Annotated in this window: 78 protein-coding genes and 1 tRNA gene; 41 read left to right on the top strand and 38 right to left on the bottom strand. The window is 68.8% G+C overall.

Annotated elements, in window-relative coordinates:
- Together KEG38_RS40920 and KEG38_RS40925 are read left to right on the top strand one after the other, a co-directional pair.
- Positions 1–308: MYXO-CTERM sorting domain-containing protein (locus KEG38_RS40920; protein WP_272425929.1), on the top strand; the 308-nt coding region annotated here is incomplete at its 5' end.
- Positions 309–394: 86 nt separating this feature from the next.
- Positions 395–2,569: an RCC1 domain-containing protein gene (locus KEG38_RS40925; protein ID WP_272425930.1), complete on the top strand. Its 2,175-nt coding sequence runs from the start codon at positions 395–397 to the stop codon at positions 2,567–2,569.
- A gap of 28 nt (positions 2,570–2,597) precedes the next feature.
- On the opposite strand, the gene KEG38_RS40930 is transcribed toward KEG38_RS40925, so the two are convergent.
- Positions 2,598–4,484 (bottom strand): serine hydrolase domain-containing protein, encoded by a 1,887-nt coding sequence (locus KEG38_RS40930; RefSeq protein WP_272425932.1) that lies wholly within the window; start codon positions 4,482–4,484, stop codon positions 2,598–2,600.
- Positions 4,485–4,702: 218 nt separating this feature from the next.
- Here KEG38_RS40930 and KEG38_RS40935 point away from each other — a divergent pair, with 218 nt between their 5' ends.
- Entirely contained in the window at positions 4,703–5,158 is a 456-nt protein-coding gene (locus KEG38_RS40935; protein WP_272425933.1) for a hypothetical protein, read from the top strand.
- 144 nt (positions 5,159–5,302) lie between these two features.
- A complete protein-coding gene (locus KEG38_RS40940) occupies positions 5,303–5,788 on the top strand; it encodes a hypothetical protein (RefSeq protein ID WP_272425935.1) in 486 nt (161 codons plus the stop codon).
- Positions 5,789–5,844: 56 nt separating this feature from the next.
- Here the strand turns inward: KEG38_RS40940 and KEG38_RS40945 are convergent, their stop codons facing one another.
- On the bottom strand, positions 5,845–9,348 hold the full coding sequence (locus KEG38_RS40945) for a hypothetical protein (protein ID WP_272425936.1): 3,504 nt from the start codon (positions 9,346–9,348) through the stop codon (positions 5,845–5,847).
- 295 nt (positions 9,349–9,643) lie between these two features.
- Between KEG38_RS40945 and KEG38_RS40950 the strand changes: the two genes are divergently transcribed.
- The 4 genes from KEG38_RS40950 to KEG38_RS40965 are packed head-to-tail and all read left to right on the top strand — an operon-like array spanning position 9,644 to position 13,660.
- Positions 9,644–10,357, top strand: coding sequence for a response regulator transcription factor (locus KEG38_RS40950; RefSeq protein WP_272425938.1), 714 nt, complete (start codon positions 9,644–9,646; stop codon positions 10,355–10,357).
- A gap of 3 nt (positions 10,358–10,360) precedes the next feature.
- On the top strand, positions 10,361–11,725 hold the full coding sequence (locus tag KEG38_RS40955) for a sensor histidine kinase (RefSeq protein WP_272425940.1): 1,365 nt from the start codon (positions 10,361–10,363) through the stop codon (positions 11,723–11,725).
- Between the two features lie 35 nt (positions 11,726–11,760).
- The gene (locus tag KEG38_RS40960) at positions 11,761–12,891 is read left to right on the top strand and encodes a CotH kinase family protein (protein ID WP_272425942.1); all 1,131 of its coding nucleotides are present in this window, start codon (positions 11,761–11,763) and stop codon (positions 12,889–12,891) included.
- 13 nt (positions 12,892–12,904) lie between these two features.
- On the top strand, positions 12,905–13,660 hold the full coding sequence (locus tag KEG38_RS40965) for a polyphosphate polymerase domain-containing protein (RefSeq protein WP_272425944.1): 756 nt from the start codon (positions 12,905–12,907) through the stop codon (positions 13,658–13,660).
- 375 nt (positions 13,661–14,035) lie between these two features.
- Here KEG38_RS40965 and KEG38_RS40970 read toward each other — a convergent pair whose 3' ends face one another.
- The 8 genes from KEG38_RS40970 to KEG38_RS41005 all read right to left on the bottom strand — a co-directional run bounded on the left by KEG38_RS40970 (position 14,036) and on the right by KEG38_RS41005 (position 25,397).
- Positions 14,036–15,469: a TolC family protein gene (locus KEG38_RS40970; protein WP_272425946.1), complete on the bottom strand. Its 1,434-nt coding sequence runs from the start codon at positions 15,467–15,469 to the stop codon at positions 14,036–14,038.
- Positions 15,457–17,478 carry a biotin/lipoyl-binding protein gene (locus KEG38_RS40975; RefSeq protein ID WP_272425948.1) on the bottom strand — a complete coding sequence of 674 codons (2,022 nt, stop codon included), beginning with the start codon at positions 17,476–17,478 and terminating at the stop codon, positions 15,457–15,459. The genes KEG38_RS40970 and KEG38_RS40975 overlap by 13 nt, the downstream gene beginning before the upstream one ends.
- Positions 17,479–17,480: 2 nt before the next feature.
- On the bottom strand, positions 17,481–18,161 hold the full coding sequence (locus KEG38_RS40980) for a DUF4956 domain-containing protein (RefSeq protein WP_272425950.1): 681 nt from the start codon (positions 18,159–18,161) through the stop codon (positions 17,481–17,483).
- A 48-nt stretch (positions 18,162–18,209) separates the two neighbouring features.
- Positions 18,210–19,862: a CotH kinase family protein gene (locus KEG38_RS40985; RefSeq protein WP_272425952.1), complete on the bottom strand. Its 1,653-nt coding sequence runs from the start codon at positions 19,860–19,862 to the stop codon at positions 18,210–18,212.
- Positions 19,863–19,980: 118 nt separating this feature from the next.
- Positions 19,981–22,029 carry a PEP/pyruvate-binding domain-containing protein gene (locus KEG38_RS40990; protein WP_272425954.1) on the bottom strand — a complete coding sequence of 683 codons (2,049 nt, stop codon included), beginning with the start codon at positions 22,027–22,029 and terminating at the stop codon, positions 19,981–19,983.
- A gap of 40 nt (positions 22,030–22,069) precedes the next feature.
- Positions 22,070–23,059: a hypothetical protein gene (locus KEG38_RS40995; RefSeq protein WP_272425956.1), complete on the bottom strand. Its 990-nt coding sequence runs from the start codon at positions 23,057–23,059 to the stop codon at positions 22,070–22,072.
- A 72-nt stretch (positions 23,060–23,131) separates the two neighbouring features.
- Positions 23,132–24,106 (bottom strand): hypothetical protein, encoded by a 975-nt coding sequence (locus tag KEG38_RS41000; RefSeq protein WP_272425958.1) that lies wholly within the window; start codon positions 24,104–24,106, stop codon positions 23,132–23,134.
- A 166-nt stretch (positions 24,107–24,272) separates the two neighbouring features.
- Entirely contained in the window at positions 24,273–25,397 is a 1,125-nt protein-coding gene (locus tag KEG38_RS41005; protein ID WP_272425960.1) for a tetratricopeptide repeat protein, read from the bottom strand.
- Between the two features lie 403 nt (positions 25,398–25,800).
- Here KEG38_RS41005 and KEG38_RS41010 point away from each other — a divergent pair, with 403 nt between their 5' ends.
- Together KEG38_RS41010 and KEG38_RS41015 are read left to right on the top strand one after the other, a co-directional pair.
- Entirely contained in the window at positions 25,801–26,538 is a 738-nt protein-coding gene (locus KEG38_RS41010; RefSeq protein WP_272425962.1) for a hypothetical protein, read from the top strand.
- Between the two features lie 513 nt (positions 26,539–27,051).
- Entirely contained in the window at positions 27,052–27,885 is an 834-nt protein-coding gene (locus KEG38_RS41015) for a hypothetical protein (RefSeq protein ID WP_272425964.1), read from the top strand.
- Here the strand turns inward: KEG38_RS41015 and KEG38_RS41020 are convergent, their stop codons facing one another.
- The 3 genes from KEG38_RS41020 to KEG38_RS41030 form a co-directional block, all read right to left on the bottom strand.
- On the bottom strand, positions 27,886–29,832 hold the full coding sequence (locus tag KEG38_RS41020; protein WP_272425965.1) for a hypothetical protein: 1,947 nt from the start codon (positions 29,830–29,832) through the stop codon (positions 27,886–27,888).
- A gap of 395 nt (positions 29,833–30,227) precedes the next feature.
- Positions 30,228–30,881, bottom strand: coding sequence for a succinate dehydrogenase/fumarate reductase transmembrane subunit (locus tag KEG38_RS41025; RefSeq protein WP_272425966.1), 654 nt, complete (start codon positions 30,879–30,881; stop codon positions 30,228–30,230).
- A 370-nt stretch (positions 30,882–31,251) separates the two neighbouring features.
- Positions 31,252–32,496 carry a DNA polymerase IV gene (locus KEG38_RS41030; RefSeq protein ID WP_272425968.1) on the bottom strand — a complete coding sequence of 415 codons (1,245 nt, stop codon included), beginning with the start codon at positions 32,494–32,496 and terminating at the stop codon, positions 31,252–31,254.
- A gap of 125 nt (positions 32,497–32,621) precedes the next feature.
- On the opposite strand from KEG38_RS41030, the gene KEG38_RS41035 reads away from it, so the two are divergent.
- Entirely contained in the window at positions 32,622–34,961 is a 2,340-nt protein-coding gene (locus KEG38_RS41035; RefSeq protein WP_272425970.1) for an ATP-binding protein, read from the top strand.
- A gap of 7 nt (positions 34,962–34,968) precedes the next feature.
- Positions 34,969–35,349: a response regulator gene (locus KEG38_RS41040; protein WP_272425971.1), complete on the top strand. Its 381-nt coding sequence runs from the start codon at positions 34,969–34,971 to the stop codon at positions 35,347–35,349.
- On the opposite strand, the gene KEG38_RS41045 is transcribed toward KEG38_RS41040, so the two are convergent.
- Both KEG38_RS41045 and KEG38_RS41050 read right to left on the bottom strand, forming a co-directional pair.
- Positions 35,317–36,696 carry a cytochrome P450 gene (locus KEG38_RS41045; protein WP_272425973.1) on the bottom strand — a complete coding sequence of 460 codons (1,380 nt, stop codon included), beginning with the start codon at positions 36,694–36,696 and terminating at the stop codon, positions 35,317–35,319. The two genes, KEG38_RS41040 and KEG38_RS41045, sit on opposite strands and share 33 nt — an antisense overlap.
- Before the next feature lie 894 nt (positions 36,697–37,590).
- Positions 37,591–37,956, bottom strand: coding sequence for a hypothetical protein (locus tag KEG38_RS41050; protein WP_272425976.1), 366 nt, complete (start codon positions 37,954–37,956; stop codon positions 37,591–37,593).
- A gap of 301 nt (positions 37,957–38,257) precedes the next feature.
- On the opposite strand from KEG38_RS41050, the gene KEG38_RS41055 reads away from it, so the two are divergent.
- A complete protein-coding gene (locus tag KEG38_RS41055; protein WP_272425978.1) occupies positions 38,258–38,899 on the top strand; it encodes a hypothetical protein in 642 nt (213 codons plus the stop codon).
- A 10-nt stretch (positions 38,900–38,909) separates the two neighbouring features.
- Here the strand turns inward: KEG38_RS41055 and KEG38_RS41060 are convergent, their stop codons facing one another.
- A complete protein-coding gene (locus KEG38_RS41060) occupies positions 38,910–39,290 on the bottom strand; it encodes a hypothetical protein (protein ID WP_272425981.1) in 381 nt (126 codons plus the stop codon).
- Between the two features lie 752 nt (positions 39,291–40,042).
- Here KEG38_RS41060 and KEG38_RS41065 point away from each other — a divergent pair.
- Together KEG38_RS41065 and KEG38_RS41070 are read left to right on the top strand one after the other, a co-directional pair.
- Entirely contained in the window at positions 40,043–40,549 is a 507-nt protein-coding gene (locus KEG38_RS41065; RefSeq protein ID WP_272425982.1) for a hypothetical protein, read from the top strand.
- A 65-nt stretch (positions 40,550–40,614) separates the two neighbouring features.
- Complete coding sequence (locus tag KEG38_RS41070) at positions 40,615–41,853, top strand: LA_2272 family surface repeat-containing protein (RefSeq protein ID WP_272425983.1); 1,239 nt, start codon at positions 40,615–40,617, stop codon at positions 41,851–41,853.
- Here KEG38_RS41070 and KEG38_RS41075 read toward each other — a convergent pair.
- A complete protein-coding gene (locus tag KEG38_RS41075; protein WP_272425985.1) occupies positions 41,850–42,497 on the bottom strand; it encodes a hypothetical protein in 648 nt (215 codons plus the stop codon). The two genes, KEG38_RS41070 and KEG38_RS41075, sit on opposite strands and share 4 nt — an antisense overlap.
- 261 nt (positions 42,498–42,758) lie before the next feature.
- Here KEG38_RS41075 and KEG38_RS41080 point away from each other — a divergent pair, with 261 nt between their 5' ends.
- Positions 42,759–43,622, top strand: a complete 864-nt coding sequence (locus KEG38_RS41080) for a M57 family metalloprotease (protein ID WP_272425986.1) — start codon at positions 42,759–42,761, stop codon at positions 43,620–43,622.
- A gap of 63 nt (positions 43,623–43,685) precedes the next feature.
- Here the strand turns inward: KEG38_RS41080 and KEG38_RS41085 are convergent, their stop codons facing one another.
- Positions 43,686–44,228 (bottom strand): inorganic diphosphatase, encoded by a 543-nt coding sequence (locus tag KEG38_RS41085; protein ID WP_272425988.1) that lies wholly within the window; start codon positions 44,226–44,228, stop codon positions 43,686–43,688.
- A 98-nt stretch (positions 44,229–44,326) separates the two neighbouring features.
- Entirely contained in the window at positions 44,327–46,498 is a 2,172-nt protein-coding gene (locus KEG38_RS41090) for an SBBP repeat-containing protein (protein WP_272425989.1), read from the bottom strand.
- Between the two features lie 224 nt (positions 46,499–46,722).
- On the opposite strand from KEG38_RS41090, the gene KEG38_RS41095 reads away from it, so the two are divergent.
- Positions 46,723–47,652 (top strand): hypothetical protein, encoded by a 930-nt coding sequence (locus KEG38_RS41095; RefSeq protein WP_272425991.1) that lies wholly within the window; start codon positions 46,723–46,725, stop codon positions 47,650–47,652.
- 151 nt (positions 47,653–47,803) lie between these two features.
- On the opposite strand, the gene KEG38_RS41100 is transcribed toward KEG38_RS41095, so the two are convergent.
- Genes KEG38_RS41100 through KEG38_RS41115 form a run of 4 tightly spaced genes read right to left on the bottom strand, consistent with a single transcriptional unit; the run spans position 47,804 to position 54,577 of the window.
- Positions 47,804–48,223, bottom strand: coding sequence for a TFIIB-type zinc ribbon-containing protein (locus tag KEG38_RS41100; RefSeq protein WP_272425992.1), 420 nt, complete (start codon positions 48,221–48,223; stop codon positions 47,804–47,806).
- The gene (gene malQ, locus KEG38_RS41105) at positions 48,220–49,740 is read right to left on the bottom strand and encodes a 4-alpha-glucanotransferase (RefSeq protein WP_272425994.1); all 1,521 of its coding nucleotides are present in this window, start codon (positions 49,738–49,740) and stop codon (positions 48,220–48,222) included. Before malQ ends, KEG38_RS41100 begins: the two co-directional genes overlap by 4 nt.
- Before the next feature lie 44 nt (positions 49,741–49,784).
- Complete coding sequence (locus tag KEG38_RS41110) at positions 49,785–54,077, bottom strand: hypothetical protein (RefSeq protein WP_272425996.1); 4,293 nt, start codon at positions 54,075–54,077, stop codon at positions 49,785–49,787.
- Positions 54,077–54,577: a hypothetical protein gene (locus KEG38_RS41115; RefSeq protein ID WP_272425998.1), complete on the bottom strand. Its 501-nt coding sequence runs from the start codon at positions 54,575–54,577 to the stop codon at positions 54,077–54,079. Before KEG38_RS41115 ends, KEG38_RS41110 begins: the two co-directional genes overlap by 1 nt.
- A gap of 56 nt (positions 54,578–54,633) precedes the next feature.
- Here KEG38_RS41115 and KEG38_RS41120 point away from each other — a divergent pair, with 56 nt between their 5' ends.
- Both KEG38_RS41120 and KEG38_RS41125 read left to right on the top strand, forming a co-directional pair.
- Positions 54,634–54,957 (top strand): BolA family protein, encoded by a 324-nt coding sequence (locus KEG38_RS41120; protein WP_272426000.1) that lies wholly within the window; start codon positions 54,634–54,636, stop codon positions 54,955–54,957.
- Between the two features lie 7 nt (positions 54,958–54,964).
- Positions 54,965–55,774 (top strand): metallophosphoesterase family protein, encoded by an 810-nt coding sequence (locus KEG38_RS41125; protein WP_272426001.1) that lies wholly within the window; start codon positions 54,965–54,967, stop codon positions 55,772–55,774.
- Positions 55,775–56,123: 349 nt separating this feature from the next.
- Here KEG38_RS41125 and KEG38_RS41130 read toward each other — a convergent pair whose 3' ends face one another.
- Complete coding sequence (locus tag KEG38_RS41130) at positions 56,124–57,506, bottom strand: aldehyde dehydrogenase family protein (RefSeq protein WP_272426002.1); 1,383 nt, start codon at positions 57,504–57,506, stop codon at positions 56,124–56,126.
- Between the two features lie 61 nt (positions 57,507–57,567).
- Here KEG38_RS41130 and KEG38_RS41135 point away from each other — a divergent pair, with 61 nt between their 5' ends.
- Positions 57,568–58,344: a Stp1/IreP family PP2C-type Ser/Thr phosphatase gene (locus KEG38_RS41135; protein WP_272426004.1), complete on the top strand. Its 777-nt coding sequence runs from the start codon at positions 57,568–57,570 to the stop codon at positions 58,342–58,344.
- 3 nt (positions 58,345–58,347) lie between these two features.
- On the opposite strand, the gene KEG38_RS41140 is transcribed toward KEG38_RS41135, so the two are convergent.
- Complete coding sequence (locus tag KEG38_RS41140; RefSeq protein ID WP_272426006.1) at positions 58,348–58,521, bottom strand: hypothetical protein; 174 nt, start codon at positions 58,519–58,521, stop codon at positions 58,348–58,350.
- Between the two features lie 77 nt (positions 58,522–58,598).
- Positions 58,599–61,013 carry a DUF2169 family type VI secretion system accessory protein gene (locus KEG38_RS41145; RefSeq protein WP_272426007.1) on the bottom strand — a complete coding sequence of 805 codons (2,415 nt, stop codon included), beginning with the start codon at positions 61,011–61,013 and terminating at the stop codon, positions 58,599–58,601.
- A 558-nt stretch (positions 61,014–61,571) separates the two neighbouring features.
- On the opposite strand from KEG38_RS41145, the gene KEG38_RS41150 reads away from it, so the two are divergent.
- Together KEG38_RS41150 and KEG38_RS41155 are read left to right on the top strand one after the other, a co-directional pair.
- Complete coding sequence (locus KEG38_RS41150) at positions 61,572–61,835, top strand: hypothetical protein (RefSeq protein ID WP_272426008.1); 264 nt, start codon at positions 61,572–61,574, stop codon at positions 61,833–61,835.
- A complete protein-coding gene (locus KEG38_RS41155) occupies positions 61,832–62,929 on the top strand; it encodes a hypothetical protein (RefSeq protein WP_272426010.1) in 1,098 nt (365 codons plus the stop codon). Before KEG38_RS41150 ends, KEG38_RS41155 begins: the two co-directional genes overlap by 4 nt.
- Here KEG38_RS41155 and KEG38_RS41160 read toward each other — a convergent pair whose 3' ends face one another.
- Positions 62,930–64,009: a glycosyltransferase family protein gene (locus KEG38_RS41160; RefSeq protein WP_272426012.1), complete on the bottom strand. Its 1,080-nt coding sequence runs from the start codon at positions 64,007–64,009 to the stop codon at positions 62,930–62,932.
- A gap of 50 nt (positions 64,010–64,059) precedes the next feature.
- Here KEG38_RS41160 and KEG38_RS41165 point away from each other — a divergent pair, with 50 nt between their 5' ends.
- On the top strand, positions 64,060–65,052 hold the full coding sequence (locus tag KEG38_RS41165) for a hypothetical protein (protein ID WP_272426014.1): 993 nt from the start codon (positions 64,060–64,062) through the stop codon (positions 65,050–65,052).
- Between the two features lie 20 nt (positions 65,053–65,072).
- A complete protein-coding gene (gene def, locus KEG38_RS41170; RefSeq protein WP_272426016.1) occupies positions 65,073–65,666 on the top strand; it encodes a peptide deformylase in 594 nt (197 codons plus the stop codon).
- Between the two features lie 52 nt (positions 65,667–65,718).
- On the opposite strand, the gene KEG38_RS41175 is transcribed toward def, so the two are convergent.
- On the bottom strand, positions 65,719–67,509 hold the full coding sequence (locus KEG38_RS41175) for a M4 family metallopeptidase (protein WP_272426017.1): 1,791 nt from the start codon (positions 67,507–67,509) through the stop codon (positions 65,719–65,721).
- A 237-nt stretch (positions 67,510–67,746) separates the two neighbouring features.
- Positions 67,747–68,343 carry a polysaccharide biosynthesis/export family protein gene (locus KEG38_RS41180; protein ID WP_272426019.1) on the bottom strand — a complete coding sequence of 199 codons (597 nt, stop codon included), beginning with the start codon at positions 68,341–68,343 and terminating at the stop codon, positions 67,747–67,749.
- Positions 68,344–68,427: 84 nt separating this feature from the next.
- On the opposite strand from KEG38_RS41180, the gene KEG38_RS41185 reads away from it, so the two are divergent.
- The 3 genes from KEG38_RS41185 (at position 68,428) to KEG38_RS41195 (ending at position 73,976) form a co-directional block, all read left to right on the top strand.
- Positions 68,428–69,963 carry an O-antigen ligase family protein gene (locus tag KEG38_RS41185; RefSeq protein ID WP_272426020.1) on the top strand — a complete coding sequence of 512 codons (1,536 nt, stop codon included), beginning with the start codon at positions 68,428–68,430 and terminating at the stop codon, positions 69,961–69,963.
- A 90-nt stretch (positions 69,964–70,053) separates the two neighbouring features.
- On the top strand, positions 70,054–72,804 hold the full coding sequence (locus KEG38_RS41190) for a hypothetical protein (RefSeq protein WP_272426022.1): 2,751 nt from the start codon (positions 70,054–70,056) through the stop codon (positions 72,802–72,804).
- Positions 72,801–73,976, top strand: a complete 1,176-nt coding sequence (locus KEG38_RS41195; RefSeq protein WP_272426023.1) for a hypothetical protein — start codon at positions 72,801–72,803, stop codon at positions 73,974–73,976. The genes KEG38_RS41190 and KEG38_RS41195 overlap by 4 nt, the downstream gene beginning before the upstream one ends.
- 379 nt (positions 73,977–74,355) lie before the next feature.
- On the opposite strand, the gene KEG38_RS41200 is transcribed toward KEG38_RS41195, so the two are convergent.
- Positions 74,356–74,991: a response regulator gene (locus KEG38_RS41200; protein ID WP_136934646.1), complete on the bottom strand. Its 636-nt coding sequence runs from the start codon at positions 74,989–74,991 to the stop codon at positions 74,356–74,358.
- Positions 74,992–75,452: 461 nt separating this feature from the next.
- On the opposite strand from KEG38_RS41200, the gene KEG38_RS41205 reads away from it, so the two are divergent.
- Positions 75,453–76,346: a lysophospholipid acyltransferase family protein gene (locus KEG38_RS41205; RefSeq protein ID WP_272426026.1), complete on the top strand. Its 894-nt coding sequence runs from the start codon at positions 75,453–75,455 to the stop codon at positions 76,344–76,346.
- A 309-nt stretch (positions 76,347–76,655) separates the two neighbouring features.
- Here KEG38_RS41205 and KEG38_RS41210 read toward each other — a convergent pair whose 3' ends face one another.
- From KEG38_RS41210 to KEG38_RS41220, 3 genes are all read right to left on the bottom strand, one after another.
- Positions 76,656–77,405, bottom strand: a complete 750-nt coding sequence (locus KEG38_RS41210; RefSeq protein WP_272426027.1) for an ABC transporter ATP-binding protein — start codon at positions 77,403–77,405, stop codon at positions 76,656–76,658.
- Between the two features lie 17 nt (positions 77,406–77,422).
- A complete protein-coding gene (locus tag KEG38_RS41215; RefSeq protein WP_272426028.1) occupies positions 77,423–78,985 on the bottom strand; it encodes a serine/threonine-protein kinase in 1,563 nt (520 codons plus the stop codon).
- 126 nt (positions 78,986–79,111) lie between these two features.
- On the bottom strand, positions 79,112–79,336 hold the full coding sequence (locus KEG38_RS41220) for a hypothetical protein (protein WP_272426029.1): 225 nt from the start codon (positions 79,334–79,336) through the stop codon (positions 79,112–79,114).
- A gap of 141 nt (positions 79,337–79,477) precedes the next feature.
- On the opposite strand from KEG38_RS41220, the gene KEG38_RS41225 reads away from it, so the two are divergent.
- The 8 genes from KEG38_RS41225 (at position 79,478) to KEG38_RS41260 (ending at position 87,644) form a co-directional block, all read left to right on the top strand.
- Positions 79,478–80,764 carry an AAA family ATPase gene (locus KEG38_RS41225; RefSeq protein ID WP_272426030.1) on the top strand — a complete coding sequence of 429 codons (1,287 nt, stop codon included), beginning with the start codon at positions 79,478–79,480 and terminating at the stop codon, positions 80,762–80,764.
- A 3-nt stretch (positions 80,765–80,767) separates the two neighbouring features.
- Positions 80,768–81,286 (top strand): hypothetical protein, encoded by a 519-nt coding sequence (locus tag KEG38_RS41230; protein ID WP_272426031.1) that lies wholly within the window; start codon positions 80,768–80,770, stop codon positions 81,284–81,286.
- A 386-nt stretch (positions 81,287–81,672) separates the two neighbouring features.
- Complete coding sequence (locus tag KEG38_RS41235; protein WP_272426032.1) at positions 81,673–82,776, top strand: CE1 family esterase; 1,104 nt, start codon at positions 81,673–81,675, stop codon at positions 82,774–82,776.
- A gap of 54 nt (positions 82,777–82,830) precedes the next feature.
- Positions 82,831–83,793 carry a GGDEF domain-containing protein gene (locus KEG38_RS41240; RefSeq protein ID WP_272426033.1) on the top strand — a complete coding sequence of 321 codons (963 nt, stop codon included), beginning with the start codon at positions 82,831–82,833 and terminating at the stop codon, positions 83,791–83,793.
- Between the two features lie 50 nt (positions 83,794–83,843).
- Positions 83,844–85,205: a glutamine synthetase family protein gene (locus KEG38_RS41245; protein ID WP_272426034.1), complete on the top strand. Its 1,362-nt coding sequence runs from the start codon at positions 83,844–83,846 to the stop codon at positions 85,203–85,205.
- Positions 85,206–85,225: 20 nt separating this feature from the next.
- On the top strand, positions 85,226–86,368 hold the full coding sequence (locus tag KEG38_RS41250) for an iron-containing alcohol dehydrogenase (RefSeq protein ID WP_272426035.1): 1,143 nt from the start codon (positions 85,226–85,228) through the stop codon (positions 86,366–86,368).
- A gap of 254 nt (positions 86,369–86,622) precedes the next feature.
- Complete coding sequence (locus KEG38_RS41255) at positions 86,623–87,243, top strand: sterol desaturase family protein (RefSeq protein ID WP_272426037.1); 621 nt, start codon at positions 86,623–86,625, stop codon at positions 87,241–87,243.
- Positions 87,244–87,311: 68 nt separating this feature from the next.
- Positions 87,312–87,644 carry a hypothetical protein gene (locus KEG38_RS41260; RefSeq protein ID WP_272426039.1) on the top strand — a complete coding sequence of 111 codons (333 nt, stop codon included), beginning with the start codon at positions 87,312–87,314 and terminating at the stop codon, positions 87,642–87,644.
- On the opposite strand, the gene KEG38_RS41265 is transcribed toward KEG38_RS41260, so the two are convergent.
- Complete coding sequence (locus KEG38_RS41265; protein ID WP_272426041.1) at positions 87,641–87,886, bottom strand: hypothetical protein; 246 nt, start codon at positions 87,884–87,886, stop codon at positions 87,641–87,643. The genes KEG38_RS41260 and KEG38_RS41265 overlap by 4 nt on opposite strands.
- 180 nt (positions 87,887–88,066) lie before the next feature.
- On the opposite strand from KEG38_RS41265, the gene KEG38_RS41270 reads away from it, so the two are divergent.
- A complete protein-coding gene (locus tag KEG38_RS41270; RefSeq protein ID WP_272426043.1) occupies positions 88,067–88,543 on the top strand; it encodes a hypothetical protein in 477 nt (158 codons plus the stop codon).
- Positions 88,544–88,896: 353 nt separating this feature from the next.
- On the opposite strand, the gene KEG38_RS41275 is transcribed toward KEG38_RS41270, so the two are convergent.
- Positions 88,897–90,237: a hypothetical protein gene (locus tag KEG38_RS41275; RefSeq protein ID WP_272426045.1), complete on the bottom strand. Its 1,341-nt coding sequence runs from the start codon at positions 90,235–90,237 to the stop codon at positions 88,897–88,899.
- 159 nt (positions 90,238–90,396) lie between these two features.
- On the opposite strand from KEG38_RS41275, the gene KEG38_RS41280 reads away from it, so the two are divergent.
- The 3 genes from KEG38_RS41280 to KEG38_RS41290 all read left to right on the top strand — a co-directional run bounded on the left by KEG38_RS41280 (position 90,397) and on the right by KEG38_RS41290 (position 93,822).
- Positions 90,397–90,472 (top strand) — tRNA-Gly (locus KEG38_RS41280).
- A 208-nt stretch (positions 90,473–90,680) separates the two neighbouring features.
- Positions 90,681–92,090, top strand: coding sequence for an oligosaccharide flippase family protein (locus tag KEG38_RS41285; protein WP_272426047.1), 1,410 nt, complete (start codon positions 90,681–90,683; stop codon positions 92,088–92,090).
- 283 nt (positions 92,091–92,373) lie between these two features.
- Positions 92,374–93,822: a serine/threonine protein kinase gene (locus tag KEG38_RS41290; protein ID WP_272426049.1), complete on the top strand. Its 1,449-nt coding sequence runs from the start codon at positions 92,374–92,376 to the stop codon at positions 93,820–93,822.
- A 75-nt stretch (positions 93,823–93,897) separates the two neighbouring features.
- Here KEG38_RS41290 and KEG38_RS41295 read toward each other — a convergent pair whose 3' ends face one another.
- From KEG38_RS41295 to KEG38_RS41305, 3 genes are all read right to left on the bottom strand, one after another.
- Positions 93,898–94,155 carry a GlsB/YeaQ/YmgE family stress response membrane protein gene (locus KEG38_RS41295; protein ID WP_272426051.1) on the bottom strand — a complete coding sequence of 86 codons (258 nt, stop codon included), beginning with the start codon at positions 94,153–94,155 and terminating at the stop codon, positions 93,898–93,900.
- 147 nt (positions 94,156–94,302) lie between these two features.
- Positions 94,303–94,653 carry a hypothetical protein gene (locus KEG38_RS41300; protein ID WP_272426053.1) on the bottom strand — a complete coding sequence of 117 codons (351 nt, stop codon included), beginning with the start codon at positions 94,651–94,653 and terminating at the stop codon, positions 94,303–94,305.
- A gap of 193 nt (positions 94,654–94,846) precedes the next feature.
- Positions 94,847–96,298 carry an alpha,alpha-trehalose-phosphate synthase (UDP-forming) gene (locus tag KEG38_RS41305; protein ID WP_272426054.1) on the bottom strand — a complete coding sequence of 484 codons (1,452 nt, stop codon included), beginning with the start codon at positions 96,296–96,298 and terminating at the stop codon, positions 94,847–94,849.
- A gap of 103 nt (positions 96,299–96,401) precedes the next feature.
- Between KEG38_RS41305 and KEG38_RS41310 the strand changes: the two genes are divergently transcribed.
- Positions 96,402–97,439 (top strand): peptidase associated/transthyretin-like domain-containing protein, encoded by a 1,038-nt coding sequence (locus KEG38_RS41310; protein WP_272426055.1) that lies wholly within the window; start codon positions 96,402–96,404, stop codon positions 97,437–97,439.
- Positions 97,440–97,568 lie beyond the last annotated feature (129 nt).

Genomic DNA, 97,568 nt, shown 5'->3' on the forward strand with positions numbered 1-97,568 from the left:
GCGGCAGCGGCGGCGCAGGCGGAAGCGGCGGCGCAGGCGGCAGCGGCGGCGCAGGCGGCAGCGGCGGCGCAGGCGGAAGCGGCGGCGCGGGCGGTAGCGGCGGCGCGGGCGGCAGCGGCGGCGCGGGTGGCAGCGGCGGCGCGGGCGGCGGCGGTGGTTCGCCTTCGACGCCGGGCCCCACCGAAGAGGGCGGCTGCACGTGCTCGGCGGCAGGTGATTCCACCTCCACGGGCATGGAATCCGTGGCCCTTCCCATGGCCGGAATCCTCCTCGCCCTCGCGCGAGGCCGTCGCCGTATGCGACGCTGACCGCGAGCCATGTAGGACCGCTCCCGCGTCCACGGCGGCCGGATGTACGGCGCTCGGCAAGCGTGCTAGGCATCCGCCCCTTCAAGATGATCCCCACGCATTCAGGGCGCTTTTGGGTCCTCGCGTTCCTCCTCCCGACCGTCTGGGCGTGCTCTCCAGCGCCGACCCCCGCGACATCGAACCTGCCGCCAGGCACGGAGCATTCATCCGCTCCCACGCCGCCCTCGATCATCGCCGACGTCACGCTCGGCAAGGAGCACGGGTGCGTGCGGATGACCGACGGCCGTGTCCGCTGCTGGGGCAAAAACACGCGTGGCCAGCTCGGCACCGGCGATGACGCCCCCTCCAGCACCCTCCGCGACGTCGAGGGCGTGCGGGACGTGCGCGAGCTCCACGCCTTCGGCGACAGCACCTGCGCGGTCAAGCGTGACGGCACCGTATGGTGCTGGGGCGACTGGTCCGTGTCCCTCTCGACGGTGCAAGGGGTCCGGGAGACCTGCGGCAAATCCCCGGAGCCGGCGCGCCTCTGTCAGCGCACGCCGGTCGCGCTGTACGGGCTCACCGGCGTCACCTCGCTCGAGATCGAAACATCACGCGCGTGCGTGCGCACCGAGCAGGGGCCCGTCGAGTGCTGGGGGCAGGAAAGTCATAGCACGATACGACTTCACCGGGACCGCGAGAAGCTTGGCGCCGTGCCCAAGATCCGCGTCGGAGACCTGACGCGCTGCCTTCTCACCGAAGCCGGTACGGCCGACTGCGCCACCTGGGGACGCGACCGCTCCGAGCCTTGGCCCTTGCCGGCAGCTTGGGGCGCCGTGGATGACATTCGCATGAATCAAGAAGGCACGCGGGCCTGCGCGAAGCTCCGGCAGGGCGGCGACTGGCGTTGTGCTCCGGTCGGGGCGACCTCGTGGATGATGGAGGCCGAGAAGCAGGAGGGCTCTTTTCGAGGGTCCAAGCAGATCGAGCTGGCGCGGCAGAACGGATGCTCTCTCGGGGAGGACGGGCGTGTACGCTGCTGGGGCCTGAACTACTGCAACCAGCTTGGTCAACCCTCCTCGACGAAACAAACCGAGCGAGCCTCCGATCAACCGATCGAGGTTCCGGGGCTGCGTGACGTGGTCTCGCTCTCGGTGGAGCTCGACCGAGCGTGCGCCGTGACCCGCGACGGAAAGCTCGTTTGCTGGGGCGGTCAGCCGGAGCGGCGCACGTACGATCTGACCTCGGCCTACTCGCCGTGGCGTGGCAAGAGCGCCCAGCCGGTGAAAGGGCTCACGAACGTCCGGCAACTCACGGCCGACAACCATTCTTTATGTGCCCTCCGCGACGATGGGGCCGTGCTCTGCTGGGGTGATAACGCGAGCGGCCAGCTCGGCGACGGGACGCAGGCGGATCGCGCGCTGCCGGTACCGGTGCGTGGCCTCTCGAACGCGCAGGATGTCGCGTGCGCGGGGCGTCGGTGCTGCGCTTTGCTACCCGACAAGACGGTCTCCTGCTGGGGATTGCTCGACGGCACGAGCAACTTGAACGCCGTGCGGGAGCCCCGCCCGATTCCCTCGCTCACCAACGTCGTGGATATCGTGGGCGGCTCCATCTCCTACTGCTTCCAGCACGAAGATGGTGCGATTTCTTGTTGGCGCTCGTCGCATCTTTATCCCATTTCACCGGAATACGGAGGCGAGCCACGGCGGACAGCCGCGCGTGACGCAACGCAACTCGTCGTGGGAGGGAATCACGCGTGCATGCGTGACCGCGCCGGACGCGTGCGTTGCTGGGGCTGGAACTACGGCGGGGTGATAAGCTCGCCGGCCATGGGAACGGTCTCGTACACGCCGCTCACGGTTCCGAACCTCGGAACGCGCGGCACCCTCGCGGCTGGACCGTTCGCCATGTACGACGTGACCCCGGAGGGGACCGTCTTTGCCTGGGGCGCGACGAGAAACGCCGACGACAAACGCCCCTTCGTTCCCACCAAGGTCACGAGCTTCGGGTCGGATGTCGTGGCGGTCGTGGACAAGATCAGCCATGTGTGTGTGCTCCGCCGAAATGGCAGCGTGGCCTGCGAAGAACCCCAGTTGGGCGGCCGCAATCAGCTGGAGGATGTTGCCGGGATGAGCAACATCACGGAGCTCGTGCGGGGGGACAAGATGCTTTGCGGGCGCACACGGGCAGGTGGCGTCGTTTGCGCCGGCAGCAACGAGTATGGGCAGTTGGGCGACGGCACCATGGTGTGCACCGCGGAGCCGTTCGAGATCCGCTGATCCTGGTGTCACGCCGCCGGGCAGGGGCTCACTGCGGCGCGCTGATCTGGTTCTCGCAGCACAGGGTGCCCGCCGTGGTGTTGCCGTTGCAGCCGCCGAAATAGCGGTTCGTGGTGCTCCCGCCATAGCCGCAGTTGATCCAGTTGCAGTAGTTCCCCTGCGTGTCCCTGTAGGCGGACTCGGTCAGGTCATACGTGGCGGTCGGCGAGCAGACGCGCATCGGCTCGTTCGTCGGACAGGCATACGTCGCCGTGGTCGACGCGGAGCAGTTGCCGCTCGCGCTGCCCGAGTATTTCAGGTTGGTCGAGGTCCAGTAGTGGTCCATGGGAGCCTCGGCATTCTCCACGCTGGCCGTGCCATACTGGTTGTAGGACGCGTACTCGGCGGCCGTGCACACGTGATAGCCGGCCTTGCACAGGGTGCTCGCCTCGGAATAGGTGACCGAGCCCGCGCAGCCGAACATCTTCTGGTTGTAGAACCGCTGCACGTGCTTGACGTCGTTGGTATCCGCGCACCCGCCCGTGTCCACGGGGACGACCGCATTCTTCATGACGTCCTGGATGTCCTCGACGGCCGTGCCGGGGTGTGCGCCTCCGTTCGCGAACGAGATGTAGGCGAGATCGAGCTCCGGAGAGAACCAGATCCGCGCGAAGGAGAAGATGACGGAACCCTGGCCAATCGCGCCGTTGTGGGTGTAGCGCTTGGCGACGATCTGTGGGCTGGTCGAGATGTACACCGACCCCCACCCGTAGTTGTAATCTTCGTAGTCCCGCCGGAGCACCCTCTGGACGGCCGGAGATCGGTCGCGAAGGAGGAGCGTCGCATACCGCGCGAAATCGTAGACCGTGAAGGCGAGCCCACCCGCTCCCGTCGAGATGCTGTCGTTCGCGTTGTCGTACAGAGAATCACCGTCCCCGTACGTGGCCGCGGTGACTGGAATCACATCCCAATTCGATTTGTAATACCTGGGGTAGTGGTGCCCGGAGGCCCAGACGGGGTCGGGGAAGAAGTGGGCGTTCCAGTAATTGTCGATGGAGGCGTTGCCGGACGAATAATCGAGCCCCGAAGCCGCCAGCATATCGCTCCTCCCCCACGCCCAGCCGACGTCCATCCCGTGCGGCTCGACGACATATTCCTTCACGTACTCCGTGTAATCGTGGACGCCGGCGGGCAGCCACCTGTTGATGACGGCCTGCAGGATCAAGAAGTTCAGGTTCTCGTAGTCCTCTTGGCCGGGTTCGCCGGGGTCCCCGTCGCAATCGGCCAGCATGCCGTTCGGGTACTGGCTCGCACCGATATTGGGGGTGACGGTGCCCATGAGGAACTCTCGCACGATCTGCGGGCGCGTCTTGGTCTGCCAGTTGTTCGGGAAGTCGTGCGCGTAGAGCTGCGTGCTCTGACAATTGTACCCGGAGAGGTGGGCGGCCACCTCTCCGAGCGTGACGTACGCGCGGTCGGTGTTGTCCGCGAAGAAGCGGTAAAAATATTCCGGCGCGAGGTCCAGCGCGTCCGACAGCGGGGTGTCCCAGGACAGGTACACGGTGGGGTTGGTCGAGATGACGACCCCGGACTCGATGAGCTTCGACAGCGCGAGCGCCGTGATGCTCTTGCTGATGGATCCGATGTTGAAGACCGCGTCGTGAGGCATCGCGACCGGATTGACCGCGCCGAGCCTCGCCCAGCCAGCGTTGCCCTTCGCGATGATGTGCTTGCCCGCGATCACCGCGGCGATCATCCCCGGGGTGTTCGCCGTCCCGGGGGTGCCCGGCGAGACGACCGTGTGGTCTTCGAGGAGAGGCGTGAGATCGATGGCGTTGGGATGCACCTGAGGCGGCGCGGCATGGCTGCTCGAGGCGACGAGCAGCGCGAGGCTACCCAACCCCGAAGCGACGAGGGCGGACCGGTTCTTTCTCATGATATTTGTCCTCGGAAGCGAATTCGTGCGCGTGATGAAGCGTTGCGCAGGGAAGATTGCAGGCGCCGTGCCAATCCGAATCCGAGGCGTGACGCGGACGCAAGGGCTCGAATTCCTTCACACGGAGGGGTCGGTGTCACGCGGCCGTGACGGTGTCACGCGGCCGTAACAGCCCGCTGTCATGCGCACGTGACGCCTCTTCGTGATACCCTCGCCGCATGCACGCGCGGACGGCCAACCGTTTTCTGATCGTCATGTCGGCTCTGGCCGGGGCCATGCAGTTGCATTGCGTGAAGCGTGACTTGCCCCTGCACGAGATCGTGGGCTCCTATTCCTTGCACGGCGAGTACGTCGGAACGCGCGTGGTGCTGAAGCCGGACCACACGTTCGTGCTGGAGTGGTGGACCTGCGGGGGTACCCAGAGGGTGCGAGCCCGATGGCATCCATTGGGCAATGGGGAGCTCGGCGTGTCGGGTGTTCCTGCTCCGAAAGAGCCGGATGCCGGCGCGAGCGAACCTGAAAGCGAGGGGATTGCTGACATCTGCACGATCGATCCGACTGCCTGCGGTACGATTCACCTCGACCAGATTCGCATGCGCGTCCTCGGGGATACCCTGGAGCTCAGGTCCTCTCCGGACCCCAATGACGTCCAGAAACTGCCACGCGAGCCGTAGCGTGGATCACCCGGATGTGGCAGCGCTGACCACGCACGATCCGGTCCCGAGGCGAGGGCCCCCGCGCGCTTTCCGTAGTGTTTTCCGCGTCATGCGGTCGTTTTGGGTCTTGTCATCGCCGGCACTTCATGCGAGGGGGACGGAATGCGTACATTCTTCTTGCTCTTTCTGGTTAGTGCGGTCTCGTTGGCCGCGTGTAGCGACGACAACACCGGTGGCGACGGCGGCGCCGGCCCCGGCGGTTCTGGTGGGAGTGGCGGTTCCGGCGGCGGCAGCGATGGCGGCGGCGGCACCGGTGGTCAGGGCGGCGGGTCGTCGACCGGCGGCGGGTCGGCCGCCGGCGGGAGCGGCGGCGGCAGCGCCTGCGCCATCCCGGCGGGCGTCGAATACAACGACATGGGGTGCCTCACGTACACGGGCGCGGCCGCGCTCTGCGGGTTCCCGTCCGACGGGAGCACCTGCAAGCTCGCCGTGAGCTGCATGGCCTCGACCGATGAAGGGCAGTGCAACATCAACTGCGAGATGGGCACCACCATCAAGTGCTACAAGGAAGCCGACGTGCAATGCCTCGTGAGCGCGGTTTGCGCCGGCGACTGCGACGCATTGAAGGCCTGCGGCTTCGTTCTCTGACGGAGCCCGCGGCTCCGGCCCCGGGGCGCGCTCCCCGGGGCCTCGTCCGTGTAGGCTCAGTTCGTGGGGTGGGACCGCCGCGCGCCGCCCGCGCGCCGCTTGACCGACAAGAGGATCCCGAGCGCGCCCAGGAGAAGCAGCGGCGAAGAGGGCGAGCGTTCCGCGTCCTCTACGCTGTAGCTGCAGCCGCCGTCAGGGATGGGCCCGCCGCCGCCGCCAGGGATCGGGCCGCCGCCGCCCTCACCCGCATCGGAGCCGGTTCCCGCGTCGAGCACCTCGCCGGCATCCGTTCCCGCGTCGGGCTCCTCGCCGGCATCCGTCCCAGCGTCGAGCACCTCGCCGGCATCCATTCCCGCGTCGGGCACCTCGCCGCCGTCCGTCCCAGCGTCCTCTGGCTCGACCGGCTCCATGCACGTTCCCGCCGAGCACACGTTCGTCCCATCGCCGCACGTCGTGCCGTCGAGCGGGGCGCAGACCCCATCGACCGGCGCGCCGGCCGCCACGCTGCACGCCATGCAATCGGTCGTGTCGCCGCCGCCGCATGCCGTGTCGCAGCAAACGCCGTCCGAGCAAAAGCCGCTCGGGCAAACGCCGCAGGTCGTGATACGCGAAAGCCGCACGCGAATCGAATCGTAGGGGGCGCCCTCCACGAACCGCGAGAATGCAGCCAGCGTCTCCCCGTCGCCGCGCGAGGCGAGCTCGACGGGCTGGACGATGCCAGGCTCGGTCGAGATGTCGAACGGCGCGCTGACCGTCCCGTCCGGAGCGACGGTCACGCCCCGGAGGATGTCATTCCGCGGGGAAGCCCCGGGCGCGAACCGCGCGACGACGAACAGGCTGCCGTCGAACGCCACGGCCGGACGCTGGTCCCAGTGACTGAAGGCACATCCATTGTAGCCGTACGGGTCCGGGTGCTCGTCGAGCAAAAGCCCCTGGTAATCGAGGATCATTCCATCCGGCGTGACGCGCGCCGCGCGCTCGCGGGTGACCTTCGTCGCGAGATCGAAGGCCCTCCACGTGACCAGGTAGACGCCTCCGCCGAACGCGACGCTCAAACCACAAAGCATCTCGTTCTGGTTCGCGACCGTGAGGCCGCTCGGATCGATCATCGTCGCGTTCGCGTCGAGGCGCGATGCGCGCAGGATCGTCGCATTGCCGAATCCGGTGCCATTCGGGTCCGAACCCCAGACGTACAAGGCATTCGTGCCGTCGGAGGCGAGGGCGCCGCTGAAGCCCCAGGGCAGGTCCGAGAGCTCGGTGACGTTCCCTTGCGCATCGATGCGGAAGGGGATCCGGGCGCTGTAGAGACCGCCGAATGCATATTGAAGCACGAGCAGCGTGTCGCCCGCGACCTTCGTCGCCGCGACGACCTGGTATTCTCCGAGTTGAATGGGCGGGTTGTCGAGCAACATCCCCTGGCCGTCCACGCGCGCCGCTCGAAGCGAGTTCTGCTCCTCCAGAGCCCCCGCCTGGCGGTCGAACGCAGACCACACGAGAAGGGTCGACTGCCCGTCCGAGATCACGCGTGGATCACGCTGATGGAGCGGGCCTATGGCCAGCGGCAGCCCCGACATGTCGAGCGCCTGCCCAGCGGGAGAAATACGCGTCGCAAGGATGTCCATGGAGCCAGGCGCCGCGTAGTCGCGATCGTCTTCCCAGGCGACGAGGTAATTCTGCCCATTCCAGGCAAGCGATACGTCCGTCTGGCTGTTTGCGCTCGCCGAGATCAGGATCGGCGTCGCATCGATCTGCGTTCCATCCATCCCGTAGCGCGCCCCCACGACGTCGGCGGAGTCGGGCGCGCCATAGTCGTTCCCCGCAAACGCGGACCAGGCGAGAAACGCGTTCGTTCCATCGGACGTAATGGCCACGTCCCTGCCCGCCGTCGTGAGGATGCTCGGCGCCGGATCCAAAAAGCCTCCCTGCGCGTCCAGCCGAAGGAGCCTCAGCGTTCCGCCCGATTCGACGAGCTCCACCTCCCACCTGTTGCTCGACGCCATGAGGAACCCGGCGCTCGTCTTCAGGAGGGCGACACGAATGAGCTCTTCGTAGCCGACATCGGCGCTCGCGAGCGTGGCCGGTGCCCCGAGCGGCACGGCCGCGGCCGACACGCGGACCGTATGAAATGTCCTCTGGGTCCAGGCCGTCTCCCACGCGACGAGATAGTTCGTCCCATCGAAGACCACGGCCGGCGCGCTGATGAACTCGTCGCCCGTGTAATCGGCCAGCGTGGGCGCGAGGTCGACGCCGCCCGGGTCGAGCACGGCCCCCTGGGCGTCGATACGCGCGCCGCGGAGATTGCCGTTCGAATGCCAGACCATCAGCGTGTCGGCGCCCGCAGAAGCGAGCCCGAGCCCGCTGAAACTCCAGGACGGGCCCGCGATGGAGGCGATGCCGCCCGGATCGAGGACGGCGCCGGCGGGTGTGATTCGCGCGTGGCGGAGGCCGGCCGGGGCATCGGTGCTCGACCAGGCCACGACGAACTGCCCCGCCGCATAGGCAACGGAAAATCCCCGGCCTGCGGAGCCGACGCCGCCAATCGTGATCGGGGTCGGGTCGAGCACAGCGCCGCTCGGATCCACCCGCACGGCCTGGAGCTCGCTGCCGTTCAGGAAAGCGACGAGAAACACGCCTCCGCCCACCGCGACGCGTGGCTCGCTCCCCGTCGCGAGACCGAGCCCGTACGGATCGAGAACCGTGCCGTCGGGCATGATACGCGCGCCGTAAATCCTCGCCGGCGCGCCGCGGCCGTCGTACCAGACGGCGAGGTGCTGCGTGCCGTCGAAGGCCACCGAGGTCGAATCCTCGGCGAAGCCGGCCGGGCCAAAGAGGGGGGTATCCGTGCCCGTCTCGGGTGAAATGAGCGGGTCGAGCACGGCCGGGTAGGCGGACGTCTCCACGAGGTTCGCCGCGACGCGCATTTCGAGGCCCCCGGGCACGGCGCGCACGGGCACGTCGGCGCGGGCGCCGCGGGCGTCGATCCAGGTCGCATGCCCGACCCGGGCGCCGAGCCCGGTTTCGCGATCCGCGAAGCGATGCCCTGCCGCGCCTTCGCCCGCATACGCCTGGCCGGAGACCCGGAGGCGAACGGTGACGTCTCCTTCGCCCTCGGGGCGCGCGGGGAACGTGTAACTCAGCTCCACGCCCTCCGGCATGGGCCGTAGGTGTTGCGCGACCTCTCCCCGGTCGATGACCAGCTCGCCGCCCGCGTCGACGGCCGATTTTGAGGCGGACGCGGCCTGGCCGAGCGAGCGGCTGCCGCGCGTGACGTCCGTCGTTTCGATACGGAGCGGCGACGGGCGCGCGGCGGGGGTGTTTGCCCTTCCGTCGGCGAGGGGCGCGAGCTCGAATGCTTCCGTGGAGGCGCGCACGGCATAACGGTCACCCCCTGCGGTCCATACGCCCTCGCCGCCGCGGAAGGCGGGGAGGAGCGGCGACGGCGAACCCAGCGCGGCGGGCGAGGGCGCGCGCGCCGACGTCGCCCCGACGGCGAGGGCGGCGGCGGCGCCGAGGAGAAGCAACGCGCCGTAAGCGAGCCGTGCGGCGCGTGGAGGCCTCATCGGCCGATGCATCCCAGAGCAATCGTTCATCAAGACTTCTTCCTTTCTCGTCGAGCGTGCGGTCATCGGGCGTGTCCGAAGGCCCTACGGTGGGCTTGCAAGGAAATGGGCGTGACGCGGCCGAGCCGCATCACGCCAGACTTTCACGATGCTACACGTCGGTACGGACGAGCACCATGGTGCTTCCGCGATCAGCAGGGATTGCGCGGGACGGGCTCCCGCCCGTTCGTCCGCCTCATGTTAAGCAACTGTTAGCGACGCACTCCGCCCGCGGCGCGGGTGGTAGTCTGCGCCGATGATGCCCGTGGAGAGGACCTCGACCTCGATCGTGTTCATCGAGGACGACGAGAAGCTCGCGCGACTCACGGCGCGATACCTGGAGTCCCACAACGTCCGCGTCACGCTGGCGACCGATCCCCGCGAAGGGATCGCCGCTGTCCTGCGCGAGCACCCCGACGTCGTCCTCCTCGACCTCATGCTCCCCGAGATCGACGGCTTCGAGGTCTGCCAGCGCCTCCGGGCCCGCGTCCACACCCCGATCATCATGGTCACCGCGCGCGGCGAAGAGGCCGATCGCGTGATGGGCCTCGAAGGCGGCGCAGACGACTACCTGCCCAAACCCTTTTCCGCGCGCGAGCTCCTTGCGCGCATCCGAGCGCACGCGCGCCGCGCCCGCGGCCTCGCGGGTCCTCCGGCCGAGCGCCAGATCGTCGCCGGCTCCCTCACCATCGACCCTTGCGCTCGCCGGGCCATCTTCGGCGGGATGGAGCTCGCGCTCACGACCTACGAGTTCGACCTCCTGCACGCCCTCGCCGAGCGGGCTGGGCGCGTGCTCACGCGCGAGCAGCTCGTGGATCTCGTGCGCGGCAGCGCGGACGAGGCCTTTGATCGTTCGATCGACGTGCACGTCTCGCACCTCCGGAAGAAGCTCGGCGACGACCCGAAAAACCCCCGGATCATCAAGACCGTGCGCGGCATCGGATACGTGTTCGCGATCGACCGGATGTGAGCCATGGCCCTCCGTGACGTCCTGCGCACGCGCCTGGCCCTCCGCATCTACCTCGTGGGCCTCGCGCAATTCGCGGTGGTCGCGGCGGGCTTCATCGCCATCCTCGAGCTCAACCGGCCCAAGGGGTTCCCCCACGAGCACCAGGTTCGCTTCTTTCACGCGATGATCACGCGGGAGATGGATAACCCGCGCGAGCTCCAGGGCGTGCTCGATCTCATGCAGACCGAGCTGCACGCCACGGTCACCGTGATGGATCCGGACGGCGCCGTCTTCGCGACGAACGCGCCCGGCGCGCCGCCCCGCTGTATGCCGCCGAGGCCGGGAAAATTCCTCGAGGATCGGCCTCCGCCTTGTCACGTGAAGCTCGTGCGTTTTCCCGATGGCCGCGAAGGGCGCATCGAGCAACTCGCCCCATTTCGACCGCCGCCGGGACCACCCATCACCGGGCCCCGCCTGGTCGCGATGGTCCTCGTGGTCGTGGGGATCTCGTCGTGGCTGCTCGCGCGCACGCTCACGCGGCCGCTGCGCCGCCTGTCTTCCGCGGCGCGCGCGTTCGGCGGCGGTGATCTGAAGGCCCGCGCCGCACTGCCGAACCGCGACGAGCTCGGCGACGTCTCGCGCGCGTTCGACGAGATGGCCGAGCGCGTGACCGAGCTTTTGCGGGCCGAACGGGAGCTGCTCGCGAACGTCTCGCACGAGCTGCGCACGCCGCTCTCGCGCATTCGAATGGCCCTCGCGCTCGTCTCCGAGGCGGAGGGCGACGTCGCCGTCGCGCGGGAGATGCTCGGCGAGATTGCCGGGGATCTCGACGAGCTCGAGCGGCTCATCTCGGACGTCCTCACGGCCGCGCGGCTCGATCTCGAGGATGTGGAATCACACGCCGGCATTCCTCCGCTGCGTCGCGAGCGCGTCGACGTCCATGAATTGCTCACGCATGCCGCGTCGCGTTTCCGCACGGCGCACCCCCAGCGGTCGCTCAGGGTCGACGTGCCCGCGGATTTGCCCTCGGTGGACGCGGATCCCGTGCTCTTGCGGCGGGTCTTCGACAACCTGCTCGAGAATGCCCACAAGTACACGGACAAGGCCTCGGAGCCGGTCGAGCTCGTCGCGCGCGCCGGCGAGGACATCACGGTCGAGGTGATCGACAAGGGCATCGGGATTGCGGCGGCGGACCTCTCGCGCGTGTTTCGACCGTTCTTCCGGGTCGACAAGAGCCGCACCCGCGCGACCGGGGGCCTCGGCCTCGGGCTCCCGCTCGCGAAGCGGATCATCGACGCCCACGGCGGCAAGATCGAGCTCGTGAGCGCGCCGAACGAGGGCACCCGCGCATGCGTGCGGCTCCCGATTGCACATCTTCCGTCGGCTTAACACTCCGTTAACACGAATCTCGTACGCTCGCAGGCATGCGATTCCGTCTCGCTTCGATCCTCCTCTTCACATCGGCTTTCACGGGGTGCACCGCCGAGGATCCCGTGGCGTCGATCTTCGACCCGGCCAAGCTCCACAAGGTCGAGATCACGGTCGCTTCGACGCACCTCGACACGCTCGGGAACAATCTCGACGAGCGCGTGCCTTGCGACATCGTCTACGACGGCGAGCTCGTCGCGGGGTCCGGCATCCGACAGAAGGGCAATACGCTCGTGGATCTCGACGACAAGCCGAGCTTTTCCGTAAAGTTCGACGAGTTCGACGAGCAGGCGAAGCTCTACGGGCTGAACAAGCTCCTGCTGAACAGCTCGAAGCAGGATCCCAGCTTTCTGCGCAGCCGGCTCGGCTCGGACGTGCACCTGCGCGCCGGCATCCCCGCCGCGCGCGTCGCGCACGCGCAGGTGACGCTGAACGGCGTGGACAAGGGGATCTACGTGGTGGTCGAGGCCATCGACAAGGATTTCCTCCGGAGCCACTTCGGCGAAGAGTATGCCGAGGGCAACCTGTACGAGGGCCCCTGCTGCGGCGATTTCGTCGACGACATCGATCACATGGAGCTCGAGGACGAAAAAAAGGACGGCAGGACCCGGGACGATCTCGTCGCACTCGCCCAGATCATCCAGGACACGCCCGACGCGGAGTTCGCCGACGCGCTCGAAAAGCGGCTCGATCTCGGCCGGTTCATGAAGAGCTACGCGCTCGAAGCGCTGCTCGGCCACTGGGACGGCTTCGCGTTCCGGGCGAACAACCATTACATCTACAACACCCCCGCCACCGGGCTCCTCGTGTTCATGCCCCATGGAATGGATCGCATCCTCGACGATCCGGCATTCGACCCCGAGACCACGCCCGTGACCAAGCTGCCGCTCCGGATCCGCGCGATCGAGGCACTCGACATGGAGTTTCACGCAGAGCTCACCGAGCTCGCTCGCACCGCGTGGGACGAGAACTCCATGCAGGCGGCCATCAATCAGGCAGCCGCGGTGCTGCACACGGCCAGTTCGGGGGAACAGACGAAGAAGGATCTCGCCGATTTCGACGCGAGCATCCCCGAACTCCGCAACATCGTGACCGTGCGCAGCGACAAGATCGCCCCCACGCCCTGAAACGAGGCGCGCCGTGGACAACATCATCGAGCGTTACGAGTACAAATACCTGGTCCCGGAAGGTCTCGTCCCGGCCGTCCGCGCGACGGCGCGCGCGACGTCGAAGATCGACAAGTACGCCGGGCCCGACGGGACGTACCGCATTCGATCGCTGTACTTCGATACGGACCGCTACGACCTCTTCTGGGCCAACGAGCGGGAGCAGCCCGATCGATTCAAGCTGCGGGCCCGCTGTTACCCCGCGAGCAAGGAGAGCCCAGTTTTTCTGGAGGTGAAGCGGCGCGTGCTCGACGTCATCGTCAAGACGCGCGCCGCCATGCCCGCAGCCGCGTGGCGGGACGTGCTCGCCGGCAAGGAATCCGCGCTCGCCGCGCTCTCGCCCGGCGCGCGGTCGGGGGCGATGCGGTTCCTCGCGCCATATCACCGGCACCACATTCACCCGGTGCTGCTCGTCGAATACGAGCGCGAGGCCTACATCAGCGAGATCGACACGTACGCGCGGCTCACGTTCGATCGAAAGATCGCGGTGCAGCCGCAAGAATCACTCGATCTCGAAGCCATCCCGGGGCGGTGGCGGTCGATCGATCACCGGGCACAGACGCGGACCGAGGAGCCCGTGTGCGTCCTCGAGCTCAAATTCGAGCGGCGCCCGCCCCGGTGGATGGTCTCGCTCGTCCAGCGGCTCGACCTGATCCGCTATTCCTTCTCGAAGTATTGTTATGGAGTGACCGCGGAGCTGACGCTCCCAGATGCGCGCATTCCCGGCTGACGTTACCTGGCGCCGCGCAGGGGGCTCGTCGGGCAACCGTTGCGCCGGGGCGCTGCCCCGGGCCCCGCGGGGGCTGTTCGCCCCTCGACCCGAACCAGGGCAAGCCCTGGACCTTTGGTGGAAGAACTGCGCGGTGCGCAGTTCTTCCAAGGGCCAGTGGCAAGACCGTGAAGGTTCGTTTCGCGCTGTCGGCGTCATGGGTCGAGACGTCAGCGCTGCTGTTTTGGCTGGCAGGCTCGCCGCCAGTCTTGACTCGGCCTGTTCGATGAACTGCGCATCGCGCAGTTCATCGACCACGAGTCCAGCGCTTGCGCTGGTCCGGGTCCCGGGGTGGACAACCCCGGGTGGGGCCTGGGGCAACGCCCCAGCTCAGCGTCACCTGGCGCCGCGGGAGGCGGCGGCCGGGAAGTGGCCGCCGACGGCGCGCCGGAGCTCGGAGACGGCGGTGCGATAACGGCGCACGAGTGCGAGGAGGCGGAGCTCGACTTTGACGCGTTGCGCGTCGACGGAGAGTGCCTCGACGACGTCGACGTTGCGGCCTTCGAGTGCTCGTTTCGACGCGGTCCCGGCTTGCGCGGCCGCGGGGAGGGCGCGGGTGCGGAATTCGGTGACGAGTGCGCGTGAGGCCTCGGCTTCGCGCAGGCGCGCGCGCACCTCGCGGGCGACCTGCTCGACCTCGCCGGCGAGGGCGCGCTCGGACGAGGTCTTCGCCGCGCCGGCGGCGGCGGCGCCTGCGCGATTCGTGTCGAAAATGGGCAGCTCCACGCCGGCCTGGAACGTCCAGGCGAGGCCCGTCAGCGTGCCTGGCGTGGCCGGCGTGCCCGGCGTGAATTGATATCCGAGCTCGACGAACGAAAACCATGGAAAACGCCGCGCGCGCTCGGCGTATGCGCGGGCGTCGGCCGCGTCGATCCGCGCGGCTGCAATGGCGACCTCGGGCCTGCGCCGGAGCGCTTCTTCGATGAGGGCCTGCTCCGAAGGGAGATCCGGGGGAGGCCACGCGAGTGGCGGCTCGCCGACGACCTCCACGGATGCCCCGGGTTCGAGGCCGATCCGATCGAGCAATTCGCCGAGCACCTCGCGCCGGTGCGCCTGTTGCTCGGCCAGATCCGATTCGGCCTCGACCGCTGCGAGCTCGGCCATGGCCTCGTCGATCGACGTCGCTTCCGCTGCGGCGAGACGGTTTTTCATTTGCGCCGCGAGGGCCCTTCTTGCCTCGGCGACCGCACGCGCTGCGGCGATCTCCGCGTCAATCAGCGCGACGTCGTCGAAGAGCCAGCGGACATCGGCCTCGATTGTGATCTCCTCGGCGCGCGCCTCGGCCTGCGCCTCGGCCTGCTCGGCGCGCGCCTCCGCGACCTCCGCGTCCACGTCTCCTGGCCGATCGGGCGAAAAACGAACCGCCGTGCGGATCTGCGGCTCGCCCTCGACGAATTGATTGAGACGGATCTGCGAGATCCGGAGCTCCGGATTCGTGTGCTTGTTCGCCGCGGCGATGCCCGCCTCGGCCGTGGCAGCGCCCGCTTCGAGTGCCGAGAGTTGCGCGCTGTTTTTCTTGGCCAGCACGACCGCGTCCTCGACGGTGAGCACGCGGGGTGCCGCGTCGGGCGTGCTCGTTTGGTGCCGCGCCGCATCTCGGCGCGTGGATTCGTCGTGGCGGACGGAGAGCGACCCCCGGGGCCCGAGGCTCTCGCGATACATGGCGATCGCGCGCTCGGAGCCCGACATTTGCAGCGGAACGGAGCAACCTGCGAGCGCCGGGAGCAGCGCTGCGGGGAGCAGGGCTGCGAACGTTTTCACCGTGCCCACGGCACCTCCTCGAATGACGGGACGGAACTGCCCGTATCGAAGACGACCATGAGTTTGCCCGCGGAGAGCGACGGCGTGATGCCCTCCGGTTTGAGCCCCGGAAACCGCTTCACGAGGACCGGCGTGAGCGCGCCGGACGCCGGCGCCTCGATACGCCAGAGCGCCCCGGCGTCGCCGTCCGCCGTCGAGGGCGTCGACGAAATGGCGAGGCTGCCGTCGGGCAGGAACAAAAGATCGGAAATGCCGCCCGGCGTGGGTTTGCCCGCGAACTCCACGTCGACGCGGACGCGCGCCCAGAGCGAGGCGCCGGCGTTCGCCAGGGGCTTCGACGCGAAAAGCGCGCTCGGCGCGGTGACCTGCCAGATCATGGCATTGCCTTGCGCATCGAGAGGAGCCTTGAGGCCGAAGTAAAGAGAGCCTCCTCGGTAGGCGAGCCCCTCGATGTCGAGCGCTCGTGTTCCATTCGGAAGCCCGAGCGCCGCGGCCTGCGCGGGGTCCGCGTCGAGCAATTCTGCGATATGGGCCTCCCCGTCGACACGGAAGCCTCGTCCCTCCTTCCGGAGGCGCAAGAGTGCCGTCCGCGCGGGCTTCCGTTTTCCCCGCTTGCTGTAGCTCTGCGACGACAAGAGGTAAATCTCGCCCGCATCGCCGACGGCAATCGCCTCGACGTCCGAGAGCTCGTCGATGCCGTCCACCTGCAAAGGCTCCGGCTCGATTGCGCCGTCCTTGGACATTCCAAAGACCCAGGGCACGCCCTCCGTGTCCTTCTGGCCCGTATCGTCACTGACGACGAGATAACGACCTTCGGCCTCACGCGAGAGGACCCCGGACGGCTCGAATCGCGTCCGTTTCGCCAGCACGTCCGGAAGCTTGATCGGGAGCACGCTCGCCGGGAGGGAATTCGTGATCGCCGGAGGTGCACCGGATGCGGGCGGCGCCGAGGATGGCTCGAATACGACATCGAAGGCTTGACCCGCGACGACGTCGAGAGGGGCGTCGAGCTCGACCGTGATTTCGCGTCCCCACATCGGGACCTTGGGCGAGTTCCAGCAGCGCATGGGGAGCTCCGCCACGAGCGGGCCGAGCGCGATGGTTTTTCCCTGCAGCGGGCCGCTCGCTTGCCCTCGAATCCATAGTTTCGCGCCGTCGCCTTCGCGCAAGCCGAGGGAGACGCGCTCCGGGACGCACGTGACCACGCGCGCGCCGCCGCTCACGATATTGAGGACCGGATCCCCGGCCACGGCGACCTCGCCGGGCTGCTTCAGGACCGTCGCCACGCGCCCGCGCCGCGTCGCGCGGAGCGCGTACCCCGCGCGCCTTTGCTTCAAGAGCTCGATGGTTCGCTCGGCGAAACGCACGTCCGCGGCGAGCTTCTCCGCGGTCGCGGAGTCCTCCTGCTTTGCCGCCTTGCGCCGCGCTTCGGCCGTCTGGATCTGCTTCGCCAAAAGCTTCAAGGTCCGCGGCTTCTCCGCGGCGAGCGCCGCGGCTGCGGCGCGTTGCAGGTCGACCTTGGCGAGCTCCTCGAAGACCACCTGTCGGTCCTCCACGAGCTGCTTCACCCGCGCCATTTCGCCGTCCAGCACCTTCGCCTCGGCGGTCACCTGGAGGTGTTCCTCGCGTTGCTTTGCCGCCTCGCGCTCGAGGGACGCGAGGTCCGCGTCGAGCTTCTGCAACATCTCGGCTTCCGCGGCGCGCACGTCCGCCTCGAGCCGCGTCTTCTCCGCCTCCGCGACGGCGATCTCCGCGTCGATCGCGGACGTGTCGAGCTCCGCGACGATCTGCCCCGGCGTGACCTCGTCGCCGACACGCACGTGAACCGCCGCGACCTTGGCGATCTCCGTCGGCGCGATGGCCTCTGGTGTCGCTTCGGCGAACCCCACGACGTGCCCGTGCGCGCCGCCGCCAAAGTGCAGCCCCGCCGCGGCGCCGAGCGTGCCCACGAGGCAAATCCCGGGCGCGAAACGCTGGAGGGCCGCTTGCATTCGATGGAGGGTCTTCGTCGATTTCATGGCTACAGATCCAGCGTCGGCTCCTGCAGCAGCAAGGCGACGTCCTGCACCCCCGGAATGGACTTCAGGTTCGAGACGAGCGGCGAGCGCAGATCCGGCGTACGGACGCTGATCTGGTACGCATGCTCCATGATCGTCCCTTGCGCTGCCTCGCGCAGCGTGACGAGCGCGAAGGACCTGCAATGTGTCCTCAGGATCTTCATGATGGCCTCCTCCGCCTCCGGCCCCGAAGGCGCCGCGAAGCGGAGGAGCCCATCCGGCTGATGGCGTGCGCCATACCCGGTGAAATGAAGCAGCACGAATCCGATCGCGAAGATGATCGTGCCCAGGATCGCCGCGCCGTGCGCCTGGGCGCCGGTCGCCATCCCGACGCCCAGGGCCGCGAAGATGAAGATGATATCGCGCGGATCACGCAGCGAGGTGCGGAACCGGACCGCCGAGAGCCCCCCCGCCATGCCGATCCCCGCGGCGATGCTGCTGCCCACGGCGAGCATCAGCATGCACGTGATCACGCTGCCCATGGCCATTCCGTGCACCGTGGACCGCGAATACGAGAGGCCGCGGAAGGTCGCCATGTACACGACCGCGATGGCCTGGCCCAGCCCGAAGGCGAGCAGGAGGGAGACGAGTGCCTTGCGCCATTCGAATGCATCCCCCTGAGTGAGCGGTTCGAGCCATTCCATGATGCGGCGTGTTCCTCGTGGCAATCGTGGGCGAGAGGTTTCAGGTGGTCACGGTCCGAGGTACGCGGCCACGTCGACCGGCCGCTCCTTCGCGTGGGCGATCACGCCGGCGAGGCCCTCGTCGAACGCGGCGGGCGACGCGAGGAACGTATACCCCGGCTGCTCGCCCTCCGCGCCGACGACGTACGGCGCGATGAGATCGTGGGCGGCCTTGAATCGCGTCTCCATGCTCGCGGCCTCGTAATCCTTCTCGACCGCGAGCGCGACGTAGCCGCGATACTTCTCGAGGTACACCGGATCGTCGAGGAGGTACCGGATGAGCGGCCATTGATCGGTGATCTCGGCCATCCCGAGCGACATGGCCTGCCCGCCGAACCCTCCGCCCGACGCGGCGGGGAACGCGAAGCTGTGGTCCCAGGGGATCCACGTGAACTGCGCGTCCTTCTCGGGATCCGCGTACATGTAATAATTGTGCGGCATGCGGCCGTACTGATCCCAGTCCTCGATCACCGCGTTCAGCGCGAGCCAATGCAAGAAACCATCGACGTCGAGCCGGGCTTCGAGGCCGGCGCGAAAGGCCGCGGCGTCGGTCTTGTCGGCGTGCAGCGCGTCGAAGAGCGCCTGCGCGTCCGAAAAATCGGCCTCGTCCTCGTTGTTTTCCTTGCCGAGCGTGTCGGGGTCCCAGGTCTGCCACCGCGCGCCTGCGCCGTCGGGCTTGTACATGTTGCCCTTGTGGCCGCCGAAATGCGTGTCCATGAACGATTCGTCCGAGGGCAGCTCGATTCCCGTATACAGCCCGAAGTATTTCAGGCCCTCGCCGTGATCGATGAACACGCGGTAAAACGCGGTCGCGGGCGCCGGGATCCCCGCGTTCACGAAGACCTCGGTGCCGATCTTGTCGCGCAGGAGCGAGGAATCGCTCGCGGAGTTCGAGAAGCTCAGCGCATCGAACCCGTAGAACCGCTGGTTCTTCGTCTCCGGGTACGTGTCCTCGTACTTGTCCCAGTTGAAGCGCAGCGGCAGCTTCCAGATGCCCTGGCTCCAGGTCATGGCCAGGCTCGAATTGCCCTTGAAGCGAATGCCGACGTGCTGCCAGCTCCGATCCTCGGTCTTGACGTCACACTCGACATAGATGGGCGTGCGGGGGAGCAGATCGACACCGCCTTCGCCACCCGGCCCGCCCGGGCCGCCGGGGCCGCCGGGGCCGCCCTCCGGGAAGCAGAGCAGGGTGCCCATGGCATCCGTGCACGTCCCCTGGGACTCGACGCCATTGAGCGTGACCGTGCAAGCATCGCCGGCCGCGAGGCCATTACAAGCCTCGGCGAGCTCCGGCGGCGGTCCGCCGCCGCCGGGCCCGCCCGGCCCACCCGGGCCGCCCATGCCTTCGCCGAACGTGCCGAGCATGTCGGTCATGTCGGCGACCATCGCCTGCCAGTTCTCAGGCGAAATGGTGATGTCGATGCGAGGAACCCGATCCTGCGGGAAGGCGGCCGCGTAATCGGGATCCTCCGAACCGCTGCCGCCCTCGCCGCCGCTTCCGCCGTTTCCGCCGCCGCCCTCGCCGGCGCTGCCGCCCGATCCGCCGCTTCCCCCCGCGCCCGCGCCCGTCTCGGCGCTGGGATCGGAGGAACCGCAGCCCTGGATCGCCAAGGTCAAAAGCGAAGCGAACGGCAGCACAACATGCAGGAACCGCATTTTCATCAGTCACTCCCCAAGTTCAAGGTTCGAGTCGACTGTATGTCGGGACTGCGGCGCTGATGTTACAGGATCGTGTGCGATTGTTAAGCAGGCGAATCTCGCGGCGTCGGGAACGTCGCGCTCACTCGTTCCCGCGGCCGGGGTAGGGGCGTGCTTGCTTGATGTAGAGCGTGGGCGTCTCGCCCGGGGCGGCCTCGTCGTCGAACTTGAATTCGATGTCCATCGCGTACCAGCCGTTGTTCCCCGCGGCCGGCCCATACGCGGGGGAGAAGCGCGCGTGGATGGCGTCGAGGGCCACGCCGAGCTGATGGATCTGCGCCGTCGTGAGGACACGCTCGCCCCCGGGCAGCAAGCTCGAATGCGTGAGGTACGTGATCGGCTGGTTCGGCTGCGTGAAGTAGTAGAGGAACTGATCGCTGGTCACGCCGGGCGGCGGGGCCACGACCTCCACGTCGCCGCCATACTGGACGTTCACGTAAAATGCGGGATCGACCCCCGCCTCGTCGAACGGATTCGCCGTGACGGCCACGCCGTTCGCCTCCTCGTCCGGGAAGTTGTGGTGCACGAGCAGGGCCATGCCGATCGATTTGTGATCGATGCCGTAATAGCTGCGCTCCTCGAACGTGCGGAAGAGCCAGGCGCTCGCGTAGGTCTCGCGGATGGCGTCGAGCACGTCCGGCCAGTCGGTCGGGTCGCCCGTATGCGACTCGTAGCAACCGGCGCAGGGGAAGCCCTCGAGATCTTCGCTGTTCGTGCTGGTGCGGAAGCGCATCTTGTGCGTCCCGTATTCGGCCGCGATCTTCTCCTGGAGGAGCGTCTGGAATGCGGCGTCGATGGGAGCCTCCTCCATGGCCTTGCGCAGGTCCGAAAGCTTCAGATCGCGGACGGCCGCGTCCGCCTGGAACGTGGGATCCGCGAGCAGCGCGTCGATCTGATCGTAGAACCCGTTCTGCTTCATGAACTGGTCGTAGTAATAGACCGGGATCGCGAAGGCCTTCTGGATCGGGACGTTCTCGGTCCGGACGAGGATCGAGTAATGCGCGGCCTTTCCGCCGAACGCGAGCACCGATTTCTTGATCGCGTCCCGCAAGGACGCGCCCGCCGCCGGCTCGGGCGTCACGTCCTCGAGGTCCCACAGGCCCGTGACCGAGAGATCCAGCGTCGGGAGCACGACGGGCTCGGGCTTGTGCGCGTCCCAGAAGGCCTGGGCCTCTTCGAGCGTGACCTCGCGGACGGTCCACGTGGAGGCGCCCACCGTGAGCTCGACCAATTTGCCTTCGAGCCCCCGCAGCGTGAGGTTCGTCATGGCATGACGCAGCCCCATGTTCGGCGTGCCTCGGTTCTGGGAGAGCACATTGACGTGAGAGAGCGGCGTCTGGAACTCCTCCGTGACGAGACCCTGGATGACGGAGATGTCGTTCGGCGCCTCGTCGAGCACCACGATGTCCTCGTGGGAGACGTACTCGGTATCGAGGTCCGCGGCCTTCAGGAAGCGGAGCCGGCCCATGGCCGAGCCGAGCGAGAGCGGCTGGTAATCGATCGCCGCATAAAGCTCGTCCGTGGTCTTCACGGGGACGTCGGCGCCAAGCTTGTCCGCCTCCACCGCCACGGCGTCCGACGTGGGGTGGAAGAAGAGGTTTCCGCCGAAGTAGGCCGATTTCGCGACCGTCTTGTACAGCGTCGTGATCATGGCCGCCGAGGCGGTGTCGTAGGGGGCGATTTCGAGCGCCCAGACCTTCGGGCCCTCGTAGTACGTCACCGCGCCGAGCAGGAAGCGGCGATCGGGCGTGTAATACTCGGTCGCGTTGAAGCTCGACAGCTCGGGCACGAGCGGAAGGTCATTGCCCGAGAGGTGCTTCGAGGCGAACTCGTAGTGGATCTTGTAGAGGACGCTGTTCTGGAAGTAGAGCGCATTCTCGTCGGCCTGATCCAGGACGACCTTGACCGAGCGCGCGCCCGGCAGGTCGGCGCGGAGGGGCTCCGAGGCGAGCGCCTGGAAATCCCCGTTGCAGCCGATCACCTGCAAGAACTCCGGGGATTCGCTGCCGCTCGCGAGCTTACATTCGAACACGGGGCCCGCAGGCGCGGCGGTGTCGCTGCACGCAAGCGGCAGCGCGGCGACGAACAAGACGAGACCCAGCGCCGTGGCGGCGCGTTTGTGCAAAGACATGGTTTTCCTCCCGAAGAAAGCTGAAGTCGAGCCGCGAGCCTCAGGGGACCAGCGAGAAGCAATAGAAGCCGCCGTATCCGCCGCCCGAGCCCACGGTGACCGCGCCCGGCAGGGGCCCGCCCATTTCGATGAGGTTCACGCCCGGCGCGCAGCCGGACTCGTTGAGCGAGGACATCCAGTTCGCCATGCTGCCATCCCCGCCGCCCGGCCCCGGGCCGCCGCCGCCGCCGAACCGCGGCCACGAATGCCCCACGCGCGGCCGGCCTTCGCTCGCCAGGTCGCCGAGGTTGCTCGTCCAGTCCTTGCACGTCGCGGTCGCGCTGAAGAGCGTGCCTTCTGCGTTCGTCCCGGTGAGCATGTCGTGGTTGTCGACCTGCCCCTGATTCGGATCGGGCTGGTGGTTCGGGACGCCGTCCTCGTTCGGGAAATCATTGATGATCGCCGCGTCGGCCCCCGCCGGGCGCTCCTGCAGAAGATCGGTCTTGTTCGCCGCGAGCAATCGCCCGAGCCGGTCGTACCAGGGCCCCTCGCCAATTCGATCCTTGGCGTCGACCTGCTGCCCGTCCTCGCCCGCGGTGGCGCTCAGGAACGCGCGCCACGGCTTCTGTCCCGCGCCCGGCATGCTCTTTTCGGCGATCGTCGCGCAGATCTTGTCGGCGCCGCGGAGCCCGGCGCCGGCGCCCGTCTCGCCGAAGCGGAGATCGCCGCCGAACCCCTCGGAACTGCCCGAGAGCTCCTGCAAGGCGCGCAAGCTCGTCACGAAAAAGCTGAATTTTTCGGTCGGGACGCCGCCGCCGGCCCCCGCGTCGCCGCCGCTGCCGCCATTGCCTCCACCACTTCCGCCGGTGCCTTCGCCGCCCGTGCCGCCCGCGCCGCCCGTGCCGCCATTGCCGCCGGACGCGGAGGACGCGCTGCTCCCGGAGCCGCCGTTTCCGAGGTTGAGATCATCACCACTGCTGCTGCCGCAACCCACGACAAACGAGAGCGCCGCGCTGCCCAAGAGGGGCAACGCCCATCGGTGTGCGTTCATGACAAGCTCCTTTCTAGAGCTCGCTGGATTCGTTCCAGCGTATTTTTCGGATGCACCGCATCCGGAGGAAATTCATTTGCAGGTGAGATCGGCCTGGCAAATCTGACCGCTCGGGCAATCCTCGTCGACCGTGCACGACGTGAGCCCGGGGATCTGCACGGCCTCTTCAATCGACGAGGTGACGACGAGGTCGACGCGGCCCTCTTTGATGGTCGCGGAACCCGTCGATTTCCGAGCGACGACGATGGAAGGGTACCCCGCGACCCCAAGGTCGAGGAGTTTTGTGAGGAGCGCGGCCGGAATCTCGAGCGATCCGGTGTCGTCGGCATCGCACTCGATCATACCCTTCGTGCCGCCGTGATGGCTGATGTCGAGTTTTACGTAGATGCGAGAGCTCCCGGTCTTCGTCGGCGGAGCCCAGGCGAGCGAAACCGGTTTGCCGGATTCGAGCGTGAGCGTCTCGCTGGTGAGATCAAGGGGAGCGATGCCGGCGGCTTCGAGCGTGAAGGCGCTGAAGTAGTCGCCAGCCGCCTGGAAGGAGATCACGTCTCCCTCGGCGAACGCGGGGTAGGGGAGTTTTACGCTTGCAGGCGGCTGATAGGCGTTCACCACGGGATCCATGCTGAAGCCATCCTCACCTGATTCGGTGTGCAGGCCCTTGACCGTGACCTTGCCGGCGCCGTGCGCGAGCGGATAATTCTGGCATTGATCGTCCTCCACGCAGGCAGCGCTGCCGCCACAAGGCTGGCTGCAAAAAGGGACGCGCGGGGTAGAAAGCTTGCAAGCGCCTTCCTTCGCGGCTTCCTCCCAGATGATCTGCGAGGGCGTGGGGCCGTCGTAAACCTTGCCGAGCACCGCCGTGCTCCCCGGCGTCGCCGGCGTATTCCCAGACGCAGGAACGGGCGCGACGAGGCGCACCTGGAACGAGCCGACGAGAATGGAAGAGTCGCCAGGCTCGGCATCCGGCGGGCCGCCGCCCGCGCCACCATTGCCGCCAGACCCGGACGCGTTCCCGCCCTCAGAGGTGGAGCAGGCGAGGAGCGGCAAGCAAAACAGTCCGGCGAAAGCAGCGGCAGCGTGCCGCGCGCGGGGATTCTTCCGGACATTTCGAGGCAAGCCAGGCGTAAGCGTCGTCATGTGACGACAGTGCGCCAATCCGGTGAACTTATTGTTGTGTTCTCGTTAGCGATTGTTAACGCTTCTTGGGCCCGCCTTACAACGGCCGCAGGCGCGTGCGCACGAGAAAATTCTGCACCGCCTCGATCGGATCCCCCGTCGCTTTCGCCCATTGCTGCTTATACGCCTCGAGCTCGGGCCGGAACGACTCTTCATAACAAAGCACGAGGACGACATGCCGGAGATCACCCCGTTTGGCGAGCTCGGGCAAGAGCATGAGCTCGAAGTCGAGCTCGCGAAACGAGGCTTCATCGTTCTGGCGAAGCCAGGTGACGAACTCGGTCATCCGCGTAATCGCATCGAGCGCGCACGCATACCGTGACGCGTTCGACGCAGCCCCCCCGAGCCAAGCGGCCGCATGGTGCTTCCACGCCTCGGCCGTGGCAGGGTGCGCCGACGGGTAGACCATGATGGTCTTCGTCTTGAAGTCCGGCAACGCCGCCGGGCGCGGGAAAAAGCGGCGCATCTTGACGCCACTTTGAGCGAGCAGCCGATCGAGCATAAGCCACGCCGACCAGTACCGCGGGTTCGCCGCGATCGCGCCATACAGCGCATGCCACCCGAGCTTATGCTCCTCGCGCATGAAATGCGCGTCGGCAAGGAACTTGAACGCCTGGGGATCGAGCGGATCGAGCTCCGTCGCGCGGCGGAAGCAAAACACAGCCTCGGGAAGGCGCTTCTGGTTGTAGTAGGTGTTGCCGAGGTACTTGTGCGCAGTCGCATCCGTGGGATCAAGCTTCGTCGCCCGCACAAAATAAGGCTCAGCCTCAGCAAACCGGCTCGCCATGAAACACTCGTTGCCGAGGTTCAAGAGCTCGAGCACCTCAGGGCGGTGCGGCCGGTCCACCCTGCAGAGGACCGCGGAGATCTTCCCGATCGTCTCGCGCGCCACAGGCAAGCTCCAGTCGAGCCCAAGCGCCTCGAGCACAACCAACTCGGCCCGCCCAACCATACGCGCGACCCACGTCTCGTCAAAAAACAAAGCCGCCTCGAGCATCCACCGCCCAGCCTCGCCAAGGGTCGCCGCGCAATCCCCATCCGCCTCGATCGCCTGGTCCGCAAGCGCATAAGCCTCACGCGGCCGATTCGCCGCAATCTCACGCGCAGCCTTGTCGAGGCACGCACGCGCCGTCGCATTGGGGGCTCTGCCTTGGCTCGTCATGGCGCAGCATTCTACACGTACGCGCCCTGAGCATGCGTCTCTTCTTGGGGCCGTCGCGCCGGGGCTCTGCCCCGGGCCCCGCGGGGGCTATCCGCCCCTCGACCCGGACCAGGGCAAGCCCTGGACCTTTGGTGGAAGAACTGCGCTCCGCGCAGTTCTTCCAACGGGCCGGTAAGACAGCCTTGCCCGTCGAAACGGCAGCGCGGCTGTCTTGGCTGGCGGGGTCTGACCTGTTCGATGAACTGCGCATCGCGCAGTTCATCGACCCCGGGTCCAGCCCCTGGCTGGTCCGGGTCCAGGGGCGGACAGCCCCTGGTGGGGCCTGGGGCAACGCCCCAGCGCGGCGCCCCAGTTTGCACTCCTTCTTGCGTTTTCCGGCTCACTGCCTGTAACGTCCGTTGGCATGAGATATCTGTCCTTGGCGGCTCTCAAGGTTGCGCTGGCGGACCTGTTCAGTGAGCGTCATGCGGCGCTGGTCCTGTCTGGTGCGGGCAAGACGTACGAGTCGATTCTCCTTGCGAAGAAGCAGCAGATCGACGCGCTCCCGGGGGCGCTCACGGGGGGCAAGCCGCTCGCCGAGTCGATGGCGGAGGCCGACGACGTGCACGATGGGTTCGGCTCGGCGATCTGGCACATGACGGAGGCGTATGAACGGTGCCCCAAGGTGCCGGCGCATGTGCGGGCGGCGGTCGGGCGGGTGCGGGCGGCGTTCATTCCGCAGCTCGACGACTTGCAGGCGACCTACGTGCAAGAGGTCCACGCGGCGATCGAGCATCGGAAGAAGATCGATGACTTGAAGGCCGATTTGCAGCTCATTCCCATCGCGGAGGGGCTCACGCTCCTCGATTGGGCCGAGGGGTACGTGGGCGCGGCCGAGCAGATCGGCGCGCTTCTGAGCCAGCGGGCGGATGCTGACACGGGAACGCGCCGCGATGCGGGTCGGATTCGCACGTCGACGCTGGCGGTCCTGGGCCGCTTCCGCGGGGCGCTCGGCGACGAGATCGCCGTGAACGCGGCCCTGCCGAGGGACCTCGACGCGCGGGTGTTCGGTTTGTTCGACCAGCTCGCCCAGATGCGCGCGGACGCGATCGCGAGCAAGGCAGCCCCCGCGCCCAAGGGTTCCGAGGCGGGCACGGACTGACGATCACCCCCCGGGTCCGCTCGATCGCGCTTCGGAGGGAAGACGATCACCTCGAAGGACGAGCGAGCGGGCATCGGGGGGCATCGGGACTACCCCGGCGTGCGATCGATCGCGCGTCGGGGTAGTCGCCTTCATGGTGCATGTGCGACGGATCGCACGTCGGGGGGAACGAGGTCACGCCGGTGTGCGAGCGGTCGGGGGGCCGCGGGATCGGGTTCATGGTGGATGCCCGATCGAGCGTGCTTCAGAGGGATGAGCTTCCTGTCGAGGTGCGATCGAGCGGGGGGCGGGGTGGTCAAGTTGCCTTGCTTGGGGCCGCCGCGCCGGGGCGCTGCCCCGGGCCCCGCGGGGGCTGTTCGCCCCTCGACCCGAACCAGGGCAAGCCCTGGACGCGGGGTGGAAGAACTGCGCGTTGCGCAGTTCTTCCATAAAGCCGGGGGGCGTGATAGACGCCCACGGTGTCAACGAGCTGACGGGTATCTCGTACAATCGAACGGAAATTTGGGTGATATAATGAAACGTACCATCTCGACGCGGTGGAGCGGGATTCTGGGGCCGCTGTTCCTCTTGCTCGCGTGTGCGGGGCCGCTCGGCTGCGAGGCGCTGATCGCTGCTGCGACGTCCGATGGAGGCGCGGCGACAGAGGAAGGCAAGGCTTGGCTCGCGGACTTTGCGAAGAAATACAATGCCACCGTCGAGGCATCGAAGACGGACTTTGCCTCGATGGAGGCTTACTTCAATGCCATCGTCCAGGCGCAGGCTTGCTCTGATGCCACCCACGGGACCTTCGAGGACGCGTGGACCGTCGAGACTGTCGAGGGTCCCATGAAGGTCGAGGATGCCGAGCGGAAATGCGGGCAGATGCGGGACGCCATCCGTAAGAAGGGCTCGACCGAGGAGGCGTGTGGGTATGCCTCGCTCTACGTGAGGGCCGGCGAGCAGCGCCCGGGGACGGAGTGGACCACGACTGTCATGCCCCTCCGGAACCTCGGCAGCATGTCCGCGCAGCGATTGGACGGCGCCCGCCAGATCGTCCCCTGTGACCGCATGCCTGCCAAGGGTAACAAGCCCGCTCCCATCTGGAAAAAGGAGCACGTGAAGGGGGCCGAGGAGATCTGCGAGAGCGGCTCGATCATCGTGTACGATTCGACCGACTGGGAGATCGAGAACGCCTCGGAGGGCGACGAAAAGTATCTCGTTCGTCACCTCGACGGCGTCTGTTGGTATCCGAAAGCGCCGGTCGGCGGTGCGTTCGACGTACCCCCGCCCTGCGACGACGACGGTACCCCGCCGAACAATGAGACGTTCAGTTGTCTCACGAAGGCGGGGAAACTCGTCTTGAAGTGATCACTTCTTCGTGAAGTCGCAGCTTCCGCCGGTGCAGCCCTCCGGCACCGTGATCTTGGGCTGACCCGCCCAGACCGATTTTAGATACGTCGTGATCTGCTGGCGCGCCGCGTCCCCGGCGGGGCCGCCCTCCGCGGCGAATCCGTGGATGCCGTACGCATCCATGTCCGTCGTGCGGAATTGCGTCAGCCCGCTCTTGCCGACGATCTCGGCGGCCGTCTCGACGCCCAGGATCGGGCTCAAGACCTCGCCCACCTGGCCCGCGCCGACCGCGACCGAAAGCAATGCCGTGCCCTCGTTCGGGAGGATGGGGTCGCCCATGCTCTCCTGGATCAGATAGGCCGTGGGCTCGTCCGGCGATCGATCCGCCCAGATCGAGCCGTCGACGTCGTCCCAGTTCGATTGGCTCAGCGCGAGCGCATGTCCGACGTCGAGGTTGCCGCCATAACTCGGGCGGAGGAGGCCGCGGACCGTGGAGTAGACGTTCGAGCCGGGAATGAAATGGGTCCAGCCGGCGCCGGGGACGTTGAGGACGCCGTAATGCATGTCGGGGTCCACGGAGGCATACACGAGGCCGAGCGTGCCGCCGAGGGAGCCGCCTGCCCAGACCGGGATGCTGCCGTCGGGCTCGCGGCCGATGAGCGGATTCGCGCCGCCGTCGAAGGTGGGGCCCGAGAGCAGCTCGCGGAGCGTCGTGTTCATCGCCGCCTGCACGCCCGCGCCGTCGGCGATCGCTTGCATGAGCCGCGCCGTGGAGCGGTGCGTGGCCTCGGCCATGCGCTTCATGTTGACGAACGTCTCGATGACGTCGTCGCCCGTCCAGCCGTCGAAACGAATGCCGACCTTGCCGATGCCATTCTGGCCGAGCTCCTGGTCGAAGGAGCTGTCGTCGACATCGCCGCCCATGCCGTGGCCGTACATGACGAATCGGTAATTGCCGCTGCCGGCCGGGACCATGACGCGGAAAGGCGCCTCGTGCGTGCCTTTGGCGACGACATCGCCGGCCGCGTCGACCGAAAGGTCGAGGTCGTCTTCGAGGAACGACGGGAGCCCGACGAGGCGGCCCATCACGACGGCCGCGACGGACGGGTTCGGGTCCCAGGCGACGGAGTCGACTTCGACGGTGACGGTGCCCTGGGCGACGGCGTCGATCGCGGCCTTGCGCATGGCCGTGAGCCGCTTCGTGGGGTCGTCGCCGGAGCGGGTCGTGAAATCGAAGACGCGCACGACGCGGGCCGGATCGATGCCCGCCTCCGCGAGGAGTTTTCGGGTCGGGGCGTGGTAGCCGCGCAGATCGGCTTCGGCTTGCGAGGCCGGGGTCGCGAGGCCGAGCGCGACGCGGGTTTGGTGGGTCGGCTCGATGGCGGCGCCGTCTTCCATTTTGAGGTCGTCGAGCACGACGGCCACGTAATCGGCGCCGGGTTCGAGCGGGCGCATGGGATAGCCGAGGACGAGCGTTTCGGTGGCCGGATCCTCGCCCGGAATCGTGGAGAGGCGCACGGGGACGGATTCGCCGCGGCGCGCATGGTCGTGCTGCGCGAGGAGCAGGCGCACCGGGCCCTCGGTGAAGGAGGCCGCCGCGGGGACGGCGACGGGGCCGGCGAAGCCAATGGCGAGCGGCGATACGCGGGAAAAACCGTCGGCGAGGGCGAGGGAGCGGGGATCGTCCTCGACCGGGAGGCTCGTGGCCTCGACGTGGAGGCGGACGCCAGTGGCGGTGGCCGGGTCCGCGGCGAGGAAGGCGCTGGAGGGCCAAGGCAAGAGGCACCGGAGGTCGTCCGGGTCGCCACAGGGGGCCGTGAGGGGCGCGCGTGCGCCCTCGGCGCGATCGGGCGCGGTGAAGACGGGCGCGTCTTCGCCGCCGCAACCGGCGAGGAGGAGGGCGTGGGCGAAGGTGTAGGCAAGGAGGGGGCGCGGCACACGGGCGCCCAGGTATTTCAAGGACATGGCCCGGCCACCTTAACGGAGCGGCCAGGCTCGTGACAACGATCTCAGAGGGTGTTCCGCAGCGTAGCGCCGGGGTTTCACCCCGGACCCCGACCAGGGGTTGTCCACCCCTGGACCCGGACCAGCGCAAGCGCTGGACCCGGGGTCGATGAACTGCGCGATGCGCAGTTCATCGAACAGGTCGAGGCAAGACCGGCGGCGACCCTGCCAAGCGAGACGGCTTCGACCGGCAACGCGGTGCCTGGTCTTGCCACCGGCCTGTGGGAAGAACTGCGCATCGCGCAGTTCTTCCCAAATGGTCCAGGGCTTGCCCTGGTCCGGGTCGAGGGGCGGATAGCCCCCGCGGGGCCCGGGGCGGCGCCCCGGCGCGGCGGCCCCAAGAAGAGACCAATGCGTCAGGTACCGGCGCGCCAGAGCGCGTAGATGGCGCCCCAGGACATGGCGAGCAGAACGACGAAGACGAGGTAGGAGAGGCGCTCGATCGTGCGGACCGACTTGCGGCTCGCAGCGAGGCCCCAGCCCATCGCGAAGGTGCCGATGCCATTCGCAAGGTGATACGCGACGCCGAGGGTGCCGAGGATGTAGACCACGAGCGTCGGCATGTGGTGGTGCATCTCGTGCGCGATGTCCGAGAAGGCCTCGGCATGGCCGAGCAGGAGCCGCGGGCGGAGCATCGCGAGCCAGATGTGCGCGCCGAGGAAGAAGAGCACGCCGATGGCGCTCGCGCGCTGGAGGATGTAGCGGAGGTTGGCGAAGTAGCCATACCGCTCGTTGTTCGGGCGCATGCTCTTGAGCCGGCCAAGGCCCCAGATCGTGTGGATCACGAGGGGCAGGAGGACGACGAGGAGCGTGATCCCATGCGCGACGGGGTGCGCGTGCTGGGTGACGGACGTTTGCCACGCCTCGGCGCCCTGGAAGGCCGCGAGGTTGTCCCATACGTGGTTCACGGTCCAAACGCCGAGCGGCGCCAAGGCGAGGAGCGATCCGAGGCGCGAGGCGACGAACGTCCTACGCGCGCCGCGAGAAGCATCGAGGGTCTCGGCCGACATGCGGTCGCCTTAGTAGCTTTGGGCAGGAATGACAAGAGGAGGTCTCATCCAGGAGGCGCTTCGCTGGGGCGTTGCCCCAGACCCCACCAGGGGCTATCCGCCCCTGGACCCGGACCAGCGCAAGCGCTGGACTCGGGGTCGATGAACTGCGCGATGCGCAGTTCATCGAACGAGCCGGGGTTCAAGACCGGCGGCGCCCTGCCTGCCGAGACAGCGGCGCTGACGTTTCAGCCGGCAAGGCGGTCCAACGGGCCCGTTGGAAGAACTGCGCACCGCGCAGTTCTTCCACCCTCGGTCCAGGCCGTGCCTGGTCCGGGTCGAGGGGCGGATAGCCCCCGCGGGGTCCGGGGCGGCGCCCCGGCGCGGCGGCTCAGCCCCGCTCCCTCCGGGGGAGGCGTGAGGGTGCGTCGAACTGCGCTGCGCCGACCTTCCGGCGGGCCTCGTCGTCCGCGCCGCCCTGCCCGAGGCCTGCGACGTCGGCCGGGACGACGGCGGCCGAGCCGAAGCGGTCGGCGATGCGGTCGAGGACCTGGTTGAGGCGTTTCGAGCGCTGCGCGCCCTGGTCGAAGAGCGCGAGCTGGCCCCCGCCGCGGCTGAGCTCGTGGGCTGCGACGCCTGTGAGGCGGACGCGGCGCGACATGGGCAGGCCGTCGAGGAGCGCGAGGGCTGCGCGGTGGAGGATCTGGCCGTCGTCGGTGGGCTCGTCGAGCGTGGTCCGGCGCGTGACGAGGGTGTGGTCCGAGAGCTTGATCTTGAGGACCACTACCCGCGCGACGAGCCCCGCGCGGCGCAAGCGACGGCCGACACGCAAGGCCTGCGCGTGGATGTGCGGGGTGAGGGCTGCGATGCCCTGGAGATCCTCCTCGAAGGTGTCCTCGGCTCCGAGGGATTTTTGTTCGCGGTCTGGGACGACGGGGCGATCGTCGCCGTGGCCGGTCGCGAGGGCATGAATGTGCGGGCCGAGCTTGCCGAGCAGGACTCCGAGCGAGACGGGGTCCCGCGCTGCGACGTCCCCGATGGTGTGCAAGCCCTGCGCGCGCAGGATCTCCTCGGTCTTCGGCCCGACGCCCCAAAGGCGCGAGACGGGCAGAGGCGCAAGGAATCGCGTGGTGTCCTCGTGCGCGACGATCCGCTGACCGTTCGGCTTGGCGAGGTCGGAGGCGATCTTGGCGACGAGCTTCGAGGAGGCGACGCCGGCCGAGGCCGGGAGGGAAAGCTCGTCCGCGATGCGCGCGCGAATGTGCGTGGCGATGGCCTCGCCGGTGCCGAAGAGCGCGCGGGAGGCGGTGACGTCGAGGAAGGCCTCGTCGAGCGAGAGGGGCTCGACGAGGGGGGTGACGGATTCGAAGATGGCGTGGATCTGCTCGCTCGCCTCGACGTACGCGGAGAAGCGCGGGGGGACCACGATCGCGGAGGGGGCGAGGACGAGCGCGCGGGCCATGGGCATGGCGCTGCGGACGCCGAAGCGACGGACCTCGTAGGAGGCGGCGCAGACGACGCCGCGGCGCGGATGTCCGCCGACGATGACGGGGCGGCCACGCAGGCGTGGGTCGTCCCGCTGCTCGACGGAGGCGTAGAACGCATCCATGTCGACGTGCAGGACGACCCGGCTCATGGGCCCACGGTATGACATGGCCGGAGCCGCCGCGAGAATGTTCGTGTCCGAAAAACATGGCCGGGCACGCCCGCGCGTAGGGGCGGGCCCCGGTGTTGCTTCTTCGCCAACGGGAGGCTTGAATCGTGACGACGGGCGAGGTCGACATCGGGGCCGAGGCGCTCGACATGGGGGCCTCCGCGCTCGAGGAGTGCGCGCGGGAAGCCATCCACGTTCCGGGCGCCGTGCAGCCGCACGGCGCGCTTCTCGCGGTGCGCGAGGACGATTTGCGGGTGGTGCAGGCGAGCGAGAACACCCGCGCCCTCGTCGGCGTGGACGCGCGCGCGCTCCTCGGTCAGCCCCTCCGGGCGTTCCTCGATCCGGGGTCGTGGGATCTCTTCGAGCGCGCCCTTCGGCAATCCTCGCTCCGCAAGGAGAGCCCGCTCTTTTTGCGCTTCGCGGGGCTCGCGTTCACCGTGATGCTCCACCGCTCCGAGGGGCTCGTCGTGCTCGAGCTCGAGACGGCGGGTCCGCCCGAGGAGAGCCGGACCTCGGGCACACTGCAGTTCGTCCTCGCGCGTCTGTCCGGGGCGCGGACGGTCCTCGACTTGCTGCGGAGCATGGCCACCGAGATCAAGACGCTCACGGGCTACGACCGGGTGATGATCTACCGGTTCCACGACGACCTGCACGGCGAGGTGATCGCGGAGGCGCGCGAGCCGGAGCTCGAGCCGTACCTCGGCTTGCATTATCCGGCCTCGGACATTCCCGCCCAGGCGCGGCGTCTGTACGCGAAAAACCTGGTGCGGTGCATCCGGGACGTGGAGGCGGCTTCTTCGCCCCTCGTGCCGCCGGAGAACCCGCGGACGGGCCGCCCGCTCGACTTGAGCGACGCGTGGCTGCGCAGCGTGTCGCCCGTGCATGTGCAGTACCTCCGCAACATGGGGGTCACCGCGTCCATGTCGATCTCGCTCCTCCGCGGGGGAGAGCTGTTCGGGCTCGTCGCGTGTCATCACCGCGCGCCCCGGCTGCTCGTGCCGGCCCAGCGCGGCATGTGCGAGGTGCTCGGGCGCGTGGTGTCGTTCCAGATCGAGGTGCTCGATCAAAAAGAAGCGGCAGAACAGAAGCTCCGCGCGAGCACGCTCGCGCACCACTACGTCGAGCAGGTCACGGCGCGGCTCGGGACGTCGAGCCGGGTGGCGCCGGGGAAGGGCGAGGCCGAGAAGGGCATGCTCGGGCAGGTGGGGGCGCTGCTTGGGTTCGTCGAGGCGACGGGCGTGGCCGTGGTGGACGAGTCGCAGGTGGCGACGGCCGGCGTGACGCCCGCGGCGGAGGACGTGCGGAGGATCGCGACATGGCTGCGGGAGGTGATGAAGGAGCCGATCTTCGCGACGGACTCGCTCGGGGCGCAGCTGCCGCTCGCGCGGGGGCTCGCGGCGGTGGCGAGCGGGCTGCTCGTGACGTCGTTCAGCTCGGAGGGGCGGACGATGTCCTTGTGGTTCCGGCCGGAGATCGAACGAACGGTCTCGTGGGGCGGGGATCCGCGCAAGGTGGCGTCGCGGGATCCGCGCACGATGCGGATCGAGCCGCGCCGCTCGTTCGAGGTCTGGCGGCAGACGGTGCGGGGGTGCGCGGACCCCTGGAAGCCGTGGGAGATCGAGGCCGCGAGCGCGCTGCGCGCGGCCGTCGTGGGCATCGTGCTCGGGCAGGCGGCGGACCTCGCGCGGCTCGCCGCGGACCTGCGGGCGGCCCTGCGCGCGCGGGACGATTTCCTCTCGGTCGCGTCACACGAGCTGCGCACGCCGATCGCGACGCTGCGGTTGACGCTGGAGGCGCTGCAGCGGGCCACGACGCGGAGCGGGGAGGGCGGGCTCAGCCGGACGGATGCGATGCCGCGGATCGAGATGGCCATGCGGCAGGTGGAGCGGTGTGTCGCGCTCGTGGATCAGCTCCTCGACGTCTCGCAGCTCTCGTCGGGCAAGCTCTCGCTTTCGTTCGCGGAGACGGATCTCGGGGAGCTCGTGCGTCGGGTGGCGGAGCGGCTTGCGATTCAGGCGGCGGCGGCCGGGAGCATGATCGAGGTGCGGGCGGAAGTGGGGGTCGTGGGGCAATGGGACGAGGGACGGCTCGATCAGGTCGTGACGAACCTGCTGACGAACGCGATCAAGTACGGCGCGGGGCGGCCGGTGACGGTGGAGGTGGCGGCGCGCCAGGGCCAGGCCGAGCTCGTGGTGAAGGATCGGGGCATCGGCATTCCGGCGGATGCGCAGGCGCGGATCTTCGAGCGGTTCGAGCGAGCGGTGCCGGCGAGCCATTACGGCGGCTTCGGGCTCGGGCTGTGGATCGTGCGGCAGTTCGTGGAACAGATGGGGGGCCACGTGAGGGTGGCCTCGATCGAGGGGCAAGGCGCGACGTTCACGGTGTGCCTGCCACTCGTCCGCAGCGCGGCGCCCGCGGTGGAGGGCCAGGACGTTGGCGGGAGCTAGCCGCTGCGTGCTGGTGGTGGACGACGACGAGGATCTTCGCCGAACGGTCACGATGGTCCTCGCGGAAGAGGGGTATCGTGTTCTCGAGGCGGCCAACGGCGCGGAGGCGCTGTCGCGGCTGCACGATGGACCGCTGCCGGACTTGATTCTGCTCGACCTGATGATGCCGGTGATGAACGGGGAGCAATTTCGACGGGCGCAGCGGGCCGATCCGGAGATCGCGGAGGTGCCGGTCGTGGTGATGACGGCGGCGGGATCACGGGCGGTCGAGCCGATGGCATCGCTCGGACTGACGCGTGTCTTGCACAAGCCGGTGGGGCTCGAACCGCTGCTTTCGGCGGTGGACGAGGTCGCGTCAGGGAACGAACGAAACGGGCGCGCGAAGTAGCGCGGGCTTCCGCGCGGGCTCGTAGGCGACGACGATCGGGCCCTTGGGGCGGAGGGTGATCATCGGCGCGAACGCGGGCGGGCGCCGTTCGAGAAGGCGAACGCGGACGCGGCGGAGGATCGTGGCGAGGACGATGGTGGCTTCGAGGAGGGAAAACTGGTTGCCGATGCAGATGCGCGGCCCGCCGCCGAAGGGATAGTAGGCGAAGCGGGGCAAGGCGCGTTCGAGGCCGCCGAGCCAGCGATCGGGGAGGAAGCGCTCGGGCTCGGGGAAATAACGGGCGTCGCGGTGGTTCACCCACTGGCTGATCCAGAGCTGGGTCCCCTTGGGGATGCGGTAGCCGCCGAGCGAGGTCTCTTCGATGGCCTCGCGGCCGATGGCCCACGCGGGCGGATACAGGCGCAAGGTTTCGAGGATCGTGGCGCGCGTGAATGGCAAGCGCGCGAGGTTTTCCGTGCTGGGAAGCGCGTCGCCGAGGTTCGCGTCGATCTCGGCGCGGAGGCGGGCTTCCACGTCGGGATGTTGCGAGAGCAGGACGAACGCGTAGGAGAGGGCGAGGGCCGTGGTCTCGTGGCCCGCGAGGAAGAGGGTCATGAGCTCGTCGCGCATCTCGCGATCGGAGAGGCCGCGGCCCGCGTCGTCCTCGGCAGCGAGGAGCATGGAGAGCAGATCGGAGCCGCCGCCGCCGCGCGCCCGCCGGGCACGGACGACGCCGAGCAGGACGTCGTCGAGGGTGGCAATGGCCTCGCGGGTGCGGCGATTGTCGGGCAGCGGGAGGTGCTCGAGCCAGGGGAAGAGGGTGATCAAGCCGTCGCCGAATCGATCGACGACGACGTCGAGGGCGCGGGCGACGTCGGCGGCGCGCGGGCCGACGTCGCTGGCGAAGAGGGCCTTGCCGACGATTTCGAGGGTGAGTCGCATCATGTCGGCGTGGAGGTCGCGGACCTCGCCGGGCTCCCGCGCGAGGGCGAAGCGCTCGGCAGCGAGGGCCATGTCGTTGCCATAGGCGGCAATGCGCTCGCGGTGGAATGCGGGGGCGAGGAGGCGGCGGTGGCGGAGCCATATGTCGCCTTCGCTCGTGAGGAGGCCATCGCCAAGGACCCGGCCGAGGCCGCGGGTCATGCGGTCTTTCCAGAAGCGGCGATGCTCGGTGACGAGGACGCGCTCGATGTCGTCGGGTTCGCGGACGAGGAAGGCCTCGATGGGGCCGAGGCGCATGCCGACGATGGGCCCGCGCGCGGCGAGGGACATCAGGAAGGAGAGGGGATCGGCGCGGTAAGCGATGGTGTGGCCGGCGAGGGGGAGGGCGCCGGGGGCGATGGGCGGGAGAGGAGCGGCGGACGACATGGCGTCATCGTAGCCGGAAGCGGAGGCGGAGGCGCAAACGTAAACGCAAACGCGAGTGATTGGAACTGAGCATTGGTCTCTTCTTGGGCTGGGGCCGCCGCGCCGGGGCGCCGCCCCGGACCCCGCGGGGGCTATCCGCCCCTCGACCCGGACCAGGCACGGCCTGGACCGAGGGTGGAAGAACTGCGCTTCGCGCAGTTCTTCCAACGGGCCCGTTGGGGGACAGCGTTGCCAGTCGCGGCGGTCTTGGTTGGCAGGGTCGCCTTGGTCTTGACTCGGCCTGTTCGATGAACTGCGCATCGCGCAGTTCATCGACCAAAGGTCCAGCGCTTGCGCTGGTCCGGGTCCAGGGGCGGATAGCCCCGGTGGGGCCTGGGGCAACGCCCCAGCGCAGCGGCTCTCAGATGAGACCAATGCTCAGCTGATTGGAAGGAGGGGGACGCGCCGAAGCGCCAACGACGGCCTCCTCTTCCGCGGCGACCGAGGGGCCTCGAAAGCTTACTGACGGCCCCTTCCTGTTCTATGGACAGCGGTGAGGAGGAGGAGAGCCATGAAGAAACTCGCGTGTATGGTCGGGCTCACGGTGGTGTTCGCGGCGTCGAGCCTCCACGCGGACGTCAGCGTCACCGGTAGAAGGGCGAGGAACCTGTGGAACGCGCTGCCTGGGCCGGTGACTGGGCCGTATTGCACGGGCCTTTGCATGCCAGGTGAAGTCTGCGATGCGTCATGCCACTCCTACAAATCGGGAAACGGCTGGGAATGCACATACGTCGAATACCTGGGCTCCGGTCGGAAAGAGTACACGTGCACGAAGCCCAGATAGATACGATTGCACCAAGTCCACGTGCGCGAGGTTCTCCCTCGGGTAGGCAACCGGAACGCCGCGACGTTCTGCTACCGGCTCCACACCATCGGGAACAAGTCGATGTCGTTCCCGACCATCCCGAAATTGTAGGTCATTTTGTCGTACAATTGGTAGTGCTTTCTTCGGACACCCGGGCGGGACGAGGGAGCGAACGAGATGTACATGCCCGTGTCACTGCCGCACGAATGGCTCGACGTGCAAGTGTACTTGTGGGTCTCGTTGGGTTCGAGCGAGAAGTTGGAAGAGGAGCTCGTCCCGCACGCGAGGGAGAAGTTCCGGCGGTCCTCCGTTGCATTGTGGATTTCCACCGTCTGGACGCACTGGGCCGAGGCATCTTTTGAAACCGCGAGGAAAGCCACGAACCCCAGCGCAACGAACCGTGTTCTTTTCAGCATCGCGTCCTCCTTGCTTTCAACGGTGCACGATCGGCCCTACGAGCTTCGAGGCCAGGCTCGTGCGAGCCGGCCCCCGCTCTGCCGATCGCACCCACGGATGACATGGGACACTCGCCGGCGTGTGTCCACGACCGACGCGCGAATGCCGGCGGCGATGGCCGATCCTTCGCCCCGCGATGGCGGCTCCTCGGCCACCCTTGGAAGAACGATCTCCGGAAGGCGGCGGCCTACGTGTTCGGCCTCTCCGGGCTCGCCTTCCATGCTTGTGCCGGCGTCTCGCGGCTGCTACGCAGGCGGAAGAATGCCCGAAATCGAGGCACGATTCGCCGCGAGCCAACCGATCGGCGGGATCGCGCGAATCAGCGCCGTGATCGATCGGATCCGGCCGGCGGTGATCGTCCTCGGGCTCCTGGCCCTCGGCGTGGCGTTCGGCGTCGCGGCGTGGGCGATCCAGAAGGATTACTTGCTGCGCGTGGCCGGGCTCTGGAATGGCGTGACGGGCCCAGCGCGCGGGATTTCCGCGCATGCCTCAAACAAGGCGATGGCCGAGCTCGCGGTCCAAGTCATGCAGTGGACGACCGGGGTCGTCGGTCTGGCCCTGCTCGTCCCGCGCCGGAAGGAAGGCGCGTTCTTCCGCTTTACGGCGTGGCTTTCGCTCCTCTTCGCCGTGGTCTTTTTTGCGGCCTCTCTGCTCGGTCTCGTCGGGATCGGCCTCCACCATGCTGCGGTCTTGTTCGATCCGACGTGCACCCTCGACGGCCCTTGCGACCACGCGCGCAAGGCCATCCCGCCCGACGATTGGCGCCTGAGCTACCTCGGCGGATTGGCGGTGGCGGCGACGCTCATCGCCGCGATCTTCGCGGCGTGCCTCGGCGTTCGCTGGGTGTTCTGGGGGATCACGAGGCTCCTGCGCGGGGCGCGGTCGACCCCGACGGGGGTGTAGCGGGCTGCGTCTACAAGCACGAGCAGAGCGGATCACCCGGCTCGCAGTCGCAGGGCCCTCTCGACGGTATCTGAGCCCCACCGCATCCAGTTGGCTTGCCGGACGCCTTCAGTTCTCGGAGCTGCTCCTCCAGGGCTGCCCGCAGCTCATCGTCCTTCGCCTTCTCCGCTTCTTCGGCGGCGCGCGTCGCCGCTTCGAGCGTGTGTTCCTTTCGGGCGACGAGCGACGCGCCGTCGAGATGTCGCAGGACCTCGGAGGGCGGCTTGAAGAAGAGGACGTAGACGACGATCGCGGCAATCGGGACGCAGACCGCGCAGAGGTCGAGGACGAGCCCTTGCCCGTGCTTCGCCGGTCTGCCGTTCTCCGATTCCGTCGCCGCCTCCCAGCTCATCGCGCCTCCACGTCCCGGCAAGGAAGTCCGGAGGGCCCATTCTGCACGAGGAACGACTCCCGTTGCAAGTCGCCGATCCACCGGCGCGCCGAGGCATCCCTCGGCGGGCGAGGCTCCCTCAGAGGGTGTTCCACAGGCGTCGTCGGCCCCGTCCACAGGCGTCGTCGGCCCCAGAACCTCACCCCCCGACCCCCTCTCCGCGCGGCGGCTGAGCATTGGTCTCATCAGGGAGGCGCTGTGCTGGGGCGACGCCCCAGCGCAGCGGCGTCGACACGATACAGCTTGGGAAGGTCCCGGGACCTGCGGGAACGGTTTCAAGCTCCGACCCGGGAGGTCGAGGGACCTGCGGGAACGGAGCGCAACATCGATCCGGGAGGTCCCGGGACCTGCGCGAACGGAGCGCAACATCGATCCGGGAGGTCCCGGGACCTGCGCGAACGGGTTCCCACACCGATCCGGAGGTCCCGCGACTTGCGGGAACGGGGTCGAAGACCGATGACGGAGGCCGAGGGACCTGCTCGCGCGGCGGAGAGGGGGTGAAAGGCGCTGCGATGAACTGCGCGTCGCGCAGTTCATCGACCCCGGGTCCAGCGCTTGCACGGGTCCTGGTCCAGGGGCGGATAGCCCCGGTGGGGCCTGGGGCAACGCCCCAGCGCAGCGCCTCCCAAGATGAGACCAATGCTCAGCCACGCTCGAACCGCTCGCCATGCGCGCTTGACAGGAGCGCGGTGAATTCCGTTACAATATCCGTCGTGGATTCCACCCTCTTCGTCGCGATCGCCGCGCTGTTGTTGCTGCTTCCGTTCCTGGTCGCGTATCGATTCAAGCGTCCGAACCGCCTGCCTGCGAACTTCGACCCAGCCTCACTGCGCCTCGGCCCCGTCCGACACGAGAAGCTGTCCGACGACCAGATGGAGCGCATCAAGAAGCTGCAAGAGACCTTCCGCGAGGTGGACCCGATGCCGCTCGAGAAGTGGATCGACGACTTCAAGCGCGACGCGGACCCGGACCGCGAAATTCGCGTCTACGAGGGCATGGCGGAGGCGTACACCGCCTATTGCTCGAATCGGAACCTCACGCCCGAGGCCAAGAAGGATGCATTTTGCGTGGTGCTCATGCGTTCGGGCGTGCCGGACGACGAAGTCCTCTCGCAGGTGAAGCTCCAGGTGCTCTCCCTCGAAGACGTAAAGGAGATCCTGAAGCTCTACAAGCGTCCGTCCGCGCCCATCACCGTGACGACCACGCCGAGCGGTCGGTGACGCCCGACCGTCATGTCACCCCCCTTCGCGATGCGCTCGAAACCAGCTAGGCTCGATGACGCGCCATGATGCCGCGTCCCGCCCCCAACGCCCCCGCCAGGAGAACGCTCGCCGCGGCCGCCGCGCTCGTCCTCGGCCTGCTCGGCGCCCCCGCGGCCGCGGACGAACCCGCTCCCGCATCCGCATCCGATCCCGTCGCCATTCCCGCGCCCGCGCCCGCGCCCATTCCCGACCCGGAGTATCCGCCTCCCGTCGTCGTCGAGGAGCCTCCGCCTCCGTCGCCCCAGTCCGTTCCGTACCGCCCTGTCAACGTCGGGTTCTTGTATCCGATGAGCACCAACCTCGGGGCGCCGGACGTCTTCACGCACCTCGACATCGCGCTCATGCTCGGCCGGATCGGTTATCTCGGCGGCTTGCAGATCGGGCCCGTCGGCTGGGTCGGATACGATATGCGGGGCGCGCAGATCGGGCTCGCGCACGTCGTCGAGGGCCGCGCCGAGGGGCTCCAGATCGATGGCATCTTCTCCATTGCGCGTGGCGATTTCGCGGGCGCGCAGGTCGCGGGGCTCATGGGGTGGACGAGCGGGCGGATGACCGGCGTCGCGCTCGCAGGAATGGCGAGTTACGTGTACGCCGACGTCGACGGCGTCCTCGCCGGCGGGCTCGTCTCGGTCGCGCGCGGAAAGGTCCGCGGGCTGCAAATCGCGGGCGGGACGAACATCGGGCGGGTCGACGGCCTGCAGCTCGGAATCGTGAACGTCTCGGCCGAGGTGCGCGGCGTGCAGATCGGGCTCATCAACGTGGCGCGGCGGATCAAGGGCGTGCAGGTGGGGGTCCTCAACGTCACCGACAAACTCGAAGGCGAGTCGCTCGGCCTCGTGCCGATCCCGCGGCGCGGCGGGGTGCACCCCGTGATCTGGGGGTCGAATTCGATCTTCGCGAACATCGGGGTCAAATTCGCGAGCGCTTACGCATACTCGATCCTCGGGATCGGCCTCCACAATCGACCGCTGCCGGAGGGAAAACGGCAAGCGGCGTTCACAGCGGGGCTCACGCTGGGCGCGCGCGTGCCGATTGCGGAAGGATTCGCGCTGGCCGGGGATCTCGGCGGCAACCGGCTTTTCGCGGAGGGCGTGCCGCTCACGACGCACGACGAGCTGTACAAAGCGCGCGTGCTCTTTTCGTTCGAGATTGCCAAACGGCTCGTGCCGTTCGTCGGGGGCGGGGTGGCGATGGCGGTGCAGGGATCGGAGACGCTCCGGTTCTCGATCCTGCCGGAGGGAACGGCCGGAATCGAGCTTTAACCGGCGGCCGCGGTGGCCGTCTCGCCCGGTGAGGGCAGGTTTTCTCCGGCCTGCGCGAGGTCGTGGGCGTCGAGCGCCCTCGCCGCGACGAAGAGCAGCGCCGCGTGCGCGAGCGAGACGCACGCATACACGAGGATCGGCACGATATCGCGCTTCGGGCCACACACGACGAGGAGCGTCGCGACCAGAAGGACGTTGTGAATCACCGACCAGCGACCGACCCAGCGGGCCCGCGCGGCCGCGTTCGGGCCGCGGCGGAGCAAGAGGAGGCCGAGCCCGAGCAGCGAGCCCGCCACGAAGAGGCCACTCGGCGCCGAGAGCGTGAGGATGAGGACCACGGGCTCCATGGCCTCGACGGGCCTGCCGAGCATCTCCAGGCTGATGACGAGCCCGACGAGCGCCGCGAGCGCCCCCGGAATGACCATCTGTCCGAGCAGAAAACTCGTGATCGCGGCCGCCTTCACCGAGCGCGGCGCCTTGCCGGCGACCCAGACCGGCACCTCGGCGGCGCGGTACGCGCTTCCGCCGCGCTTCTCGTAACGCGAAAGGACAAGCCCCCACACGTCGCGCCCCCAGACACGCCCCACCATGTACAGCAGCGACGGGAGCAGCAGGAATCCCACAACCAGAATGACGATCTCCATCGTGACCTCGGCCTCGAACGATGGACGCCCGAGGAACGCCGAACGTTCCGTGGCCTCCGAGGAGTTAGGGTGCAGGGTTCGAGGAGACAAGGTGGCAAGCCGGTCACTCCCCTTGCCACTTCCTCCGCACCATTACGACGCTCCGACCGGACATTTTCAAGCACCGGTCACAAAAATTACCATATCGACGTGTCTTTCCGATCCTGGTAGACCTTCGCGCTGTCCGGGATGGTCACGAATCGGAACAAGGAGTCGTCGCCCATGAAGAAGCTTGGCCTCGTGTACGGATTGCTCGCTCTCTCTGCTGCGCTCGCGACCGGCTGCGTCGCCGAAAACGGCGAGCCGGTGGACCTCGAGAACGTCGGAATGGGGATCACCTGGGAGGAGTTCCAAGCGAACGCCTATCAGGAGCCGGACACGGGCGTTTACATCGTCGACGGTGATACGCCGATGTTCAGCGAAGCCGAGCTCGAAGCGTTTTACCTCGAGCACGTGCAACAGGGCGCGCTCGCGGTCATGACCTCGGGTGGCAGCGACGTGAAGTGGGATTCGGCGACGGCGCTGAACATCACGTATTGCATCAGCACGGGCTTCGGCAGCCGCTACAGCGCCGTCGTGAATGCGATGAACACGGCCACGAGCGCCTGGGAAGGCGCCGCGAACGTGAATTTCGTTCACAAGAGCGATCAGGACGCGAACTGCTCGGCGCAAAACAAGAACGTGATCTTCGATGTTCGTCCGGTGAACGTGGGCGGGCAATACCTCGCGCGCGCGTTCTTCCCGAACACGAGCCGCAACGGCCGCAACGTGCTCATCGACAACACGGCCTTCACGTCGCAAGGCATCTCGCTCGACGGCGTGCTGCGCCACGAGCTCGGCCACGCGCTCGGCTTCCGGCACGAGCACACGCGCCCCGAGGCCGGCGTCTGCTTCGAGGACAACAACTGGCGCGGCCTCACGCCCTACGACTCGGGCTCCGTCATGCACTACCCGCAGTGCAATGGGACGAACTCGTGGGCGCTCACCCTGACGAGCCAGGACAAGGCAGGCGCGGCCGCGCTCTACGGCGCCCCGGGCAGCGGCGGCACCGGTGGCAGCGGCGGCGGCGGCAAGGGCAACAAGTGATCGGCTGAGAGATCGAGGGAAACGGGAAGGGGTCCTGGCACGCGCCGGGACCCCTTTTTCATTTCAGGGTTTGCCCCAGGCCGCGTCCTTCCGGTAGGTCGCGATGGACTCGGCAATCACCTCGAGCCCGCGCTTGCGATCGTAGAGGTCGTCGACCTCGCTGATCTTGCCCTCGAGGATCTTGTAGTCCTGAAAGAACCGCCGGATCTCGGCGAGGACGTGCGGCGGGAGCTCCGTCGCCTCCTCGTAATGGGCATACGCAGGATCGTCGACGGCCACGGCGACGATCTTGTCGTCGACGCCCTTGTCGTCCCGCATGCGAAACCCGCCGACCGGCCGGGCACGCACGATCGTCAGGGGATGCACGGGCTCCTGCATCAAGACGAGGATGTCGAGCGGATCGCCGTCGCCGGCGTGTGTCTGCGGGATGAACCCGTAATTCGCAGGGTAGTGGACCGACGAGTAGAGGACGCGGTCGAGCATGAGCAGGCCCGTGCGCTTGTCGAGCTCGTACTTGAGCTTGGATCCACGCGGGATCTCGATGACCGCAGGGACGAACTCGGCGATGGCGGAAGGGACGACGTGAATATCGTGAAGAGGGTGCATGATCCTGGGGGGTTGGGGGCGTAGCTCGGCTCGTCCGAGCGTGGCCCCGAGCGGAAAACGGAGGGGTTCGCCGGAGCGAACCCCCCGGGAGGAGGAACTCAGGGCAAGAGCTTCGCGAGGAACATGTCGATTCCACCGGCGGAGGTGAAGGGGCCGCCGCCGAAATCGATGACGCTTTCGAAGCTGCCCGTCACCCAGATGTTCGTCAGCGGGTCGACCGCGACGGCCTCGCCCGCCTGGCTCGTCAGCATGCCGCTGCCGTACCGCTTGAGCCAAAGCGACCCGCCGTTCGGATTGAGCTTGCCCACGAAGGCGTCGCGCCCGCCCGCGCTCGGGACCACGCCGCCGCCGAGGTCGATCTGGCCGAAGAACTCGCCCGTGATCACGATGTTGCCGAAGATGTCGATCGCGAGGCCCTTGCCGCGCTGTGCGCCCGTGCTGCCGAACCTCTTGCTCCAGGCGTGGTTGCCCGCAGAATCGAACTTGGCCAAGAACCCGTCGACGTTGCCCGTGCCGTCCGCGCTCGTGAGCGTGGTGTTGCCGCCGTCGAACGAAACCGAACCGGCAAGCTCGCCCGTGACGACCACGTCGCCATCGGTGGGATCGACGGCCACGGCGAGCCCGCGCTGTTCCGAGGCGTCGCCGAAGCCCTTGCTCCACAGGTGTCCGCCGGCCTGGTCGTACTGAGCCACCACGATGTCGTAGTCGCCCGCGCTCGTGAGCGGCGCTGCGCCGCCGAAGTTGGCGCTCTCCTGGAAGGCGCCGACGAGCGTCACCTGACCCACGGGGGTCACCGCGATCTCATAGCCGTACTGCGTGCCCGTGCCGCCGAAGCCCTTGCCCCAGACCGGGTTGCCGGTGCTCGAGTACTTGAGGAGCAACACGTCGAAGCCCCCCTGGTTGGCGATGACCCCGACGAAGGGGAGGTCGCCCGAGAAGTGGCCGGTCACGTAGACCGAGCCCTGGGCGTCGACCCCAACGTCCGTGCCCTGCTGGGTCACGGTGTTACCGAGAGTCTTCGTCCAGACGTGGCCGCCGGTCGTGTCGAGCTTGGCGACGTAGAGATCGTCGCCGCCCGCGCTCGTGACGTTAGCTCCGCCGAAGCTGATCGCGCCCTGGAAGGCGCCCGTGACGTACACGTTGCCCGCACCGTCGACGGCGATGCCGTTGCCGATCTGGGTCGAGGCGTTGCCGTACTTCTTCGCCCAGAGGACGGTGCCCGTGGGATCGTACTTCGCGACGAGGACGTCCGTGCTGCCTGCGCTCGTGAGCGCGCCGATGGCGCCGCCGAAGTCGATCGTGCCCTCGAGGTTGCCGATCACGTAGACGTTGCCCTGGGCGTCGACCGCGACGTCCGTGCCGATCTGGTTCGAGGCGTCGCCGAGCCCCTTGCTCGCGATGTGGTTGCCCGTGCAAGCGAGCGCCGCGCCGCTGCAGTCCTCATCCGCCGGCGAGGCGCAGTTGTCGACCGAGGGGAGGACCTCGCCCATGCAGGCGCCGTAGGCCGTGCCGTCGGGGAGGCAGGTGTGGGTGCCGGCCTTGCACACGCCGACGCCGGCCGTGTTGTTCGGCCCGGTGTAACAGGTCTCGGTCGTGTTCGGCGTGCAAGCGCAGCCGATGCCGTCGTCGACCGTGCCGTCGCAGTCGTCGTCGAGCATGTTGCAGACCTCGGCCGAGGGCATGACCTGGCCCTGGCACGCGCCGTAGGACTGGCCGTCGGGCGCGCAGGTGGCCTTGCCCATCACGCAGACGCCCACGCCGGCCGTGCCCTGCGGGCCGTCGTAGCAGTCCATCATCTCGCCCGGCTGGCAGACGCAGCTCGGGTTGTCGTCGACCGCGCCGTTGCAGTCGTCGTCGGCGCCGTTGCAGGTCTCGACGGCCGCGGGCAGGACCTCGTCGACGCACGCGCCCCACGCGCCGTTCGGCTCGCACGTCTGCACGCCGGCCTTGCAGGCGCCGACGCCCTCGGTGCCGTCGGGCCCAAAGTAACAGGTCTGCGTCGTGCCGATGGTGCAGCCAGCCATGCCGCCTTGGCCACCCTGGCCGCCGCCCTGGCCGCCCTGGCCGCCCTGGCCGCCCTGGCCGCCTTGGCCACCCTGGCCGCCGCCGCCCTGGCCGCCCTCGCCACCGGTACCTCCGGTGCCGCCGGCGCCGCCCTGGGCGCCGCCCGTGGTGTTCGGGGTGGGTTCGCCGCAGCCGGCGACGGCGCTGAGCAGGGCGAGCGTGATCGTGGAGAAAGAAAGAGAAAGGAGTCGCGATCGGCGAAGCATGGTGGTGGAGCCTCCGGCGTGGACCGAGGGGAATGATCCCGAGTTTCCGTCACATTACCGAATGCAAGGCCATCCACAATACCCCGGCCGCTTCCCGCCGGTTCTGGCTGGATTCACGACGGAAATCGTGCCCGGAGCGCTCCTTGACGCCCGGAAGGGGGTCTGGTCTCCTACGTTCCAGCATCGGCGCTCGCGAAGACGCCGAATTTCGTGGAGTTTTGCCCATGCGAAGAGCTTCCTTGCGTCCTTCCTGGTTCGCCCTGATCGCCGTCTCGGCGCTGGTGTACGGTTGCGCGGCCGAGACAAGCGGCACGTTCGGCGCCGGCGGCGAAGGAGGCGTCGCGGGGCAGGGCGGATCGGCCGGGTCGGGGGGGCAGGGAGGATCGGCCGGGCAGGGCGGTGGGGACGGCGTGGGCGGGTTCGAATTCCCGACCGACGGCGGCACACCCGACCCCGAGCTGCCGGGCGAGGTGTTCGGGCACAGCCCCGATCGGCTCTACAAACTCGAGCCCTACACGAAGCAGGTCTCGATCGTGGACTACTTCGAGGGCTGCGGGGAGGTCATCGACATCGCGATCGACAAGGACTCGAAGATCATCGGGACGAGCTTCTCCGGGCTCTACTGGATCGACAAGACGACCGCGAAGTGCACGGAGATCGCAAGCGGCAGCTACCCGAACTCGCTCTCGTTCGTGCCCGCCGGGACCCTCGATCCGAACCACGAGGTGCTCGTCGGCTACCAGGGCTCGACCTACGTCCGGATCGACACGACGAACGGGCAGATGACGACGGTCGGCTCGATCGGGGGCGGGTACACGTCGAGCGGCGACATCGTATCGGTGAAGGGCGGCGGGACGTACCTCACGGTGAAGGGCAACAGCTGCAACGACTGCCTGGTCGAGGTGAACCCGAAGACGGGAGCGCTGATCAAGAACTGGGGCTCCGTGCCGTACGAGGACGTCTTCGGAATCGCGTTCTGGGCCGGCAGCGTCTACGGCTTCAGCGACTCGGGGCAGCTCTTCGAAGTGACATTCGACCCAAGCGGAAACGGGATCACGACGAAGGAGATCCCGATCCCGGGCGGCTCCGCGAGCCTCGTGTTCTGGGGCGCCGGCTCGACGACGTTCGCGCCAGTCGAGCCGCCGCCGAAGTAGGATCTGATCGACAGCGTAGCGCCGGGGTTTCACCCCGGGCCCGAGCAGGGGCTGTCCGCCCCTGCACCCGGACCAGGGCAAGCCCTGGACCGCTGGTGCATCGACCGCGATGCGGTCGATGCAAAGGCACATCGGCAGCGCTCGGGATCTCTCAAGCTCCGAGGGAGCGTATTGCGTTGAGCATGCGTCGGAAGAGGCCCTCTTCTGGCGTCGGGGGAGTCGTGTCGTCGACGGGGCCGAGGGCTACGACCTCGGCGAGTTTGGTCGAAGGGACGAGGACGCCGGCGCAGCCGGGGCAACGGAGGATCTCGGGGCCGTGGCCACGCAGATGCTCAGGCGCGAGCGTGTCCCGGCACCGCGGGCAGATCCGCGCGCCGGGGTGCGACTGCGGGATCGCCGGGCGGACCTCGACGGCGGCGGCGACGCTGGAGACGTCGCCGTCGAACCAGTCGATCCACACGGCATGGCAGTCGGCGCAGACGTCGACGACCACGCCGCCGGTCAATCGCTCCTGGAGCAGGCCGCCGCAGAGCGGGCACTGCGGGGAGGCGAGGCGGTACTGCTCGCTCATCGCGCGGCTCCAGGTGGCTCGGCGAGGCGTCCGTAAAGATCGGCGAGCTCGCGCAGGCGCAGGGCCGTCTCGCGACGGAAGACGTCGCCGTGCAGCAGGAAGCGCCAGTTGTCGCGGGTCGTGGCGGGGTTGTTCATGCGCGCTTCGCTGCCGCGCGAGAGCACGTCCTGCATGGGGATGATCGCGGTGTTCGCGGTGGAGGCGAACGCGGCGAGGATGAAGTCCCAGGCGATGTCCTGGCCGCTCACGCGGAGGTAACGCTGCACGTGGTGGCGCACGTGCGGCGGGGCCGCGTTCCAGAAGCCCACCGTGGTGTCGTTGTCGTGCGTGCCCGGGTAGACGACGTTGTCCGGCTCGTGGTTATGGGGCAGGTGCGTGTTGTCCGCGTCGCCGCCGAACGCGAACTGCAGGACGCGCATGCCGGGCAGGCCCGCGGCGCGGCGCAGCTCGTGGACGGCCTCGTCGATCATGCCGAGGTCCTCCGCGACGAGCGGCATCTTGCCGTGACGCTCGAGCGCCTGGAAAAACGCGAGCCCGGGGCCCTTCACCCACCGGCCGGTGCGCGCGTCGGGCGAGCCGAACGGGATCTCCCAGTACGCGGCGAACGCGCGGAAGTGATCGATGCGGGCGATGTCCGTGTGCGCGAGGACGCGGCCGAGGCGCGCGCGCCACCAGGCGAAGTCGTCCTCGGCCATGCGATCCCAGCGGTAGATCGGGTTGCCCCAGAGCTGGCCGGTCTCGCTGAAGTAGTCCGGCGGCACGCCCGACACCGTCTGCGGCGTGCCGAGCTCATCGAGGTGGAAGAGGTTTCGGTGCGCCCAGACGTCGACGCTGTTGCGATCGACGTAGATCGGCAGGTCGCCGACGATCCGCACGCCACGCGAATGTGCGTAGGCGCGGAGCTCGCTCCATTGGTGCTCAAAGAAAAACAGGATGGCGATCTCGCGCTCGATCTCCTTCGCGTACTCAGCGCGGGCCTTCTCGAGGGCCGCGGGCTCGCGGTCGCGCAGGGCGGGCTCCCAGTCCCACCAGGCCTTGCCGCCGTTCCTGCGCGAGAGCAGCCAGAAGAGCGCGGAGTCCTCGAGCCACGAGGCCTCGGCCTCGCGGAAGGCGGCGAGAGGCTTGCGCAGCGGGTGATCGGGGCTTCCGAGGAGGCGCTCGGCGGCGCGATCGAGGCGCGGCTCCTTGAAGGCGCGGACGGCGTCGAAGTCGACGAGGCTCGCGGGCGTGAAGTTGTGCGCGAGCTCCGAGGCGTCGAGCAGGCCGACCTCGTGCAGCCGGACGAGGTCGACGAGCAGCGGGTTGCCGGCGAAGGCGGACCAGCAGACGTAGGGACAGTTGTTGCTGGTCGGGTTGAGGGGAAGGACCTGCCAGAGGCCGAGCCCGGCCTGGGCCAGCCAGTCGAGGAAGCGCCGCGCAGAGGCGCCGAGATCCCCCATGCCGTAGGGGCCGGGCAGGGAGGTCGGGTGCAGGAGGATGCCCGCCTCGCGGCGGGGTTTGTCAGGGGCCTGGGTCATGCGAGCGTCTCCTCATCGGCGGGCCAAAAAGCGGGCGGACGATATCATCGCCGGGCCTTCTGCGTGATCCTTTGCAGCGCGGCCGAGACCGCCTCCCGCGCGCGTTTTTCCCGGACCTCGGGATCCGTCTCGGGCTTTTGCATGGCCCGGACCGCCTCGCAGGCGGCCTTGTCCGCGGGCGGGAGCGTGACGCAGAAGAGATCGTACGAACGCGAAGCGGGCTCGGCGAGGGCGGGCTCCTTCGCGAGGATGGCCGCGGCGTGCGCGAGAACGAGAGCGAAGAGCGACGCCTGCGGGGTGGTGTCGAGCCATCGCGAGACGAACGTGGGGCTCCGCGCGAGCTTGGCCAGCACGTCCCAACGGCTCCGCGCGAGGCCGAGCTCGGTCGCGAAGACGAGCACCGAGAGGTTGCGGCTGCGATCGGAGAGGGCCGCCGTGTCCGCATCGAGCGCGGCGAGATCGTCGAGCGCTGTGTCGTCGAGCGTGGCGCAGTTGACGGCGACGCTGAGCGTATCGGCGCGGAGGCTCGGTCCGAGCAGCTTCGACCGGCCGATCGAGCGGGCGGCCGTGATAAGGCTCGGGTTGCAGTGGGTCGGCTGGCGCTGGCGGGCGAGCAGGACGGCGGCGTCGTAGACACGGCCGGCCGAGGAGAGCTCGAGCGTGGCGCGGGTGAACGCGTCGGGGTCGTAGTTCTTCTGCTCCATGCCGCCGAGGAACGCATCGAGGGCGGGCAGGGGGCCGGCGCAGGCCTTGCCGGTGTCACCGCGGCGGATCCGCGGGAGCTTGCGAAGCGCGCCTCCGGCGCGAAGCGAGAGGGCGAGCGAGTAGGCGTCACACGCGGGCGCCTCGTAGCCACCGAGCTCGACCTTGTCCTCGGTGCATGCGAGGGGTTCACCGAGCACGGCGAGGGCACGCGCGGCGCGTTCGAGGACGGGTTTGACCGCGGGCATGCGGGCGAAGGCGACCGGCGTGGTCGCGAGGACGTCGCGCAACGTGGCGTCGTCGGCGTCGCCTTCGAGCGTGGCGCGTACGAGGGACCAGAGGTCGCCGGCGAGCAGGGGCATGCCGGCGTCGGCAGCGAGCACGGCGGCGACGGCGAGGACCGCGCGGGCGTCGGCGGCGAGGGTCTTCGGGTCGGGCGGGCCGAGGGATCGGCCGCCGAGGCGGGCGCCGAAGATCGCGGCGTCGATCGCGCGGGAGGCGGCCGAGGCGCCGCGCTCGGTGTCCCCGTCGAGGAAGTGGTAGGCCGCGGCGATGGCGGCGGCGTGCACGTAGTAACGCGCGGCTTCGGTGTCGCGCTCGGGGCCCGCGACGGGCGCGAGGCGCGCGACGAACGAGCCCCCGGGCGCGCCGGGCGAGCGCACGCCGAGGCCCACCTGGAAGGTCGACGAGTCTTCGAGGAGGCCGGCGCCGAAGGAGACGTCGATGTTCACGTTGAAGACCTTGGAGAAGGTCTTCTCCTCGTAGCGGTACGACATGCGGGGCATGACGAGACCACTCGACTCGGCCTTCGCGAGGAACGCGTCGAGCCTCTCGCGGGCCTGGTTGCGTTCGCCCGCGTTCGCGAGGCGGATCGTGTCCATCACGCTGACCACGGCGTCGGCGGCCCCGGGATCCTCGCAGGCCCGCGTCACGGCGCCGCGCATCCCCGCGGCGTACTCGTTCGGGTTCGGGAGCTCGCCGTTCCCCGCGCGGAAGACCTCGCGCTCGAAGCGCAGGGCCCACGAGAGCTCGGAGGCGCTGGAGGAGGCGATGGCGGCGTCCGGGGGCGGTCTGTTCGTGGCGACGGAGACGAGCACACCGCCGAGCAGGCAGAGGTCGGCCTGGTCGGGCTTGCCGTTCGTCCGCAAGGTGCTGGAGAGCGAGACGAGGAGCGTGTCGAGCCCGCTGTGGTTCTTCTCCGCCGCGGCGGCGCGGGCGAGCTCGTCGAGCAGGCCCACGGAGGTGCCGGCGCGATCGTCGCGGAAGATCGCGGCGAGCGCGGCGAGGAGGCTCTTCACGCGGGTGGGGTCGATCGACGCGGTCGTGGGCGCGGCGAGGTAGGTCCGGGTCAGGCCGTAGATCGCCGCGGTCGCGTCGGCGAACGTGCGCTCGTCCCACTCGGCGAGCCCGGCCGAGACGGCGCGCTCGGCGTCGGCCGCGGGGATCACGAAGGTGAACGGATCGGCCTTGTTCTTGCGCGACACGAGGTCGATCGCGTCCGAGAGGATGGTCACGACGAAGCGCGCGCGGCGCACGGTCGCGCCCTCGCCCTTGGTGTACGAGGGGCTCGCGAGGATGCGCCTTCGCACGTCGCCGATCCGCGCGAGGACCCGCCGCGCCTCCGGGCTCGGGCCTCCCTTCGCGCTGCTGCACACGGGTCCGGGCCCGGAGGGTTTGTCGAGGAGGATCGTGGCGAGCGCGGTGATCGTTTGATCCCCAAGGGTCGTGACGTCCTCGAGCAGGGCCGCGGGCATGGGCTCGGCAGCCTCCGCGAGGCCGGCGATGGCGTCGCGGAGGGCGTCGCGCGCGGCCTTGCGATCGGCGGGGAAGCGGGCGGGATCGGCGGCCTCGGGGTCGAGCTTCTTGCCGCTCCCGAGCGCGAGGTACTGGGCCACGCTGGAGGCGAGGCGCGCGAGCGGGCGCCGCGAGACGGAAGGATCGGAGAGGGCGCGGCCGACCTCTGCGGCGGCCGCGTCGAGGTCGGGCTGCGCGCCGAGGAGCAAACGGATGAGCACGTCGGCCGTGAAGAGGCCGGCCACGCCCCAGCCGCTCTGGCGTGCGAGATCGCCGTCGAGCTTCTGGCGGAAGGCGCCGAAGAGGCCGTTGTAGAACGCGCTCTGGATCGCCTGCGGATACGCGGTCGCGGCCATGGCGCCGGTGAAGGCGGCCTCGAAGATCTCGGAGGCGTCCTTCGCGCGCGCGAGTCGATCCTCGATCGAGCGCCGCAAGAGGTCGACGAGCGCGTCGCGGAGCGGCGCATCGGCGATGAGGCCGGGGGCGTAGGCGAGGGTGACCACGCTCATCGAGTGCATCCGGTCCGGGTAGGCCTGGTGGAGCTGTGCGAGCGCCGCGAGGTGCGCGGAGACGAGGGTGGAGACGCGCCGGTAGGTGGGCGTCTGCGCGAGCGAGACCCCCGAGACCTCGCCGCGCTGCTGCGTGAGCGCGAAGGCGTGGGTCCAGGTCGTGCGGGCCTCGTCCACGGCGCGGACGAAGGCGTCGTACCGAGGCAGCCACTCGGCGAGCGGAAGGACGTTCTTCCGGGTCGCGTCGAGCGAGAGCGCGGGCGTGAGCGAGCGGCCGACGGTGTACGCGAAGACCAGATCGTCGGGCCCCTGGAAGTTCGGCGGCGGGGCGGAGAGGCACGCCTCTTCGGGGCCGAAGAGCGCACGCAGGCCCTCGCGTTTCGCCTCCGGCGCGGCCGCGAGGATCCGCTCGCCGAGCGCCTTCCAGGCCGCCCTCGCGTCCTTCGCGGCCCGCACGCGCAAGAGGTCGCCGTAGGGCGTGCCGTGCGGCGTCGCCGTCGCCGCGGGAGCCTCGTCCACGCCGGCGCTGGCGTCCTCGCTCGCGGGCGCCATGAGCACGATGCCGGCGCTCTCGAGGAGCGTGAGCAAGTACCGCGCGCGCATCCGGGGCTCGGCGTCGACCGGCTGGGCGCGCACGAGAGCGGCGAGAATCGAAGCCTCGCGCGCCGCGTCGACGTAACGGAAAGCGGACGCGTGATCGGCGGCGCGCCGGACCGAGGCCGCGAGCTCGAGGGTCGCGCCGAGGCGCGCGAGCGACGCGTCGTCGCGCACCACCGGCGAGAGCCCCGCCATCAAGGGCCGCAGCGGATCGTGCGGGAAGACGTACGTCACCTCGGCCGGGCTGCCCCGCACGCGGACGATCGTCTCCCACCCGGCCGCCTCGCCGAGCAGGGCGAGCAAGCGCGGCGCATCGAGCGCGGCAGGCGCGGGCAGCGCGGCGGTACGCGCGACGAACGCCGCAGCCGGCGCAGCGCCGCTCGGCACCTCGGCGAAAGCTTCGAGCACGAGCGCGACCTTCGTGCCTTCCTGCTGCCGTGCGCTTCGGATGAGCGCGGCCCACGGGTCGTTCGGATCCCGCTTCGCGCGCGCCTCGCCATACGCCTCGAGCGCGTCCTGCAGCACGCGCGCCTCGCGCCCCTCGTTCGAGGCCGCGGCGATCGTCCGCTCGCACGCGTCGAGCGCGCTCGCATCGCAACGGAACGCAGAGTCCGTCCTTGCCTTCGGGGGCGTGGTCGTCCCGGATCCGCAGCTCCCCGCGGCCAGGATCAACGCCATCGCCGCGACGCCCCCCCGCGCCGCGCCGCGCCTTCGTTCCGTGCGTCGCGCCTGCATCACGCACCTCCGCCCGTGTCGCACGACGGCGCGGTCGTGATCGTCCGCGTCACGCGGAGCACGCTCCCTTCGCCGCCCTGCAGCGGCTCGCCCTCGTCGTCCACGACGACGATCTCCACGTTGAACGTGTCATAGCGATCCGCCACGCCGATCATCGGGAAGTCCACGACGGTCCCCGATCCGCGGTTCACCACCTTGCCGTTTGCCGACAGCTCGAGGTGCCCGCACGCCTCCGTGTCCCCGCAGGACCCGGGCGGCCTGAGGAAGAGCGCTTTTACTTCGAGCACGAAGGGAATCCGCACGTCCGGCGTCTCGCCGATCGAGACGCAGGCACCTTCCGCGGGGCTCTTGAGGGAGATCGTGGGCGGGTCGGTCTTGGTCGTCTCCGTGGTGGTGTCGTCGCTCTCCTCGGAGCAGCCGGCGAACAGGGCCGCGCAGAGGACGAGCGAGGGCCCCGAGGCGCGCAAGGAGCGCAAGAAAGCATGCGGAAAGCGTGTCATCGCGCCTTTGTAACCCAGGCCCGAGCAGGATGGGAGGGATGCGCTAAGCTCGCCGCGTGTCACGCCAGGAGAGAATCGAGCAGAAGCTCACCGAGGCCCTCACGCCCGTGTTCCTCGCGGTCGAGAACGAGAGCAAGAACCACAACGTGCCCGCGGGCTCCGAGACGCACTTCAAGGTGCTCGTCGTGAGCCCCGCCTTCGAGGGCCTCGGCACGATCGACAGGCATCGCAAGGTGCACACGGCCCTCGCGGTCGAGCTGCGCTCGGGCCTGCACGCGCTCACGCTCCGCGCGCTCACACCCGCGCAGTACGAGGCCGAAGGCGGTCAGGGCTTCCAGTCGCCGCCCTGTCTCGGCGGCTCGAAGCACGACAAGAAGTGAGTTCGGCATGCTCACGCTCGGCCTGATCACCGATCTCCACTTCGGCCCCGAAGCTGGATTCGCGGGCAAGCTGCGCAAGCTGACGCGCAGCGCGCCCGGTCTCGCGAAGGCCTTCGTCACCCGCATGAACGACGTCGTAAAGCCCGACCTCGTCGTGAACCTCGGCGACGACATCGAGGACGAAGACCACGACGCCGACCTCGCCCGCTACGCCGCATGCGTGAACCTCCTGCGAGGCGCGCGCGCCGAGCTCGTGAACGTCGCCGGCAACCACGACACCGCACACCTCGCCCCGACCGAGCTCCTCGCGGTCTGGCAGCGCCCCGACCTCGATCGTCTCTACCACTCGTTCGATCGCGGCAACTTCCATTTCGTCGTGCTCCACACGCGCGAGCGCAAGGATCGCGACGTCACCGTGGGCGAAGAGCAGCTCCGCTGGCTGCGCGAGGATCTCGCCCGAGCCCACGCGCCGACCGTCGTTCTCATGCACCACAGCGCTGCCGATCAGGACCTCCGCGGCAACCGCTGGTTCGAGGGCTCGCCCCACATCTGCCTCGTCGAGGAGCGCCGCGCGCTCCGCACGATCCTGCGCGAGAGCGGCATCGTGCGCGCCGTCTTCAACGGTCACCTGCACTGGAACCACCTCGACGTGATCGACAGCATCCCGTTCGTCACGCTGCAGAGCCTCATCGAGAACCTCGACGACGACGCACCCGGCCGCGCCGCCGCCGCGCACGCCGTCGTGCACCTCGAGCCAAACCGCATCGTCGTGAAGGTCGAGGGCGCAGAGCGCGCGACGTACCAGTTCGAGGCGTGAAGCGCAGCGCCGGGGTTTCACCCCGGACCCCGACCAGGGGTTGTCCACCCCTGGACCCGGACCAGCGCAAGCGCTGGACCCGGGGTCGATGAACTGCGCGATGCGCAGTTCATCGAACAGGCCGAGGCAAGACCGGCGACGGGCTGGCCAGCCAAGACAGCAAGGCTGACGTGTCTGTTGAGGGTGGGCAGCGCTGCTGTCTCCGCTGGCAACGCCGCTCGTGGTCTTGCCACAGGCCCGTCGGAAAAACCGCGCATCGCGCGGTTTTTCCGCCCTCGGTCCAGGCCGTGCCTGGTCCGGGGTGCAGGGGGCGGACAGCCCCCTGCTGGGGTGCGGGGCAACGCCCCGCTCACAGCTTGAAGTTCAGCGCCTTCGGCCGCGTGAGGTGCAGGAAGCCGAGTGCGGACAGGGTCGAGCCCTTGCCGCTGTCCTTCACGCCGGTCCACGGCAGGGCCGGGTCGAGTGTGTCGCACTGGTTCATGTAGACCGTGCCCACCTCGAGTTGCTGCGCGAGCCGTTCGGCTCGCTCCCGATCACGTGTCCAGACGCTCGCCGTCAGGCCGAGATCGCTGTCGTTTGCCAGCCGCACTGCCTCCTCGTCCGAGTCGACGGGCATGATCGGCAGCACGGGGCCGAACGTCTCGATGCGCATCACGTCCATCCGATGCTCGACGTTCACGAGCAGCGTGGGCTCGAAGAAACGCCCGCGCCCGTCCACCTGCGTTCGTTTGCCTCCCAAGAGAACCTTCGCGCCCGCGGCGACCGCGCGATCGATTTGCCCCTGGATGAACGCCGGGTGATGCGGCTGCGCGATCGGGCCCATGTTCGTCTCGGCCGCCATCGGATCGCCGAGACGGTAGGTCTTCATGAGCGCGAGACACCCCTCGACGAACTTCTCGTAGAGGCTCCGGTGCACGTATGCGCGCTCGACCGCGCAACAGCTCTGGCCCGCGTTGTAACAAGCACCGTCGACGATGTTCTCGATCGCCTTGTCGAGATCGGCATCCGCCGCCACGTACGCCGCGTCCTTGCCGCCGAGCTCGAGCCCCACGTCGACGAAACGCGCAGCCGCGGCCGCGGCGTACACCTTGTGCCCGCCCGCCACCGAGCCCGTGAACGCCACGTGATCCACCCGCGGATCGGCCACGATGCGCCCCGCCATCTCGTGATCGCAGTGCAGCGCCTGAACAAGCCCGGCCGGCGCCCCCGCATCACGCAGTGCGTCGGCGAAGTGCTCCCCACAAAGCGGCGACCGTGGCGAGTGCTTCAGGATCACCGCGTTCCCCGCGAGCACCGCCGGGATCACCACGTTCACGGCCGTGAGCAGCGGGTAGTTCCATGCAGGCAGGTTGAACACCACCCCGAGCGGGGCCCGCGTGATCCGCCGCTCGAAGCCCTCCTGGGGCGGCAAAACCGTGTCCGCGAGCGACGCCTCCGCGATGCTCGCCATGTACCGGGCGCGCTTGGCCATCCCGCTCACCTCGCCACGCGCCTGACGCAGGGGCTTGCCCATCATGGCCGTGATGTCGGCCGCGATGGCGTCGGCCCGCCCTTCCATGCGCGAAACGGCCGCGAGGCACAGGGCCACGCGGTCTTTCACCGGCGTAAGGCCAAAGGCCCGGGCGGCGGCCCGGGCGGCGTCGAGGGCCTGGTCGACCTCGCCGGCTTCGGCGAGGGGCCGCCTGAAGGCCACGTCGAGGGTGTAGGGATTGTCGACGACGAGCTCCAGCATGGGGAAGCTTGGACTTAGGGCCTGTTCGTCGGCCAGGAAATGTTCGTACAATACGCGGCGGATGCGAGCAGTCGCGGCAGGCCTATCCGACGTGGGCAGACAGCGGCACCACAACGAGGATCGCTTCATCCTTCTGCCTGAGTTCAACGTGTTCGTCGTCGCGGACGGCATGGGTGGACATCAGTCCGGAGAGGTAGCGAGCCGCATGGCCGCGAGCTCCATCGCCAAGTACTTCCGCAACGAGTGCAAGCACGACGTGACCGTCGGCCAGCGCCTCCGCGCCGCCGTGCTCGAGGCGAACGCGAAGATCTACGCCCGCGCCGACGACTCACGCCTGCACCGCGGCATGGGCACGACCGTCGTCGCGGGCGCGTACGCGCCGGACGATCGCACCTTCTTCGTGGCCCACGCGGGCGACAGCCGTTGCTACCGACTGCGCGGCGACGAGATCAAGCAGCTCACGCGCGACCACTCGCTCATCTCGGACGCGCTGCTCGAGCGGCCCGACCTCACCGAGCTCGATCTCAAGTACCTGCCGAAGAACGTCATCACGCGCGCGCTCGGCATCAGCCCGACGGTCGACGTCGACCTGCGCGCCGAGCGCGTCGAGCCGCACGACGTCTTCGTCCTCTGCTCCGACGGCCTGCACGGGCTCGTGTCCGACGAGGAGATCGCCGCCATCGTGCGCGACAACGCGATCCTCACCGAGGCGTGTGCACGCCTCGTCGAGACGGCGAACGCGAACGGCGGACGCGACAACATCACGGTCGTGCTCATCCGCATCGAGCCAGACGATCCGCCCTGGGCCGGCCGCCGCGCGAACTTCGCGCGCGCCTGAGGACTACGGCCTCCGGCTGATCGTCCCGGCCCGGAAATACCAGGCGAGCGCGAGCACGGCGATCACCAAGAGCACCACCCAGAACCACGGCGATCGGGTCCTGGCGGCCTCGCTCGTTTCTTCCATCTGCGCCGCGAACACGTTCGCGGCGGCGAGGATCGCGGTCGGTGCGTTCATCTTCGCCTCCCACCGCTCACGTTGGGCCGGCGGGAAAGGCGTCAATTCTTCACGGCGCGGTCACGTCATCGATCACGTCATCGATCACTCGACCGTGGCCGCGAGGGCGTGGCGGCCTCGGCGTACGTCGCGCCGCGGCCGTCGGGGTGCACCCGCGCGTAGGCCCGGCGCGCCGAGGCGAGCGCCTCCCGCACGCGCACCCGGAAGGCCGGATCGGCCTCCATGCGCTCCTGCCAGACACGCTCGATCCGGACGAGACAGATGCGCGCGAGGCCGAGCTCCGCGAGCACCACGTCGGCGTCGCTGTGCTCGACCGAGAACATCAGCCGCGCGTAGTCGGCGATCTCCAGCGCGCCTCGCTCGATCTCGAGCTGTTGCACGTACGCTCGATCGTAGGCGAGCCGCAGCTCGCACCGACCTTGTTCGGTCTCGGCGCGGATCGCGCCTATCCACGTCCGCTCGGTCGACACCCAGCGCTGCTCGGACAAACCCATCTCCGACAGGATGCGGGCGCGCTCCTCGGGACGGCGATCGATGCGAGCGGCCACGGTCGCGCATTGCTCGAGTGGCAGGTCCGCGGCCATGAGCAGCGGCGCGGCCATGCTCGCCGTCGAGGGACGGCGACGATCGCCCGACGGGCGCGGCGTCTCGACCGAGACGACCGAAGGCTTCGGCGACGGCGTGATCGGCGCGGAGGGCAGGGCGGGGCCGGACGAGGCCACGGGCGACGCCGCGAAGAAGGCTGCGTTCTCCACTGGCGAGACGGGCGCTGCGCTCACGGGCGCCGCGACCGACGGGCCCTTCGAATCGGTCCACGTGAGAAGCGCGGGGGCGCGCTGGGTCGTGGGCGGCGCGTCGAGCAGACGACCACTCGCGGCGACGGCCCCGCCGGGCAACGTGGGAGGCGGCGCGAGTGTCCCCGTCTTTCGCGTGCTCGGCACCAGCGTCGGCGGCGCGAGCGTGTCGCGCTCCGTGATCACACCGAAGCTCTCCGCCGGCGGCGGGCTTGTCGTTCCCGTGCGTGCGGTTGCGGGCGCGCGGTCGGCCGGATCTTCTTCCTCTTCGCCCGGCGTGTGCTCGCCCTGCGAAACGCTCGTCGGCGTGGGGGGAGGCGAAAGCCGCATCGCGGCCGCGTCGCCCGGCCAGACGTCCGTCTCCCACGACGTCTCGACGTGCGCGACCTCTGCGCGCGTGGCGCGCTCGACGAGCTGGGTCGGTCCAGGGAAGGCCGCGTCCACGACGAACCTCGACGACGCGCGATCCTCGATGAGGCGCTCTCCCGACGGCGGGATCGGCACCGAGCTGTCGCGCGGGCGCGCGGGAAGGCCGCCCCCGCTGCTGAGCGCGAGCGGCTCGACCGGGAGCTGTGCCGACTCTTCCGGCGTGTGCTGCACGGGCGCGCTCGGCAGGAGCGTGTATCCCTCGTCCTCGGCGATCTCGCCCTCGAAGGGGCGGGGCAGGATGGGCCTCGGGCTCGAGTCCTCGGGCGGGACGGGGGGTGACTCCACGTCTTCGAGGCTCACGGTCATCTCGGGGCTCTCGGAGGCCACGATGATCCGGCCGAGCGCGTGCTCCTCGGGCTCGGGCACCGGCGTCGATCCACGCCAGGACACGACTGCCACGAGGCGCACGCCGTCGATCCAGACCGTGTCGAGACGCAGGTCGACCTCGAATGGCCGGAGCGAACCCTTGTGCGCGTAAAACACGCGCGGGCGGATGTTCGGCAGCTTCGACTCGAAGCGCGAGGCCTTGCGGGTCAGGTGTTCGAGCACGATCACGGGCGCGGGCTCGAGCTCGTCGATCTGTTGCTCGATCGGGGCGCAATTGAAGAGCGAGAAGGGGAGCGAGTCGGGGGCTGTCGCGTGCTCGGAGCGGATGCGGCGCGCGAACGTCACGGCATCGTCCGGGGCGCCGCGGTGCTCGGCGCGCCAGCGGATCGGCAGCGGACCGAAGCCCGGCGTCGCGTTGGGCGGGCACGTTTCGCTCGTCTCGATGCGCGGCAAGGGCCAGCCCGCGCTCCCGGCGCCGGTGGGGATGCCGCTCATGTTCTCGCCTTGCATCGCGGCGAGCTCGTAACGGAGCGGGATCGCGGAGAAGCGCTCGGGGGCGCTCGGACGCAGGCTGCCCGTGTGCCCGGGCATCCACACGCGTGGCCCGCAGACGCGCAGTGACTTCTCGAAATGCCCCACGCGCAGGCGCGGCACGACGATCTCGGTCGGCACGCCGCCGGGGGCGAACGCGCGGCCCGAGAACGCGACGTCGAGCTTCGGCTTGTACGGGACGAAGTCACTCGGCGCGAAGAGCGCCGCTTGCGGGTTGTGATCCCAGGAGATATCGCCGTGCGCCGTGTCCTGCTTCGGCGCGAGCAGGGCCGTCTCGCCATGGACCAGCGTGAACGTCGCCTTCACCCCGATCGTGAGGCGATAGCCGCCGGGGCGCTCTTCCCACACCACGGTGGCGACGCTGAATGGGCAGAGTCGGACGATCTCCAATGCGGGGAGGGTAGCTTAACGCGAGCAGGTTGGGAAAGATTTCCTCGCGGGATCCCCGAATCTTTCGTGCCCTCGAGCTCTTCCGCTCCATCGAGTGTGACAATTGTCACACATGCGGCGCAACGTGGGATTTGCCCGATCCAGCGGACGCAAGTACGGCGCGAGACGCTGCGGTGCGTCGGGCCGAATGCAGCCGCGACCGACCGCCGCGCGTGCGACAACCCATTGGCGGGAGAGCGGTCCGTCCATACTGCCCGACTTCTCCGTTTCTCCCGTCCCACCCCGACCACGCCCGGCGTCCCACGATCCGTCGCGCCGGAAGGGGACGCCCTAGGGGCGATGCGTACCCCCGCGCGACCATTGCCCGCGCATGCGGGCCGACGCACGGGCGCGCCGGCCATTGAACCATTTCCGTGACGACCGCGTGTTTCGTTTCGATGGCGGGGCCTCCGTCGTGGTCACCGGCGTGACCAGAAAAATGCACGTTCTCGACAGAAAAGGAGAGCGTATACGGCGGCCCGAACGATAGTCTGACGCCCCTGTCGAAAGGAGACATTCATGCTCAAAAATAGCCTCGTCGCGCTGGCGCTCGCTTCCTTCACCACCGTTCTGCTTGCATGTTCCGCGGCAGAGGTGGGGGAGCCATGCGAAACCGAGGGTGCGGCGGACGAATGTGTCGACGACGCGATCTGCGGAAAGCCGAGCGATACGGCCACGGAGCCGCAGTGCCTCAAGGTCTGCACACAAGACACGGATTGCGCCGCGAGCGAATCCTGCAACGGCGTGACCGGCACCAGCACCAAGGCCTGCCGGCTCAAGTGATCGCCTGCGCCGCGGCCCTCGCCGCGCTCCTCGTCGCTCCATCCGGGCGCGCCGAGGTGGGATACGGAGCGGCCGCGGCGCGTACCCTCGAGGGCCACACATTCCAGCCGCCCGTGCTGCTCGAAGGCCCGTTCACCACCACCCACGTCGGAATCGACACCTCGATGGGCATGCGCGTCCAGGACGGCGCGGGCGCCCCGCCCACGGGCCCGATGCGCCTGCCGCTCCCCGCCCGCGACGGCCAGAAGCTTTTCCTGTTCGAGGAGCGGCTCGCCGTGGGAATCGCGCCGGTGCGCGGCGCGGAGATCGGGGCGCGCGCAGTCTTTCAATTGGGCATCGGTGGCGACGCGGCGTCAACCTATTATTATGGGGGCCGCACGGGCTACGAGATCCGCCCGCACCTCGGCTTCGAGGCTCTGCACAGTGAATCGCTCGGCCTCTCGGTCGGCCTGCGCGCGGGCCTGATCATGGCCGGCGGGGTGCGCGCGCGTCCCTCCGGGCTCGTGGACGCCATGATGCGCGAGGCGGACGCGGCGATGCGGGATCGGGCGCGTGTCATCTGCCTGGTCGCCGGGGACCTCGGCTGCGCGTTCAAGAATTTCGACGGGGCCGGGGCGATGCGCGTGGACGAGCGATCGTTCGGCGTGCACGCGTACGCGAGCGCGGCGAAATCATTCGGCCGGCACGTGGGCCTTCAGGCTTCGTTCGGCGGCGAGGCCCTCGATACACGGCTGCACGGCGGCCCGGGCCTCGATTCCCACATGTCACCGCGCTCGTATGCGGCGTCCGTCGCCGCCTCGGTCGACCTCGCGCCCCTCGCGCCGCTCGGAGCGATGTTCGAAGCGGTGCTCGAGCGCGGCGAAAACCGAGGCCTCGATCGCCGCAATGCCGAGCTACTCGGCGGCGCGCCCATGGCCTACACGACCGAGCGCGTCGCGGCGGGCGTGTATTACACGGGGCGCGACGCGCTCACACTGGGGTTCGTCGGGACGTACGGTTTTACGCAAGCGAGGCGCGCCGCCGGAGACACGATCTCGCCCGGCCCGCCGACCCGCGCGCTCGGCGGACGTCTGGCCCTCCGCTACTTCTTCTGATCAGGACAGCACGCCCGCCGCGGCCTGATCGAGCAGCCCGTCGATGCCGTCGAAGAGATCCTGGTTCCCATTCTGGGAATACGCGGCGAGTTTCTCCGTGCATGCGGGCACGACCTTCACGAAATCGAGGATCGTGGCCGGATCCGCGAGCGAGGCCGCGGACCGGCCAAACCCTTCGCGCTCCAAGTACCGCGCGTTCAGGACCTGCTCGAACTGGTGGCGGATGGGGACGGCGAGCATGGGTTTGTGGAGGAAAACCGCCTCCCCCATGAGCGTAAAACCGCCGCCCGCGATGACGGCACGGGCCGAGGCGAGGTCGTCGATGAACCCGTCCTCGCTGAAGGGCCGATACCGCAGGTTGCCCTCGACCTGCTCCTCCTGAATCCCGCGGCGCATGCCGTAGATGCGGCATTCGAGGCCCGTCTTCTGCAGCGTATCGGCGAGCGCGTCGTTTCCTTCGGCGGTCTGGTAGACGAGCAAGTGCTCGCCGTCGCGCCGGTTCGCGCGGAGGATCTCGGGGCGCAGGATCGGCGGGTAGAGCGTCGTGCGGGGCTTGCGGATCGGGGGGCGGAAAAAGCTCGTGACGAGGTAATGGTCGCAGAACGGGAGTTTTCCTTTGATGAACAGGCGCGTCACGGTAAAGTCCGCATCGTCCCCGCGGATGATGTCGGGCCCGTGCGTGCACCGGTTGATGATCTGCATGTTGTCGATGGACAGGATGGGCAATCCATGCGTCTTGGCGAACAGGTAGGTCCACGACTCGAAATCGCTGATCACGACCTCGGGACGGAACGCCTGGATGAGCTCGAAGTACGCCGCGATGTTCTTGGGCAGCCCGGCCGCGCCCTGCGTCACGTTCGAGAACAACGTCTTGCCCCGACGGACGCGGTTCTCCTCGTAGATCATGTGGAAGCCGTGAATCTTGTTGACGCCCAGAAACCGCTTCGTGAGGAACTCGGCGGCCCGCCCGGAGGCCATGATCTCGATCTCGTGCCCCTGGCCGACCAGGTGCTCGAGCACCACGCGCGAGCGCATCGCGTGCCCCATGCCCTCGCCCACCACCCCGTAGAGAATCTTCATGGGCGAAGAGTTTATCGATCCGCACGGTGGGGGTCGAGGCTCCGGCGCGCATGACGGCCCCGCGCGGCCTTCGCATCTGGTGCGAGATGGTCACGCACGCCGAGATCGCGGCGCCCGCCGTGCTCGGGGCCCTCGCCGAGCGGAAGATCGGCCTCATCGTCGCGGCGCAGCCGGGCCCGCGCGCCGATCTCGTGCGGCTCGCCCAGGCCGCGAGGGACGCGGGACTCTCGTTCGCCGTCTGGCCGATGCTCACGGACGCGGCCGGACGCTGGGCGAGCGTGGACAACGCGGCCCGCTTCGCCGCGTACGTCCGGACGCTCGTCGACGAGCTCGACGCCGCCTCTGCCCTGCCCGAGGAAATCGCCCTCGATCTCGAACCGCCGATCGACCGCCTCCGCCGCCTCCTCGGGCTCGACCCACCCGCGAGAAGCGCGCCGCATCCGGAGGACGGTGCGGCGATCCTCGGCGCCCTCGTGCAGGACCTCGGCGCGCGTGTCCCCACGTCGATCCGTGTCTCGGCCGCGGTCATCCCGCTCATTCTTTTTGACGACGAAACATTGGGATTCGAACGATGGCTCGGCACGCCGGTCGGATCCATCGGCTGGGATCACGCGAGCGTGATGGTCTACACCACGCTGATCGAAGGTTATTCGCGGGGCCTTTTGACCCGCAACGATGTCCGGCCGCTGCTCGCGTCCTCGTGCCGCCTCGCCGCGGCGCGCTTCGGGGCGCGGGCGGGCGTGTCGCTCGGCGCGGTGGGGAAGGGGGCGCTCGGGGACGAGGCCACGTACCGTTCGGCGTCCGAGCTCGCCGACGACGTGGCCATCGCGCGCGCGGCGGGCCTCGAACATCTCACGCTCTTCGACCTCGGCGGCGTGCTCCGCCGGCCGCCCTGGGAGGCGTGGCTCGACGCGTTCGCCTGCACCGAGCCCGCGCCGCGTTTGCCCGAAGCGACGTGGAAAAGCCGCGCGACGGAAAAGCTCGGCCGCGGGGCGTCGCGTTTGCTCGGCGTGGCCGGTTCCTTGCGCCGGACGCGCGGGTGAGGGCACGATCCCGCGTCCCGATGTCGAAGCCCAAGATCGTACAAGCCGGAAGCCCCGTCCTCCGCGCCGCCGCCGCGCCCGTCGCGAGAGATCAGATCAAGAGCCGGGACATGCGCCTGCTCGTGAAGAAAATGGTCGAGACGATGCGTCAGGCGCCCGGCGTGGGCCTCGCCGCCCCGCAGATCGGCGTGGGCCTGCAGGTGATCGTGCTCGAGGACGACAACAGCCGCATGGCGCGCCTCACGAAAGAGCAACGCGAAGAGCGCGGCCGCGCCCCGTTCCCGCTCACGGTCATCATCAACCCCGAGCTGCGCGTGATCGGCGAAGAGACGGCGACGTACTTCGAGGGTTGCCTGTCCGTCGCGGGCTACATGGCGCTCGTCGAGCGGCACTTTGCCGTGGAGGTGACGGGCTTCGACGAAAAAGGCGAGCCGCTGCGCTGGGAGGCGCGGGGCTGGCCCGCGCGCATCCTGCAGCACGAGGTGGATCACCTGCGCGGCGTGCTCTACGTGGATCGCATGATCTCGCGGACGCTCTCGTGCAACGACGAGATGGGCGCGCGCTGGCTGGAGACGCCCGTCGACGAGGTGAAGAAGGTGTTTGGCGTGGAGTGAGGGAGGGCGCGCGTGCCTTCGTTTGACCCGAGGAACGCGCGCCCGTCCGGGATCACTGGGCCGAGTAGGTCTTGAGCGTGATGCCCGAGGACGCCGCGTAGCCGTAGAGCTTGATGTAGTACGTGCCGCTCTGCGGCGGGACGAACTCGCAGACCTCGTTGTTGCCCTCGAGGTACGGACGGCAGGTATAGCTCGCCGAGGTGGGCGCGCTGCCGAAGCGCACGTAGAGATCGGCGTCGCCCGTGCCGCCGGAGATCTCGATCTTCAGCGCCTTGGAGCCGGCCGGCGTCGCCTGCGTGTACGTCGTGCTCCACTTCTTCGAGCCGACCGAAATGCTGTTCACCTGGCCGATCAGCGCGTACGTCGGAGCGGCGCCCACGCCGACGGCGGTCCAGGCGTCGGCGATCGTCTGCGCCGCGGCCGCGCCGTAGAGCGTGTTCGCCGCGTCGACCGTGCAGGAGCGCGCGTCGCTGAACTTGGCGTTCGGGCCGAGGCAGGACGTGTTGGCCTTGTAGAAGATCGCCGCGCCCTTCTGGATGCTCTCCACGGCGTTCGACGCGAGCGGGGTGACCACGTTGCTCGTCTTGCCGCGCGGGTGCGAGCCACCGGCGACCGCGAGGTAGAACGCGAGGTTCGCGATGCCCGAGTTCCAGTGCACGCCGCCGTTGTCCGACGTGCCCGTGTAGCGCGTCGGGTAGTAGTCGTAATCGCCCGCGATCGCCGGGTCGTTCATGTAGCGGAGCGCGTCGCCCGCCGTGCCCGGCGTCCAGCACTCCTCGCCGATCTTCCAGGTGTTCCCGGATACCGCGCCGTCGCGGTAAACCTCGATCGAGGCGCCGAAGATGTCGGACATGGCCTCGTTCAGCGCGCCGGACTCGTTCTGGTAGACGAGGCCCGAGCCGTATTCCGTGACCGCGTGCGTGAGCTCGTGGCCCACGACGTCGAGCACCGTGAGCGCCGAGGAGTCGGTGCCGTTGCCGTCGCCGTACACCATCTGCGTGCCGTCCCAGTAGGCGTTCACGTAGCTGTTGCTGTAGTGAACGCTCGACGTGAGCGTCGCGCCCGAGCCGTTGTAGCTGTCACGGCCGAAGTTGTTGAAGTAGAAGTCGTACGTGATGCCGGCGTTGTCGTGCGCCGCGTTGACGATGGCGTCAGCGACCGACGTCTGGCCCTCGGAGCGCACGAGCGTGCCGGGCAGGGTCGTCTTGTTGGCCGCCGTGTACGTCTTGCGGTTCCTCGCGGTCTGGAGGTTGTCGTAGCTATTGACGATCTCACCCGTGCGGGCGTCGACGAAGATCACGGGCATCGAGGGCGAGCCGTCGTGGTTCGTCGCCTCGAGCTCAATCCGGTGCGTCGCCACCGCGCCGAGCTGCTTGCGCGCGAGGATCTGCATGTCCGCCTTGCGCGTCCGCGAGACCACGCCGTCCACGGACGCGTAGGCGATCTTGATCGCCTCGGCCTCGGAGATCGTGGCCGGCTCGACGCGCAGGTTGCGCTCGAGGTAATCGTGCACCTGCTTCACGTCGCCGCGCGTATCGAGCTCGACGACGGCCTGGGCGCCGAAGACCGGGATCCCGTTGATCGACTGGGCGACGCGCGTGACGGCCTCGCCAGCGTCGTCGATGTGCACGCGCTCGACCTTGAGGTCCCCTGCGCCCCGGGCGATCTCGCGCTCGGCGACCTTCTCGATGCCGATGTCGCCGGCGAGCTTCATCGCCTGATCGTCGCGACTGGCGAAGACGTCCTGAGAAGCGGCCTGATTGTCGACGTCCTGGCCGTCGACGGCGCAGGCCGCGAGGAGGAACGTCAGGGGAGCGAGCGTGGCAAGGCGACGATTACGCATGGGCTGACACCTCGACGAGAAAAAGGTGGGAGCGGACGGATCCGGTGGTCCGGAGAATGCGGACCTTCCTTTTTTTCTCGATTGATGTCAATACCGATCTGCGTCGCAGCCGAAATTCATCCGTAATGGGTGAATTTTACTACGAATCAGTGCAACGGCGTTGCATCTGCTATTTTGTGGGAATCGTGCATCCCAACTGGAACGCCCAGGGTGCACTCCGGAGTTACCAGGTGTGCCCTATGGAACGACCACGGTGTCATTCGTCAGGAGCGGCAAATTCTCGCGTAGATCTCCGCCTTTCACCACGGCCGAAAACGCGAACGGGATCCGCCGCTCGCCGTGCGCGTCCTTGCGCACGATGACGATCTCGTTCGGCGCGGCAAAACGCGTGAATCCACCGGCGAGCGCGATCGCCTGCAGCACCGTGACCTGCCCCGTCGGCGTGAACTCGCCCGGACGCGTGACCTCGCCCAGCACGTAAATGCGATAGCTGTGGAGCTCCGCGACCTCGACGGACACGACCAGCGGCTCCGTGTAGAACTGCTGGCCCTTTTCGGTGATCTCCTTGCCGATCTGCTCCACGGTCTTTCCGCCGCAGACGATGTCGCCGACGAGCGGGAGCGTGACGAATCCGTCGGGACGCACCGTGACCCTGCGGCTCAATTGATCGTTGTGCCAGACGCGCACCTCGAGCACGTCCCCGGCGCCGACGGTGTACGTCCGCATGACGCGTAATTCCGTCGTGTAATCGTAGTTCGGGCGCGCGCCGCCGCAGCTCGCCGAGGCCGCGAGCCCAAGGAGGAGCAGGCATCCCCGCGCGAATCGTCCTTTCACGCCCCGGGCGATTCTCTTCTTTTGGTGCACATCCATGGCTTTCCTCCGACGAGCACGTTCACCCGTGGCAAAGGGTGATCCCGAATGCTCGGAGCGCCATCCCCTGCTACGAAAGAGGCCACGCGCGCCGCGGAGAGCCATCTCGAACGCGCGCCTTCGGGGGACATGGCCGCGATCATCGTGTGCGTGCTCTGCGCGCTCGTCGTCTTGAAGCCCCAGGAGTTCGTGCCGGCCCTCGCCGGGCTGCCGCTCCTCTACATCGTGTTCGCGCTCTTCACCGTGGCATTCGCCTCGGACGTCCTGCGCGGTCGCGCCCGGGTCGATCTCCCGCCGCACGCGCCCTTCGTCCTCGCATTTTTTCTGTGGGGGGCGCTCGTCACGCTCGTGCGCAGGCCCGCGGTCCTGCAAAAAGAGGGAATCGACCTCGCCATCGTGCTCTGCATCTTCGGCGTGATCGCGCTCGGCCTGGGCACGACGAAGGGGCTCCGGCGTTTTTGCTGGACGCTGCTCGTTTGCATGATGTTCGCCACGACGGTCGCGCTCGTCCAGTCCCAGAGTCCTTATGGCTGCATGATCGCGGAAAAGGGCGACTGGGAAGGCAAAGGCGAGCTCCAGTACGACGGGCGCGGCTGCGAGACCGCGCTCGATTGTCGCAAGGACGGGCTGCCGGACGTGAATTACCGTTGCGAGCGGGTCGGGCCGTTCGGCACGGCCACGATCGGCGGGCGTGTACGTTATCGCGGCACGCTCGCCGATCCGAACGAGCTCTCGCTCGCCGCCGTGATGGCCTTGCCCTTCGCGCTCGCGTTCGCCGAACGAAAACGTTCATCACGTGATCCGAACCAGAAGCCGAGCGCCGCGTCGCTGAGGCTCCCGATCCTGCTCACCGACGGACTGCTCGCCAGCATCGGTTCGTTCTTCCGCGTCGTCCCGGCGCTCCTCCTCGCGCTCGCATTCGCGGTGATGATCGTCCTTTCCCAGTCACGCATGGGCGTCCTCGTTTTCCTCGTCGTGATGGGCCTCGCCTTCATAAGGCGCGCAGGCGTCTTCGGCGTCGTCATTGGTTGCATCGCGTTTCCGCCCGTGCTCCTGCTCGGCGGTCGGAGCGGGGCGGAAGCAGAGGCGTCCGCGGACGAACGTCTCGATCTCGTGGCCGAGGCGCTCACGATGATCCGTCGATCGAAGGGGATCGGCTTCGGGGTTGGTCAATTCGCCGACGAATCGACGCGCGGGCTCACGGCGCACAACAGCTACCTGCTCGCCGCGGCGGAGACGGGAATCATCGGGGCTTGCCTCTTCTCGCTCGTGCTTTACGGCGCACTCAAGGTGCCCGTCAAATTGTGGTTCGGCTCGTACGACGTGGACGCGGAGCTCCGTCGCATCGCGCCGGCGATCGCGATCTCGCTCATCGGGGCATACGTCGGGATCTTTTTCCTGTCGTGGTCGTACAAGGAGTTTCTTTACATGCTGCTCGGCGCCTCCGCGGCGCTCTACCAGGCCGCGCGCGCAGAGGATCCGCGGTTCTCCGTGCGCATCGACCTGCGCGAAGCCGCGACCGTCTGCGCGGCTTGCCTCTTGCTCTTCCCGCTCGTGTGGATCGTGCTGCACGTGATTGGCTGAATTGAATGTTCTCGACAAACAAGTGAGCGAGGAGGCGCCGAGCATGGTCATTGCCGGAGGGCTCCTCGCGCCCGAGCGCGGAGGGAGCAGATGGTCCGCCTGAGCACCGAGAGCACACCACGCGAGCGACTCGCGCGGATCGTCGTCCTCATGAAACGAACGCGCAGGTATGCGCGGAGCACGATCGCCATTGCCGCGGCGCTCGTCCTCGCGTCGCTCTTGCTCGCGCTCTCCACGAAGCGCATTTACCGGAGCGAGACGACGGTCGTGTACCGCGAGGTCGTCCGGGCGGGCAGGGAAGGCGAGAGCGCGGCGCAACGCGCGGCGCGGCTCGGCCCGCGCTTGAAGGAGATCGTCCTCGCGCGTGGCACGATCTCCTCGATCATCCAGGAATTCGATCTTTATCCGGAGCTCGCCGAAAAGTCGATGCTCGAGGCCGTGGCGGAGATGCAGAAGAACGTCTCCTTCCGCGCCCGCACCCAGGACACGTTCGCGCTGTCCTTCTCGCACCACGATCCGGCCACGGCGCAAGCCGTCACGAAACGGCTCGCCGAGGTGATGATCGAGGACTACAGCAAAGACAACCTCACGACGGCCGCGCTGAACCACGATGTGTTGCGTCGTGAGCTCGACGAGGCGAATCGCACGGTCGAGGACGCGAGCCGGGCGCTCGCGCGCTTCCTCGCCAAGCACCCGCAATTCACCTGGGGCATCAACGATTCGCCTTACGCCCCGACAGCGCCGCAGCCGGGCGCGGCGGCCCCCTTGGCGCAGCCGAATCCCGCGAATCGCACGCCCCAGGCGGGCCAGGCGAGCCGGGAACGAGCGCACGTGGATCCGGTGCTCGCGCGGCTGTTCCAAAGGCTCGCGCAGATCGACGCCGAGCTCGCCGGTCCCGGCAAGCCGGGCGCGCCGCCGCCGCTGCCGGTGAACGTGACCGACGCGCAGAAACAAAGGGACGCAGCCGCAGCGGCGCTCGCCGCGGCGGAGACGGATCTCGCCACGAAATTGCAGAAGGTCACGCCCGTGCACCCGGACGCAATCTCCGCGCAATCGAAGGTGGCGCGGGCGCGGGCCGCGCTCGCCACGGCGGAAAAGACGCTCGATCTCCTGCGCACGGGCGGGGCCCCGCCGCCGCCGGTCGATGGGGAAGGAATCGATCCGGGTCGCCGCGCGGCGCTGGAGGAGGAGCGCCGCGCGATTACCGCGCAGATCTCGGCGCGCAGCAAGACGGCGGCGCCGCGCGGGAGGACCACGACCACGAATCCGGCGCCGAACACCGGGACGACGACGGGCACGAGCGTGGGGACGCAGGCGGCCCCCGAGGTTCCGAGTGATCCCGAAATCGTGGAGCTCGAGACCGAGTGGCACAAGCTGCGGCTCGATCTGGAGCGGGCGCGGGAGAATTTCCGCAAGGTGCAGGAGAAGGAGCGCGGCGCGAGCCTGACCGCGACGGCTGCGGAAGAGGAGGCCGAAGCGGCGCTCGTCATTGCGGATCCGGCCTACCTGCCGGTGAGGCCGGATCGCGGTCGCGGCCGCGTGTTTTTCGCGGGATCGTTCCTCGCGATGTTCCTCGCGCTCGGGTATGCGGGCTCGCGCGTGCTCCTGTGCGAGACGATCCTCGACGAGGGTGACGTCGAAGCGCTCGGCGAGCCGCCGCTGCTCGTATCGGTGCCCCATATCCCGGAGCCGAAGACGAGCACGGCGCTCACCACGCGGGATTCGTGGGGGCCGCCGCCGCCATCGTCTCGAAAACCCGAAGACACAGGGCCAAAGAGCCGGCCGCCGGACAGCGGATCGATCGAAGTTCGAATGGAGGAGGCAGAAGCGCCCCTCTCCGACGAACCCTGCGTCATGCCGCTCGGCGCGCCGCCGTCCGCCCCGGATCCCGAGGAGGATCCTCTGCCGCCCAAGCGGATCCGCATGCAAACGCTGCCCTACGGCGCGACGCTCGCGGATTACCTCGCAAAGGCGAAGAGCGAAGCGCCGCCGATCGAGGAGCCTCCGGCCGAGGAGCCGCCGGCCGAGGAGCTTCCGGCCGAGCTCCTCGACGAAGCCGCATACGAGCCGCCGGCAGACGAACCGCCTACCGCGCTCTCGCTGCGGGATCCGAACGCGGGGATGATGCTCGCGCCGGAGGTCGAGGTCGTGGGGACGCCCTTCGACCCGGAAAACGAAGGAGCGCTCGAGCTCGTGCGCGGCGCGCCTCCCGCGGTGCTCGGCGCGCTCCGCGTGCTCCGGCACAGGCTGGAGCAGAAACGCGGCGAGGGCCCGCTCGTGGTGAGCGTGCTGAGCCCAGGGATCGGTGAGGGCAAGAGCGCCGTCGCGGCGCGGCTCGCCATGACCCTGGCCGAAGCCGAGCGCGCGCGGGTCGTGCTGGTCGAGGGCAACCTCGGTCGGCCGCATCTCGCCTCGATGCTGGGTCTGCACGTGCCCGAGGAAATGGGCTTCTCGGCCCAGCTTCGGCGGCACATGAGCGGCCGCTGGGAGCCGTGGAGCGTGCTCCGTATCGGCGCCTCGCTGTACGTGCTCGCCGAGCCGGCGACGGAGGCGGCCTTCCCGACGGCGCTGCATTCGACGTGGTTCGAGGGCGCCGTGCATGCGCTGAAGGAGAGCTACGATTACGTGGTCATCGACGGATGCGCAGTGCTCGGCTCGGGCGACGCGAACGTGCTCGAAGACGTGAGCGACGTCTGTCTGCTCCTCGCGCGCGCGGGAATGACGAAGGGCAGCGAGCTTTCGCGCGCCGCGAAGCAGCTCGGCGACCGGCGCATGTTCGGGGTCGTGCTGAACGACGTGCGGACGGAGGGCGGAGCGCGGAAGGGGAGGGCGAGCGCATGAAGGTGGAGGCCGCGCAGAGAGCCGTGGCGGGGCGGATCGCGCCGTGGACCGAGAAGCTCGCGCCATGGATGGGGAGCTGGGCCGAGGCGCGGCTCGTCCGCGGCGTCGAGCGGCTCGTCTTCGGCGAGGTGACGCGGCCCAAGCACGTGCTCGTGGCCATCTGCGATCACTTCGAGCCTCTCTGGACCGGCGAAGCGAAAGCCCCGGGCGCGGCGCCCCTCTCGCGCGGTCTCGCCCGGGTCGCGACATGGCGGCGCGGATATCCCGCGCTCGCCGCGTCATTCCGCGATTCGAACGGCAGGCCCCCGCGGCACACCTTTTTTTATCCGGGCGACCAGTACGATCCGGCGCTCGTCGAGCCCATCGCCGAGCTCGTAGCGATGGGCCTCGGCGAGGTGGAGGTGCACCTGCACCACGACCGGGACACGCGGAGCACGCTGCGGGAAAAATTCGAGGGGACACTCGCATCGCTCAGCCGCCACGGCCTGGTGCCGCGGGTGCGCGGCGTGGATCGATGGGCCTTCATCCACGGGAACTGGTGTCTGGCAAATTCGCGCGCCGACGGCGCCCATTGCGGCGTGGACGACGAGCTCGACCTGCTGCACGAGCTCGGCTGTTACGCCGATTTCACGTTCCCATCAGCGCCAGACCGGACGCAGCCACGCATCGTGAACAGCATCTATTATCCGTCCGGCGACGTGAAGCGGCGCAAAGCACACGAGCGCGGGCGGCCAGCAAGCGTAGGCGACGGTCGCATGGAGCGGGTGCTCTGCATGCAGGGGCCACTCGCGCTGTCGTTCCGGCAAGGACCAGGGCTGCCACTCAGAATCGACGCAGGCGCCCTGACGGCGCGGGATCCAGCAACGCTGCCGCGACTCGAAAGCTGGATCGACCAGGGCGTGTCCGTACGAGGCAAACCCGAATGGGCATTCGTAAAGCTCTCGACGCACGGCGCACCCGAGCACGAGGCGGACAGTCTGCTCGGAGCCCCGCAGCGTCGCTTTCACGAGGCGCTGGCCTGGCTAGCAAAGCGGGAAGGTTTCCGGGTGCATTACGTGACCGCGCGGGAAATGTACAACATCGCCCGCGCCGCCATGGATGGCCGCCTCGGCGACCCGTTCGAATTCCACGATTACGAGATCCCGCCAGCAGCGCGCGCCTGTCAGGCCTGAGAGAGGGTGTTCGGCAGCGGCGTCGCGCCGGGGTTTCACCCCGGACCCCGACCAGGGGTTGTCCACCCCTGGACCCGGACCAGCGCAAGCGCTGGACCCGGGGTCGATGAACTGCGCAACGCGCAGTTCATCGAACAGGCCAGGTCAAGACCGGCGACGGGCTTGCCAGTCAAAACCGCAGCGCTGACGTGTCTGCTTCGGAGGACGGTGCTGCCGCCTCGGCTGGCAACGTGGTCGGTGGTCTTGCCACCTGCCCGTCGGAGAAACCGCGCATCGCGCGGTTTCTCCGCCTTCGGTCCAGGCCGTGCCTGGTCCGGGGTGCAGGGGGCGGACAGCCCCCTGCTGGGGTGCGGGGCAACGCCCCGCTCCGCGCGCCGTCTCAAATATCGATGAGGCCGGCTCGTACGGCGAGGCGGGTCAGGTCGGCGACGCTGTGGGTTGCGACCTTGGCGCAAAGGCGTGCGCGGTGTGTCTCGACTGTTTTTACGCTGATGGCGAGGTGGGCGGCGACCTCCTTTGCGCTGCTGCCCATCGCGAGCAGGCGTAACACCTGACGCTCGCGCTCGCTGAGGGATGCGAGCACGTCTCCGCGGGCGGCGTCGCGCCGCTGGAGGGCGCGTACCATGGCTGCGCTCACGTCGGGTGAGACGGCGGTCCGGCCTTTGGCCACGGTCCGTATTGCGTCGATGAGCTCCTTCATGCGGCAGCGCTTCGACAGATAACCGTCGGCGCCGGCGCGCATCGCCTCGCCTACGCGGAACTCGTCTCGGAAGGTGGAGAGCACGAGCACGCGCGTCTCGCCGAACGACTTGAGCTGCCGGATCAGCTCGGTCCCGCAACGGTCCGCGAGCGACAGCTCGATCACGACGACGTCGAAGGGCTGCCGGTTCTTCTGCGAGAGCGCGTCACGCGCGCTCTCTGCCTCCACGACGAGCGTGACATCGGGCTCGTCCCGCAGGGCCTTGGCCAGCGATTCCCGTACGACATTCTGATCATCGACCAGCAAGAGTTTCATGGTTTTCCCCCTCGCCCCACCATTAGCGTAAGATCCCCCTCGAAATGAACCCGCTTTTAGGGTCGGGTTTGCCCCGTCAGGAGGGAAAAACCCCTATCCGAGCGTGACGGAACGCCCGGACGAACCACCGGGCAAACCCTTTTCCTGTACACATGCGCCGGTTTCACCTGCACACCTGCGCCGGTTTCACCTGTACACATGCGCCGCCCCCCCGGGGCGTTCCGCTCCGGCTGCCGCGCCAGCCTCCGTCTGAGAGGGTGTTCGACTTCCGGACCTCACCCACCCCAACCCTCCCTCTCCACACCGTGGAGAGGGAGGGAGTTTCCGGCTCGCTCCAGCGCCAGTCGCCCCCTCTCCGCCGCGCGGAGAGGGGGTCGGGGGGTAAGGTTCTGGGGCCGACGACGCCTGTGGAACTCCCTCTCACATCTCCCGGCAAACTGCTAATGCAGGGCGAACTCCCCATGCAGAGCGGCATCCGGCACATCGCGGAGGGGCTCCGCTCCGACTCCGCGTTCCTCCGTCGGCTGATGGTCCAGGCCGTGACGCACGGCCCCGAAGCGTTGCTCCGCTACGGCCCGCTGCTCTTCGGCCCCGCCTTCGCCGCAGGCCTGCACGAAAAACGCGCCTGCGTGCGCCGAAACCTGCGCCGCGTGCTCGGCCCGCGCCCCCCGCTCGAAGAGCTCGCCAACGTCGCAGCCGTCTTCACGAACTACGCAAGCTGCATGACCGAAGCGATGCTGCTCGGGTCGCCGCGTGGTCGGGAGCTCGGGCTGCTCTCGAACGCGATCGGCGCCGCCAACTACGAGGCATGCGCCGCCGAGGGGAAGGGGATCGTCATCGCCACCGCACACCTCGGCGGCTGGGAAGTGGCAGGCCCCATGCTGAGCCGCGTGCACGCAAAGAACGTGGTCGTGGTGATGGCCCGCGAGCGCGACGAGCGAGCCCGCGCAATGCAAGACGAGCTGCGCGAGCGCTCAGGCGTCAAGGTCGTCCACATCGGCGAGACGGCGCTCGACGCGCTGCCGCTCCTCAGGCACCTGCAGCAAGACGACGTCGTAGCGATGCAGATCGACCGCGTGCCCCCCGGAATGCGCGCGCGCACGGTCGAGCTCTGCGGCGAGCCCTTCCAGGTGCCCGAAGGCCCGCTGATGATCGCCGCGCTGAGCGGAGCGCCCATCATGCCCGTCTTCACGCGAAGGCTCGGCTTCATGCACTACGAAGCCCACGTGCTCCCGCCGATCCACGTCCCACGCCGCCCAGCCGCGAGCGACCTCGACAAGGCCGCGCAGCGCTTGATGGACGACCTTGGCGCGTTCCTGCGAGACAACCCCACGCAGTGGTTTCACTTCGTGTGAAGCGTAGCGCCGGGGTTTCACCCCGGGCCCGACCAGGGGCTATCCGCCCCTGGACCCGGACCAGGGCAAGCCCTGGACGCGGGGCGACAGCGCGCGATGCGCGCTGTCGACAGCGATGACGTCTCCAGCGGGCGGGGCAGCGCTGCTGTCTCAGCTGGCAAGCCGGTGGCTGGTCTTGCCGCGGGCCCGTCGGAGAAACCGCGCATCGCGCGGTTTCTCCGCCCTCGGTCCAGGCCGTGCCTGGTCCGGGGTGCAGGGGGCGGACAGCCCCCTGCTGGGGTGCGGGGCAACGCCCCGCGCATCCCTGCTTCACAGCGGGCCTTCCGTGAGTCCGTGAACGAACTGGCGGACGTAGGGGTCGTTGCTCGTTTTCGCTTCTTCGGTCGTGCCGTCGAACACGAGTCGGCCGCGGTAGAGCATGCCGACACGATCGGTCACGGTGAGCAGCCGATCGAGATCACTCGACACCATCACCACCGTCGCCCCCGCAGCGCGCTGCTCGTCGCGGAGCATCTCGAAGATGCGCTGCGACGTCACGGGATCGAGCCCCGCCGCAGGCTCGTCGTAGAGCACGATCTCCGCCTTCGTGATCGTCGCCCGCGCCACACCCACGCGCTTCTTCTGCCCGCCCGACAGCCCCGCCGGCAAACGATCCTCGAACCCAGGCAACGACACCACGCGGAGCCGATCCGCCACCCGCTCGGCGATCTCGTCCTCGCGCAAATCGAAGAGCCGGCGCAGCGGAAACGCGATGTTCTCGCCCACGGTCATGTAGTCGAACAGCGCGTTGTTCTGGAACAACATGCCAAAGCGCAGCCGGAACTTCTGGAGCTCCAGCTCGCTCATCTTGTGCACGTCCTGCCCCTCGACGAGGATGCGCCCCGCGTCGGGCCGATAGAGGCCCGTGATGAGCTTGAGCAAGACACTCTTGCCCGACGCACCAGGACCGATGAGGCCGTACAAGCAGCCGCGCGGGATGGAGAGGTTCACCCCGCGCAGCACGGTCCGCGCGCCGAAGCTCTTCGTGATGTCCTCGATGCGGATGAGCGGCTCGGTCATGGGACGGCCGCAGAGAGCTAGTTCGCGGCGAACGTCGTGGTGGTGACGTCGAGACGAGGATGCGCCGGGAACGAGAGCGCGCGCACCTGGCCAGCAACGCAGGAGTTGATGCCCGGGTTCGAAGGCTTCGTCGAGACGGTCACGCCGACCGCGCGGCCATTCTGGATCGCCGCGCAGATGCTCACCTCGGTCGAGGGGGGCACGCTGCACGAGTTGAGGTAATTGCCGCGGTTCAGCACGTTGCCGAACGAGCCCGCGCTGAGATCGGGCGGCGCATCCTTGCTGTAGTCCTCGATGTACTTGGCGCGCGCGCCCTCGCAGCTCATGCCGCCGCCGAGCACCGGGTACTTGCCGCCACCACCGCCGCCAATCGCACCGCCGCCCGCGGGACCCGACTTGCCCTTGCCGAGCCCGGCGTCGATCTCGACCGCGACGACCGTGTCGCCCTGGACCTCTTTGTCGTCCTTCTTCGACCCGCGCTGCGAAAGCAGCCAGCCGGCGAACCCCGCGCCGAGCACGCCGACCACGGCGAGGCCAACGAGCGCCTTGTACTGCGTGCCCTTGCGCTCGGCGACGACGACGGCCTCGAGGTTCTTCTTCTCCTGCTTGATGTCGCGATTCAGCTTCGCCTGCTCGGCGTACGGAGCGAACTGCTCCCAGTCCTTGATGAACTTCTCCTCGTTGAGGATGGAGTCACGCAAGGGGTTGTCGCCGGTGAAGTTGCCCGTGGCGATCTGCTGCAAGACCTCGACCGCGGAGAACGGGCCGTGGTCCATGCCGTCCTTGATGACCACGTAACGAGGGCGAGGATCGGACTCGAGCGCGGCCTTGAGATCGGCGAGGCGCTGGGTGGGATCGTTGGCGTTGCGGACCTGGGGCGCCTGGACGACGGCGATGGGGAAGGGGCCATCGTGCACGGGCGCGGCGGCAGCAACGGGAGCGCCGGCGCCGGGGATGTTCGGAGCCCGCGGCGCGGCGGGAATGGCGACGCCGCCGGTCGCGGTGGCCGGGGGGATGAGGGACATGGCGACGTCGACTTCGACGCCGTCATCGAGGCCCGCGTCCGTGGGCGGCGGCGCGACGGAGGCGCCGGGCGCGACGTTGTGGAGGGCCTGCGCGAGCGCGCCGAGATCGGCGGGGCGATGCTTCGCGTCGGCGACGAGGGCCTTGCCGAGGATCATCTCGAACGCGGCGGGCAGGTCGGGCACGACGTCCGTGGGCCGCTTCATGCCCGGACCAACGCTGCCGCCGGTGAGCATCTCGTAGAGGATGGCTCCGATGCTGAAGACGGTCGCGCGCGCGTCCCCGGGCGTGCCCTTGCGAGACTCGGGCGCGATGCAGGCGCGATCGGCCGGCAGCGTGGGGAGCGCCTCGGCCTTGTCCTCGAGCAGGCTGACGGCGGAGCCCGTGTAGAGGATGGCGGAGGGGTGGACGAAGAGCGCTTTGCCCTCGCGATGCAGCTCCCCGATCTCGGTGCAGAGCGGCACGAGGACGGAGAGCGACTCTTTCAGATCGAAGGTCCGTCCGGAGGCTCGACGCGCCTCCATCTCGGCTCGGAGTGTACCGGGCGTGATGGACATCGGCGCCACCTTAGCGCCGAAGGCCAGCGGCACTCAACATGAGCCGGAGGTGGTGGGGACGTTGGGCGGATCCGACGGAGAATCACGCCGCGCGAAGGAGGGTGGTCGCGGAACTTTCCAGCCAGCTCAGGAGAGCTGAGAGGGAGGCGTCTTGTTGGAGCGCTCTTCCTCGATGAGGATCGTGAAGACAAGCCCGGCGCCGAGGATGGGCAGGAGCCAGATGAGCTGGGACTGAAGGATCTTCTGCTTGCGCTCGAAGAGGCGGCTCTTCCAGACGCGAACCGTGAGCCAGGTCTGGAAAGCAGCAAGAGCAAGGAGAAGGGCGCCGAGGATGCCGTCGAAGAGGTCCATGAGGGTCGGGGGAACCTAGCCAGTCAGCCTGGTCTTTCAAGGAGGGGGGTGGGCGATTTCAGGCACGAGGGCGCGGACGGAGGTGGAAACGGCGGGGGGTACCGTCTTGACCCGGTATCCGGCCGTTGCTCTGCTTCGCGCGTGAATCCCCGCGCCACGCCGTCGCTCCGCATCTCCCGGCTGGTCGTCCAGAACTTCCGCACGTTCCACGGCCCGACCGAGATCCCGCTCGCGCCCGCGGGAGGCGCGGCGGACGAGGTCGCGGTGTTCCACGGGGGGAACGGGAGCGGGAAATCGAACGCGCTGGCGGCGCTGGAGTTGTTCTTTCGGGCGGCGATCTTCTGGCTGCGCAGTCGCGCCAACGAGAAGTCCAGCACGATCACGCGCGGCTGGAACAGCGCGGAAGCGACATCGCTGTTGTTCGTCTCTCCTCGGGATTGGCCCCCCGGCATCCGCGCGCCCATGCGGATCGAAGTGCACTTCAGCCACAGGGACCGGCCGATCACAGTCGAGCTAATCCAGGCTGGGAACGAGTTCCAACTCATCCTGGCCGGCGTCAGGTTCGAGGTTGAGAGCCTTTCTACGGTCCGCACACAACTGGAATCCCCTCTCGGGACCGGCAGCCAACCCTTCTTTCGTCTCGATGCGCGTCGCCGCGAGGCACGCTTCTACAGCGGTTTCGAGCAGCAAAACAGGCCACCGAGGACGAACGCCCCTGACAGCCCTCTGTCTACCGACCTAGCCACGCGCTTGCTCGATCTCGCGACCTCCCTCGACCCGCTCGACACCGAGCGCTGGCGCGCCTTCACGCAGCTCCTGTCACGCTTCGAGACGCTGAAGGGCCGCGAGGTCAACATCCTGCGCCTCCCCGACGGAAGCGCCGATCTCCGTTTCGAGATCCGCGGCAAGCAGATCCTCCGCGTCTCCGAGCTGAGCTCGGGCGAGCAGCAGGTCGTCGCTCTCTGCGCCGCCGTACTCACATCGCGCGCGGCCATCGTGGCCATCGAGGAGCCGGAGATCAGCCTGGATCCGAGTTACCAGGAACTCCTCCGCGACTTGCTGCGCGAGCAGGTACGGAGCGGGCTCGTCGACCAGATCATCCTGGAGAGCCACGTTCCGATCTTCGATGGCCCCGAGGTCGTTCGCTTCAGCCGATCGCCGGAAGGCGTCACCTCCGTCGTGCGGCAGCCATCCGACCTCGTCGGCGCCGACCTCCGCGAGCGTGCACGTGCGCGTGGCGCCGAGGATCAGTGGGTCACGCCGGAGGGCTACACGAAGCTACCGAAACTCATGCTCGACAACCTCGGGCTCCAGGCCGGTGGTCACCTCTGGTTTCTGCGCTCCGAGGAGAAGGGACGCTGGGAAGCGTGGACCGCTCCAGAGCTCGACCAGATGTTCGGGTTCCCCGGCACGGACGAGACGAAGTAGCCGATGCAGCTCTGGATCGATACGAACTGCGCGCGCAGCGTCGTTGATCTGAAGGAGATCGCCCGTCTCGCCCGCGGGAAGGGCATCACGCTCGTCATCCACCCGCAGGTCTACCTCGAACGACGCCGGCAGATGCGCGTGGAGAAGGGTGCACAGTTCAAGGCAGCCGCCTTCGATGGGTTCCTCGCTCAACAAGAGATCCGCGTACCACCGTTCCTGCTCGATCAGCCCCTCGCCGCCACCTGGGCTGATGCGCTTTACGAGCGGTACCCGACGATCGAAGCGTGGGAAGGGGCGAAGCAGAGGACGCTCGGCGGTGTGCTCCGGGGAGGATTCGCAGTTCTCCCGGGCGACATGCCCATGACCACGGACTGGCTCATCTCCCTGCTCGTCGCGAGCGATCCCTCCGCGCGGATCGTCACCCATGACGACGGCGAAGAGTGGCGCGCGCTCCGGGAAGCCAAGCAGGTCCTCTCCTGGAACGAGGCGATGGCGTGGCTAGAAGCCCTGCCCCCCGCCTGACCAGCCTCCCCGACGTAGAAACGCACCCCGCTTCGTCACAACGGGCATTCCCCTTTGTCTCAACGACCCCCGCATCCGCATCCGCGAGCGTTTCCCTTCCGCTCAACGCCCCCGCATCCGCATCCTGGAGCGTTCCCCTTCCTCGCAACGCTCCCGGATCCCGATCCTGGACGATTCCCACGCCTCGCAACGCCCGCAGCACCTTGCTCCCGAACGATTCCTCCGCCGCGCAACGCCCGCGGCTCCTTGCTTCCGAACGATTTCCACACCTCGCAACGCCCGCGGATCCCGATCCCGGCACGTTCCCCCTTCTCTCAACGCCCGTTTCCCCGCGTCGCGGTGCGTTGACGCTTCGCGAAGCGCCCTTCTTGGCTAGAGTGTCGCCCGTGCGGCTCCGGATTTTCGCCTGCGCGCTCGCTCTCGCCGCGCCGCTCGCCATCCCAACGCTCTTCGGCGCGGGGTGCTCCTTGCCTTCCTCCGATGTCGACGGCGGTGATCTGCACGGCGTCTTCGATCGCGACGCGGCAGCCGCCGACGCCGCCGCGACCGACGCGGGCGCCAAGAACGCAGGCCGCAAGGATGGCGGGGCCGCGCCGGTTCCCGTGATGACGGCGTCGGCCGCGGCCAAGCCCGTGACGCGCCCGCCCACCGAAGGGAGCTGCGTCGCGGTCGACGGACTGCCCGATCGCGACATCAAGCGCACGATCGGAAGGCCGCCTTGTCCCGGCGCCGAGGTCCTCGAGTGGAAGGACGCCGCAGGCGCGCCGCGTTACGCGTGCGTCATCACGCCCAAAGGCATCGAGACGCGTGCGCCCGTGCCGCTCCTCGTCTTCTTCCACGACGCCGGCGACAACCCGCGCAGCGTCGACAAGGAGACCTCGCTCCGCAAGCTCGCCGCACGCTTCGATCTGACCGGCGACCCGGCGCACGCAGGATTCATCGTGGTCGCCCCGCAAGGCCGCGCGCTGCACGGCAACCGCGAAGGCGCGATGTTCGACATCGACTACACCGGCGAGGACAACGTCGACGTCGCCACCGCGGATCACTTCGTGTCGGTGCTCACGACACGTGGACACGTCGATCGTCGCAGGATCTACGCCGTCGGCGCCGGGCACGGCGGGCACATGGCCGCGACGTACGCGATGATGCGCGCCGATCGCATCGCGGCGTTCGCCACGTACGGCAGTGACGCGCCGCGCGCCGCGTGGTCGTGCCCGGGTCCGCCGCCGCCGGCGTTCGTGATGTACCGCGCGTGTGATCAGATCGCGCCTTGCGCGTCGGTCGAGCGCTGGTTGCGGGCGCGCGACGCGATCGCGGCCGAGACCACGGGGATGCGGCTCGGCGCGGCGAACGGCGAGGAGCCGTCGTGCGCGATCGACAAGAAGTGCACGAAGATCGTTGGCACGGCGCTGCACCGGCGCTGGCCCAAGGGGCGTGAAGAGGACCTGCTCCGGTTCCTGTCGCGACACACGCTCTCCGTCGCGCCCTGATCCAGCGCCTCGAAGTGGTCCGGAGCGAGCCCCGGGTGGTACCCTTCGAACGCGATGTCGTCACGACCGACCCACCCTTCCGACCTCGCGCTCGAAACGCTGCTCGACGTCCTCGACGAGGCGGTGCTCGTCTTCGATGAAGCCCTCGTGTGCCGCGCCGCGGGACGCCGCGCGGCCGCGCTGCTCGGGCTCGATCCAGGATCGTGCGTGGGGGAAGGTCGCGCGCATCTGCTCGCGCGGATCACGCACGCCGCGCCCGAGCTTGCCGGTCCGCTCGCGGCGCTCGAAGCCTGTGCGCTCTCGCCGGAGCGCGTGGAGATCGACCCGCTGGAGATCACGGGGCCGCCGCCGCGATCGTTCGTGTGGACGAGCGCGCCCGTCGTGAAGGACGGCGTGGTGGTGGGGCGGATCGACGTGGTGCGTGATCAGAGCGCGTCCGCGGCGATGGCGCGCAAGCTCGACGAGGTGTCGCTGGTCGACACGCTGACGGGGCTGTCGAACCGGCGTCGCTTCGAGGAGGAGTGCGAGCGCGAGCATCGGCGCGCGCAACGCGTGTGGGACTCGTACGCCGTGGCGCGCGTCGACGTCGACGGCATGGGCGTGGTGAACGAAGCGCTGGGCAGGGAGAAGGGCGACGCGCTCCTGCGGCTGCTCGGCGAGGCGCTCCGCTCGTCGAGGCGTCAGTACGACGTGGTCGCGCGGTGGGGGAACGACGACTTCGTGTTGCTCTTGCCGTGCGTCGACCATGCCGCCGTGAAGAGCGTGCTCGCGCGCGCGGCGACGCACATGGTGTCCGCGGCGAAAGACGCGGGGTACGTGATCACGCTGCGCGTGGGCGTGGCCGTGTGGAGGCCGCCTTCGAGCGACAGCGCTGCGGACGTGCTCGGCCGCGCCGCGGCCGCCCTCGACGCAGCCAAGCGTCGAGAACCCGGCGCGATCCTCGTCGATCTCGGCGGGACGAACATCAAGAGCGACCTCGAGCACGCCGCGGACGAACCTCCCGAGCGCATCGAATGAGCCCGTAGCGCCGCGCGCCTGTGCCGCGAACTCGTGGTACGAACTGCGGCATGGGTGGGGCATCGTATGACGAGCTCTTGGGAGAGCTCGAAGGGCGAGGTGTTCGGCGGGCGAAGATCGGCGGGTTCGACGTCGATGGCGTGCTTCGAGGCAAGTACGTGTCGTTGGAGAAGCTGCGCTCGGCGCTCTCCGGCGGCTTCGGGTTTTGCGACGTCATCTTCGGCTGGGACATCGGCGACGTCCTCTACGACAACGCACGCGTGACCGGCTGGCACACGGGGTATCCCGATGCGCACGCCGTGCTGGATCCCTCGACGAGGCGGCTCGTGCCGTGGGAGCCAGGCACGGTGGCGATGCTCGCGGACTTCCGTGACGCGGAGGGCAACGCGCATCCGGCGTGTCCACGCTCGGCGCTGAAGCGCGTCATCGCGCACGCGGAGTCGCTCGGGTATCACCCGAAGCTCTCGGCCGAGTACGAATTCTTTCTGTTCAAAGAAACGCCGGCGTCGCTTCACGAAAAACGGTTCCAGAAGCTCGAGTCGCTCTCGCCGGGGATGTTCGGCTACTCGTGGGTGCGCGAGGGCCAGCACAAGGATCTGATGGCCGCGATCTTCGACGGCATGCGCGCCTTCGACATCGAGCTCGAAGGGCTGCACACGGAGACGGGGCCGGGCGTGTACGAGGCCGCGATCCGGTACGACGACGCCCTGCGCGCGGCGGACAAGGCGGCGCTCTTCAAGGCCGCGATGAAGCAGCTCGCCTACGAGCACGGGCTCAGCGTGACCTTCATGGCGAAGTGGAACGCGAAGCTGCCGGGCTCGTCCGGGCACCTGCACCAGAGCCTCTGGAAGGACGGGGAGAACGTGTTCCAGGGGCCGCCGTCGGAGGGCGGGATCTCGCGGCAGATGCGCCACTACATCGGCGGGCAGCTCGCGTGCATGCGCGAGATGACGGCGCTCGTGTCGCCGACGGTGAACTCGTACAAGCGGTACGTGCCCGGCGTGTGGGCGCCGCTCACGGCGACGTGGGGCTTCGAGAACCGCACGGCAGCGCTACGGATCGTGGGCGCGGGGACGAAGTCCGCGCGGGTCGAGGTGCGGCAAGGGGCGGCCGACATCAACCCGTACATCGCGATGGCCGCGACGCTCGGCGCCGGGCTCTACGGCATCGAGAACGCGATCGATCCGGGCGCGCCGATCACGGGCGACGCGGGCGAAGGCGGCGAGGGGCGCGAGCGTCTGCCACGCACGCTGACCGAGGCGACGGCGCTGCTCGCGGAGAGCCAGCGCATGCGGAAGATCCTCGGCGAGGGGTTCGTCGATCACTACGTGCGCACCCGGCAGTGGGAGGTGCGCCAGTACGAGCGCGCGGTCACGGACTGGGAGCTCGCGCGGTATTTCGAGGCGATCTGAGACGGTGGAGGGGGACACGCATGGGACATCTGTCGATCTGGAGCTTCCCGACGCGCATCGTGTTCGGGGCAGGGGCCGCGAAGCAGACGGGCGCCGAGGCCGCACGGCTCGGCAGCAAGCACGCGCTCGTCGTGACGGACAAAGGCGTCATGGGGGCGGGGCTCTTCGCGCCGATCGAGGCGTCGCTGCGCGAGGCGGGGATCACGTGGACGATCTTCGACGGCGTGCTCGGCAACCCCATCGAGGCGAACGTGCACGACGGCGTGCGCGCGTTCCAGGAGTCGGGCGCGGATCTCGTGATCGCGATCGGCGGTGGCTCGCCACTCGACGTGGGCAAGCTCGTGCGCCTCGGCATCCACCACCACCGACCGCTCGCCGAGTACGACGACGCGATCGGCGGCGATCGGTACATCACGGCGAACGTGCCGCCCATGCTCGCGCTGCCGACCACGGCGGGCACGGGCAGCGAGGTCGGGCGATCGGGCGTGGTGACGCTCGATGTGAACCACCGAAAGACCGTGATCTTCTCGCCGCACCTGCTCGCGAACGCGGCGATCCTCGATCCCGAGCTCACGCGCTCGATGCCGGCGTTCCTCACGGCCGCGACGGGCATGGACGCGCTCACGCACTGCCTGGAGGCGTACGTGGCGAAGGGTGATCACCCGATGGCGGACGGCATCGCGCTCGAAGGGATCCGGCACGTGGGGCGCTACCTCGAGCGGGCCGTGAAACACGGCGTCGACCTCGAGGCGCGCGGCGGAATGATGAAGGCGGCGATGATGGGCGCGGTCGCGTTCCAGAAGGGGCTCGGCGCGTGCCACTCGCTCGCGCATCCGCTGTCGAGCGAGCACGGGACGCACCACGGTTTGGCGAACGCGCTCTGCCTGCCTGCGGTGTGTGCGTTCAACGCCGAGGTCGCGGGGGCGCGCCTCGCGGAGGTCTCGGTCCTGCTCGGCGGCGAGGCGAGCCCGGCCGGCTGCGTCGAGGCCGTGCGCCGGCTGCGCGAGCGGATCGGCCTTCCGGGGACGCTCACGCAGGCGGGCGTGCCGCGCGGGAACCTCGATCGACTCGCCGACCTCGCCTTCCAGGACGCCTGCCACCAGTCGAACCCGCGGCCCTGCACCCGGGACGACCTCCGCGCGCTCTACGAGGCGTGTTTCTGAGCCTTTGCCGGGCGCCCCTCAGGCAAGACGCGAGGGATGTTCCGCTTGCCGCGTTCCTCGCGTCCCACCTCGACTCCGCAGCACAAGCTCCTGAAATCGTTCCCTGAATCGCCGACGTGACGTCCGCGCGGATCGAACCTCGCCGCGCGCTGTCACGGCGCCCAGGTGGAGGTGTCCTGCCTCGCCATTCGCCAGGGTTTGCGCGCCTTGCGTACTCTGGCGATTCTTTCCGGAATGCGTTAGGAGTCGGGTCGATGGTAGCCACGGCCCCGGATCGCGTCGGATCGTCGAAGCCTGCCACCTGCCGGATGTTCGAAACCCCGCTCATCGAGCGGTTTTCCCGCATCCACCCCGCGACGCCGTTCGTGTTCTGGGTCCCGATCTACGGCTACCTCGCGTTCCGTGCTTACGAGAACGGCGTCGGGCTCGGCACCGGTTTGGGGCTCGGCTTCCTCGGTCTGTTCCTGTGGACGCTCGCCGAGTACGTGCTGCACCGCTGGGTCTTCCACTACGTGGGGCCGCGGCTCTGGCAGCGCCGGGTGCATTTCGTCCTGCACGGCGTCCACCACGACTTCCCCCAGGACGCCGATCGCCTCGTGTTTCCACTCGGGGCGAGCATCCCGCTCGGCGTGGTGTTCTACCTGCTGTTCCGCGCGATCGTCGGCCCGGTGCTCGTGGATCCGCTCTTCGCGGGCTTCGGGCTCGGCTACCTCGCGTACGACGGGACGCACTACGCGATCCACCACTTCCGGATGAGCTCGCGATGGGGCAAGTGGATCAAGCGCCACCACATGATCCACCACCACACCGGCACCCCCGCGCGCTGGGGCGTGTCCTCGCCGCTCTGGGACTACGTGTTCCGGACGATGAACTGATCGTCGCGCCGCCGGTTGGAACGGGCCCTGCTGGAAGGCCCGTCATGAGCCGGAGAGGTGGGCGAAGTGTGCGCGCCAATCTGGGCGTGCGTGAAGAACGGACGGTTCATCGGCCGGAAGGAGAGCTCGATCCAATCGAGGGGCTCATCTACCGGGCGCGGAAGCTACGTCGGCGCGGCGATACGCGGGGCGCAATCGTGCTGCTCCGGCAGGCGTGTTCGCAGGACGAGTGGCGCGCGCGGACGTTCACGCTGCTCGGAGCGCTGCTGTCGGAGGTGGGGCGCCACGACGAGGCAGCGGTGGCGCTGGCACACGCGCGCTGGCTGAGGCAGAGGGCCGGCGAAGGGCCGCGCGCAGAGGTGACGGCGCGGCTGCTCGAAGCGGAGCTGCGGTCCTGCTAGGACGCAGCGCGGACGGGGCGCAGGGCGCCGACGTGGAAGGAGCGCAGGGTGTTGCGGCCGCAGAAGGGGCAGGCCCACCCGATGTCGAAGCGCTCGCCCGAGGCCCCGATGCTATGGGCAGGCGCGACCTCCCGCGCTCGCCCGCGCGACGCCGTCCCGGCAACGACGTGACGTTTCTCGTCGAGCGTCGCAGACAGGATCGCCTGGCACTCGCATCGGCTCTGCACGCTGAACTGGCTCATGGATCTCCCGCATGGGCGAGCCGTCCCGGACATCTGGGACCTCGGCTCGGCCGCTGATTCGCTCGCGGCGCTTATAAAGCGTGGAGTGATCAGGCTCAAGAGGGATACGCTCGGCCCTGAAGTCGATCGCTTCTCGGGAGGGTCGGGAATATGGGGGCACGTAGGGGGTTCCGAGCGACGATGATCGAAACAAGAACGGACGTCGAGGCGCGGAGCCGTCGGATCCTGGTGGCACGAGATCCACGCCTGTCGACGTGTGATGCGCTCGTCCAGGGGCTCGAGCCGCTGATCGAGGGAGTCGAGCTGGTCGAGGCATACTCCGTGGAGGCAGCGCGGTCGTGGGCGAAGGGCAAACCCTTCGATCTCTGCCTCGTTTGTCTAGATCTTCCGCCCGCGCCGCGCGGCGCAGCCAAGCTCGCAAAGGAGCTCTGCGCACGGGGGCAGCGGGTCGTGCTGATCACGCGGAGCCTGCGGTGGCTGCCCGCGGAGGACCTGGAGCTGCGCGCGCTGCCGTGGATCGTGCCCGAAGCAGATCCGACGAGCGTGCTCCCGTTCCTCCAGAAGGACGCGCCACCAGTCGCCTCGCAGCCGCGCGCACGCGCGAAGACGCTGCCGCCCATGACGTCGCGCGAGCGGCCCGCGGCGAACGAGAGCTAGCGTCTGTTCTTGGGGCCGCCGCGCCGGGGCGCTGCCCCGGACCCCGCGGGGGCTGTTCGCCCCTCGACCCGAACCAGGGCAAGCCCTGGACTCGTGGTGGAAGAACTGCGCGATGCGCAGTTCTTCCAACGGGCCCGTTGGAAGACCAGGGACAACGTTGCCGGTTGAAAGGGCAGAGCGGCGGTCTTGGTTGGCGGGCCGCTTGCCGGTCTTGCCTCGGCCTGTTCGATGAACTGCGCATCGCGCAGTTCATCGACCCCGGGTCCAGCCCCTGGCTGGTCCGGGTCCAGGGGCGGACAGCCCCTGGTGGGGCCTGGGGCAACGCCCCAGCTCAACGCCTCACGATGAGACGACTAGTCGCCGCCGACGGGCAGAAGCTCGATCGATTGGATCGTGGCCGAGCCTGGTCCTTCGAGACCGATCACGAGCTCGGTGTCTTCCTTCCCGTTCAGATCGAGAGAGCGTCCACCTTCGAGGGAGAGGGTGCGGATGCGCGCGCGTTCGCCTGCGGGCGTCTTGAGTGCGAGGTAGAGGTGGCCCTTGGGTTGGCCGAGGATGAGTTTGTCACCGTCGCCTGACTCGCAGAGGAAGGATGCCTTGCCGGCGAGTGGCTTCGTCTTGCTGAGGGTGCAGTTCGACGCGAGGTTTGCCTCGTTTGCGGACTCGGCGCGGGCTGCGGCGATCACGGCGTTTTGACGCACGAGCTCCACGTCGTCGAACTCGACGTTGCCGGCGCCGCGCGCGCTGATGCCCACGTAAAACCCGCTCGACCCGGGCGTGGCTGTGAGCGTCGTGCTCTCTGTCCCGGTGCCTGCGGCGACGCGGAAGACGATCGTGCTCTCCACCGCGTCGGGATCCTCGAGCGAACGCATGGCGACGTGGAGCTCGCTCGCCTGCGCTGCGCGGTACTTGAAGCGGATGGTGAGGTCCTCGCCGGGTGCGATGATCGGAGGCGCTGACGGCGTGTACGAGCCGAAGATGCGCACGCGCATGCGACCGCCTGTGCCGCGAAGCTCCTCGGCCGCGGCGCGGAGTGCGTCGTGCGTGCCTGCGGTCGTCGAGGTGATCGTGACGTTGCCGCCGGACGGCGCGAAGGTGAGACCCGCGCCCTCGATCCGCGCGAGTGCCTCGCCACGCACGGTCTTCTTGCCGGGTTTGCCCACGGTAGGCGCGGCGCCGTCGGGGCTCGGGATCGCGATCGTCCCGTCGAGCTTCACGGCGATCTTCGTGACGCCTTCGCGGAAGCGAGCGACGTCATCCGCGTTCAGGAACTTGCGCGCGTCCCAGAGATCGATGAGCTCCTTCATGAGGCCCGCGAGGCGTTGATCCTCGGCGGCGTGCTCGGCGGGTTTCGTTTTGCACGTGTTGTACGATTCGCAGAGCGCGACGCGGCGCTCTTTGAGCTTGGCGGCGAGATCGGCGGCGGCGCGGATTGCCTCGATGCGTGGTTCGGCGCCGCGGCTTGCGCCTGCGAGCTTGAGGGAGCTCGAGACGTCGAAGGAGCCGAAGTCGTCGGCGATCTCGGCGCAGCTCTCCCGAGGGATGGTGCCGATCGGATCCGGGCACTCGATCTCAGGACTCTGCGCGGGTGCGCCACCGGCGTTCGTCTGAGGGCCGCCGCAGCTCGCGGTTGCGAGGGCGAGGGCGGGGACGAACAGCGCTGCCGCGAGGAAACGGGGACGAGCGGGAAGCACGGAGAGCGAAGGTAATACAGGTCGGAACGGCGAGGGGAATCCGGGCGCGTCGGATCGAGGAGGGCTTGGACGTCCCGCCGTCGGCCGGGGCGGAAACGTCACGAGCGCACAGGGTCTTGCCAAGCTCCGCGGAATTGGCTAGACATGCGTTCGCAGTTCGCGGGACTAGCTCAGTTGGTAGAGCATCAGCTTCCCAAGCTGAGGGTCGCGAGTTCGAGCCTCGTGTCCCGCTCCAAAGCAGAAGTCGCGGCGTTCCGGGAAAACGCTGCGCAAGCAGCGAAAGTGGCGGCTACGGCCGCCACGCTGCTTTTGTGCTCCTGAAGAGCTCGGGCGCGCCCGACGCGCGGAGCAGGGTTCGAGCATCCAAGCGTCTGTCCGCTGTCGCGGAGCGGGGGCGCGGGAGGATGCACCAGGGACAACGGGTGGCGTGGAACGCCACCTTGATGATCGCAAAGCAGGCCATCATGGCCGTCCTGAGCGTCATCTACGTCGGCTACCTGGCGCGTCGGCTGGGCGTGGCCGCGTGGGGGGAGCTGCAGGCGTCGCTGGCGATCACCTCGATGGCCGCCGTGATCGCGGGCCTCGGTGTGCGTGGTTATCTCGCGCGCGAGATCGCGGTGACGCCGGAGCTCGGGCCGAGCCACCTGGGATCGGCGCTCGTCGTGCGCGGCGCGATGGGCGCGACGACGCTGCTCTGCGCGGCGTTGTTCACGGTCGCGACGCGCTCGGGCGAAGGCGCGACGCTCGTCGTGATCGCAGCCGCGTCCCAGCTCGCCACGATCCTCTACACGACGATGTGGCTGAGCTTCGAGGCGCACGAGCGCTTCCAGTACATCCTGTACGTCGAGCTCGGCGCGCGTCTCTTCGTGATCGCGCTGTCGGTCGCGCTCGTTGCGTCGGGGCTCGGCGTGCTCGCGGCGGCGGGCGCGCTCGCGCTCGGCAACGCGATCGAGCTTGCGCTCACGTATCACTTCCTGCGGACGCGGCTCTACCAGCCGCGGCTCGAAGTGGGCCTGCGCGAGCTCGTGGCCATCGCGAAGAAGAGCATCCCGCTCGGGCTCATCGGCGCGCTGCTCGGCGTGATCCGGCAAGCCGATCGCGTGATCCTGCGCTGGCTCGACGGCGAGGCGGCGGTCGGCGTGTTCAGCGCGGCGTGGGTGCTCGTGGAGCAGCTCGAGCTGATCTCCGATCTCGTGCTCGGCGCCGCGTTCGCAGCAGGCATGCGGCTCTACGCGCACGATCAGCCCGGCTTCGTAAAACTCTTCCGGACGGCGCTCGTGGTGGCGACGGCGCTCGGGCTGCCGCTCGCGGCGGGCGTGACCATCGTCGCGCCGGACGTGGTCGCGCTCGTGTACGAAGGACGCGACTTCGCAGGTGCGTCGCACGTGCTCCGGGTGCTCGCGTGGCACGTGCCGGCGACGTTCGCGTTCCAGGTGGCGGCGCTGCCGCTGGTCGCTTCGAAGCGCGAGAGGCAGCTCGGCGCGGTGCTCGCGCCGACGCTCGCGGCGAACGTGGCGCTCGACATGTGGCTCGTGCCGCAGCACGGCGCGCTCGGGGCCGCGTTCGCGGCGCTCGTGGCCTCCGTGGGCATGCTCGTCGCGACGGGGATCCTCGCGCTGCGGTACATGCGCGAGGCGCCGATCGGGCGGCTCGGCGGGGCCACACTCGCGACGGTGCTCATGACGCTCGTCGCGTTCTTCGCGCTGAAGACGGTGGGGCTCTGGGCCGCGGTGATCGCCGGCGCGATCACGCACGCGGCGCTGCTGCTCGCGCTGCGCGTGGTGACGATCGCGGAGGTCCGCGCGCTCGCGCGGCGCAAGCCGGAGAAGAGCCGCGAAGCCGCAGCGACGTGAGGCGCGGAGGCGCGGACGGACCTCGTTCGTTCGCGTGGAACCTGCGTGCTTCGCATGCGCGATGCACTCCGCGGACGGCACGTGCATCAGCACGAACATCGCGCGCCGTCCCGCTTCGCCATCGCACGTGGATCGCGCAAGCGAGCCAACGAATGCCGCTGGCGAGCGAGGGAGCTTGCGCCATGATGGTCTCGTGGCGGAGGGGGGTGAGTTCAAGGTGCGACCAAGGCGGAGGCGCGATCGCGGTCCGAGCCGAGCGCGCACGCTGGACAGGCGATCGCGCATGGCGACGTCGACCTCGGCGAGGTGGCCCTTCCCCGCGCCTTCGCCTGGTTCGCGCGGGAGCTTGCCGGAGCGGCTGCCGATGGGCGCCGGGGGCTACGAGCTCGTCGAGCAGCTCGGGAGCGGCGGGATGGCGGAGGTGTTCCTCGCGCGACGTCGAGGGCGCTACGCCATCGAGCACACGGTGGTCGTGAAGCGGCTGCGCGACGAGTTCCGCGCCGCGACGTCGGTGGTGAAGATGTTCGCGTGGGAGGCGTGGATCTCGGCGCGCCTCTGTCACCCGAACATCGTGCGGTTCTACGACTTCGTGTCGTACCGCGGGCGTGATCACCTGGTGCTCGAGCACGTGCGTGGCCCTGACCTCGCGACGCTCGGACGCGCGCTGCAGGCGAGTGGGCGATCGTTTCCGTTCCGCGCGGTGATCGAGGTCGGCGCCGCGGCCGCGCGCGCGCTCGCGCACGCCCATGCGCTCGAGGACGACGACGGCGTTCCGATCGGTCTCGTCCATCGCGACGTGAGCCCGCAGAACATCCTCGTGTCCGTCGACGGCGAGATCAAATTGATCGATTTCGGCGTGGCGAAGACGACGAGCGCGCACGTGCCGCGCGACACGGCGCCGGGGCTGGTGAAGGGGAAAATGGGGTACATCGCGCCGGAACATCTGCGCGGGCAGCCGCTCGACGCGCGCGGAGACGTGTACGCGCTCGGCGTGGTGCTCTTCGAGATGCTGACGGGGCGGCCGCTCTTCCGGCGCGGCGCGGACGTGGAGATGATCCGGCAGGCGCTCGACGCGGAGATCCCGCCGCTCGTGACGCTGCGATCGGACTGCCCGCCCGCGCTCGAAGCGGTGGTGCGGCGCGCGCTGGCGCAGGATCCGCGGGATCGGTTCGAGAGCGCGGCGGCGATGGAGCAGGCGCTCCGCGCCGTCGGTGCCGAGCTCTCGGTCGAGGGCGGGCCGGCGGCGCTCGCGGAGCTCGCGGAGCTCGCGCGCGAGGTGTACGAGGGCGAGCAAGCATGCGCGCCGGACACGTGGCCGGAGGCGAGGTCGTGGCGGCCGTCGACGTCGCCCGCGAGGTCGGCGCCGGTGGAGGATCCCGCCGCGGAGGACACGCGGCCCGAAGGGTTCCGCGCGCGTGCGCTCTTGCGCGAAGGCGGGGAGAACATCGCGGATGCGAGCGCGCCGTGCGGCGACGTGACGCGGCCCGAGGTGCCTCTGCCCATCGACGAGGCCGCAACGATCATCGCGGCGCCGCCACTGCTTCGGCACCGCTTCACATCGCCGCGTGTCGTGCCGATCGTGGTCGCGTTCGTGGTGGGTGTGCTCGTCGCCGCGGCCTCGCGTGGCAGCACGCTGCACGAGGGGAGCGGCCCGGCGCGCGATGCGGCTGCGGGATCGAGGTCGACGTCGCAGACCGATCCGGACGCGAAAGGTTCGTGCTCCAAAGAATGAACGAAACGCGCCCCGCGCGGGACTCCTCCCGCCGCGGGGCGCGCCTCCGAGCCACGTACGATGCTGGACGCGGCTCTAGGCGGTGCGACGACTCGTGACGATGTTGTAGATCGCGAGGATCAGGATCGCGCCGATGATCGACATGATGAAACCACCGGTCGATTGGTACGTCGGGTAGATCCCGAGCACGCGTCCGAGGAAGCCGCCGAGAAGCGCGCCGCCGATGCCGAGCAGCACCGTGATGAGGAACCCTCCGGGCTCACGACCCGGCGTCAAGAGCTTCGCGATGACGCCAACGACGAGACCGAACAGAATCCAGAGCAGAATCGACATGCTCTCCTACCTCCCTCTCGCGCGGCACGCGCGGCGCACTCGTCGTGCCGCGCAGGCGGGGTTACGCCGCGAGGACGTCCGCCCGCATTCATCCGATGCACCCTGCGTGCCGGGCAGAGCGTGCACGCCACCGGAGCAAGGCGAATCTCAGGTTTTTTCCGGATCACCCGCGATGTCCAAGGGCGTCTGATCGCAAGAGGGCGTGCCCTCGGCCCCGCACGCAGGCGCGTCGCCCGGGCTCGTGGGTCCGCCGTGCCCAGGGCCGTAGCCGTGCGAGGAGCCGTAGCCTTGATCGATCTCCTCACCATGCGGGCGCGCGCGGCGCGAAGCGCGATGGCGCTTGGCATGCGCGCGCATCTGGATCTCGTGCGCGCCCGCGGGCAACGTGCCGGCGACGAGCTCGACGCCGCACGCGCATCGCGGCGCGGCCGTCGCGCCCTCCGCAGCCACGACGAGAAACACGCGGCTGCACGCGGGGCAACGGAACACGTGCCCCACCGTGGGGCTGGGCGGAGCCTCGACGAGGGCTCGAGGCGCAGTTCGTCCGGGGGCTTTGCCCTCCGGCGCCGGGTTCGATGGGCGTGTAGTGCTGGACATGAGGCCCGCAGGTTCAGCACGTCCGGTGCCACCCGTCCTCGTGCGTCCCGATCACGGCAACTCCGTCTGCGCGCGACGCGCGCGAGCGCCCTCGTCAACGCGCACGTGTGACACGCGCGGACGCAGCGAGGCGCGTCTCTTGTGCGCGCACGGGCACCCGCTCCTCGGTGACCTGTTCCAGCCGCGCGAGGAAGCCCGAGGCCCACGTTTCGACGGAGAGTTGGGAGACCCTGGCCTGCAGCGCGGCCATCCGCGCGATGTCGCTCGCCGTCTCCGGCGCGAGCGCCACGTCCTCGATCGCCGACGTGAGGCCCTCTTCGTCGTAGGGGTTGACGAGGTGCGCCTCGGTCAGCACGTCGGCCGCGCCCGCGGTCGTGCTCAGCAAGAGCCGGCCGTTCGGCCTCGGCCGCGTCGCGACGTACTCGAAGGCGACGAGGTTCATGCCGTCGCGCTTGGGCGTGACGATCGCGGCGTCGGCCGCGAGGTAATACGCGGCGAGCTCGGTCGAGTCGAAGGTCCGCGCGAAGAGGTGCACGGGCTTTCGGCGCGGTCCACCGAAGCGCCCCTGGATGCGTCCGACCGTGGCCTCGATCCGCTGCCGGAGCTCACGATACGCCGGCACCGTCTCGCGGCTCGGTACGCCGATCTGGACGAGCGTCACGCGCTCGCGAGCTTCAGCGTTCTGTTCGAGCAGCCGCTCGAAGGCCTCGAGCCGCTCGACGATGCCCTTCGCGTAGTCCATGCGATCGACCGAGAGGAGCACGCGGCCGCCGCCGAGATCGGCGGTGATGCGCGCGGCCTCCGCGGCCACGGTCTCGTCGCGTCCGAGCGAGGCCCAGCCGTCGACGTCGACGCCGATCGGCCAAGCCTCGATCCGCGTGTGGCGCGCGCCGCGCGGGACGACGATGCTCTCGCCGTCGTTCACGTACGCGATGCCGAGCTCGTCGAGCGCGTCGCGGAAGGCGCGCACGTACCGCGGGACGTGGAGGCCCACGAGATCCGCGCCGAGCACTCCCTCGATGAGCTCGGAGGCCCAAGGCAAGACCCGCAAGCTGTCGCTGGCGGGCCAGGGGATGTGCCAGAAGAAGCCGATCGTGAGGTCGGGCCTGCGCGCCCGGAGCAGGGCAGGGACGAGCGCGAGCTGGTAGTCGTGAACCCAGACGACGCCGCCCGGGAGTGCGTACTCGGCGGCAGCGTCCGCGGCCGCGCGGCACACCTCGAAGTAAGCGCGTGCTTGCTCGGCGCGGAAACGACACACCTCGCCGAAGCCGTGCGAAAGCGGCCAGAGCGCGCCGTTCGAGGCGCCCGCATACCAGGCCGAGCGGATCTCCGAGGGGAGGGCGAGGGCACGCACGCGAAAAGGGAGCTCGCTCGTGTCGCAAGCCTCCCGGTCCGCGCCCGTCGCGATCCAGGTGCCGCGCGACCTGCGCATGAGCGGCAAAAGCGCGGAGATGAGGCCGCCCGGCGCGCGAACGATGCCGCTTCCCGTACGCACGAACGGCGCGCGCGCGCTCACGATGACCAGGCGGGGGGAGCGGGTTTTCATGGGTTCCGCCCATGCGAAAGCAATGCCGTTGCGGGCGGTCTCGCGGATTTGCTCGATGCGCCTGCTCGTGTGGTAGGTTCGGAGATCGAGGAGATACCGTCCCGTGGCCCTCCATCGTCTCGCTCCGCTCGCCGCCGCCGCCACCGTCGCGCTCGCGCTCCTTTCGCCCACGCCTGCGTCATCGCAGACGGCCGAGGAGAAGGCAGCCGCGCGCTCCCTGGCGCAGCAAGGCGCCGAAGCCCTCCAAAACAAGAACTACGCAGAGGCGATCGATCTCCTCGGCCGCGCCGAGGCAATCATCCACGCGCCAACGCATCTCTTGCTGATCGGGCGCGGGCAGGTCGGTCTCGGCAAGCTGGTTGCCGCCCGCGAGTCGTTCCTCAAGATCATCCGCGAGGAGCTGCCCGCAAACGCGCCCGCCGCATTCAAGCGAGCCCAGGAAGACGCAAAGGCCGAGCTTTCCGCGATCGAACCACGCATCGGCTCGCTGCGCATCGTGCTGACAGGCCCAGGCGCAGCCGATCCCTCGAAGGTGACGGTCAAACTCGACGAGCAGGGCGTCACGTCCGCGCTCATCGGTGTGCACCGCCCGATCGATCCGGGCAAACACGTGGTCACCGCAACCGCGGCAGGGCGCAATCCCGTCACGCAGGAAGTCTCGCTCGGCGACGGCGAGAAGAAGGAAGTGTCGCTCGAAGTGGAGGCGCCCACGGCAGGCGCAGCAGCCCCGGACGGGGGCGGACAAACCGGCGGGGCCGACGGGCCGACGCCCCCGGACAAGCCGCAGGGCAAGAGCCCACTGAAGTACATCGGCATCGCCGGCATGGGCCTCGGCGGCGCAGGGATCATCGCCGGGACGATCCTCACGGTGATGTTCGTGAACAAGTCGAAGGAAGCCGACGACGCGTTCACCGCCTGCCCGAAGCCGTGCCCCACGGACAAACAAGCGCAGATCACCGCGCTCGACGAGGCAGCAGCCTCACGCGGGACGGGCGCGGTCGTGGGCTTCGCGGCAGGCGCAGCACTGGCCGGCGCGGGCGTCGCGTTGTTCCTGATCGGAAGCAAGCAGGACAAACCAGCAGGCGCGATGGTCATGCCGTACGTCGCGCCGAACGGCGCCGGGCTCGTCGGCCGGTTTTAATTGCAGCGTAGCGCCGGGGTTTCACCCCGGACCCGACCAGGGGTTGTCCACCCCTGGACCCGGACCAGCGCAAGCGCTGGACCCGGGGTCGATGAACTGCGCATCGCGCAGTTCATCGAACAGGCCGAG

It is taken from the genome of Polyangium jinanense (assembly GCF_028435265.1).
Lineage (GTDB): Bacteria > Myxococcota_A > Polyangia > Polyangiales > Polyangiaceae > Polyangium > Polyangium jinanense.

Coding starts and splice junctions, on each gene's coding strand:
- KEG38_RS40995 (WP_272425956.1), bottom strand. CDS start 23,059: ATGAACGCACACCGATGGGCGTTGCCCCTCTTGGGCAGCGCGGCGCTC.
- KEG38_RS41230 (WP_272426031.1), top strand. CDS start 80,768: ATGCAGCTCTGGATCGATACGAACTGCGCGCGCAGCGTCGTTGATCTG.
- KEG38_RS41070 (WP_272425983.1), top strand. CDS start 40,615: ATGATGCCGCGTCCCGCCCCCAACGCCCCCGCCAGGAGAACGCTCGCC.
- KEG38_RS41110 (WP_272425996.1), bottom strand. CDS start 54,077: ATGCAGGCGCGACGCACGGAACGAAGGCGCGGCGCGGCGCGGGGGGGC.
- KEG38_RS41265 (WP_272426041.1), bottom strand. CDS start 87,886: ATGAGCCAGTTCAGCGTGCAGAGCCGATGCGAGTGCCAGGCGATCCTG.
- KEG38_RS41045 (WP_272425973.1), bottom strand. CDS start 36,696: ATGTCGTCCGCCGCTCCTCTCCCGCCCATCGCCCCCGGCGCCCTCCCC.
- KEG38_RS41005 (WP_272425960.1), bottom strand. CDS start 25,397: ATGACGAGCCAAGGCAGAGCCCCCAATGCGACGGCGCGTGCGTGCCTC.
- KEG38_RS41200 (WP_136934646.1), bottom strand. CDS start 74,991: ATGAAACTCTTGCTGGTCGATGATCAGAATGTCGTACGGGAATCGCTG.
- KEG38_RS41185 (WP_272426020.1), top strand. CDS start 68,428: ATGCTCGGAGCGCCATCCCCTGCTACGAAAGAGGCCACGCGCGCCGCG.
- KEG38_RS41305 (WP_272426054.1), bottom strand. CDS start 96,298: ATGAAAACCCGCTCCCCCCGCCTGGTCATCGTGAGCGCGCGCGCGCCG.
- KEG38_RS41020 (WP_272425965.1), bottom strand. CDS start 29,832: ATGTCCTTGAAATACCTGGGCGCCCGTGTGCCGCGCCCCCTCCTTGCC.
- KEG38_RS41095 (WP_272425991.1), top strand. CDS start 46,723: ATGCGAAGAGCTTCCTTGCGTCCTTCCTGGTTCGCCCTGATCGCCGTC.
- KEG38_RS40935 (WP_272425933.1), top strand. CDS start 4,703: ATGCACGCGCGGACGGCCAACCGTTTTCTGATCGTCATGTCGGCTCTG.
- KEG38_RS41130 (WP_272426002.1), bottom strand. CDS start 57,506: ATGCTGGAGCTCGTCGTCGACAATCCCTACACCCTCGACGTGGCCTTC.
- KEG38_RS41255 (WP_272426037.1), top strand. CDS start 86,623: ATGGTAGCCACGGCCCCGGATCGCGTCGGATCGTCGAAGCCTGCCACC.
- KEG38_RS41205 (WP_272426026.1), top strand. CDS start 75,453: ATGCAGAGCGGCATCCGGCACATCGCGGAGGGGCTCCGCTCCGACTCC.
- KEG38_RS41240 (WP_272426033.1), top strand. CDS start 82,831: ATGTCGTCACGACCGACCCACCCTTCCGACCTCGCGCTCGAAACGCTG.
- KEG38_RS41080 (WP_272425986.1), top strand. CDS start 42,759: ATGAAGAAGCTTGGCCTCGTGTACGGATTGCTCGCTCTCTCTGCTGCG.
- KEG38_RS41220 (WP_272426029.1), bottom strand. CDS start 79,336: ATGGACCTCTTCGACGGCATCCTCGGCGCCCTTCTCCTTGCTCTTGCT.
- KEG38_RS41025 (WP_272425966.1), bottom strand. CDS start 30,881: ATGTCGGCCGAGACCCTCGATGCTTCTCGCGGCGCGCGTAGGACGTTC.
- KEG38_RS41015 (WP_272425964.1), top strand. CDS start 27,052: ATGAAACGTACCATCTCGACGCGGTGGAGCGGGATTCTGGGGCCGCTG.
- KEG38_RS40940 (WP_272425935.1), top strand. CDS start 5,303: ATGCGTACATTCTTCTTGCTCTTTCTGGTTAGTGCGGTCTCGTTGGCC.
- KEG38_RS40975 (WP_272425948.1), bottom strand. CDS start 17,478: ATGAAATCGACGAAGACCCTCCATCGAATGCAAGCGGCCCTCCAGCGT.
- KEG38_RS41250 (WP_272426035.1), top strand. CDS start 85,226: ATGGGACATCTGTCGATCTGGAGCTTCCCGACGCGCATCGTGTTCGGG.
- KEG38_RS41135 (WP_272426004.1), top strand. CDS start 57,568: ATGCGAGCAGTCGCGGCAGGCCTATCCGACGTGGGCAGACAGCGGCAC.
- KEG38_RS41100 (WP_272425992.1), bottom strand. CDS start 48,223: ATGAGCGAGCAGTACCGCCTCGCCTCCCCGCAGTGCCCGCTCTGCGGC.
- KEG38_RS41150 (WP_272426008.1), top strand. CDS start 61,572: ATGCTCAAAAATAGCCTCGTCGCGCTGGCGCTCGCTTCCTTCACCACC.
- KEG38_RS41295 (WP_272426051.1), bottom strand. CDS start 94,155: ATGTCGATTCTGCTCTGGATTCTGTTCGGTCTCGTCGTTGGCGTCATC.
- KEG38_RS40985 (WP_272425952.1), bottom strand. CDS start 19,862: ATGAAAATGCGGTTCCTGCATGTTGTGCTGCCGTTCGCTTCGCTTTTG.
- KEG38_RS41060 (WP_272425981.1), bottom strand. CDS start 39,290: ATGAGCTGGGAGGCGGCGACGGAATCGGAGAACGGCAGACCGGCGAAG.
- KEG38_RS40950 (WP_272425938.1), top strand. CDS start 9,644: ATGATGCCCGTGGAGAGGACCTCGACCTCGATCGTGTTCATCGAGGAC.
- KEG38_RS41175 (WP_272426017.1), bottom strand. CDS start 67,509: ATGCGTAATCGTCGCCTTGCCACGCTCGCTCCCCTGACGTTCCTCCTC.
- KEG38_RS41215 (WP_272426028.1), bottom strand. CDS start 78,985: ATGTCCATCACGCCCGGTACACTCCGAGCCGAGATGGAGGCGCGTCGA.
- KEG38_RS41050 (WP_272425976.1), bottom strand. CDS start 37,956: ATGCTGAAAAGAACACGGTTCGTTGCGCTGGGGTTCGTGGCTTTCCTC.
- KEG38_RS40930 (WP_272425932.1), bottom strand. CDS start 4,484: ATGAGAAAGAACCGGTCCGCCCTCGTCGCTTCGGGGTTGGGTAGCCTC.
- KEG38_RS41160 (WP_272426012.1), bottom strand. CDS start 64,009: ATGAAGATTCTCTACGGGGTGGTGGGCGAGGGCATGGGGCACGCGATG.
- KEG38_RS41165 (WP_272426014.1), top strand. CDS start 64,060: ATGACGGCCCCGCGCGGCCTTCGCATCTGGTGCGAGATGGTCACGCAC.
- KEG38_RS40980 (WP_272425950.1), bottom strand. CDS start 18,161: ATGGAATGGCTCGAACCGCTCACTCAGGGGGATGCATTCGAATGGCGC.
- KEG38_RS40990 (WP_272425954.1), bottom strand. CDS start 22,029: ATGTCTTTGCACAAACGCGCCGCCACGGCGCTGGGTCTCGTCTTGTTC.
- KEG38_RS41030 (WP_272425968.1), bottom strand. CDS start 32,496: ATGAGCCGGGTCGTCCTGCACGTCGACATGGATGCGTTCTACGCCTCC.
- malQ (WP_272425994.1), bottom strand. CDS start 49,740: ATGACCCAGGCCCCTGACAAACCCCGCCGCGAGGCGGGCATCCTCCTG.
- KEG38_RS41140 (WP_272426006.1), bottom strand. CDS start 58,521: ATGAACGCACCGACCGCGATCCTCGCCGCCGCGAACGTGTTCGCGGCG.
- KEG38_RS41245 (WP_272426034.1), top strand. CDS start 83,844: ATGGGTGGGGCATCGTATGACGAGCTCTTGGGAGAGCTCGAAGGGCGA.
- KEG38_RS41125 (WP_272426001.1), top strand. CDS start 54,965: ATGCTCACGCTCGGCCTGATCACCGATCTCCACTTCGGCCCCGAAGCT.
- KEG38_RS40925 (WP_272425930.1), top strand. CDS start 395: ATGATCCCCACGCATTCAGGGCGCTTTTGGGTCCTCGCGTTCCTCCTC.
- KEG38_RS41085 (WP_272425988.1), bottom strand. CDS start 44,228: ATGCACCCTCTTCACGATATTCACGTCGTCCCTTCCGCCATCGCCGAG.
- KEG38_RS41210 (WP_272426027.1), bottom strand. CDS start 77,405: ATGACCGAGCCGCTCATCCGCATCGAGGACATCACGAAGAGCTTCGGC.
- KEG38_RS41115 (WP_272425998.1), bottom strand. CDS start 54,577: ATGACACGCTTTCCGCATGCTTTCTTGCGCTCCTTGCGCGCCTCGGGG.
- KEG38_RS41010 (WP_272425962.1), top strand. CDS start 25,801: ATGAGATATCTGTCCTTGGCGGCTCTCAAGGTTGCGCTGGCGGACCTG.
- KEG38_RS41075 (WP_272425985.1), bottom strand. CDS start 42,497: ATGGAGATCGTCATTCTGGTTGTGGGATTCCTGCTGCTCCCGTCGCTG.
- KEG38_RS41270 (WP_272426043.1), top strand. CDS start 88,067: ATGATCGAAACAAGAACGGACGTCGAGGCGCGGAGCCGTCGGATCCTG.
- KEG38_RS41285 (WP_272426047.1), top strand. CDS start 90,681: ATGATCGCAAAGCAGGCCATCATGGCCGTCCTGAGCGTCATCTACGTC.
- def (WP_272426016.1), top strand. CDS start 65,073: ATGTCGAAGCCCAAGATCGTACAAGCCGGAAGCCCCGTCCTCCGCGCC.
- KEG38_RS41195 (WP_272426023.1), top strand. CDS start 72,801: ATGAAGGTGGAGGCCGCGCAGAGAGCCGTGGCGGGGCGGATCGCGCCG.
- KEG38_RS41290 (WP_272426049.1), top strand. CDS start 92,374: ATGGCGACGTCGACCTCGGCGAGGTGGCCCTTCCCCGCGCCTTCGCCT.
- KEG38_RS41090 (WP_272425989.1), bottom strand. CDS start 46,498: ATGCTTCGCCGATCGCGACTCCTTTCTCTTTCTTTCTCCACGATCACG.
- KEG38_RS41190 (WP_272426022.1), top strand. CDS start 70,054: ATGGTCCGCCTGAGCACCGAGAGCACACCACGCGAGCGACTCGCGCGG.
- KEG38_RS41055 (WP_272425978.1), top strand. CDS start 38,258: ATGCCCGAAATCGAGGCACGATTCGCCGCGAGCCAACCGATCGGCGGG.
- KEG38_RS40945 (WP_272425936.1), bottom strand. CDS start 9,348: ATGAGGCCTCCACGCGCCGCACGGCTCGCTTACGGCGCGTTGCTTCTC.
- KEG38_RS40960 (WP_272425942.1), top strand. CDS start 11,761: ATGCGATTCCGTCTCGCTTCGATCCTCCTCTTCACATCGGCTTTCACG.
- KEG38_RS40955 (WP_272425940.1), top strand. CDS start 10,361: ATGGCCCTCCGTGACGTCCTGCGCACGCGCCTGGCCCTCCGCATCTAC.